Genomic DNA, 115,343 nt, shown 5'->3' with positions numbered 1-115,343 from the left:
TGAGCGAAGCCGATATTCTTGCGGTTATTGAAGGCTAATTATCGTTGCAGCTCCCTTTTTAATGGGCGCCTCGATTATTTATTTTCACGTTTTGCATTCAATTTAGGAAACAGCAGCTATGTCAGCTAAACAAGTTAAATTCTCAGATGATGCACGCAAACGCATGGCGCGTGGCGTTGACGTACTCGCTAACGCGGTAAAAGTTACACTGGGCCCGAAAGGCCGTAACGTTGTATTGGAAAAATCCTACGGCTCACCGACCGTTACTAAAGACGGCGTTTCCGTTGCCAAAGAAATCGAGCTTAAAGACAAGTTTGAGAACATGGGCGCGCAAATGGTGAAAGAAGTCGCTTCACAGACTTCTGACGCTGCGGGTGACGGTACTACCACGGCAACCGTTCTAGCCCAGGCGATTATCGCTGAAGGCTTGAAAGGCGTCACCGCGGGCATGAACCCGATGGATCTTAAGCGCGGTATCGACCAAGCCGTTGCTGCTGCTGTTAAAGAAATCAAAGCCATGTCTGTACCCTGCACCGACACCAAGTCGATTGCTCAGGTAGGCACGATTTCGGCTAACGGCGACAAGCGTATCGGCGAAATTATCGCTGAAGCGATGGAAAAAGTGGGCAAAGAAGGCGTCATCACCGTTGATGAAGGCCGCGGCTTTGAAGACGAGCTTGAAGTCGTTGAAGGTATGCAGTTTGACCGCGGTTACCTCTCGCCTTACTTCGTCACCAACCAGGACACCATGACGGTAGAATTGGAAGATCCTTACATCCTGTTAGTGGATAAAAAGATCTCCAACATCCGTGAACTGTTGCCGGTACTAGAAGCCGTTGCCAAACAGGGCAAACCGCTGGCGATCATCGCTGAAGACATCGAAGGCGAAGCGCTTGCCACGCTGGTTGTCAATAACATGCGCGGCATCGTGAAAGTAGCGGCAGCTAAAGCGCCTGGCTTCGGCGACCGTCGTAAGTCCATGCTGCAGGATATCGCTATCCTGACCAACGGTACGGTCATTTCTGAAGAAGTTGGCCTGACGCTTGAGCAAGCGAACCTGGATCACCTGGGTACCGCCAAGCGCATGACAATGTCTAAAGAAAACACCACCATCATCGATGGTGCTGGTGCAGAAGGCGACATCGAAGCACGCGTTAATCAAATCCGTGCGCAAATCGAAGATACCTCTTCTGACTACGACAAAGAGAAACTGCAAGAGCGCGTTGCCAAACTGGCAGGCGGTGTTGCCGTTATCCGCGTCGGTGCTGCTACCGAAGTGGAAATGAAGGAGAAGAAAGCTCGCGTTGAAGACGCCCTGCACTCTACTCGTGCGGCCGTTGAAGAAGGTGTTGTACCTGGTGGCGGTACCGCCCTGGTTCGTGTAATGGCGAAAGTACACGGCCTGACTGGCGACAACGAAGACCAGAACCACGGTATCAACATGGCGCTTCGCGCGATGCAATCACCGCTGCGCCAAATCGTTTCCAACGCTGGTGAAGAACCCGCTGTGGTCATTAACCGCGTAAAAGACGGTGAAGGTAACTTCGGCTACAACGCTCAAACCGGTGAGTATGGCGACCTGTTCGAAATGGGTGTTCTGGACCCGGCTAAAGTAACCCGTACTGCGCTGCAGTCTGCTGGTTCTGTCGCCGGCCTGATGATCACCACTGAGTGCATGATCGCAGAAGACCCGGAAGAGAAAGAAGCTGCCCCTGATATGGGTGGCATGGGCGGAATGGGTGGCATGGGCGGCATGATGTAATGCACCCCTGAGCCCTCTGCTCTTTTGATTGCTTAAAAGCAATTACCAACAACCCCGCTTCGTGCGGGGTTGTTGCGTTTTAGCAAGCCAGCTATTACAAGCCACTTATTAAGAGGCAACAGTCATCAAGCCTCTAACGTGCTACTATCAGCGCGATTTTTTTTGAGGCTATAAGGCGCATCAACGCATGTTGCAGCATATCCGTATCGTACTCGTTCAAACCTTTCACCCCGGTAATATCGGCGCAGCGGCAAGAGCGATGAAAACCATGGGCTTAACCGAGCTAGTGCTGGTTAACCCTCGCTCGTTTCCCGATGAAGAGGCTACGCGCCTTGCTGCTGGAGCCAGCGACGTGCTCGAAAACGCGCGCGTCGCGACATCGCTGGAAGAGGCGGTGAAGGACTGCGTTCAAGTCATCGGTGCCAGCGCGCGCTTGCGTAGCCTGCCGTTACCGCATTTTGACGAACCCGATGATATGGCGGCAAGCGTGATTGAGAACGCTCAGCAAGCACCGGTAGCACTAGTGTTTGGACGCGAACGGTCGGGGCTAACCAACGAGGAAATTCGCTGTTGCACGCATCAGGTTAGTATTCCTGCTAACCCTGATTATGGCATTTTAAACTTGTCGCAGGCCGTGCAAATTCTTGCTTATGAGGTTCATCGCGCCTGGCGCAAGCAGCCTGATAGCGGCTTTACCTATCAGCGCCCTCTCGATGCCACCCCACCCAGCCGAGAACAGTTTCAGCACTTCGAGGCGCACCTGGGACGATTAATGCAACAAAGCGGTTTCCTAACCCAGCCCCACGCCCGTACCGAAGAGCAGCTTCAAGCACTGTTCGCCCGCGCCCAACCAAGTCGTAAAGAGCTCTCGTTATTGCGCGGGCTACTCAGTGCGTTTGAACATCATCTGCCTGAATAGAGCAGGATGTCAGTCAAATAAAAAGGGACAACCGACGTTGTCCCTTTTTTAACTTTAACGTACTCAGTTTAAAGCATCATCGCTGCGAACCAACCGAATACCACTAGCGGAATATTGTAATGCAGGAACGTTGGGATGACGCTGTCGCGTATATGGTCATGCTGACCATCCACATTGAGGCCAGAGGTTGGCCCAAGCGTTGAGTCAGAGGCAGGTGAACCGGCGTCGCCCAGGGCAGCAGCCGTGCCTACCAGCACGACCGTCGCCATGGGAGAGAACCCGAACTGAACGGCCAGAGGTACAAAAATCGCGGCAATAATCGGGATTGTCGAGAAGGAAGAACCGATCCCCAGAGTAATAAATAAGCCCACCAGCAGCATGACCAGCGCCGCTACACCGCGGTTATCGCCAAAAATGTCAAACGCACCGGTTACCAGCGCATCAATATCCCCGGTTGCTTTCATTACTTCAGCAAAGCCCGCCGCCGAAATCATGATAAACCCGATCAGCGCCATCATTCGCATACCGCTGGTAAACAGATCATCGGCTTCACGCCATTTAAAGATCCCCCCCATGGACAGCAAACCAATCCCCACTAACCCCCCCAATATCATAGAGCCGCTATAAAGCTGCAGCCCCAACGCTGCAACGATCGCCACTGCTGACATGATTAGCCCCAGCTTATGGGGTTTAGCAGGAACGTTTATTTTTTCCATACTGGCATTTGCGATCACCGGGGCTTGGTAATGACGTGGTCGCCGATAGCTCCATAGCAGCGCTAACATCAGCCCTACCGCCATGCCGCCCACCGGTATCGCCATGGCCATCGGCACCATGGCACGAGTAATCTCCAACCCTAACGGTTCACCGGCGCTATTCAAATTTGCCAGCAAGATGTCATTTAGGAAGATCGCGCCAAAGCCCACGGGCAGCAGCATATAAGGCGCCGTTAACCCAAACGTCAACGCACAAGCCACTGCCCGGCGATCCAGCTGCAAACGGTTCATAACGTGCAACAGTGGCGGGATCAATACAGGGATAAACGCAATATGTACCGGAATAGCATTTTGTGAGGAGATCGCCACTAACAGTACCGCCGTTAGTAATAACATTTTGACCCGCGCTTGATGGGCAGCCGTGTTCTCTTTACCCAAAAGCGTTATCAAACGGTTAGCCAGCATATCGGGCAACCCGGAGCGTGAAATAGCCACGGCGAAAGCACCTAACGTGGCATAAGCCAATGCCACTTGTGCACCGCCGCCAACGCCGTCATTAAATGCATCCAGAGTTTGTTCGAGTGATAACCCACCTACTAAACCGCCGACTATAGCACCCACCACTAAAGCAAATACCACGGAGACACGCGCCAGCGATAGCGCCACCATTACCAGCACCGCAAGAATTACTGCATTCATGAAACGTCCTAGAGTTATTGAAGGTCATTAACGGCGAAGGTGGCGGATTTTAGCAGATTAATGATGTAAACCTAAGACTACGGTACGTATCTCATGGGTTGCTACTTTAGTCGCGACGCTATTGCTGCGCCGCATCATGCTGCCTACCATCCCCTCCTTTGCTTGATGTCTGCAATGACTACATTACAGTTTTCTTAGGAGCTCTCATGAGCATACTGGCGATTGTTATTTCCCTGCTTTTGTTAATGTTTCTTGCCTATCGCGGTATTTCAGTATTACTGCTTGCTCCACTCATGGCTGGGTTGGCGGTGCTGCTTTCTGGCGATGCAGCATTTTTACTACCGATTTACACCGATACGTTCATGAGTGCGCTAGGTAATTACGTTATCCAGTTCTTTCCTCTGTTTTTACTGGGTGCTCTTTTTGGTCAGCTAATGGCCGATTCAGGAGCGGCTCAATCCATTGCAAACGGTATCGTGAAAAAACTGGGGACGCATCATGTAGTACTGACGGTTGTCATGGTCTGTGCAGTGTTGACGTATGGCGGGGTGTCCTTATTTGTCGTCGCGTTTGCCATCTATCCGATCAGTCGCGAGTTATTCCGCAGTGCTGATGTACCCAAGCGACTCATTCCCGCCTCTATTGCACTGGGTTCCTTCACCTTCACAATGACCGCGCTACCCGGCACCCCGGCCATTCAAAACGCGATTCCTATTCCTTACTTTGCCACCAACAGTTTCGCCGCTCCTGGCTTGGGCATCATTGCCGGGATCATCATGCTCGGCTTAGGCACCTATTACTTACAATCGAGAGTTAAAAAAGCAGCCGCTAACGGTGAGGGTTACGGCCGGCATACCGAGCGTGAAGTGGATAGCAGCGACTCATCGTTGGGCGAAGCCCATATGCCTCTTGCGTTGGCGATCATCCCCTTGCTAATGGTGATTGGCCTGAATGCGCTGTTTACCTATGGCGTGTTTCCAGCCATGGATCTGAGTTTTATTAGCGCAGCGTTTGAAAACGTCTCACCGTCTGCGCAGAGCGGGCTGTGGGCTATATTGATTGCCTTGCTCAGCGCATCGGCGTGGCTAATCATTACGCGCTGGAAGCATTGGCAGAACTTGAAAGATAGCGTTAATAAAGGCTGTTTAGGATCACTCCTACCGATTTTCAATACCGCCTCTGAAGTAGGTTATGGGGCAGTTATCGCAAGCCTTGCGGGCTTTGCCATCATTCGTGATACGGTGCTGTCGGCCTCGCCGGGCAATCCATTAATCTCAGAAGCGATGGCCATGAGTGTGCTCGCGGGAATCACAGGCTCTTCGTCGGGAGGACTTTCGATCGCGCTGGGAACGTTGGGCAGTGAATACCTGGCCATGGCCGAACAAGCAGGCATCAATCCAGAATTGATGCACCGAGTAGCAACGCTGGCCGCAGGCGGTATGGATACACTCCCTCACTCCGGTGCTGTCATTACCCTATTGGCTATCTGTGGATTGACCCATCGTCAGTCTTACGCTCATGTCGCGATGGTGACTATTGCACTGCCGATTGTCGCCCTGATTAGTGTAATAACGTTAGGCACCGTGTTTGGTAGCTTCTAAAAGGACGCTGACTGCCGTGAGTAACATCATGGCGGCCGGCAAAACTGCCTTGCTAATCAGAGGGAGCCGTTTATGCTAATGACCAAAATCGAAAAAGGTTGCTAGCCGCATAGATGACGATTCCCTACCCCGAGCATATCGCCGTCGTCTCAACGACCTTTGTAACGGTGGTCATTGCGGTCATGCTTCACTATGAAGCGCTATGGCTGATATCGCGCCAAATAGATAAATCCCGCCGCCCGCACAGACAGCGTATTCTGGCAATGGTGTTTAGTGTCATCATGACCCATATAGCCGAAATCTGGCTGTTTGGAATTGCCGGATGGTGGTTAACGGCGACCCTCAAGATCGGCGCCTTACAAGGCTACGACAGCTTTAACCTATTAGATTATATCTTCTTCTCAGCGGCGACTTACACCACGGTGGGTTATGGTGACATATACGCCACAGGCCCGGTGCGCTTTTTGTATGGCACGCTAGCATTGACGGGCTTTGTGTTAATCACATGGTCAGCATCGTTTACGTTTATTGAGATGCAAAAACATTGGCGGGGTGACAGATAGTCGATGCCGTTAATCGTTCAAAGGACTCAGCATGTTTGAAGTGGTTATTTTATCGATTGCGTTTCTCTTCGGCATCGCGGCGCGACTGCTGAGCCTTCCGCCCCTGGTTGGTTTCTTAGCGGCTGGCTTTACGCTCAACGCGTTTGGTCCCAGTATTGGCCTGCCGAGTGACGCAGGCCCCCTGCTGGAGCACCTTGCTCATCTCGGGGTACTGTTACTCCTGTTTACGATTGGTTTAAAACTCAATATACGCAGCTTGGCAGAACCCGTGGTCCTGGGCAGTGCTGTTATCCACCTGCTCCTCACCAGCCTACTATTCACCGCAGGCTTGGTTATTTTCCTCTCGCTGGCGCTTGATACAGCAATATTACTGGCCATTGCGCTGTCTTTCTCGAGTACGGTACTCGCCGCAAAAGTACTTGAGAGCAAGAGGGAGCTACGCGCCCTGCATGGTCGCATAGCGATCGGTATTTTAATCATTCAGGATCTTGTGGCGTTAGCGGTGCTAAGCGTCTACGGCGGTCATTCACCCAGCCCTTGGGCGCTAGCGGTTTTCTTGCTGCCGCTAGCACGGCCATTGCTTTACTGGCTGATGAACGCCGCACAGCATGATGAATTGCTTGTTTTACTAGGTGCTGTCCTGGCCATTGCGGTAGGCGGCATGGGGTTCGAAGCGGTAGGTCTAAGCTCAGAGGTAGGTGCTTTGGTCATGGGGCTTTTACTTGCCAAGCACCCTCGCGCTCAAGAGCTTTCCAAGGCCTTATGGGGCCTTAAAGAAGTATTACTCATCAGCTTCTTTCTCCAGATTGGCATGGCCGGTTTACCCGACAAGCAAGCGCTCCTGTTTGCTGGCGTGATGGCGATTCTACTGCCGCTAAAAGGAGTACTTTTCTTTGCGCTGCTGATTGCCTTTCGCATAAGAGCGCGTAACGCCTTCCTGGGTGGCTTGAGCCTAACCGCTTATAGTGAGTTTGGCCTTATCGTTGCCGCGAGTATTCTTCAGGAGTGGGTGGTGCCACTTGCGATTACCGTGGCGCTCTCGTTTGTTATCGCCGCCCCGCTTAACCGGATTGCTCATCGGTTGTTTGATCGCTGGGAAAATACTCTGCTTCGTTGTGAGCGCCAGTCACGTCATCCAGACGAACAGCCGGTAGAACTGGGAAGCGCAACCATGTTGGTATTGGGTATGGGGCGAACCGGCTACGCCGCCTACGATTTTTTTAACAACAAGGGCTTGTCTACCGTGGGGATTGATTCAGATCCCAACAAAGTCGACGGACAACGCCATGTTTTTTATGGTGATATCGAAGATGTAGGGTTCTGGCATCAGCTCAATATTGCCAACATTAATGCGGTGACGCTTGCTACCCCGGAGCTTGAAAGCAAGCTCATTGCGACCCGAGAATTACGCAAAGCGGGCTTCAAGGGGCATATCATTGCAGGCATCCATTTTCAGGATGAAGCCGCGCCACTACAATCAGCCGGGGTAGACCAAACGTATCTATTAATGACCGGCGCGGGTATCGGTATTGCTGAGAAAACCTGGGAGAGCCTGCAAGGCTCCCCGCGCTAAGTACCCGAATAATGGTAGATAAAAGCTTTCTGAAAACAATTTAGCCTTGGCTAACAATGATGCTTAAAAATAGGCTACCATCTCATGGTTATTTCATTCTCTTCGATATAATTTACCTATGACTGACGCTAACTCAAATGCATCCCTGCCTCAGGCCAACATTCCTGGCGATGCTCTACCGCCTGTGAAGCAGCATGCTCAGCAGTACGCCACGGTGCGTAACGCCCATGAAACCGAGCTTATTGAAGATTACGTCGAACTCATTGGCGACTTGATAACGCATCGAGGCGAGGCACGAGCGGCCGATATCGCGAGTCGAATGGCGGTCAGCCAAGCGACCGTCTCTAAAATGATTCGCCGTTTAAATGAGCTTGAGTTAGTGACCAGTAAGCCATACCGCTCCCTGTTTTTAACGGAAGCGGGCCAAAAAATGGCCGAAACCTCTCGAGCACGCCATGATATCGTCCTGCATTTTTTACGCGCGCTCGGCGTGCAAGATGCCACTGCGCGAATCGATGCCGAAGGCATGGAGCACCACGTTAGCGATGAAACGCTCGCTATCATGCAGCGCTTTACAGAACAGCAGCAGTAACAGCGACTTAGTAATAGTCGAAAAAGCCTAATGAAAACGAGCAGTGACCACTCGGGCGTCACTCGAATCCTGAGCAAGTGTTGTTATTAATGTCCTGATACCCGAGCAGGCATCCCCACTCGACCAATGCCTGGTAGTTTCAAGGCGGGCCGCATAACGTCAACACCCATACTTAACCCCAGTAAATTAACCTCAATCCCCTCCTCCAGTGCCAGCATAATACCCACCACGCCCCCCAAAGAGAGCTGATAGCCGGTGCCACTGGGTGTAGGTGCCATTACGCCGTTAAAGAGATAATCTTTGCCGATCGCGGTTACCGGCAGCGCTACGTCCAAATCGGGCACGGCGCGAACGACCCAGGCAATAAAACTATTGCTATTAGGACCAGGCCATACTCGATAAAGGTCAGCGTGCGGATAATCAGCGACAGCCGACTCAATCTGCGGAATCAACGTTTCGGCAACATCACCGCGATAATCCGCCAGCAACGTAGGAGGATTACCAAACCAGGCTCGATCGGGAGTGTCGATGGACGATATCACCGTGGGACGACGCCAGCTTAACACCTGATGCAGTCGGTAACTGTTGGCGTTTTCCGCCTTTGTCGCGATCCATATATGTTCACCAAAGGCACCGCGCCAGCTGTAGGCTCTGGCGGAATAGACCTGGACAACAGCTTCTGAACTGTCGGTTGGATCGGGGGCGATACCCGCCGAGGATCGATCAAGCGACGACCAATGCCCATCAATGACGACCTGATTACTTGCCAATATCCATACCGGGCCTGCTAATAGCAATGCCAAAAGCGCCACACTGCCGAGCAACCATCGCAATAACATTTTCATTGTTTGATCCGAAGCTATGAGATAACAGTTAGTAACTCGATAGCTCGCTAGATGCAATCGCATATAGGGCTTTGGGGCTGCTCGTGACCGCCCCTCATGTCAACGCCACATACTCTTTTAAGGGATGGAAACAAGAGAAACACTTTCTATTCGGTTTCGCCCGTTACGATTGGCATTCAACAGTAAATGGTCGGCCCGGTTGATGACATCATCAATAGAATGATCATGTCGCTCACGCATAGTAATACCAACGCTGATAGACAAATTGGCGCTTTTAAGCGTGCTGCGTAGCCGCTCGGCAATCGAGCGAACGCCTTGAATATCTGTTTCGGGTGCTAGAATAATAAATTCGTCGCCACCATAGCGCCCGACCAGATCACACTCGCGAACCGCCGACCGTATGGCATGCGCAACTGTTTTCAACGCTTGGTCACCTGCCATATGGCCCTGCTCATCGTTGATTGACTTGAAATGGTCAATATCAAGCATTAGCAGACCGAGCGAAAGGCCGTAACGGCCGACCCGATTGAACTCAATAGTAGCCATTTCGAGGAGATGACGGCGATTATAGACGTCAGTCAGCCAATCATGCGTCGCTAGATAACTTAACCGATGATTAATGGCTACCAACTCATCAGTCCTCTCCTTCACTCGGCGCTCCACTTCTTGTTCAGAATAAAGAATTGGCTGCGTACCGCTATCAAAGCCAGAACTCGGCACAACACAGAGCAAATGCGTGGTGATTCCTTGATGCTTCGTAATGGGGATTAGAATAACCGGATAATTATTTAGCTGGCTAACCCCATTAATATAACTATCTGACAATTTAAACCGAACAGGAGCACCTTCGGCTACACAGCGTGCGCTATTTTTAATTACCTCTGCCTTTAACGAGGCTGGAAATATATCGACAAAGTCATCACCTAAGCCAATCGGCTTACGGTGCAAAGTAGTTTGCTGAGACGAATTGATTGCTTCAATAATAAAATTATTTGGCTCCTCAACATTAACGACTACCATTTGAGCAGGAAAGAAATCCCAAAGAGCGTGCAGTATTGAGTCGGTATCGTCATTAAAATAACGTCTGAACTCTGGGTTATGTTCTATTGGCATGACCATAGGCATGCTCTCCTCACTGATTGTCCTGAACATAAGGCATCACTATCTATTAAGATATAACGCATTGTTCAGAAAGACCGATACCCCACTGTTCAAGACACTCTTGTAGTACGCGTCGCTCACTATTTTTCTGAGCTACAAAGGAGGTCAAAGAGCGGTGTAAATCCGGTATCGCATTAGTATTCAACATCCTGTCAAAAACACCGCACGTTGCTTCAGCGGCTTCTTCAGCCCTGACCAGAATCTGTCTCCCCATGTGTTCATCCACCACAAAAAAATGCCGGCTGTTATTGTAGTAAGATGGCACTTCCTTTAGCGGGCTAACATTGATGGCTAAACTAATTCCCATACGCCCAGCTATTTCTTGTAAATGACAGAGCCTTTGCTCGCACTCCGTCGCCATCGTACTCATCAAACCACTAATAGAGGTATCAAACGTTAGAAAGCTAAGCGCCATGGCACGATACCGACTTAGCTCCAGCGATTCTTGCAAGTAGGCTACGTTTAGCTGATCTTCAGATAGCGTACTAAATGTGGTGACGTTAACCATGGGGAAATCCCTCTAGCAAACTAAAGCACCCTTCGAGCGCAGGTGGTTTTTAACGAGGTTATCCTAGAGCGATACCAAACTTATTTACTATGACCTATGTTAGCGTATCTGTGGGTAGTAAAAAATTAACTGACATTAAAACCGTAACATTCTGTTTTTTTAGTTATATTTTATCTTGACATAGCATTAACTAAAAAAACATACCTGCACTCAAAAATAAGTATTAAAAAGCAAATAAGTAGTTATTTTATAAAGAGCAAGCAACGTAAAAAACCGAAAATACCGAATAAGCCAAGCGTTTGAAATAAACATGACAGAAGCAGGCAAGGCATGACGATTGGAAGCAAGCCAAGGGGGCGGCACGGGCACATCATACTGCCATAGCCACCCCATTTGCTTAGTTAGGCGTCAAGGGCGTTGTAATAGATGCAAACATTAGATTTGAAACGGCATACGAAAATCGAGCGTAAAGTCTGGCGCATCATCGGTCATCCCAATACCGACACTCGTAACAATCGACGTGGTGTCTGACAGGCCATAGGTAGCACCAAAATTAACCGAGGCGGCGTTAGCGCTACTTCCGATTACCGATTGCTCAGCACCGCCATCAGCGGTGACCTTCGTTTCAAAGGCGTGCTGATGGGTAAACGACAGGGATAAGCTGAATCGTTCGTTCAAAGCAAAGGCCGTCCCAAACCCCAGCCGGATACTGTCGCCAAGATTCACGTTGCCTGGCACCACCTGATCATTGGAGCTGATATCATCAAAGCTCTGCTCAATATTATAGGTGTAGCCAATATTGGCGAAGATGATCGCCGGATCCACGGTCTTAAGCACAGAAAAGCCGGTACTGACGCCCCACACACCATTGCCCGTAGGAAGCGTGTTTGGCACCGATAAATTTTCGGTTTCTCCCTCCCCGGCATCGACAATTCTGGTGTTCGTTCTAATATCGTATGGATGTTTACCAGTGGGAGCCCGAACGGAAAAATTCCAGACCACATCGGGCCTCGCCTCAGTCTCGGGTAATAGGCGATAATAAAGCCCAGCGCTGACATCCCCAAGATCTCCCTGGCTAACCGTCTCTTCAACTAACCCGCCCGTTGATCCCCCGGCGCCTATCGTCTCGTAGTGGCTGCTACGGTAAACATAGGGAATCAGCAGTTCTACTTCCAAACGATCAGTGACTCCATAACGGGTACTCAGATTAAACGTAGTGGTGTGACTTTCTATAGTATCGACGTTTATATTACCCAAGAAGATCGCATCAAGAGCCAGAAAGCCACTCAGCGCCAGATCGCTTCGATCAGAGTAGGAGTAACTGATGCCTGGTTCGATGGTCAACCGGTCCGAGAACAAGGCATGCTCTTCACGCAAGACGTTTTGCACGCTCTGGCTAGGCTGTGCTTTTCGCACCACCTCTTCAGTCGCCTCTTGTGCGATTGCCGCTGGCGAAACACCCGCGGCGGCGAGAACGCATAGTGTGAGCAAAAATTGATAGCCGCCTGACTGCGTCAGGTTTATCGATTTATTATCCAGCATCGTTGACTCCCTTGAATATGAGCTCGGTAAGAGCATGTTACCTTCACTTTTCCACTCGCGAAGTAAGGCAGACTTCTTGATACCCTCCGAGGCACTGTCAAGCAATAGTATTGATAATATAAACGTGAGAAAGGCCGATAATGATCGACCCGTGATGGATTAAGCAGGCTTACATACTACGTCACTATCAGTACTCCAATGAGCGAACCGATTTAAGCAAGTGTTTAAACTCATTATTAACGACGTTACCCGCTCCATTTCCAAGCTGTATATTCAGACGTGTCAGGTTGCTGACTTGCTGATGGTCACTGATCAGCTGAATAGATTGATGCAGCCCCTGGTTAGCACGTACTTCTTGATTTACAACTCCCATACCGGGCACTGAGAGGGTCATCCCCACCCCACTGGCAGAGCTGATAATCTCTACCTGAGCACCGCCGAGGGTGTTTTCCGTCAGTTTGTTGTTAGCGGGCGGAATTGGGCTTTTGACGTTCTCAGCTCCTACATCAATCCAGAAAGCGTTATTGGCTCGGTTGAAGTCCCCCCCCGCTTGCACCAGTTGTACTACGCCGCCTGCATTAGCGCTGCCAGCATCCAGCACTGGGGAAACGTTACCCATCGCCTGCTGGTAAGCGGCATACTCAGCCGGTGTCGTCGCGGTAATATGAGTAGAAAACCGGGATGAGGGCTGCGCCCCACTCAGATCAATACCTAAATCGGCGCGCGCTAGAATGTCCTCACCTGCTGACGTTTGCCAACGCGTAGACATTTCAACGCCAAAAAACAGCACTTCTCGACTATTAACCGCTTTGCCACGCAGTTGAGAAAGTTCATGGTCCCCTAATTGCCGGCCATGCTGAAAAGTGGGATTGCTGAAATCGGTCGCCAAGGTTTCCGCCTGTGCCAGTGTCGTCATCAAGATCATGACGGAGAGGCTCATCAGCGATAGAGACGCAGGATTTAGCCGACGCTGCTTACTTTCATGCCCGCTCATGCGATTGACGACTCCTTATGGCGATAAACGGTCAGAACACCTCGGCGTGACGAAACCCGAAATCTAATAGTTGTTGCTTAGGCACTGGAGAGAAGACATCGGTCAGGCGACGTGCTGTTAACGGCTGCGTTGGATTAAGCAGTACTGTGTGCGTATCGAAATTTTCACCGATGACGGCAAAAATGATGTTGTTCCAGGCAGCCATAAAATCGGAACGCGGCATGATGGTGTTACCCAGTGATGGATCGCCGATATAGACCCGATCCCCCACGACCTTTTTCATCACGACGAAGTGCTGGTAGCCAGCCAGGTCGAGTAACACGATGACGGGAATCGATACGGCATCCAGGGCGTCTTCCTCAATTTCGTACCCCCTGGCCCGCATACCAATAGATTCCACATAGTTACGTAAATCGAGTAGCGAAAATCCCATCCGCTGCGCCACGTCAGCGTCACTAACCGCAAACATTCCTTCCAGAACTTCTACCTCGCTCAAGCTTGTCCAGCCATAGGCATAACGAAGAATAGTTGCCAGAGAGGCCGCGCCACAGGAAAAGTCTGTTTCCTGTGCAATAAGGTTCTCAAAGCGATGCTCACGGATAGACTGCACTTCTTTGGTTACCAACGTGCCTGGTACTGCATTACCCAGCCTGATCGGCGCGGCATCCACTCGATTGGCTGACAGCGTGATACCAGCTAGCAAAGCTATGCCAAGTAGCGATATCGCAAAACTTTTCATTCCTAGACACCTGCAAAGCATGCGGATTGGAAAACCCGGGCAGCAGGCCCGGGCTACCTTTACTACCCTATCGCTTACTGAGCGCGAGCGATGGACAGGGTATTGCTTTGCATATTGCCATTGCCAGAAGCAATGCTAACGCCGACGTTACCAGCAGCACCGGTCAACGCATTGTTTAGCTTGGCATCGTTGGTGTTGTTCTGAACATAGACCGACCAGCCAGCGTGAGTGACGCCTAAATCACCGTCAGACACATTGTTATACGACACCTGCACACCACCGGTAGTGGCCTCGGCAGAGCTATCCTGTCCTACCGCCAGCGTCATGGCATTGTTCTGAACATTACCTGCTCCAGAAGCCATGTTGACGCCGATATTACCGGACACATAGTTCAAGGAGTTGTCGATAACAGCGCTGTTCGTAGTGCCATCATTGTCGTAGCTATTGTTGGAAGTTGACTGAATCGAGAAGGTAGCCGCTTTGGCAAACACCATCGCCGCATCATCGTTGCTATTACCACCATTGCCACCACCGCCATGACCACCACCCCACATCATGCTGGTAAGCTGCTCACCGCCCTCACCCCCCTGATCACCACTAGCAATGGCGGTATCATTGGCCTGCTTGTTAAGGTCGCCTGAGGCAACGTTGATACCAATATTACCAGTCGCACCATTTCCAGAATTGATCATTTCGGAACTGTTATCGGTAAAATCTGTTTTGACGGCGTTATCGTCGGTAAATTGCTTCCGGTCAATGGTAGCCGCAGAAAAATGATCGGCGGGATCCGCTTCCATTTCGTAGGTGATCCCCACTTCGATTGAGTTCGCCACGTCATGCTCAAGCGATACCGAGATATCGTTTTCAACATCGACGTCCAGATAGGCGTCTGTGTCGAAGTTATTATTACCGTTAGACTGAGCCAGTGCATAAGGAGCCGCCAGAAGTGCGGCGATAGCTAATGCGAGAGGTGCTTTTGCAAACGTTTTCATGATGTTTCTCCTGAATGAAACTGCGATTTTTACGTTTGTTTTACAAAGGCGTCACTACCGATAAGCCTGAGGTGTCATGCGAATACCCACATGGTTCCCGGTAGCATTGCCCACTCCAGCCGACTGATTCACTTGGATAACGCCACGTGACCCAGCAAAGGCCGACTCCTCGATCTCGACCCGCCGCGACGATGTAGTGCCTTCCGACTCGATCATCGGCTCCTGCGTACGGACCAGTACCTGACCTAGTGATTCATTGGTCAGAGAACTGCCCCTGATGCCCAGAGCGACACTCAGCGTATTGCTCTGTACATTCGATTGCCCCGCCGCCTGGTTGACTGTTATCCAGCCGACCGCATGGCTAAGTGCCTGATCCTTGATCACGGCACTGGCCTGTTCAGGCGAGAGGCGGTTATTTAACGTGGCTATCTGCACCACGATGTTAGTGGCCAAGGCATCGTCGCCGATGGCAATAACGCCAGCATTGCTTTGTAGATTGCCGTGACCGGACGCCATATTGACGTTAATGGCGCCGTGAACATGGCTAAGAGAGTGCCCCTCGATAAGTGAGGCGGCATGGTAGGTAGTGGTAAAAAGTCGATGGACATCGTCACTTGGCAAACTTTCCTGCCCCCAGGCGCAGGCAATAGAAACGCTCAATATCAGAGCAGACACACAGTTGGCTAGCTTAGGCGCTGAGGGGCGTATTGCTTCGCGATGGAAAGACTTTTTAATAGCTGCTTTATTATTAGCATTATAACTATCGTTAATCACTTGAAGACGCCGTGGCTCAGTTATCTTTTGTTTTTTTATCATTATTGCATCCCTGAGATAGCGTCAACAAATTGCCAAATCAATACGGAAAAACACAAATAGAAAAGAGAATAAACTTTCTTTAACAATACTAAGAAAAGACCAAAAGAATAGACACCTTATATTCGCCAATACAGCAGGTGATTTTATTCATTCAGAAAAGATGGCAAAAAAAGCAGGGATGGCTAACTAAGCTGTATTATTCACTTAATTTAGAATCTACAAAATATTTAATTAAATTTAAACTAAAACTGTCAGACTCTCCTGTTTATAGTCGAGTTAAATGACTAACTCACTGAGTGGGATATTTTAATCATTGTTAACCCAAGATATTTACTTTCATACATTCATTGGGCCTAGCCAACACCTAGCATTTCTTACTAGAACGTAGTGTTTTGAATAAACCGGAACGAGCATCCTTGTAGCTGCATCATGTTAACAGGTTGTATTGAATGGAATATTTAGCCGCCTTAGGGGCAGCTGAGTCTGATTTTCTAATCGCTACTGCGCCTCAAATAAGTATCCCTGGCGCTCCAGAATGATGGTTTACTATCGCTAGCATACTAATTATTATCGGCTATAAAGAAAGGGAATAGAAACGGTATAGGAAGGAATCGAGAAGCGAATATTCGTACTCGCTTATAGTTTCAAGCTAACTTAAAAACGCATGACCGTAAACCTGATAACAGGCTAACGGTAGCCAGCATCAGATTAACCACACGGTCGTTAATTAATTTAAAAAAGCGGATCAAAAAACTCATCATTATTTCAAATCATCACACTAATAATAATTAAAACAATGCATTAAGCGCTCACCAAGAAAAATTGTCTTGAAGCACCAGAACGTAAAAGACAGTTAAAAGACGCTTAAAAGGCAGCTTGATGAATAAATAGTGGTAAAAACATGACCGTTACATGTATCGCATGGGGGGAACAACACAACTTACCTGATCTAATACTAGGCTCTGTCTGAAAACTGGCTGTGCTCGATCATACGGCGTTAAAAATCGGCTCAAAGTACTCATTTACAACCTGTAAACTCCGTCTTTTCGTCAATTTTTGCCTTGTCTGATCTTTGCTCTCCGACTTTTCAGACAAAACCTAATTTATATTAATAGCTATAAGCATCTACTAAGGTAAATTTCTTATCGAAAGAATATAGACAAAAGGCAGGTAACGCTAAGCAACCCTGACAAACAAAAATCACAGGGTGCTAAACGGACAAGTACTAGATAACGTTGAAAAATAGAACCGAATTGGAAAACTGCAAAGGTTTGAAGTTAATACAAGAGGACGTGAGGTAGGAAATTATGTAGAAGTGTATGTAACGCTGGCATACCGATGTCAGGCCAACCTACATTATGATTCGCTAGCCTAAAATGGAGGCGGCCCCAAAAGCCACATCCCGGCACACGCAGCCACCACTACCGTTGCTCCCTTCCGGGCCTGGCGGGGTTCGCAGTTTAGCGTTGCGGGAGGACCTAAGGGGCCACCATAACGGCACACTCTTTAATTCAAATGCGAGTGTGCTAGTGCTGATGTGGTGGCTACGCCCTGATTTGAACAGGGGACCCCATCATTATGAGTGATGTGCTCTAACCAGCTGAGCTACGTAGCCTTTCCCTCATCAACGGGTGCAGATTATGCCTATCTTGATAACGAAAGGCAAGCCGGAATCCGGCTTGCCTTTCTCGCGTAAACAGCCTTATTGAATAGCGGCACGTACAGCAGGCGCACCTGGCTCGCCATCGCGAGTGGTAACACCCTCTAGCCACTCGCCCAGCAGCTCGTCATTGGCTTTCAGGTATTCACGCGCTGCCTCACGTGGGTCTTCGCCCTCATCCATGATCGCACTCATCAGCTGGTTTTCCATTTCCAGGGTAAATGTCATGTTACGCAACAGCGCGCCTACATTCGGGCACTCTTCGACGAATCCAGCGCGCGTGTTGGTATGTACGGTCGCGCCTCCTAAATCCGGACCAAAATAGTCATCCGCATCGGATAAGTAGGCCATCTCAAAGTTGGAGTTCATCGGATGCGGTTCCCAGCCTAAAAATACCATCCATTGCTCATTAGGTACCCGTGCACTCAGCTCAGCCAACATGCCTGCTTCACTCGAGTCAATGACCTGCCAATCACCTAACCCATAGGCATCGTCATCAATCATCTGCTCTATCAGTTCGTTGCCATCGTTACCGGCTTCAATACCATGTACGCTGCGATCAAACTGGTCCGCATGGTCAGCCAAATCGTTAACCGATGTTACTCCCGCGTCGTAAACGTATTGCGGCACAGCCAGTGTGTATTTGGCGCCTTCCAGGTTAGCGACTAAACGCTCGACCTCACCGCGCTCGATATAGGGATCACTGATAGACGCCATGGACGGCATCCAGTTACCTAAAAAGACATCGAAATCATTATTACGCATACCCGCGTAGGCAATTGGCACGGAAACAGTGTCGACGCTCGGGGTATAGCCCAGTCCTTCAAGCACTTCACTAGCCAGTGCAGTGGTCGCGGTAATATCGGTCCAACCTACTTCGGCAAAACGGACAGTACTGCATTCATCGGCATAAACGGCGGTTGGTAAACCAACGGCCAGTAATAAAGCGCCTACGTAACGTGAAGAGTGGTTGCTCATGATTATTGTCCCCTTATCAATCAGCGGTGGCTGCTTCCCATACGGTGGTCACAGAAGAAGAAATAGCGGCGTCTTTTTATTGATTGAACGTTCAATAAAAAAATGCCATCATTATTAGGTAATCATGTCTACGCCTGGGTTTCAAGCAGCGGCCCAGCATGACATTCAACGAATTAGGAGAATCCCGGTGCCAAAGGTGGGAATGGAGCCTATACGTCGTCATCAATTAATCCATGCAACGATGACCGCGATTGATGAAGTTGGCCTGGCCGAAACGACGGTGATGCGTATCGCCCGTCACGCGGGCGTTTCAGCAGGCATTATCAGCCATTACTTTGGCGGTAAGGATGGCTTGCTGGAAGCCACCATGCGCCAGATTTTGACCGACCTAAGCGAGGCTGTGGCGGTTCGTCGGCATGGGCTGGAAGACGACTCTCCACGCGCCCATATCGGTGCCATTATTGAAGGTAACTTTGACCGCACGCAGGTTACCGGTCCTGCCGCCAAGACCTGGTTAGCTTTCTGGGCCAGCAGCATGCATAAACCCATGCTACAGCGGCTGCAAAACGTCAATGACCGCCGCCTTTACAGTAACTTGTGTCACCAGTTCCGTCGGGTAATGTCCAGCGCGGAGGCCCGCAATGCAGCTCGAGGCCTGGCCGCCATGATCGATGGGCTATGGCTGCGTGGCGCACTGACGCCTGAAGGCCTCAATGTCGATGAAGCGCGCTTTCTTGCCCTCACCTATCTCGACCAGCTTCTTGCTCATAATGGATGCCCACAGCCTACATCCAACACTGTCAGTTAATTTCACCTTATTGGAGGAGACTACATGGCCGCTCAAGACGTACAGCCACTCTATATTGATGGTCGCCAGGTAGACGCCACCTCAGGCGATACATTTACCGTTACCAACCCGTTTGATGGCAGCTTGCTTGCCACTATCGGCCAGGCTAGCCAAGCTGATGTCGACAAAGCCGTTAGTGCGGCTCAGCGTGGTCAGCGTGATTGGGCAGCCATGACGGGCATGGAGCGGTCTCGCATCCTGCTTCGCGCGGTGGCGCTATTACGCGAGCGTAACGACGAACTGGCCGAACTTGAAACCCGCAATACGGGTAAACCTATTAGCGAAACTGCCAGTGTCGACATCGTTACCGGGGCAGACGCACTTGAGTACTACGCCGGTTTAGCGCCAGCGATTGAAGGCAGCCAGATTCCCCTGCGCGACAGCTCGTTTGTTTATACTCGCCGCGAGCCGTTGGGTGTGATTGGCGCAATCGGTGCCTGGAACTACCCAATTCAGATTGCCTGCTGGAAAGCGGCACCGGCACTCGCCGCAGGCAACGCAGTGGTGTTTAAGCCCAGCGAAGTCACCCCACTGACCGTCATGAAACTGGCAGAAATCTTCACCGAAGCCGGCCTACCCAAAGGCGTGTTTAACGTGGTGCAGGGTGACGGCCGCGTAGGCGCCATGCTCACCGAACATCCTGGCATTGCCAAGGTGTCGTTTACTGGCGAAGCGGGCACCGGCAAGAAAGTCATGGCCGCCGCCGCTAGCTCGACACTTAAAGACGTCACTATGGAGTTGGGCGGTAAATCGCCACTGCTTGTATTCGCCGATGCCGACCTTGACCGCGCCGCCGATGCCGCCATGATGGCCAACTTCTACTCCAGCGGCCAAATCTGCACCAACGGCACACGGGTCTTCGTTGAGCGCAGCGTTAAAGACGCTTTTGAGGCCAAATTGGTAGAGCGCGTTAAGCGTATCAAAGCAGGCGACCCAATGGATCCCAGCGTCAATTTTGGCCCGCTGGTCAGCTTTGAACATCAGCAAAAAGTACTCACCTACATTGCGCTGGGTAAAGAACAGGGCGCTCGGTTGCTGGTGGGTGGCGACCTTTGGGACAGCGGCCACTGGTCAAAAGGCGCATGGGCGGCCCCCACAGTGTTCACCGACTGCACTGATGATATGCGCATTGTGCGAGAAGAAATTTTCGGCCCGATGATGTCATTACTCGCCTTTGATGATGAAGACGAGGTTATTCGCCGCGCCAATGATACCCATTATGGCTTGGCCGCCGGTGTCTTCAGTGAAAGCCTGAACCGCGCCCATCGGGTGATTCACCAGTTGGAAGCCGGTATTTGCTGGATCAACACCTGGGGTGAGTCACCTTCCGAGATGCCGGTAGGCGGCTACAAAGAGTCGGGCATTGGTCGTGAAAACGGTGTCGAGACACTTAATCACTATACCCAAACGAAGTCCGTACAGATTGAAATGGGACCCTTTGAGTCGGTGTTTTAAGGAGTTTTTATGTCTCAACTGTCTCAACCAGGTAAATTTGATTACATCATTATCGGCGCGGGCTCGGCGGGCAATGTGCTCGCCACCCGCCTCACCGAAGACAGCACTATCAGCGTACTGCTGTTAGAAGCGGGCGGGCCCGACTACCGGTTCGATTTTCGCACCCAAATGCCCGCTGCCCTGGCGTATCCGCTCCAGGGCAAGCGCTACAACTGGGCGTTCGAAACCGACCCTGAGCCGCATATGGATGGCCGGCGTATGGAGTGTGGTCGTGGCAAAGGGTTAGGCGGCTCCTCACTGATTAACGGCATGTGCTATATACGCGGAAATGCACTGGATTACGATAACTGGGCCAAGCAGCCCGGGCTTAAAGAGTGGGATTACCTTAGCTGCCTGCCCTACTTCAAAAAGTGTGAAGCCCGTGACATTGGTGCCAACAGCTACCACGGTGAAGATGGCCCGGTTAGCGTGGCAACACCAAAAGCGGACAACAATCCGCTTTACCGGACATTTATCGATGCCGGTAAACAGGCGGGGTATCCAGAAACCGACGATGTAAACGGCTACCAACAGGAAGGCTTTGGCCCCATGGACCGTTTTGTCACGCCCAAGGGGCGTCGCTCCTCTACGGCACGTGGCTATCTGGATACTGCCAAGCAGCGTGCCAACCTCACCATTGAAACTCATGCCATTACCGATATCATTGAATTTGAAGGTAAGCGTGCGGTGGGCGTTCGTTACGAGCAAAAGGGTGAAAAGCAGCACGCGTATGCGAACCGCGAAGTGCTACTGTGCGGCGGTGCTATCGCCTCCCCGCAGATTCTTCAGCGCTCGGGCATTGGCAACCCAGAGCTGCTGAACGAGCTAGGCATCAATCTGATTCATGCCCTACCCGGGGTGGGTGAAAACCTTCAGGATCATCTGGAGATGTACATTCAATATGAATGTAAAGAGCCCATCTCGCTCTATCCCGCGCTGAAATGGTACAACCAGCCGAAGATTGGCGCAGAATGGCTGTTTAATGGCACCGGCGTGGGGGCCAGCAACCAGTTTGAATCATGCGGTTTTATTCGCAGCAACGACGATGAGAAGTGGCCTAATCTTCAATACCATTTTCTGCCCATCGCGATTAGCTATAACGGTAAAAGCGCGGTGCAGGCCCACGGTTTTCAGGCCCACGTTGGCTCCATGCGTTCAGAAAGCCGTGGGCGGATTCGGCTAACCTCGAAAGACCCTCACGCACCACCGAGCATCTTGTTCAACTACATGTCCAAAGATAAAGACTGGCAAGAGTTCCGTGACGCTATTCGCCTCACTCGGGATATTATCGCCCAGCCAGCATTTGATCAGTATCGCGGACGTGAAGTAGCCCCAGGCCCAGCGGTGCAGTCTGATGCAGAGCTCGACGCCTTCGTCAAAGCCCACGCCGAAACCGCCTATCACCCCTGCGGAAGCTGTCGAATGGGGAGTGACGAGATGGCCGTTACGGATAGCGAGGGCCGCGTCCACGGTATTGAAGGGTTGCGAGTGGTTGACGCCTCTCTTTTCCCGGTCATACCGACCGGCAACCTAAACGCGCCTACGATAATGCTGGCAGAGAAGATTGCTGACCGCATCAAGGGCCATGAGCCGCTACCGCGCTCCAGCGTTGATTATTACGTTGCCAACGGAGCACCCGCCAAACGCGCCTGAACAAATAGCCGTTTTGTTGTCCAAAAGTCATGGTTCGTCACCATGGCTTTTTTATTGGCTATTTGAAAAGCTTTAACGGACTAAACATGCCTTAATACTTGCGTGGAGCGGCCCCCATCTGCCAATATTCAAACAAGTGTTCGATTAACGGACTTACAGCCGTTTTAGAAACATTTTTACTAACAACAGCAGGCTGAATCAAAAAGCCTGAAACAGAGAGAGAGTCTATGCTCACCCTACTCCTTATCGTGCTCGCCATTGCTGGCTTGCTCGTGGTAATGCGTCGCGAAGCAGGCGCCCCTGCTGCGCTGGCGGTGCTTGGCGTTCTGGGCCTGGTAGGCCTGCTGTTTGACGCTGAAGTCATCGGCGTACTACTACTGATTGCCGCCGCCGCGGTTGCCGTGGCTGGTTTGCCTGCGTTACGCCGCCAATGGTTAACGCCGCGTATCTTTGCCACCTTTAAAAAAGTGGCGCCTAAAGTATCTGCCACCGAACGCACCGCGCTGGAAGCAGGCAGCGTGGCGTGGGATGGCGAGCTATTTTCCGGCAAACCCCAGTGGGAAAAACTGCTCGCCTTTAAAGACGAAGGCCTGCGTGACGATGAAAAAGCCTTTTTGGCTAATCAATGCGCCAAAGCCGCAGGCATGTGTAACGCTTGGGATATCGCCCAGGAGCGAGCTGATTTACCGCAGCAGCTGTGGGACTATCTGAAAAAAGAAGGCTTCTTCGGCATGATTATTCCGAAGGAGTACGGCGGTTTGGGCTTCTCTGCCAAAGCCCAGTCGATGGCGCTACAAAAACTCTCAGCCAATGAAACCTTGATGGTGACCGTTGGCGTACCTAACTCACTCGGCCCTGGCGAACTACTGTTAAAATACGGTACTCAAGAGCAGAAAGATCATTACCTGCCCCGCTTGGCTGATGGACGTGAGATTCCTTGTTTCGGCTTGACCGGCCCCCGTGCTGGGTCGGACGCCACCTCACTGCCAGACACTGGCGTTGTGTGTAAACAGACCATTAACGGCGAAGAAGTATTGGGTTTACGCCTGAACTTTGAAAAACGCTGGATCACACTGGCGCCTATCGCCACCGTAGTCGGCTTGGCCTTCCGCCTATTCGACCCCGAAAAACTGCTAGGTGATGAAGAAGATCGCGGCATTACGCTCGCGCTTATTCCCCGTGACACCGCGGGTATGGACATTGGCCGTCGCCACCACCCTATTGGTAGTCCGTTCATGAACGGCCCGATTGTCGGTAAAGACGTCTTTATTCCGCTGGATACGATTATTGGCGGCCCCGACATGATTGGCCAAGGCTGGCGGATGCTGGTTGAGTGCCTATCCATTGGCCGGTGTATCACCCTGCCTTCAGGCGCGACAGGCACCTCGCGCTATGCGTTGGGATGGAGCGGTGGTTTCACTCGCGTTCGTCGTCAGTTCAACGTACCGGTTGCCGAAATGGAAGGGGTTCAAGAACCTCTCGCCCGCATGGCGGCGCTTTCGTATATTTCGCAGGCGACCGTGTATCAAACCGCCAACATGATCGATCATGGCGAAAAACCTGCCGTACCGTCGGCCATTCTGAAAAGCCAGTTGACCGAGTTCCAGCGCGTATTACTGAGCGATGCGATGGATGTTCATGGCGGTAAGGCGGTTACCCTCGGTCCGCGTAACTACCTGGGTATCGGCTATAGCGCCAACCCGGTAGCGATCACCGTGGAAGGCGCCAATATCATGACCCGCAACCTGATGATCTTTGGTCAGGGTGCTATACGCTGCCATCCCTACGTGCTTGACGAGCTAGCCGCTAAAGACGCCAACGATATGAAAGCGTTTGATAAAGCGTTCTTTGGTCACGCCGGCCTGATTTTCGGTAACGCCGCACGTGCCTTTACGCTTGGCTTCGGGCTCGGTAAAGCCAGCGTGCCTTTCGACGGCCCTGCTGCCGCCTACGCTCAAGACATCGCTCGTCTCTCGGCTGGCTTTGGGCTATGCGCTGACGCCGCGATGGCAAGCCTGGGCTCAGCACTCAAAAAGCGGGAAATGATTTCTGCACGGCTAGGCGATGTGCTGTCGAATCTTTACCTCACCTCCATGGTGCTTAAACAGTGGCAGGCAGGTGACAAAGTCGAAGGCGAAGAGGCACTACTGAACTACAGCTGCCGTTTCTTGCTCCAGCGCGCCGAGCAGGCGTTTGTAGAAATCTTCGACAATCTTCCTAACCGCGCGTTGGGTAAAACGCTTAATGCCATCGTGATGCCCACCGGCCGTCGTTGGAATAAACCCCACGATGACCTGGCACGCGACATCGCCAAGCGTGTTTCTACGCATAGCGCCCTGCGCACCAAACTGCTGGAAAACACCTGGGATCAGGATGACGGTGAACAGCGTAATCCGCTGGCTCGTTACAATGCGCTACTGGTCGATTATGATCGTGCCGAAGCCATCTATCGCACGCTCAATAAAGCCTATGCCAAAGGCGAGCTACCGCAAACGGCACTGCATCCGGAAGCACGCGTGGAAGTGGGCTTTGAAAAAGGCCTTATCAGTGAAGAAGATGCAGAATTCATGCGTGTCTTTGAAACCGACGTTCTTGAAATGCTCACCGTAGACGACTTTGCCTACGAGGACTTTGCCAAGAACAAATCAACACTGATCAATCACAACGGCAATCCAGCACCCAAGGCTGAGCAGGAAGAAACCAGTATCAAGTAACCACTTGCTGCTCTGCTAGCCTACCGTCGGCCCCTGTCATGCAGGGGCCGTTTTTTTTGTTGCTAGCTAACCTCTGACCTTCACTTTCTACGCCTAAAAGCGAATACCGTTACTCAGAAAACGCGTTGCAAGTTCGCAAGTGATCAACTAGCCTTTCGTAAACGAAAGCGATCGGTGCTATAAAGTCTCTTTCTACAGCAATCTCTAATAATATTTGCTCATAGCATTTTCAAAAACTATGTTTGCAAAAACAGTGTTTCTAAGAACAGTGCTTTTAAGAACAGTGCTTTTAAGAACAATGTTTCCAATAACAATGACGCTAGCGAGATTGGCATGTCCTTACATTTGCAAAATATCGATCACATCGTTAACGGTGTGCCTTACATCAGTGGGATAGACCTAGCCCTTGAGCCAGGTTCATTCAATGTATTGCTCGGTCGAACACTCGCCGGTAAAACAACCTTAATGAGGTTGATGGCGGGGCTTGAGCCCCCTACCCGCGGCAAGATCATCATGGATGGGAATGACGTTACTAACGTTTCGGTACGCAAACGTAACGTTTCGATGGTCTATCAGCAATTTATCAACTACCCCAGCCTCACTGTTTACGACAATATCGCCTCGCCGCTTAAACTAGCCAACCATGCCAAGCGCGACATTGATAAGCGCGTGGGTGAAATAGCGGAAATGCTGCATATTGAGCATTTATTAAACCGCTATCCACAGGAGCTGTCAGGCGGTCAGCAGCAACGCACCGCGATGGGACGAGCGCTGATTAAAGATGCCGACCTGATTCTCTTTGATGAGCCGCTGGTCAACCTTGATTACAAATTGCGCGAAGAGCTGCGTGACGAGCTTCGCGAACTCTTCAAAGCGCGCAACTGTATCGCAGTCTACGCCACTACTGAGCCTAACGAAGCGCTGGCGCTGGGCGGCAATACGGCAGTACTTCATGAAGGACAACTGCTTCAGTATGGCCCCACCGAGCAGGTGTATCGCGAACCTAACGGCCGGTTCAGTGCCGAGATGTTTTCCGAGCCGCCGATTAATATTGTTCCCGGTCAGTTGACCGAAAGTGACATCACCTTCGATCAAACACTGCACTTTCCCTGCGATGCTCAGCTTAAGCGTCTGCCGCCTGGCGATTACGACTTCGGCGTCCGCGCGTCGCACTTAACCTTACAGCCGCAAAAGGCTGATGATTTAGCGCTGGAAGTACATGTAGACGTAGCGGAAATTAGCGGTTCTGAAACCTTCCTGCATGTGCACCACGAACGCTTCCCCCTGGTCCTGCATTTATCAGGCATTCATCAGTTTAGTGTTAACCAGCCGCTCAAGGTTTACTTTCCCTCCGAGCAGCTTTACGCCTTCGACAAACAGGGCCACACGGTCCATATACCCGTGCGTCAGGGAGGCGCTGCCCATGGCTGAGATTACCTTGAAAGGCTTGGCGCACTCTTATGTGAAAACGCCAGCGGGCGCATCGGATTATGCCATCCGCCAAATGGATCACGTGTGGCACCAGGGCGGTGCCTATGCACTGCTGGGTCCATCGGGGTGTGGTAAATCCACCTTGTTGAATATCATTTCAGGCCTTCTTGAGCCCTCGGAAGGTGAGGTGCTTTTTGACGGCCACCGGGTTAATGAACTGGCACCCGAAGAGCGCAATATTGCCCAGGTGTTTCAGTTCCCGGTGATCTACGACACCATGACCGTGTTTGATAACCTCGCCTTTCCGCTGCGCAACATGAACACTCCTGAGTATCGGGTTAAACCCAAGGTGCTCGAAGTCGCCGATATTCTGGATCTCACCCCGCTATTGAAGCGCAAAGCCAAAAACCTCACGGCCGACGAGAAGCAAAAAGTCTCTATGGGGCGGGGGCTGGTTCGCGACGATGTCACCGCCATCCTGTTTGACGAACCGCTCACCGTGATCGACCCGCAGCTTAAGTGGAAACTGCGCCGCAAGCTCAAAGAGATTCACGAGCGCTTCAATATCACCATGATCTACGTAACTCACGACCAGCTGGAAGCCTCAACGTTTGCCGATAAGATTGCCGTCATGTATGACGGCCAGGTGGTTCAATTTGGCACCCCGCGCGAACTGTTTGAGCGTCCTGCGCATACCTTTGTGGGATATTTTATTGGCAGCCCCGGCATGAACTTCATGGCGGTCGAGTACCGGAATGATCAGGTCATGTTCGGCACGCAGCCACTGCCAGCCAGTGAGGCGTTGAAACAGGCGGTTGCCGCTGCCAACTCCGCCAATATCAAGCTGGGTATCCGCCCTGAATTCATTAGCATCAGCACCGCCGCCACCACCGATAGCGTGCCGGTCCAGGTGATTAGCGTGCAGGATCTGGGCACCTATTCCCTTCTGACCTTCAAGCTCAATGAACATGTCTTCAAAGCCCGTCTTCCTGAAGGCCATCCGCCGCTCAGTGAGGCGGCGTTTGCGAACTTCGACGACAGCAAGGTGGCGCTGTATATCGATGAATACCTAGTGGAGGCAGGCCATGAATAACAAGGTGCCCAACAATAAAGCCTGGTTACTGGTGCTACCCATGCTGGTGCTGGTGGCGTTCTCAGCCATCATTCCCTTGATGACGGTGGTCAATTACTCGGTTCAGGATGTGCTTGGCCCCAACGCGAGCTTTTTTACCGGTACCGAGTGGTTTAAGAGCACGCTGAACGATGAGGCCTTACAAGCAGCGTTTCTACGCCAAATTTCGTTCTCGCTGATCATTCTGGCTATTCAGATTCCGCTGGGCATTGGCATCGCACTGATCATGCCTAAACGCGGCTGGCAGGCGTCAGCCGTGCTGATCTTGATTACCCTGCCGCTACTGATCCCCTGGAACGTCGTTGGCAGTATCTGGCAAATCTTTACCCGTGGTGATATCGGTCTGATGGGCTGGGGGCTACGCGAGTTAGGCGTCAACTACAACATTACCGGCAACGCGACTGACGCTTGGGTCACCATTGTATTGATGGATGTGTGGCACTGGACGCCGTTGGTGGCCATGCTTTGCTACAGCGGCTTGCGCTCTATTCCCGAAGCCTATTACCAGGCGGCGCGTATCGACCGTGCCTCTAAATGGGCGGTGTTCCGCTACATACAACTGCCTAAGCTGACCAACGTCCTGGTTATCGCCGTACTGTTGCGCTTTATGCACTCGTTCATGATTTACGCCGAGCCTTTCGTACTCACCGGGGGCGGTCCTGGCAGCTCGACCACCTTCCTTAGCCAGTCGTTAGCCACCATGGCGATTGGTCAGCAGGACTTAGGACCTTCCGCGGCATTCTCGCTAATCTATTTTCTCGTCATTCTGCTGGTGAGCTGGATGTTCTATACCACCATCATGAACATGCAGAAAGACAAGCCCCCGCACGGAGGTGTCTAACATGAGCTATCAACTCGAAAATACCCAGCGCGGCGAGAAATACAACACCATCTTCAGCAAGGTGTCGCCCGCTCAACGGCGAATGCGCAATGCCCGCTCACATATGCGTTCGCGATTATTGTTAGGTCTATACCTGTTCCTGATGATTCTGCCGATTTACTGGCTCATCAATATGTCGCTACAAACCAATAGTGAAATTTTGGGGTCAATGACCCTGTGGCCCCAGAATCTCACCTTTGATAACTATATCGGTATCTTTACCAACTCAAGCTGGTACATGGGCTACGTCAATTCAATGCTTTATGTGGCAATGAATATGCTCATCACCATTTGCGTGGCGCTACCGGCCGCCTATGCCTTTAGCCGCTACACCTTTATTGGCGATAAGCATCTGTTCTTTTGGCTGCTGACCAATCTAATGGCACCACCGGCGGTGTTCTTGCTGCCCTACTTCCAGCTCTACTACTCGGTAGGTCTGTTCGATACTCACATTGCCGTGGCGCTGGCCCATTGCTTGTTCAACATCCCGCTGGCGATCTGGATCTTGGAAGGCTTTATGAGCAGCGTGCCCAAAGAGATCGATGAGACCGCGTACATCGACGGCTATAGCTTCCCACGCTTTTTCGTCAAGATTTTCATTCCGATGATTCGCTCGGGCATTGGCGTCACGCTGTTTTTCCTCTTCATGTTCTCGTGGGTGGAGCTGTTGCTGGCACGCACGCTGACAGCCACTGATGCCCAGCCTATCGGCATGATCATGACGCGTACCTCCACCGCTTCGGGTATTGACTGGGGGACGCTGGCCGCCGCGGGTGTTCTGACCATTATTCCTGGCATTCTAGTGGTCTACTTTGTTCGCAACCATATTGCCAAGGGCTTTGCCCTGGGCCGTACCTAAGAGGAGCACATTATGTCTTGGATGGTATGGACCCTGCCCACCGCCATATTCTTTTCCTCTATTGCCGCCATGCTGGCGGGGATGACGGTATGGGAGATTCTATCTCCCACGATTGAACGCAAAGGGTTTTTACCCATTGCCACGACTCGCGGAGACCGGCTGTTTATCGGCCTGCTCTCGGCGGCCTTTATCCACCTGGGAGTGATTGGTTTCACCTCATTATCCATATGGATTGCACTAGCGATATCAGCCGTATGGCTGTTGGTAGTAATGCGTTGGGGATAGCCGATCGAGACCCCCTTTTACTGTTTAGAAGGGATGAAGCAAGCATCACCAGCGATTAATCGGTATCAAGGATGGCCAAGCCATCAGGGAAGAACACAACAAAACGAGGTCAACATGCAAAAGCACTACAACAAATTCAAATTGACGACGCTCGCCGCTGGCTTATTGCTGGCTTCGGGAACGCTATCGGCTCAGGAGCAGGATGCCCGCGCCATTGCTGAACGCTTGGTCGATGAGCATTTTCAAAACTCGACACTGAGCCGTGAAGAACAGATCGAAGAGTTGATGTGGTTTGCCAAAGCCGCTGAGCCTTTTCAGGGCATGGATATTCAAACCGTGGCTGAAGGTCTTACCACCCACGTGTACGAAAGCGAAGTATTGGCTGAAGCCTTTAGTGAGCTGACCGGCATCAACCTGACCCATAACATCATTGGTGAAGGCGATGTGGTCGACACCATGCAAAACCAGATGCAGTCGGGTAACAGCATCTATGACGGCTTTGTGAACGATACCGACTCCATCGGCACGCATATCCGCTACGGCACCACCATCAACCTGTCTGAAGCGATGGAAAACGAGTGGGCTGACTACACACTGCCAACGCTCGATCTCGATGACTTCATTGGCCTGCAGTATGGCACCGGCCCTGATGGCAGCCTCTATCAACTGCCCACGCAGCAGTTTGCCAACCTCTACTGGTTTCGTCATGACTGGTTCCAACGCGAAGACTTACAGGAACAGTTCCGCGACATTTATGGCTATGATTTAGGGGTACCCACTAACTGGACCGCCTACGAAGATATTGCCGAGTTCTTTACTGAGCACGTCGGTGAAATTGACGGCACCAAGGTCTACGGCCATATGGATTACGGTCGCCGCGATCCCTCGTTGGGCTGGCGCTTCCACGACTCCTGGCTTTCCATGGCAGGCATGGGCAGTCCCGGCGTTCCTTCAGGTAACCCAGTGGATGATTGGGGTATCCGCGTCAATGAAGATAGCCAACCGGTTGGTGCAAGCGTAAGCCGCGGCGGCGCCACTAACTCGCCTGCCTCCGTATTCGCCATGCAAAAAGCGGTCGATTGGCTGCGCGATTACGCCCCCCAAGAAGCGCAAGGCATGACCTTTGGTGAAGCAGGCCCGGTGCCCGCGCAAGGTCATATTGCTCAGCAAATCTTCTGGTATACCGCCTTTACCGCCGACATGACTGATCCTGCGGTAGCGGTGACCGACGAGGAAGGTAATCCGTTGTGGCGCATGGCGCCGTCCCCGACCGGCCCGTACTGGCAAGAAGGTATGAAAGTGGGCTATCAAGACGTAGGCGCATGGACGTTCTTTGATTCAACCCCGGAAGATCGTCGTACTGCCGCCTGGCTGTTTGCCCAATTCACCGTCGCTAAGACAACGTCGCTGGAAAAACTCATGCACGGGTTAACGCCTATTCGTGAGTCCGACATCTTCTCTGAGCAGATGACCGAGATGGCACCTAAGCTTGGTGGCCTGGTCGAGTTTTACCGCAGCCCCAACGAGTCCAACTGGACCCCTACCGGCACCAACGTGCCTGACTACCCGCGCATGGCACCGCTGTGGTGGCAAAACCTAGCACCGGTCATGAGCGGAGAAGTATCACCCCAGGAAGGTCTCGATAAGCTCGCAGCGGATATGGATAACACCATGCACCGTCTGGCCCGTGCCAACGTCTTCGATAGCTACGCGCCGGTTCTTAATGAAGAGCGGGATCCGCAGTACTGGCTTGATCAGGAAGGCGCACCAAAAGCGAAACTGGATGATGAGATGCCGCAAGGCACCACCGTTCCTTACGAAGAGATGATGAAGGCCTGGATGGAAGCAGGCACCCGCCAACAGTAACCACGCAACAAACTTGCAGGGTGGGTTTAAGCCCACCCTGCAAGGGTTTCATTGGCGGTATGCCAGAGCAAAAGAGAACACTCCCACTGCAATGGGGCTATTTATTGGTCAATTGGATCCGCTATGAAACTGCGAAATCGAAACATTGAAAAACTACCCTCCGACACCTTTGATGCCCTTATTATCGGTGGCGGGATTAACGGTGCGGCCACCGCGGCAGCACTGGCAGGAAAAGGCGCTAAAGTCGCGCTAATTGATCGTGGCGACTTCGCTGGCAGTACAAGCATGCACTCCTCCAATTTGGTTTGGGGAGGAATTAAATACATGGAAAGCAAGGATTTTGCGCTAGTTCGAAAACTGTGCAAAAGCCGTAACCACTTAATTAAGAGTTACCCTTCTACGGTGCAGGAAATTCGCTTCCTGACCACGATTTCAAAAGGTTTCCGCCATTCACCACGCTACCTGTGGGCGGGCACCTGGCTTTATTGGTTAATGGGCAACGGGTTCACCAAGCTCCCACGCCTGCTCTCGCCAAAAAATATTAAGCAGGAAGAGCCCATTATCGATATCGAGGGCGCTGTCGGCGGCTTCGAGTATTCCGATGCTTACCTCCACGATAACGACGCACGTTTTGTGTTTAATTTTGTGCGTCATGCGCTTAACTACGGGGCGATTGCTGCCAACTATGTCGAATCCCTGGGTGCTGAGCGCGAGGGCGACGTGTGGGTCACCAAGGCTCGTAATGTGATGGATGGCAATACCTTTGATATCCGCGCGAAAGTACTCATCAATGCCGCGGGCCCCTGGGTGGACCAACACAATGAGCTGACCGGTCAAAAAACCACTCACCATCATCTCTACTCCAAAGGCATTCACCTCATCGTCCCGCAACTCACCGACTCTAAGCGGGTGCTGGCGTTTTTTGCCGATGATGGACGGCTATTTTTTGTTATTCCGATGGGTAATCGCACCTGTATCGGCACCACCGATACCCATATGGAGCACCCAGAGGTCGATGTGACCGCTGATGATATTACCTTTGTGTTGGAAAATATCAATAAACGCCTAACCTTAGCTAAACCGCTTACTCAGGATGACATCATATCGACGCGCTGTGGCGTGCGACCGCTAGCGATCAAAGCAGATCAAGGCAATGATCGAGACTTTCTTCAGCTGTCGCGCAAGCATGTGGTTGATACCAATACTGACAGCGCGCATATCAGCATTTTTGGCGGCAAGCTGACCGACTGCTTGAACGTAGGCGATGAAATTGCCGAAGAGGTTCGTCGCCTGGGTGTTAACCTTCCAGATCCTACTTTCCACTGGTACGGCGAGCCCCCTACGCCGGTGAAGCAGCAGTTTATGGATCAGGCCAAGCGCATGAATCTGGATGCCATGACGGCACCCACCTCCTCAGAGCCGCTCTCGATCCGCCTCTGGCGGCGCTACGCTGATCAGGCTATTCAAATGCTGGAAAAAATTCGCCAGGATCCAGCTCAAGGTGACATCTTAATCGAAGGCACCGAGTACATTCGCTGCGAGCTGGAACATGCGCGGGACCATGAAATGATCACTCAACTTGAAGACTTTCTTCGTCGTCGCGCCAAAGTCTCACTGGTAGTGCCGCATGAAAAGCTGCGTCAATCCAGCGGTCTAAAAGAGGCTTGCCGAGTATTATTTAAAGACGATGCTGAAGAACGTTTCAATATGTATTTTGAACAACACAGAGATACATCGCAGCCTATTAAAACGTCCGTTAATGCATAATCAGCGCGGCGACTATTATAAAGCCCCCTCATTTAAATGAGGGGGCTAACATAGCTTATTAGTTTAGGTGCTATGCATTAATAAGCGTTTTATTTACTTATTATCCTATTCTTCATCTTCGATACGCAGCTGAGAATCACCGGCAAGCACTTCATCCCACGCTTCTTCCACTGTGCAGCCTGAACGACTATCTACGGTATCAATAACTTCAACCGCGTGCTGCAGGGATTCACGGCTGCCCTTCAGTGCTACAACGAGTCTAGCTAGATCTTGCTTGCTGAAGGAGCTGGCGATACTGTCGGCTTGTTGGCTCAATTCGATGCAGTTCATTAGTAATACCTCATGGTATGGTCATCCGCTGCCGTCCGCTAAGCGGTTATAAAGCAGCCATCTGTTAATGACGAATGGTGACGTTGCTACTCATGCTGAGCCGGATAAGTGCTCAGTTCGGTAACTGCGAAACGGTCATAAGCGTTACAAGACCTTCGCCTTTAGCACTTGGGTAATACTGAAGCGCTATGGTTCTGTAGCAGGGAACAGTTGAAAGGTTCGGGATAACGTCCCCCTCTCCTGATCCATAACTTCACTATGGATCACCGCTTAAATACTCACAATCCATCATTGGCCGCAGAGCCGGTTGTAACTCGACTACATAAACGGTTAATAGGCGCACTTGGTGTTAAAGACTTTCATAAAGCTGGTAAAAGCATACAGGACGACCAAAGTAAGCATTGGTCGTCCTGATAAGGGGCGAGAAAGAGGTGAAATATGGGCTTAGCGTATCAGCGTAGTGTGGCAGTTAGGCTATTGCTGACACGTAGGCTCAAGGAGTGGAACGCACCCGTGAAACCGCATCCAGCCAGCCCTGGTAAAGCTGCTCGCGTGTGTCTTCCTTCATACTGGGCACAAAGCTTTTCTCACAGCGCCACAGCTGCTCGATCTCTTCCAGTGTGTTGTACCAGCCTAAACGCAAGCCCGCCAGGTAAGCAGCCCCCAGGGCAGTCGTTTCCAAAATGGTGGGACGATCCACCTGGACGCCCAACATATCGGCAAGGAACTGCATTAACCAGCTATTCTTCACCATGCCGCCGTCAACGCGTAAATTCCCCGGAGGCGCTTCCATATCATCGTTCATACAGTGCTGTAGATCGCGAGTTTGGTAGCACACTGCCTGCAATCCCGCGGCCACGATCTCAGCAATACCGGTATCGCGGGTTAAGCCTAAAATGGCACCACGCGCTTTAGGATCCCAGTGCGGTGCTCCTAAGCCGGTAAAGGCTGGTACCAGATAAACGCTATGCCCACTACGGGTTTCCTGCGCCAGCGCTTCTGTTTCCGAGGCATCCGCAAACAGGTTCAAGCCGTCACGTAACCATTGCACCGTCGCTCCCGCCACGAAAATACTGCCCTCCATCGCATACGTTGGCTTGCCGTTAAGCCGGTAGCCAACCGTCGTTAGCAGCCGGTTACGCGACAGTGAGGCCGTCTCTCCCGTGTTAACAATCATGAAACAGCCCGTGCCGTAAGTGCTCTTACCCATGCCCGGCTGGAAGCATGCCTGGCCCACCAGAGCGGCCTGCTGATCGCCAGCAACGCCAGCAATAGACAGCGGTGCTCCCAACCAGTGGGCCTCGGTCACGCCAAAATCATCGCTGGAGTCTTTGACGTCGGGAAGTAAATTGGCGGGTATATTGAACAGAGCTAGCAGCTCATCATCCCATTGTTGAGTATGAATATTGAACAGCGCCGTGCGTGAGGCGTTCGTTGCGTCGGTTACATGCTTCGCCCCACCGGTGAGTCGCCAGATTAAATAGCTGTCGACGGTGCCAAACGCTAGCTCTCCCCGCTCGGCGCGTTCGCGTGCACCCGCTACGTTATCCAACATCCAGGCAAGCTTAGTCGCAGAAAAATAGGGGTCGATTAACAAGCCGGTTTTCGCTTGAACGGTATCGGTATGGCCTTGATCACGCAACGACTGACATAGATCCGACGTCCGGCGATCTTGCCAAACAATCGCGTTGTAAAGGGGCTCGCCCGTTTTGCGGTCCCATAACAGCGTGGTTTCACGCTGATTGGTAATGCCGATGCCGGCGATTTGGTCAACGCTGACCGCTGCGTTGCGCATGACGTCCCGACAGGTGGTCACCACCGTTTCCCAAATATCATCAGGGACGTGCTCAATCCACCCATCATGGGGGAAGTGCTGGGTGAATTCCTGCTGGGCGACGGCCGCTACCTGACCCTGACGGTCGAAGAGAATAGCGCGGGAGCTGGTAGTGCCTTGATCAATGGCGAGTATAAAAGAGGACATAACACGTTCACTTTGTTGTAGGTGTTTTCGATTTTGTATACTTGCTTTCGGTTTATTATGATTCAAGGCTACTCTAGCCACCCGAAATGCTCAAGGATGAAACAGCTCCTTACCCACTCGACGATAATGGTCAGGCAATATAAAGCGCCACATTGTGGTGGTTAAGCAAACGCAATATGGCCTCTGGGGGGGTACGGTCGGTAAACAGCGCATCCAACTGTTCCAGATTGCCTTGCCGTACCACTGGGTTACGGTGGAATTTAGAGTAGTCGGCCGCTAGATATATACGTCGTGAATTGGCAATGATCGCCTGCGCTACGCGCACTTCCTGGTAGTCAAACTCCAGCAACGACCCATCTTCATCAATACCACTGATGCCGATAATGCCGTAATCCACTTTGAATTGATTGATGAAGTCGATAGTGGCCTCGCCGATAATACCGCCATCACGTGAGCGCACCTGTCCGCCAGCAATAATCACCGTAAAATCCTCTTTGTGCTGCAAGATAGCCGCAACATTAAGATTATTGGTAATGATCTCCAGACCTTGATGCTCTAGCAGCGCTTGGGCAATCACTTCATTACTGGTGCCGATATTGATAAATAGCGAGGAGTGATTAGGTATATGTTGGGCGAGGCAGCGGGCAATGCGCTCTTTCTCTTCCAGGTGCAGCGTTTTACGTGTGCTGTAAGCGGTATTGACGGTACTCGATTCGATCCCAACGCCGCCATGGACACGCCTTACCTGGCCTTCATCGGCCAGGGTATTCAAGTCACGGCGAATGGTCTGCGGGGTCACTGCAAAATGCTCAGTGAGCTGTTCGATACTCATATAGCCGTGCTGGCGAACTAGCTCGACAATGGCATCCTGACGTAATTGTTGATTCATAACCCCGGCCTGTTCAATTTTTTATAGATATCTCACCATAATCTAGCAAAATTTTCGGAATCTGATAGCTCTGTGTGATAAACCGACTGAGCTAACGGCCATAAAGGTAAAAGAATTACAGCGGCCACACCCACAGAATCATCGGAATGGAAACCGTCAAGACCACTAACGAAAGAGGCAAGCCCAGCTTCCAATAATCGCCAAATCGGTAGCCACCTGGGCCTAATACCAGGGTGTTCGACTGATGGCCGATGGGAGTTAAAAATGCACAAGAAGCGCTCACCGCCACCACCATCAGGAAAGGATCAAGAGAAACATCAAAGCCGTTGGCCAAACTCACCGCAATCGGCGCCATCAGCAGCGCAGCCGCGGCATTATTAACCACGTTGGAGAGCAACGTGGAGAGTAGAAATAGCCCAATCAGTGTGAGCACTACCGGCCAATCACTACCAAACCGCAGTAGGCCATTGGCAATCAGATCCGCACCACCACTGGTTTCCAGCGCCTCGCCGACGGGTATCATCGCCGCTAACAGTACGATCACTGGTCCATCAATGGCTTGATAACCTTCGCGTAATGGCAATACACCAATCAGTAGCGATATTAGCGCTGCGCTACTCATGGCCACCGCAGCGGGGAGTAGATCAAACAGCATGGCTATGATGGCCAAACCAAAAATGGCAATCGACATGGCCAGCTTACGCGGCTGGCCAAGATGCAATTCACGGCTAGCGAGCGGCAGGCAGCCCAATGAAGCCAGGCTATCGGAAATCTCTTTTTCGCCCCCCTGTAGCAAAAGTACATCACCGTTTTTGAAGCGTATATCGCGTAACCGTTGCTTTAAACGCCCGCCATCACGAGCAACGGCGACCAAATGCAGCCCAAACTGATGGTTCAAACGCAGTTGACGCACGCTGCGGTTGATCATCATGGAATCATTTCGAACTACCGCCTCTACCAGTTGAAGGCCTTCGGTATCTACCGGCTGGTGCCCCTGGGAAGGCTCTTTATCAGCATTACCATCAGCGTTCTCTTCATTGGCGAGTAGTTCAGCATCATCCGTCACTTCTTCCCGTTCAGCGATTGCACTGAGACCAAGCTTATCTTCCAGCGTTTGTAGCTCATCAGGGCCAGCCTCTAACAGTAGAATATCGCCCTCTTCTAATGCGCCGTGAAAGTTATACCCTGCGCGCCGATTATCATCGCGCACCACCGCCAATACGGGCACCGTTTCATCCAACTCATCGCGCACCTGCTGCAGTGTTAACCCCTTGGCTTTTGACTCTTCACCCACTTTTAATTCGATTAAATAGTTGGCGGTATCGAACATATCGCTGGTCGAGACTTGGCTGTTGCGTCTTGGTGTCAAACGCCATCCCACTAACACAATAAATGCTAACCCGGCCAACGCGACCACAATACCGACCGGAGAAAAACTGAACATGCTGAATGCCTCACCGGTCACATCCCGACGATAGCTGGAAATAATGATATTGGGAGGCGTGCCGATTAACGTCGTCAACCCACCAAGCAAAGAGCCAAACGCTAGAGGCATAAATAATATAGAGGGTGACGTGTCATGTTCGCGGGCCATCCGCATCGCTACTGGCAACAATAGCGCTAACGCGCCGACATTATTCATAATGCCCGAAAGCAGTACAACCGTGCCTACCAGTACGAGAAGCTGGAGCAACAGGTTTTCACCGACTTTCAGCGCTTGATGGGCAATAATATCGACGACGCCAGAGCGCTCAAAACCACGACTAAGAATCAACACCGCCGCAACAGTAATGACCGCCGGATGACCAAAACCTGCAAAAGCGCCTTCGGCGGGCACGAGCCCAAGCATTACCGACCCTAGCAGTGCCGCCATGGCTACCAAGTCATAGCGAAAGCGACCCCAGATAAATCCAGCAAGCGTAAGTCCCAGCACAATAAAAACTAATGTACTAGGGGCAAGCGATAACCATCCCAGGTCTAGCGTTTCTATCGGCAGGGTTTCAACCCCTGAGCCTTGCGCACTTGAGCTTTCAACACTTATCTCCTCAGCCGACATCCTTTTCCTACTCCCTTAGCACCGTTTGAAGGTCAGCATGTGTTGATACACGCCACACCAGAGGCATTGCTTTTAGCTCAAGCACATTAGACGATTACTATACAGCCGTATAGCCCCTGCAAATATATTGCATTTACCGTCTTGTGGCATCAGTGAGTTAGTAAGCCCCGAACCGCCCAGCGGTTAATCGAGCTAAAATGACATGACCTGATTGAAGGAATGCGCTGGCGGGTGCAATGAAGCGCCAGCAGAGAGAAAAGGGGAATTGCCAACAGCATCGACAATGGCATACCGAGCGTGGTCAATATCCCCTAGCTACACCAACACTTATACTGCTGTAGAACACTATAACTATATAAAAAACGCCAACTTACGATGGCAACAGGATAGTGGAGCCGGTGGTTTTACGGCCTTGGAGTGCATCCTGGGCTTTACCCACCTCTGCCAACGGATAGCGGTTAGCAACGTCGACGTTGATTTTGCCGCTTTCAATCATGGCGAAAAAATCCTCACACATCATTTCCAACCGTTCGCGGGTATCGGCATAGCCATTAAGGCTTGGGCGGGTAACAAACAGCGACCCTTTTTGATTGAGAATACCAATATTGACACCCTCCACCGGGCCGGAGGCATTGCCAAAACTGACCATCAACGCGCGAGGCTTAAGGCAATTCAACGATACCTCCCAGGTATCTTTGCCCACTGAGTCATAAACCACATCACACATATTGCCATCGGTCAGTTCGCGCACACGCTCGACCACGTCCTCTTCGCTGTAGTTGATCGTCGCCCAGGCGCCGTTAGCCATCGCAAGATCCGCTTTCTCCTGTGAACTCACGGTACCAATCAACTTCACGCCCAACGACTTCGCCCACTGGCAGGCAATTGACCCCACTCCACCGGCCGCCGCGTGGAATAGTATGGTTTCTCCCCCTTTCAGCTCATAGGTTTGACGCAGCAGATACTGCACGGTCAACCCTTTCAGCATACTCGCCGCCGCTGTTTCGAAATCGACAGCATCGGGGAGCTTGACTACTTTCGCCGCTGGCAACGTATGCATGTCGGCATAAGCACCCAGTGGGCCTTGGGCGTACGCAACACGGTCACCGACACTAAGATGGGTGACGCCTTCGCCTACTGCATCAACGACGCCTGCACCTTCAGTACCCAGTCCCGAAGGCATTGTGGGGGCGGGGTACAGTCCGGTACGCACATAGATATCGATAAAATTAAGGCCAATGGCTTTATTGGCAATACGTACCTCACCCGAGCCAGGAGCCGTTGGCGTCACGTCGACCAGTTCCAGCACTTCGGCACCGCCGGTTTGAGCAAATTGGATACGCTGAGACATACGTATTCCTCCTTCGTTATTGGATGGGTTAACGATTGGCAGTCCACAGTGGCTTTTATGCAATCGTGTCCGGAGATGTAAATAAGGCTAGCACGCTAGCATGTTTTTACCTATGTACTCCCTGGATGAATGACACCATGCTGTCATTCACCCATGCTAAGATCGATCAATAGTGATCGATTAATGCCTAGAGAGTTTGTCATGCCACATCCTGCTATTCATGTTCCTAAACTCATTGCCCATCGCGGTTATTCCGCCGCTGCTCCTGAAAACACCCTAGCCGCAGTTCGCGCAGCCCATCAGGCGGGAGCCACCTGGGTAGAGTTGGATGTACAGCTACTGGGAGATGGTACTCCAGTGATTTGGCATGACGGAGATGTAGCTCGGTGCTCAAACGGACGGGGCAATTTAGCCTCTATGAGCTGGGAAAAAGCCCAAACGCTGGATGTAGGAAGTTGGTTTGGTGACCACTTTACGGGTGAAAAAATGCCCCGTTTAGAGGAGATGTTAGCGCTACTTAATGAGCTGAAAATGGGCGTCAACATGGAAATTAAGGTCAATAAAAGCCGCGACCCCATCGCCCTGGTCGATCGCGCTTTGCCAATAATGCTGGATATCCTGCCGGCCGAACGGTTGATTATTTCTTCATTTAATACCGACGCGCTGAGTCAATGTCGCCAGTATGCGGGGCCCGAGCAATTAGCCTTGGGTCTGCTGTTTGGAAGAGTACCCAAACAGTGGCAAGCACAGTGCGAGGCTATTGAGGCCTTTAGCGTGCACCCTGACTGGACACGCTTAAAGCGCATCCAAGCCGATGCCATGCAGCGCGCGGGGTACCAGCTACTGTGCTATACCGCCAATGATCCCAGTGCCTTCCATCATCGTTGGGATTGGGGTATCGCCAGCGTCATTACCGATGAACCCGCCGCCTTTCAGCGCTTCTTAGCGAGTCATAGTCATTAATTCGATAATACGATAATTCGTCAAAACAATGTCAATCGAAACAATGTCATTTAAAACAATGTTAATCAAAACAATGCCAAGGAGGTGAGCGTGAAATACCTAGGAGCTCATGTCAGTGCCGCCGGTGGTGCCGACCAAGCGGTGCATAGAGCCGTCGACATCGGCGCTGATGCGTTTGCACTATTCACCAAGAATCAGCGCCAATGGCAGGGTAAACCACTCACCGATGAAGCGATCCAGGCATTTGGCGATGCCTGCGCAAAACATGCGTTCTCGCCTGAGCAGATTTTACCTCACGACAGCTACCTGATTAATCTTGGTCATCCTGAGCAAGAAGGCCTACGTAAATCACGAGCTGCGTTTTTAGATGAGATGCAGCGTTGCGAGCAGCTTGGGCTGACGCTGCTCAACTTTCACCCCGGCAGCCACTTAAACAAGATCAGCGAAAGTGACTGCCTCAAACGTATTGCCGACTCTATTAATGAAGCGCTACTGAAAACCAAGAATGTCACCGCCGTGATTGAGAACACGGCCGGGCAAGGCACCAACCTGGGCTGGCGCTTCGAGCATTTGGCGGAAATCATAGCGCATGTCGACGACAAGAAACGCGTCGGTGTATGCATTGATACTTGTCATGCCTTTGCGGCGGGGTACGATTTACGCAGTGCTGAAGCGACGCAAGCCACGCTTGATGAACTGGGCAGCGTGGTTGGCTTTGAATATTTGCGTGGGATGCACTTGAACGACGCCAAAAGCGACTTTGCCAGTAGAGTGGACCGTCACCATAGCCTGGGCAAAGGCACCATCGGCCTGCCCGCCTTTACTACTATCATGCAAGACACGCGTATTGACGGCATTCCGATGATTTTGGAGACCGTCGAACCCGACTTATGGCGTGAAGAAATAAGCTGGTTGCGCAGCCAAGCGCCACAAGCAACCTCAGATCTCTAACCTGATCTCGCTAACCTCAGGTCTCTAACCTCAGGTCTCTAACCTCAGGTCTCTAGCTTGAGATCAGGAATGTCCTCCAATGGCACTTTTTTGCACCCAAAGCGATTTTTGCTACTCTTGACTTCTTTCACCCCCTCCCCCGCTGACGTAAGGAGCGTTCAATGAGCGATACCGATCTTGGCAGCTTGAATGCCCAGACCTTAGCTCGCTTGTTTGAGAATGGCGAAGCCTCTCCGTTAGAAGCGACACGCGCCGCACTTGAACGGATCGACCGCTTCAACCCCGCTGTTAACGCTTACGTTTATGTGGACGCCGAAGGTGCAGAAGCGGCAGCGAAGGCTTCAGCCCGCCGTTGGGGGCAAGGTCAGCCACTTAGCCCCATTGATGGAGTGCCTATATCATTAAAAGATTTAACCCAGGTGGCCGGTATGCCGTGTCGAGCCGGGTCGCTTACCTCTTCTGAGGCGTTATGCGACACCGACGCGCCTCCGGCACGCATGCTGCGCGAAGCGGGAGCGGTGATACTAGGTAAAACCAACACGCCTGAATTTGGCTGGAAAGCCGTCACTGATAACCGTGTTTTTGGCGCGACCACCAACCCATGGGATACCCGTTTAACACCTGGCGGTTCCTCTGGCGGGGCCGCGGTAGCCGCCGCCCTGAACATGGGCGTTCTGCATCAGGGCGGTGATTCAGGCGGCTCGATTCGTATCCCCGCCGCGTTCACCGGCGTGTTTGGTTTTAAGCCGACTTACGGCTGGACCCCACAATGGCCGCCCGCCAAAGAGCCAAGCCTTTCACACTTGGGGCCAATCACGCGTACTGTGCGCGATGCGGTAAGCATGCTGAATGTAATGGGACGTTATGATTACCGTGACCCTTATGCCACACGCGGCCAGCCAGAGTGTTGGGGGGTCGACCTGGACAAAGGACTCGCCGGGTTGCGAATCGGTTACTCGCCTGATCTTGGCTATGCCAATGTCGACCCACAAATTGCCCAGCGTGTAAGGGAAGCAGCGGACAGGCTGGAAGCGTTAGGGGCGGAAATAGTCGAAGTGAATCCTGACTTTTGTTCGCCAATCGACACCTTTCGCAAGCTGTGGTTTACCGCTTCTTTAGAACAGTGGTCACAAATGGATCAACATCAGCGTACGCTTTTAGACCCTGGCATGGTGGCAAATGCACGTGTAGCGGAGCCTTGGAAAGCAGTGGAATTATTTCGGGCGTTAGCCGATCGAGCAGCATTAACCCAACGTTTGGAGCAATTTAATCAAGAGTACCATTTGCTGATGACGCCCTCGGTTCCTATTGCGCCGTTTGAAATCAATCAGGAAGTGCCCCCAGGCAGCGATATGCAGGACTGGGAAGAGTGGGCGCCCTTCAGCTATCCCTTTAATCTTAGCCAGCAGCCCGCTGCGTCAGTACCCTGCGGGTTTACCGATAAAGGTTTACCGGTCGGCTTTCAACTGGCCGGCGGCAAGTATGATGATGTCCGTGTGTTACGGGCCTGCCATGCCTACATGGAAGCCCATCCGCCGCGCTTTCCCAGCGTGCCTGATCCGGCCCAGTACGCGTAGCGCATTAGCTTTAACAAGGCAGCAATAGCGCCGCATAACCCCGGCCCGGTATGGCACCTGGCGGGGGTTAGCAGTTGAATGATGAAAGGAGTCTGATTACAGGATAGACAGTGCTTCTTCATCCATGACGCCCGACATGCGCACCATAGCAAGCGCTTCATCCAGGCTATCCATCTCTTCAATCATAACAAGTTCATTTTCAAGGCTCACCGGCTGACCCGCCTTGTCAGACAGCAGTTTTTCCAGCGCGGCCACATCCATAGCGTCGTCTAAGTGGTGCACATCTACTGAGGCGCTGTTGCGACCCGGCAAATAAATCGTGCCATTAGAGAAATCCACGGCGTAAGCAATCACCCCAGGAACGATAAAAAACAGTAGCCCAACCCCATTGGCGATAGCGATAGCCGGATCTATATCACCACTCATCTGGCCTTTGCGCTCAGGATGAAACAGCGTACCGCAACCGCTTAAAGACACGATGGATACGCCGATCACGGCGCCTGTTAACCAACGACGAATTGCTAGGTGCATGAAGGTTTCCTCAATCTAAATAATAACGTCAGTCGGGATGATGGGTCGTGACCAAGGGGTTTGCGACCGACTAACACACCATGAAACATCAACAGTTTAACACAGCCCTACCAACACGCAGGGCTTACTGGTACGTCTAATTTTGCCGCATTCCCCTGGAAGCCGTACAATGCCCGCATTCAACGCTAACGGGGCCACTGCCCTGATGTTAAGCACCCGTTCTTAAGCTTTCGTTCTTAAGCACTAGTCTTAAACACTCGTTTCAAGCACTAAGGAGTGCTCACGCTCATGCGCGCCAGCCAATTACTGATCGCCACTTTAAAAGAAACCCCGGCCGACGCCGAAGTCATTAGTCACCAGTTGATGCTACGTGCGGGGATGATTCGTCGCTTAACATCAGGTCTTTATACCTGGTTACCGCTTGGCCTGCGGACACTGCGTAAAGTAGAAGCGATCGTGCGCGAAGAAATGAATCGCGCGGGCGCCCAAGAGGTGCTGATGCCCGCCGTACAGCCGGCGGAACTTTGGCAGGAGTCCGGCCGTTGGGAACAGTACGGACCTGAACTGTTACGCGTTAAAGACCGTCACGATCGCGATTACTGCGTTGGCCCCACCCATGAAGAAGTGATCACCGACCTGGTGCGTAAAGAGATCGCCAGTTACAAGCAGTTGCCGGTTAACTTCTACCAGATCCAGACCAAATTCCGCGATGAGATTCGCCCGCGCTTCGGGGTGATGCGTTCGCGCGAGTTCATTATGAAAGACGCGTACTCTTTCCACCTGGACGAAGCCTCGCTGAAGCAGACCTATCAGGATATGTATGATGCTTATACGCGCATATTTACCCGTTTAGGACTCAATTTCCGCCCAGTTATTGCCGATAACGGCTCCATCGGCGGCACTGGCTCGCATGAGTTCCACGTGCTGGCGGAGTCTGGCGAAGACGATATCGTCTTTTCCACGTCATCTGATTATGCCGCTAACATGGAAAAAGCCGAGGCGCTCGCCGCACCACTTGGCAGCCAGGCTACCCGTGCCGAACCTAGCGAAGAACTGCGTCTGGTCGATACCCCTAATACCAAAACCATTGCCAGTTTGATCGAACAGTTCAAACTGCCGATTGAGAAAACCGTTAAAACGCTCATGGTTCATGCCGCCGAAGGTGGCTTGATCGCCCTGCTGGTGCGTGGCGATCATGAACTGAATGAAGTGAAAGCCGAAAACCTACCCGAGGTGGCGACCCCGCTCACCATGGGCAGTGAAGAAGAAATTCGCGCAAGTGTTGGGGCAGGCCCCGGCTCGCTAGGCCCCATTGGGCTTACCATACCGCTGATTATTGACCGTAGCGTCGCCTTAATGAGTGACTTTGGCGCCGGCGCTAATGTCGATGACAAACACTACTTTGGCATCAATTGGGAGCGCGATGTTGCTCTGCCCAAAATCGTCGACCTGCGTAAAGTGAAAGAAGGCGATCCTTCTCCCGATGGTCAAGGTACGCTCTCTATCAAGCGTGGCATCGAGGTGGGCCATGTATTCCAACTGGGTCAGAAGTATTCTCAGGCCATGAACGCCAATGTACTCGGCGATAACGGTAAAACCAGCCATCCCTGGATGGGCTGCTACGGCATCGGCATTACCCGTGTCGTTGCCGCGGCCATTGAGCAAAACCACGACGACTCCGGCATTATTTGGCCAAACGCCATTGCCCCTTTCCAGGTAGCGCTGGTGCCGATGAATGCGCATAAATCACAGCGTGTACGCGAAGAGTCGGAGCGCCTCTACCAGGCCCTAAGCGCTGCTGGCTTGGATGTATTGCTGGATGACCGTGATACGCGCCCGGGCGTTAAGTTTGCGGACCTGGAACTGATGGGCGTTCCCCATCGCTTGGTGATTGGCGACCGTGGCCTGGATAATGGCGAACTGGAGTACAAGGGACGTCGCGACAGTGACGCCACTATGGTACCGGCTGAGCAAATCATTGATTTCCTGCGTGAGAAAACCAGCTAATCGTATGACGCGAACCACCGCCATTGCGTTTCGGCGGTGGCGAGTGACTAGTGTCGTGTTAGCCATCATGCTGAATAGCAACGTGGGGCCACTGGAGGCGCAGCCATTACCTTCTGGTCTGCGCCCCACTCTCGAGGCTGCCAACCAGTATCAGCAAACCCCTCGCCAGCAGGCGTTAGCAAGGCAGTGGCGTATTCGCATGGACGCGCCACTGTCACGATTTATTGGCGATCCTATCGCACGCCAAACGCTGCTTACGCGGGTTTACCAAGAGGCCAGGTTAGCCAACCTGCCGCCGGAGTTGGTACTCGCGTTGATTCAGGTAGAGAGCGCTTTTAAACCAGATGCCATCTCCTCGGCGGGCGCGATCGGGCTGATGCAAATCATGCCTTTTTGGGTAAGCGAGCTAGGGCTACCCATTGACGATCTTACCCACCCTCCGCGCAATCTACGTTATGGCTGTACGATACTGGCGCACTATCTCGCTATCGAACAGGGTGATTTTAGCCGCGCACTAGCACGCTATAACGGCAGCTTGGGTGAAACCTGGTACCCCGAAAGGGTCCTGCATGCATGGCGAGATACCTGGCGCCAGCCACCGCTCTTATAACTCCCCTTCTCTCGTCACAACCGGCTCATCTCCTATAGGGATGACGCCTATCCTCTCTGATGATTATTTTTTTAACTATAGTTGGCGTACCGTTAAGCCAAAAGAATGACTTTCTTTCGCAATCCATACATTATTCATTGCATCACTCTGTCAGCAATTTGTGAGATGCCCATGCGAATACAACCACGAGTCTCTTTTCTTGGCCTACTCAACGCCAATAGAGGCCATCTATTGTGGTCGGCGATGCTACTGGCGACGTCGGTCGAGGCTGCACAAATAACGCTAAGCAATGCTGACGGGCAGCCTCTTGAAGATGCAGTTGTAGAGGTTTATTACGATGCCACGTCCGTAGAGACCGGGGCGCCCTCACAAGAGCAAAATATTTATCAACGCGATGCTGCCTTTGTCCCTCATGTTCTGACAGTGCCTACTGGCAGCTATGTGGCCTTTCCCAATCAGGACACGACACGCCATCACGTCTATTCCTTTTCGCCGGCCAACACCTTTGACTTAAACCTTTACCTGCAGGAAACGCCGCCGCCGGTGCTCTTCGACCAGGCGGGCGTCGTGGTGTTGGGCTGCAATATCCACGATCAGATGCAAGCCTTTATCGTGGTCAGTGATGCTCCCTTCGTGGCTAAAACCGGCAATGACGGCACACTCACTCTGCCAACGCTGCCCCCGGGTGACCATCGCCTACGGGTATGGCATCCCTTGCTTGATGACAATCAGCAAAACTGGTGGACAGGGACGATCACCGACAGTGACCAACTAACGATAAATCTAGAGCTCAATGCGTTACCGCCCCCTTCACCCCCTCTATCCCCCCTACAGCAACGTTTTAAAGATGCCGGTTAGGTGCGCATGGGGCTTGAAGTTACAACCGTATAAAACGGCTATAGTGAGGTTGCCATGCGTTTTAGAACGCGCCTGATGCTCGTCATGCTCACGGTGGTGATGGTCTCGCAAATCGCCACCGGAGTGGCGTTTCTACGGGCAACTCAAAACGACGTGATCACCAAAGGCTCGCAGCGTTTAGAAGTGGGCGCCAACGTCTTCAACCAGCTGCTGGAAGCCCGCGGTGACCAGCTAACCAACAATGTCGCCATTTTGGCTGGGGATTTCGGTTTTAAAAGCGCGGTTTCCTCTCAGGATACCGATACACTCTACTCTGTACTGGCCAACCATGGTGACCGAGCCAAGGCCGATATCGTGTTACTTAGCGATATTAACGGCGCTATTTTAGCCAGCAGTCACCACGCGAAACATAGCTCGATGCCTTTTCCCCAACTGTTCGAGCGCGCCCGCCAGGAAGGCTCCGCAGTCAGCGTGGTGATCGCCGAGGGCCAACCTTATGAGATTGCCATGCTGCCCGTTCGTGCTCCCCATCTGATTGGGTGGGTCGGCATGGGATTTTTAATCAATGAGAGTTTCACCGAGGAGATCAACGCTCTCACCGGCCTGGACATTAGCGTGGTCAACTACCGTAATAGCGGTGATATTAGCTATCTCGCCAGTACCCATGATGAGTCGTTAGCCGAGCAGTTAATGAACGAGGGCGGCGACGAGTTAAGAGAGGGTGAATACAGCTTACACAGTGAAATGTCACCCGACGCCGAGTACCTTTCTTATGCAAGCCAGCTCTACTCGGATGCCGACAATCAGGCGTATGTGCTACTGCAACTTTCCCGCAACGAGCTGCTCGGCGCATATCGTTCATTACAGTGGCAGCTACTTGGCATTATCGCGTTTATCCTGCTATTTACGGTATTACTTGCTACGTGGAGTGCGCGCAGCATGAGTAAACCTTTGATGGTACTGGCCAAAGCGGCACAGCGGATTGGCCGGGGGGAACGCTTTACCGAGTTACCGATGGGTAGCGAGCGGAGCGAAACGGGTCTGTTGGCCACCACCCTGTTGGCCATGCAGGAAGGCATTGCCGAACGTGAGGCCACTCTTCATCACCAGTCCCGTCATGACCTACTGACCGACCTGCCCAACCGCGTTAGTGCTCAAGAGGATATTGATCTTTATATTCGACGTGGAGAGCCGTTTACCCTGCTGCGCCTTGCTATTAATAACTTTCGCGATATTAACGACACCTTTGGCTATACGCTTGGGGACCACGTGCTAGTGACGCTCGCCAAGCGTTTACAGCAGGTAGATGACTGCGAAAGCCATGCCTATCGCCTGGATGGGGACGAGTTACTGCTTCTCATCAGTCAGTCAAGAAGCGACTTTGCTTGGCGGACGCGTCTTTTCACAACGCTCCACCAGCCCATTGATTTGGATCAATCACCTGTCACGCCATCACTGTCTGCTGGGGAAACCAACTACCCCGATCATGGAGACAGCCCCCAACTACTGCTGCGCCGTGCCGATATAGCGCTCGATATGGCGCGTCGACACCGCCACTCACACCAACGTTATATGGAAGGCCAGGACGAACAGCACTTGCGGCAGCTGACCTTGATTCGTGACCTACAGAATGCCGTCAGTAATGGCGAGCTATGGATGGCGTATCAACCTAAAATCGATTCCCGCACAGGTGTCGTAACCCAATGCGAAGCTTTGATGCGTTGGAGTCATCCCTCACTCGGCTTTGTACCGCCAGATGAGTTTATCGTGTTAGCTGAACGTTCGGGCAACATGCGCATGCTGAGCCAATGGATGCTGACTCATGTTTGTGCTCAGATTCAGGCTTGGCAGCAGCAAGGTTACGCTTTATCGGTGGCGGTTAATCTGTCGGCCAGTGATGTCATGGACTCTCAATTAGGGGGGCACCTGGCAAGTTTGTTTGAACGCTATCAACTCTCCCCAGAGCACCTGAGCATCGAAGTTACCGAAAGTGCCGTCATGCAGGATATAGACGCTGCCATGACCACGTTAATGGAAATCAATCGTCTGGGGCTAAGCATTGCCATCGATGATTACGGCACTGGCTACTCGTCGTTGGCGCAAATTAAACGCCTGCCTGTCGATGAACTCAAGATTGATAAATCCTTTGTGCTGGCCATCGATTCTGAAAAAGACGACTTAACCATTGTCCGCTCAACTATCGAGATGGGGCATAGTTTAGGCCTGCGTCTAGTTGCTGAGGGCGTCGAAAATCGCGCCAGTGCTGAGCTTCTGAGCAAGCTCGGCTGCGACTATTTACAGGGCTACTGGCTAGCCAAGCCGATGCAGAACGACCAACTCATCGAATGGCTGAACAACTTTACGCCGATTTCGCTTCCTCATCCCGAGTCATCTTCCTTAGAGACCCTGTAGAGATTGCTATGACGTTCCACTCGTATTCGCTATCCCGATCATTTTCCAGCTGCCTCGTGGCCTCTTTGCTTGCTCTTGGTTTAGCGCTTGTTGCCAGTCCCTCCTTTGCCGGTAGCCGTATTTTAGCGACGGGAGCAGTGAGCGCAATTGAAGGCGCCGCCGGAGGAGGACTCTCGCCGTGGGCGGTGCTTTCAAGCACCGCCAGCGAGCAGGAAGTAGGCATAACCGCCGCCACAACGCGCGCCTGGGTTGACGACTACAGGTTAACGGTGACAGGCGCCAGTCTTAACTTATATGACCGCCTTGAAGTCTCGGTGGCCCGCCAAACACTTGACCTGTTAACCCTGGGTGGCGAATTGGGCCAGGATATTTACGCCGCTAAAGTACGTCTATTCGGTGATGTGCTCTATCACCCGTTGGGCATTTGGAGTGTAGGGGCGCAACATAAGCAACTGGTTGACGGCAGTATTCCAACCGCCCTGGGTGCCCACGACACCCAAAGCACCGATGTTTATCTCAGTGCCAGCAAGCTGTTATTCAGTGCGATCGCCGGACGTAATGTGCTGCTCAACGCCACGCTTCGCAATACTGCCGCCAACCAAGGGGGGTTACTCGGTTTTGGCGGCGATCAAGGTGGTCGCTCGTGGGTCGCTGAGGGAAGTGTGGGTGTGTTTATTACCCCGCAATGGATCATTGGGGCGGAGTATCGTCAAAAACCCGATAACTTAAGCGTCGCCAAAGAAGATGACTGGCAAAGCCTTTACTCAGCCTATTTTTTTAATAAGCACCTATCACTAACCGGCGCATGGCTAGATTTAGGCGATATTGCTGGTTTGCCGTCCCAACGTGGCGGGTATTTGTCCCTTCAGGCGGCTTTTTAAACAGCCACTTGTGATGTCCCATGATCCACTCATAAGGAACACCCCATGCGCCGCTTTTTTATGGCTTTGCTGCTGGTTAGCGCAGCTCTTGTGTTGACCGCGTGTGCCCATCATCAAACGACTTTATATGATCGGCTTGGTGGGTTAACGACGATTGATGCGGTGGTCGAAAATTTACTGTACCGCATTGCCGATGATGAAGACATGGTAGGTTTTTTTGCCAATACTAATATCGATTTCTTTGCCGAATCGCTTGCCAGCAAGTTGTGTGAGGTCAGCGACGGCCCCTGCCAATACGAAGGCCCGTCAATGGAGCGTGCCCACCAGCACATGGGGCTAACAGACGTTCATTTTAATCGTTTGGTGGAGCACCTCGACGCCGCGATGCAGGCTGAAGATATATCGCTAGGCGTGCGCAATGAGCTTTTAGGCAGGCTCGCCCCGATGTATGCCGATGTGATGCGTCTCCAATAATCCTTGATTCAGTATCAACAACAAAAAAAGCCAGCCCAAAGTGGGCTGGCAACAGAAGGCTTACTGATGGGCAAGCCTTCTCCCCTGACAAGGTACTGGAGGGCGACTAGGCTACTTTTTGCGCGTCTCTTTTCGCATGTAACCGCGAACCACAAAGCCTATCCACCCCACCATGAAAGCGATCATTAACGCGACGGTAACCAACCCAAATATGACTGTTTTGTCCCAATACATAGCGACCCCTCCCGTCGTGTTGTATGCATTCATACTAGCTACACAACGACGGGGGAATGCTGATATAGATCAAGTTAACTGAGGCAGGAGAAGGCAGTTAAAGCGGAAATTGATACTGATCAGTTTTTTTAGCAGCTAAAGCACCTTGCGATCTTCTACCTTGCTGTGCTCGGTACCGGGCGGCAGTGGATGGCCTTTGGCAAGCTCGGCACGAGTAGCGTCGCGCACGTCCAGAATAGTTACCTGATAGTTAAGCGTGCGCCCGGCCAGAGGGTGGTTGGTATCGACGGTGACGCGGTCGCCATTGACGTCAAGCACCGTGACAATCTGCGGTCCGGCTTCGCCCTCGGTTTGAAAACGGCTGCCGGGTTCCAAATCAGCGTTTCCAAAAGAGCCACGGCTAACTTCCTGCACCAGAGCTTCATTGCGTACACCGTAGGCATCGGCGGGCATTAGCTGAACGCTCAGCACGGCGCCCACTGTTTGTCCTGCTAACGCACTCTCCAGCCCTGACACGATATTGTCGTGGCCATGTAAGTACTCTAGCGGCTTGTTACGCGCCTGGGAGTCGTCCAATACCTGCTTGCTGCCATCATTGAGCACGTCGCTAAGAATATAGTGCAAGGTCACTACCTGATGCGCCGTAATCGACATGAAAAACTCCTCTTCGGTAAGCTGTCGGCTTTATCGTAAACTATTGATGCAGTTTACCACTTGGCTAAAGCCAACGTCTTTCCAGGAGTAGCGCTTAATGCAGAGCCCCACCCCCCAACGCAGTTGGTTTGCTGCGCTGGCGATTTATGGTCGTGCCCCCGTTATTACCATGTTGTTTCTAGGGTTTTCCGCCGGCCTCCCGTTTCTGCTGGTGTTCTCAACACTATCAGCCTGGTTACGCAGCGACGGTGTCGAAGTCGCAGCGATCGGCTTTTTTGCCTGGATCGGCATGCTCTACTCAATCAAGTTTTTCTGGGCGCCGGTGGTAGATCGATTGGCGCTGCCTGTCATTACCCGCGCGTTTGGCCAACGCCGCGGCTGGATGCTGTTAGCCCAGGCCACGATTGCTGCTGGCCTGGTGGGGCTTGCCAGTGTAAGCCCAGTGGGCAATCTTGGCTGGGTGGCGCTATGTGCGCTGCTGGTCGCGTTTGGCTCGGCGACGCAGGATATTGCGATAGACGCTTACCGAATTGAGTCCGCAGACGACGACGTACAAGCCGCTATGTCCTCAACCTATATCATTGGTTACCGCGGTGGCCTGCTCGCCGCCGGTGCCGGAGCGCTTTATATTGCCGCCTCCTCGTCCTGGCATGCGGCCTATCTCAGCATGGCGGCGCTAATGAGCATTGGTGTGATTACCGTGCTTCTGCGCCCGGAGCCACAGCGAGCCTCATTATCTATTCAACTGATCCATGAGCCCAAAGTAAGCGCGTTTATTCGCGCTAGCCGAGGCAAACCCAAGATAGTTCGACGCATAGGTGCTTGGAGTATTGGCGCGCTTGTCTGCCCGTTTACCGATTTCTTCCACCGCTTTGGAGTGAAAGCGCTGTGGATCCTGGTCTTCATTGCGGTGTTTAGAATTAGCGATCTGGCGATGGCCTCCATGGCCAATCCACTCTATATCGACGTGGGCTTTTCATTGGCAACGATTGCTAACGTGACCAATATTTTTGGCATCGCGATGAGCATTGCCGGAGGCTTATTAGGCGGGCTGTTAGTGGCACGCTACGGTATCGGCCCGTTGCTGATCTTTGGCGCGGGGCTGGTCATGGTCACCAATCTATTGTTTGCGGCATTAGCGGTGGTGGGTAACGTCCTACCTATGCTGGTAATTACCATCATCGGCGATAACCTTGCGAATGGCTTGGCCAGTGCAGTATTTATCGCGTTTCTATCAAGCCTTACCTCACGCGCCTACACCGCAACACAATACGCGCTGTTCTCGTCGCTTATGACGCTGCCGGGGAAATTCTTAAGCGGCTTTGGCGGGCTGGTGGTCACCTCTCAGGGCTACCCGAGCTTTTTTGTTATCGCCACCCTGCTAGGACTACCCGCCATTGTGTTAGCGATTTGGATAAGCCGAGACAAACAGCTAGTGCCGACGCCAAATTATAATAATAATTAAACTAGAGAACGCTATCCATAAGACGTTGATTAACGTAATGAGCGCAGGCCAGACAAGGCGAAATTAACCGAAAAAGCGCAGTTTACATGTAGTAAATGAGCATTTTGAGGTTAATTTCAACGCAGTATGGGCAAGCGCAATAGTTAATCAAGGCTTAATGGCGGTGTGTTTCGAGCCAATCCAAAGCTCCTGGCGTGGTCCGCCACTGATCACGCATCAAGGTGCGGTACTGCCAGGCTTCCGCCCTGGAGCCTGGGTCAACCTGCCCATCAGGATGGGGCATCGAAGGCCGTGGATTCTCGGCACAAATCAACTCCAACGCATAGCGGTTATGCCCAAGCACTTCGCCAAGTGCTGACTCGGCAGCGTCTTGTTGCTCTAAACGGTAAAGCGCCAATGTTTTGCCCATCAGCAATCCAAGCACTAATGAGCCATCATCGTCATCGTTATCTTCCGCCAGCGCGAGCGCTTCTTCGTTGCGATCGTCGCGCAGCAGTTGATCTAGCACCAACTCGCGAAGCCCCAAACTATCTTCCTGGTCGATAAGCAGCAGCTCCTCGGCCAGTTCACGCGAGTGCTGGCGTGCGCCGCGCTCCATGCCAACCACTAGCGCCAACCCGGTACGCAGCAGAATGGCATTATCGGCATCATCCCAGCACAGGCTGCCCTCTCCTTCTGCCCGGGCTTGCGCCAGCCAACGCGACAGGCGCAGCGCCAGCGGCTCTAGTAAGCTCGGCGCCATCCAGGGCAGGCTACCAAAGCGGCTGGTCAATGCCAGCGTTAAATCTTGCACGACTTGGGGAGCATCAAGCCACTCAGGGTGGGCACAAAGCGCAGACATCCACTCAATGGCGTTTTCCCATGGATCATCACGAAAACCCAACGCGACGTCTTCATCGACCAGCACCTGGAATTGCTCATGCCAGGCGGCAAACAGCGTCGCTTCACGCGCGCTTGAGTGATAAAGCAGCCGCTCACTACTTGCGTCTGCCTGAATATCAATTTTTGGTGCAATCGGCAACGCCGCCAGCAGCGCTTGCAGGCCGACCAGAGGCGTCGCCAAGTCCTCTTCTGCACTGAGCAACTGATCGGCAAGCGTGGCGCCCGGGTTCTCCGCCAACGCCGCCAGAAACTCCAGTTGATCTTCCTCAAGCTCGCCCTGGCGAACCAGGCGGCGATACCAGAAGTTAGCTCGCTCTTTCGCTTCCTGCTCGTGACCTTCATGCAGCAGGAGCATCGCTTCAATGTAAGCAAGCGTGGGCGAATCAGGCAGCGCCTGCTGGGCCTTCACAAAGGCTCCACGAGCGCTGTCCAAGTCATCATTGTCCAGGTGCATCAAGCACAAGCGCTCAAGCGCCACGCCACGTAAAAACAGCGGCCCACGCTCCATGACATCGTCAAGCAGGTCGGCACGCTTGCGGTTAAAGCCACGCTCTTGGTAAATATCCAGCAGGATTTCAAAGGCCGGCTCAGCCTGGTCGGGCAGACGCGACCAGTCACTGCCATCAAAGAGGGACTCCAGAATCTGCATGGCACGCCCTGTCTGGCCGCCTTCAGCCGCGATCAAACCAGCCTCGAGTAGTGCTTGTGGCGGGGCCTGCTGGCTATCCAGCGCCGCTTTCAGGGTGGCCCCTTTCCATTCACGCAGCGACAACATCCACATCATCTGATCGGGAATATCAGTAGGAAATTCAACCTTATAGCAGCACTGTTTGAATTTGCGTCCGGAGTCACACCAGCACGGCTCGTTACGCCCCGGCGTGGCGAGAGGCTCACAGGCAAACTCAAGCCGCTCCAGCGGGGTTTGCGACCATAGTACTGGCGCTAACGCCTGCGCCATTACGACATCACCCTGAAAGGCGTCCGCGCCTTTAGCGCGCACCCAGGTCATGAAATCCGGATAGTGTTCTTGTTGCCTGATTGCCGAGAGTGCCCCGGAGGCAAATCCCAGCAGCTGATCGACCCATACCGCCAGCATTGCCGTCTCCACTGTCTTTGAAAAGCGTGTTTAAAAAGCGCCATAGTTTAGCATGCCCCCGACGGTTCACGCAGAGACGATTGGCGACAACCATACAGGCTGCTAGAGTTCGGTGACGTGAGCAAAACATGCAGTGTTTGAATCGTCTGGAGTAATGCAATGAGCCAACTGACCGTTATCCTCTGCCAAGGCCAGGCGATAACGCCCTATTTATCAGCCCTTGCCCGTCTGCGCATTCGGGTATTTCGTGATTTTCCCTACCTCTACGATGGCGAACTAAATTACGAAGCAGAATATTTAAGTCGCTACGCAGACAATCCAGATAGTTTATTCGTCCTGGCCTTCGACGCAGAAAATCTGGTGGGGGCAGCCACCGGTCAGCCATTGAAAGACGAAGTAGATGAGTTTCGCCACCCATTTGAGGTTCATGGCATTCCGCCCGAGGGTGTTTTCTACTATGGCGAATCCGTGCTGCTTCACGCGTATCGCGGAAGCGGCGTTGGCAAGCGCTTTCTAGCCGAGCGTGAAGCCCACGCTCGGCGGCAAGGGTTTGATTTGGCGGCCTTCTGTGCGGTAGAGCGCCCAACAGATCATCCTGACAAACCTGCTGGCTACCGCCCGCTTCATGCTTTCTGGAACGCCCAAGGCTACCAACGCCACGGCGAGCTCACCACAACGTTCGCCTGGCGAGACATTGGCGAAACGGATGAACGCGATAAGCCAATGGTATTTTGGCTGAAAACCCTCACCGATTAACTCACTCGTCCCGCTTGATTAAGCCCACTCAAGTAAAGGACGGGTGCGCTCATGCATATCCAAACGGGCACCCAACCGGACCAGATTCCAGTAGTGGCCGTTCAATGCCCGGGAGAGCAACAGCGTGTCGGCAGGTGGCTGAAGCCGGTCCATGGCGGCCCATACTTTCGGGGTCAGCTCGCGCAATCGGCGATGTACGCGCACGTCACTGAAATCCTGTTCACCGGGTTCAAACAGCGGCGCAATACACTCCGCCGACTCACGATAAAGCGCTAGCGGCGCCCCCTGCCCCTGGCGACCGCCCATTTGCATTAGGGCTTCATCCATCCCCATGGCATCGTGTTTCAAGGTCGCATCAAGCAGTTGCATCATGGCTTTTAATCGGGCATCGGGCACCGCAATTACCGCGCCCAGATCGTAGATCACCAAGCGACCGTCTGCATCAGCGGCAAAATTGCCAGCGTGAGGGTCGGCATGCAGCTCGCCGTAGGTAAATAGCTCTTCTGTAATCCAATCCGCCAATGCCTGCGCGATGCTCTGCCGGGTTGCATCATCGGCATCCGCCAAATCGCGCATTGGGGTGCCTGCCACGTAGCGCATCGCCAGCACATGTTGGCCGGAAAGTTTAGGCAGGGGCTCTGGGATCACTAAACGTGGGTTGTCGTGATAGCGCTCACGGTAGCGGGCGAGCGCCTGCGCTTCTGCATGATAGTCCAACTCCCCTCTAAGGCTTTCGGCAAGCTCCTCAAAGAGTGCATCTAGCCGTGCTTGAGGCACCTTGAACCAGCGGCCTAAGCGCATAATCCGCCGTACCTGCACCAAATCGCTCTCAAGCACGTCGGCCAAGCCTGGGTACTGCACCTTGAGTACAATCACTTCGCCTTCATGAGTGGTCGCACGGTGCACTTGCCCCATGGAGGCGCTGGCAAACGGGCGTTCCTCAATATGACTGAAATAGTGGTCGATATCGCCATACTGCAAAATCAGCGCTTCACGGATGCGTGGCCAAGGCATCGGCTCCGCCTGGCGCTGCAAACGAGCAAGTTCCTCAGCAAGGTCAGGGGGCAGTAAGTCATCCCACTGGGACATCACTTGCGCAAGCTTCATGGCCGGCCCTTTCAGCTCAGAAAGCCCTTCAAACAGCGCTTCGCCAAGCGCCCGCCAATCCGCCTGACCACCCAGGCGTGTTTTCAACATTGCCCCACCGGTACGCGCGCCCAACCCCATCAAACGCCGTGTTCTGCCTCGTTCACGCATTGGTTATGCCCCTTAAGATGCTGCTCATACAAACTATTTGTACATAATTTATACAACTTAGCAGTATTAGCTATTTATCGCATCACTCTACCTAGCACGCTTCAAGTAAACCAGAGCTAGTTAGGGTCTGCTACCATAGACGTCATCAACGGATTCGATGAAGGCTTCACCGCTATGCGCCTGATAATTGCCGAAAAACCCAGCCTTGCTCAAGCCATCGCAGAAGCACTTCCTGGCACAAGCAAGCGCCAAGAAGGTGCCGTCGTGTGCGGTGATACAACGGTCACCTGGTGTCTGGGGCATTTATTGGAGCAGGCACCGCCAGAAACCTATGATCCCGCCGACAAACAGTGGCGGCTCGACCGGCTACCCATTGTGCCGCAGCAGTGGAAACTGCTGCCCCGCCCAAAAGCGCGCGGCCAACTGGCGGTGATTCGCAAGTTGATCAAGCAAGCCACGGATGTAGTGCACGCTGGTGACCCGGACCGCGAAGGTCAGTTGCTGGTGCAGGAAGTGATTGAGCACATGAAGTACCGCGGCCCGGTGCAGCGGTTGCTGATCAGTGACCTTAATAAACCTGCCGTGAGTCGAGCACTCGCCAAGCTGCAATCCAATGCCGAGTTCCAGCCGCTTTTTCAGGCAGCTCAGGCCCGCTCCCGCGCTGACTGGCTGTATGGCATTAACTTGACCCGTGCCTGGACGCTGACCGGCCGCCAGGCAGGCCACGACGGCGTGCTTTCCGTTGGCCGCGTGCAAACGCCGGTATTAGGCCTGATCGTGCGCCGCGACAACGCCATCCGTGATTTCAAGCCGCACCCGTTTTACCCGCTTTGGGTGGATCTGAAGGTCACTCAGGGTCAACTGCGTGCCTGGTGGGCACCCAAAGAGCATGAACCGCTGGATGAACAAGGCCGCTTGATTGACCGCAGTCCCGCCGATGCGCTGGCGGCCCAACTGCCTGGAGCGACAGGGCAACTGAGCAAGCTTGATCAACAGGAAAAACGTCAGGCGCCGCCGCTCCCCTATTCGCTTTCTGCGCTTCAGGTAGATGCTGCGCGCCGTCATGGTCTCTCTGCACAAATGGTACTGGATATTTGCCAGCGACTTTATGAGCGCCACAAACTGATTACCTACCCGCGTTCGGACTGCCGCTACCTGCCCGAGGAGCATCTTCAGTTAGCCCAGCGCAGCCTGGCTAGCGCCTGCCAAAACGATTCAGCGCTACAGCAGTGGCTGAAGGGGGCGGATTTCACCCTGCGCTCCAAAGCCTGGAACGATAAACAGGTGGGCGCCCACCACGCTATTGCGCCCACCGGCAAGCCTGCCGATTTCAGCCAGCTTTCCGACACCGAAGGTCACGTATTTCGGCTGGTGGTGCGCAACGTGATGGCGCAGTTCTACCGGCCACTGCGCACCTTTGAAGTCAAAGCCGAGTTTATCCTGCTTAACGAGGCCTTCCGCGCCCGTGGCCAAAGCATTCTCGACCCCGGTTGGAAACCGCTGTTTACCACCAAGGAAGAGGCCCCGCCGCTGCCATCGCTTACCGAAGGTGAAACCTGTCAGGCACTTGGCGCCGGTGTTGAGGAGAAAGAGACCCGACCACCGGAGCCGTTTACGGACGCTAGCCTCATCAAGGCGATGATGAACATTGGCCGCTACGTGGACGACCCCGCCGTACGCCGTACATTGCGCGACACCGATGGACTAGGCACCGAGGCTACCCGGGCCGGCATTATTGAAACGCTGGTGCAGCGCGGTTATCTGGTGCGCCAGCAAAAAGCGCTGCGCGCCACCAAGCTTGGCACCGCCCTGATCGCTGCCCTGCCCAGCGCCGTGAGTACACCCGAGCGCACCGCGTTATGGGAGCAGCGCTTGCGCGCCATTTCCGAACGCCACGATGACCCCGGCGCTTTCCAGCAGGCACTGCTTGAAGACCTGCGTGCCCTGCTTGGCCAAAGCGATGCGGGAAAGCTGCGGCAAAGTCTGCAAAGTGCCCAAGGCGAGGCTGGCGGCCCGGCGAAGCGCGCTGGCAAGCCAAGAAAGCGCTATACAAAACGTAAAAGTACCGGCGCGAGAAAAAAGACGAGTTGAAAACTGCTCGTTGATTACGCTTTTTATCCAAATGATCAGGAATAAACGGATTGCTGGTAATTTAGCTAAAGCAAGATAACGGTATAAACATTATAGTGATTCATCATTATGAGAGCGTGCATAAGCCTCCCGGAATCGACCGAACCCAATCGCGAATAGCCAGAATCGTCGGGTCCTGTTGTCGACTTTCCGGATAGACCAAAAAGAATGGCTTGCCATCAAATTCAGGGCCAAAAGGTTGTACCAGGCGCCCATCTTCCAGCTCATCCCTAATCAATTGGCGGCTCATCAGCGCAACGCCCTGCTCACCAATGGCAGCAGAAATGGCATGTGTTTCGTCCGAAAATACCAAACCAGCCGTGACGTCGAGCCCAGGGACCTTTGCCCGTTTCTGCCAAACATCCCAATCGAGTGGTGCCGATACAGCCCCTTGATTACGGAAATGGATCAGCGGATGCAAAGGCAACTGCGTTACCTCATGCAATCCAAGATTAGGGCTACAGGTCGGGATAAAAGTGTTATCAAACAGTTTCTCTGCTGCCAACCCAGGCCAGCGGCCATCGCCATATCGAATGGCCACATCGGCTGTTAACCCATCCAACACTACCGGCTCATGAGAGGCATGAACGCGCAGATCGATATCAGGATGGGAGTCACGCAACAGGCATACCCATGGCAGCAACCATCGCATCGCCACTGCTGGCGTTGTGGAAAGCGTGACAGTCTGTCGAACAGGTACAGCACTCAGTTGATCGACTACATGGCTGATGCTATCAAACGCCGTTTTCAAGGTCTGAAACAGTTCACGCCCCTGAGAAGTCAGCGTTAATTGGCGAGGTTTACGTATAAACAGGGAAACACCCAGCGACGCTTCAAGCCCCCTGATCTGATGACTGATGGCGGTGGCAGTAACGGATAACTCCTGCGCCGCTTGTTTGGCGCTTTCATGGCGGGCAGCCGCTTCAAAAGCGCGAAGTGACGATAGAGAGGGTAAACGGCGCTGGCTCATGAATGAATTATGCTCATCTATAACGGCAAGAAAAGATCGCTTGTTGCGGCTTATAGGCTCAGCCTAAGCTAATCCTGTTGTTAATCATAGATGAATTCAGCTCAGAACAGGAGACTACCATGCCACATATCCTACATATCGATGCCAGCGCCCGTCCTGGCCTTGCGGGCAAAGACCTACACGGTTCGCATAGCCGCCACTTGACCCACCAATTTGTCAGCCAATGGCAAGCACGCCGTCCGCAAGACGAGGTCACCTATCGAGACATAGGCCAACAGCCGCCCACTATTATTAGCCACGACTGGATTGCTTCTGCTTTTAAGCCTGAAGCGCAACGAGAAGCCTGGATGAAGGATGCCCTGTTGGAAAGCGACCAATTGGTGGATGAGTTAGTAGCCGCCGATGTCGTCGTCATTGGAACGCCGCTATATAACTTTGGGATGCCAGCCTCGCTGAAGGCCTGGGTCGACCAAGTGGTGCGGCTAGGCCGAACAGTCGATATCGATGCGGGCAACCCGACCGACCCTTACGCGCCACTACTTACTGATCGGCCAAGACATGCGGTTTTCCTCACGGCTAGAGGTGGTGTCAATATGGCCCCAGATGAAGCAATGGCGCATATGAATCACCTAGAGCCAAACCTAGCCACTGCACTAGCGTTTATTGGGATTAACCGCATTCACACCATTGCCATCGAAGGTCAGGAAGTGGGCGGAGAGGTGCTGGCGAAGTCGATTACTGAGGCAACGCGAAAAGTCGAGCAGCTTGTAGACGACCTGCAGAGGGTGCTGACTGCCACGCCAAGCCTTGAACCAGCGTAGCTGACAATGAGCTTTCTAACGTAAACGACGGTATGGTCAGGTGCGGACGCCCCTTAAATTTGAACAACCGCACCTGACCTCATAGAGATTTTAATCGGCAGTCGAAAGCGCCAGATAGTATGTATGACTAAATCAGCATATTACCTACCAAACCGAGCAGAAAGCCTACCACTGCCCCCAGCGCCGGCATGCCCTGGTTGCTGATCTTTGCGCTTGGCGCAATGTCCTGGAAAACCAGATAAAGAATACCGGCGCTCGCGAAAAGCATTAATGCACCCAACAACTGTTCATACTGGGATAAAAAGTAAAAGCCTATTGCCGCTGACAAAGGCCCAATCAACGCAAGCCCGCTGAAGGCTAAAATGATGTGATTAGGCCGCATCTTGGCGCTATTGCTTAGCTCTTCGTAAGCATTGAATCCTTCGGGCAAATTTTGCAGCACCATCAAAAGCGCCAGCAATAAGCCCGCCCCGCCCCCAACGGCAAAGGCAGCCCCCAGAGCAATCGCCTCAGGGATAAAGTCCGAGAGCATGGCGACCAGCTGCCCCATGGAGCTATCAAGCTTATTTAAATAGCGATCCAGCCAATAAAAGAACGCCCCGCCAGCAGCAAAACAGAGCGCGGCCGGTAGTGTAGGTAGCACATTGCTACCTTCCGGCACCAGTACCAAGGCAACCGCCGATATAAGCGCACCGCCACCAAAAGCAACTATAAAATGGCGCCAAGCAGGGCCTAACAACGTGGGATGAACAAGGTCAAATCTTGCCAGTAATGCACCCACCGGCATGGCGGCACCGGCAAGCAGTGAAAGAAACAAGATATAAGTAATATTCGCCATAGAATGTTGAGACTACCCTCTCACTCACTGGTTGGTTCAATCACGCTGTATGTCGATATTCGAACGAGTCGCTCATAATGAGCAATAGCATGCTCAATGCCATCGTGTCAGTGATGGTCGATGCACCAATCGGCAACAACGCTTTTATTACCTCACAGGCTAATACGTCAACATGAAAGGCGACACGATAAACACCGAAAAACAAACACGGATCAGCGCTTGGCATTGGTCATAATGCCAAGCGCTTCTGCGCGTGCTTACATTACTTGCTCACCGTTGATGGTTAAGCGCCCCTCTTGCCAGCTTACCTGTTGCTCCTTTTGCTCAGGATCGATCAGCAGGGAAAACGGCATGGGAATAAGCGACAGGATTAACGGCGGCGGTGTCGTTACGCTGGCATCAACGCTCAAGCGATTTGCAAGGTAGGTCTGCGCCTCCTCCTGGCTCATGGCGTTCGGCCTGTCTAGCTGCTCAGGCAGGGCTAGGCGGTTGTCCCACCACGCGCTATATAGCGCCTCTTTTGAAAGATCTTCACCGTCAAAGCGGATATCGGCCGTTAACCGTGGCTTGAAGTCCACATCAAGCATTGGCAGCACCACATGGGCTTTTAGAGGTTGGAACGCAATGGTGGGGCTGGCGATCAGAAAATCATAGCCACTCTCAATCGCCTGGGTAAGCAAGAGACGCTCTTGTTGCTCATCGCCTTGCACGCCCCCCTCTTCCTGGGCTAGACGCATCTCTGTTAAAGGCGCATAGGCTTCCTGAAAGGCTTGAAACGCCGGCATATCCCAGTTGTTGGCACTCATATCAAAGGAGAGACTGCCTATCGAGGTGCCATCAGCACCGATATCCGCAATACTGAAATGTCCGCCTGAATTCAACACCTGACTATCGCCCACGGCTTCAGACTCGGCTTCGAGCTCAACACTTTTCAAATAAACGCTGACACCCTGGGCCAAAATCTCGACGCTGGGTATTTCCAGGTGCTGCTGAATCAAGCGGGATTCTTGTAGTGACTGGTTTTCAAAGCGTGGCGATACAATTCGAACCGAATCACCTTCGTTATTGAAGACGATTTCGCGAGCCTGACCATCAACTCGCCAAATGTCCTGATTTTCAAGATCAAGGTCTAGCACCAGATCATGCAGCGTACCATCCAGCTCAGCACCACTTAACGAACTGGCCGTTAGCTGCCCCGTCACGTCGCTGCGAGTGGCCACCAGATCAACATCGATCTCGCCGCGTAGAAACTGCTCATTGGGATGAATGGTGCCGGTAATGGGGCTTTTAAGGATGCCATGATCCACCAGCAGGTTTACCTGGGCATTGGCATTATCCACCCCTTCCATGCCGACGGTGGCTGTCACCGTTGTGGTAAACAACGACTTATCAATGTTGATATCCGACACATACCAGGAAAGCGAGTTATCCAACTGCGCAAAATGTTGGTTAAGCGATTTTTCTACCTCATTACCCACCATCGCCTGAGCACCTACATACCCGCCCGCGCCCAGAATAATCACGCCTGCAGCGGTAATAACCAATGTTTTAGCTTTGGCAGCCATATCGTTTCTCTTGAACTGAATGATTCTTAATTATCTTTTGTTTGGTCGGTATAACGCAACTAAAACCACTATAAGGAGCTTCTAATCTTCAAATGTATCGTTGAGAGCGCAGTATAAAAGCGGCTTTATGCTTGCTAAAAATAGAAAGCAGGTTTGATTTATTTACAATTGTCCGTATAAGGCTTACTTGATAGCTTGATTTTCAAACAACGATACAGTGATAAAGACACCGGCAAATACAATGGCAACACTCGCTAATTACCCATTTAGCTGGTCATATTGCCGCTCACGCTTTGCCCTGAGTACGCCTCTCTACACAAGCGTTAACCATTAAAACGACAATCCTCTTAAAGTGGAGGCTCCTATGCCCCTCAAGACCACCCCAGGCGAGGCAAGCGCTGCGCGGCCAAAGAAAAAAATGCCGATGCCCGATGTGTTTATCATCCTGTTCGGCTTCATGATTCTGGTGTTGCTGGCCTCCTATTTCATTCCTGCCGGCACCTATGACCGAAGTACCTCCAACGGCCTGACCCAAGTCGCCACCGACAGCTTTCGCTATATCGAAGCTGACCCACTTAACGCCATGGACCTGTTCACCGCCATTCATAACGGGCTGGTGGCGGCGTCCACGCTGATCTTTCTTATCATGATCGTTGGCGGCGTATTGAAGGTCATTGAGTCTACCGGTGCGATCAGTGCAGGCATTTACCGCCTGCTCAATCTGGCGAAAGGTCGCCAGAGCGTGCTTATCTTTATCTTCTGCGCCACCTTTGCAACGCTTGCCTCTGTTGGTGTCGGCGCCAACCTGGCGATTGCCTTTATTCCTATCGGGTTGTTTCTGGCCCGCTCCATGAAGCTTGACCCCATTGTGGGGGTCGCCATTATCTTTCTAGGCTCTTATGCAGGCTTTGGCGCTGGAGTGTTTGACCCTACCGTGACGGTCACCGGGCAGACCATTGCCGAGCTTCCGCTGTTTTCAGGCTTTATGTTTCGCGGGGTGATTTTTGTGGTCTTCTTGGCGATTACCGCCGCCTATATATGTCGCTACGCCAGGCGTATCAAGCAAGACCCTACGTTGAGCGTCATGGGGGCCGAGGCATTTGACAGTGCCATCAACGGCGATCAGCCAGATACCCAGGCGCCCTTCATCCTCACCCATAAGCTCGTTTTGGCGCTGTTTGCGCTGTCGATTGGCTTTTTCCTGTATGGCGCCTTCAACCGGGATTGGGGCATTCCTCAGCTTTCCGCCACGTTTATCATGATGGGGGTGGCGACGGCGATCATCGGTCGCATTTCGCCCAATGCCTTTATCAAACGCTTGATGAACGGCGCGGGCGAAGTCATGTACGGCGCCCTGGTGATAGGCGTGGCGGCAGCGGTTATCGTGCTGTTGAAACAGGCCCAGCTCATCGACACCTTGGTGCACAGCGTGGCCAGCTCACTCGATGGGCACGGCAAGATTGTCGCCATGGAGCTTCTGTATCTGTTCAACCTGGTCTTTAACGGCCTGATTACCTCCGGCACCGGCCAGGCGGCGATCGTCATGCCGATCATGGTGCCCATTGGCGATATGCTTGAAGTCACCCGCCAGTCGACGTTTATCACCTTCAAGCTGGGTGATGCAGTCACCAATATCATTACACCGCTTTCCGGCACGCTGATGGCCTGCCTGGCTATCGCGCGTATCTCTTACGTGGAGTGGTTCAAGTTTGCCCTACCGCTGGTAGCGATGTGGATAGTGACCGGCGGCGTGTTCGTAGCGGTGGCCGTGGGCATCAACTACGGCCCCTTCTAGCGTTCATCACTGACAAAGCTGCATGTACTAATGCATGGCACTAATGCCTAGTACTAACGCACAGTACTAATGCCGAGTACTATCGACAGGCCGACTCAAGCCTCTGTTCAAGGAAATTCAGAAAAGCGTCGATATGCGTCGGCATATAGCGCTCTGCCATGACCTGCACCTGAAGGCTGCGTAGCGCTAGCTGCGGCTCCTGCAGCGGCTTCAACACCAAGCCTTCGCGGTGCGTCTTGCCGCTGACCGCCACCGCGCTGCAAAGGCCAATCATGTTCGGGTGCTCACATACCATGGTGTAAGTGGCGCCCAATGAGTCGCAGGAAAAAAGGGGATGCACCTTGATGCCTGAAAGGCTGCACGCCACATCAAATAAATAGCGCATGGTCGAGCCGTTTAACGACATGGAAAGTGGATAAGGGCTTAAATCCGTTACATGAAGATCTGCCTTACCTGCCAGTGGATGGTGCTGGGACATCAGTGCGCTAATGGCCGCGCTATGGCTTGACACCACCTTGACGCCGATATCCGGCGAAAGGCTAAAGGTCAGGGCAATGTCAACACTCCCCTCTTTGACCAGTGCCGAGGCGCGCGCTGAATCCACCACCTGTAGATCAAAACGGGTATCCGGGTATTGGCTGACAAAGCCCGAGATCACACTGGGGAGAAAGTACCAGGCCATACCATCTGGACAGGCCACGGTAATTTTGCGTTGTTGGCGGGCTGTGACCTCCTGCATCTGAGTGATGACACTTTCGACCTCCAGCTGGTTACGCAGTGCATAGGCCTGCAGCAGTCTGCCCGCCTCGGTTAGCTGCATACCGCGAGGTTGCCGTTCGAATAGCGTCATGCCCAAACGCTGTTCCAAATTGGCAATCTGGCGACTTACCGCCGAGACGGCAACGTGCAGTTCCTCTGCAGCGGCGGAAAGTGAGCCGGTTTTTGCCACACTGTGAAAATAGCGCAAGTTAAGTTCCTGCATCTGGCCTCCCGGTGCATCCGCAACCAGCAGGCGTTACCGCAGGTTGAGTCGCTAAACATGGCTTCCAATAATTAGAAAGAATAGTTGAGATATTAATGATGGTTGCAAAGCTCGGCAAGCTTTACGCTATTGAGATGACATTTACTTAGTTACTTTTTTTATTGGTACACCTTTTCCTGCGATGACAACGATAAGGGCAGTTTCATGAACTCATCACTTTCAGGGCGCGAACTTGCCCTTCAGCTGGCCGTTGACACACTTGCCGACGGCAGCTTTTACGACACACTCGCGCACCGGGTGGCGATGAAAACAGTGAGCCAGGACCCAGCCCGCAGCAGCCTTCTGCACGACTACCTGACCCAGGAAATCTCGCCGTTACTGAATAAGCTAGGGTTTAGCTGCCAGATAATCGACAACCCACAGCCCGGGCGGCCGCCGCTATTGATTGGCCAGCGCGTCGAAGACCCGACCTATTTAACACTGTTGCTGTATGGCCATGGTGACGTGACTGATGGACAGGAAGAGACCTGGGCCGATGGCATTGACCCGTGGGCGCTGACGTTTATCGACGGCCATGTTTACGGGCGCGGCACGGCGGATAACAAGGGTCAGCACAGCGTGAATCTCGCAGCGCTTGAAGCCGTGATAAAGGCGCGCGAAGGCAAGCTTGGTTACAACATCAAGATGCTGTTCGAGATGGGCGAGGAAATTGGCTCGCCGGGGCTGGAAGACACCTGCCTGGCCTATCAGGAAGCGCTTGAAGCCGACCTGTTTCTCGCCTCAGACGGCCCGCGCATTCGCCACGACATGCCCACGCTGTTTCTTGGCTCGCGCGGGGTGGTCCAGCTTAAACTTTCCCTTAATACCGGCAACGGCGGTCGTCACTCCGGCAACTGGGGCGGCGTCATCACCAATCCCGCTGTGGTGCTGAGTAACGCGATCGCCACGCTACTGTCGGCCGAGGGTAAAATCATGGTCGATTTTCTCAAGGCTCCGGCCATTACCGAAGCGGTCTCGCAGTTGATTCGCGACCTGCCGGTGGGCGGTGGAAGTTCTGACCCGGCGATCAATAAAGAGTGGGGCGAAAAGACGCTGTCCAACGGCGAGCGCCTTTATGGCTCAAACACACTCGAAATTCTGGGCATGAGCGCGGGCAGCACAGACAAACCGGTTGCTGCGATTCCTGAAAGCGCTGAGGCGGTTCTACAGCTACGATTTGTCAAAGGTACCGATTGGCAGACGGTGGAAGCGAACCTGCGAGCGCACCTTGATGCCCATGGCTTTGAAGATATCGAGCTTGAAATGCTGGGTGGCTACGCCGCCACAAGGCTGGATCCCAGCCACCCCTGGGTTGGTTTTGTCACGGCTTCAGCGCAGAAAAGCCTGGGAGAACCCGCGTATATCCTGCCCAACCTGGGCGGCACTATTCCCAACCACTGCTTTTCTGACGCGCTTGGCCTGCCCACGGTCTGGCTGCCCCACTCCTACCCTTCCTGCAATCAGCACGCTCCCAACGAACACCTGCTTGAAAGCATTGCGGCGCAGGGATTAAAAATGGCCGCTGGGGTATTTTGGGATTTAGGCGAACCTGACGCGCGCGCACTTATAAACAAGCACTCAACAACAAGGCAGGTGAGCCATGCAGACGCCCAACAATAGCACTGACAACGAAGCCATCCACTGGGACCAGGACATCAGCTACGGTCAGTATCTGGATCTTGAGCCTTTGCTGGCCTGCCAGAATCCGGCATCAGACGAACACGACGAACTGCTGTTTATCGTGATTCATCAGGTATCCGAGCTATGGATCAAGCTCTGTCTGCATGAGGCACACGGGGCAGCAGCGCATATCAATGAAGACAACCTGTCACCGGCGTTCAAGATGCTCAGCCGGGTTTCGCGTATTCAAGAGCAGTTGATCAAGGCCTGGGAAGTGCTGGTCACCATGACCCCGGCGGATTACGCCAGTTTTCGCGACAGCCTGGGCCAAAGCTCCGGGTTTCAGTCTTATCAGTATCGTGAAATCGAGTTTCTGCTGGGCAACAAGAACGCCAAACTGATCGAGGCGCACCGCTCCAAGCCCAAGCACTACCAAAAACTCCAGGAAGCTCTCAACGCGCCGAGCCTTTACGATATTGTGCTCAAGCTGCTGGCTCGCCGCGGGTTTGCCATCCCGCACGATAAAATCGAACGCGACTGGAGTATTCCCTATGCCGCAAGCCCTGAAGTGGAAGCTGTCTGGACCGAGATTTATCGCAACAGCGAGAAATACTGGGACCTTTACGAGCTTGCCGAGAAGCTGGTCGATGTGGAGTTCAACTTCCAGCGCTGGCGGTTTAACCATATGAAAACAGTGGAGCGTATTATCGGCTACCGGCGCGGCACCGGGGGCACGGCGGGCGTCAACTATCTGGTCAAGGCGCTTGATCTGCAGTTCTTCCCGGAACTGTGGAGCGTGAGAACCACCATTTAACGCCTGTGGGCATTCAAAGTGATGGCATACGATTTTATGGAGAATGATATGAGCCAACGCCTGAACGGTGTCACCCTTCAAAGCGTTAAAGAGCGCGACCAGCAAGACCCCCTGGCCCGCTTCAAAGCGCATTTCACACTGCCAGAAGGCGTGCTTTACCTGGATGGCAACTCCCTGGGTGCACAGCCGGTAGCAGCCAAAAAGGCCGTGGATGACACGCTGGATCAGTGGCGCGACGAGCTGATCAAGGGTTGGAACCAGGGCTGGTTCGACTCCCCCGAGCGCCTGGGCAACCTGCTGGCCCCGGTCATTGGCGCCAGCCACACTGAAGTCAGCGTGACCGACAATATCACGCTCAATATCTTCAAGCTGTTGGGGTATATCGTTCAACAGTGCCCAGCTGGCCGCAAGGCGGTGCTTTCAGAGGGCGGCAACTTTCCAACCGACGGCTACATCGCCCAGGGGTTTTGCCAGGTAAGCGGTTCTGATCACCGTTTCCTGCCGGAAGGCGCAAGCCTTGCCGACTATCTCGACGGGGTGGCAGTCGTGGTACTTAGCCAGGTGAACTACCGCACCGGCAAACTTCGCGACATGGCCGCCACCACGCAGCTTGTTCACGAGCATGGTGCGGAGGTCATCTGGGATCTCGCTCACTCGGCAGGCGCACTGCCTATCGACCTTAACGGCACCGGGGCACGCTTCGCGGTTGGCTGCACCTACAAGTACCTGAACGGCGGCCCCGGCGCGCCAGCATTTTTATATGTTCATGAAAGCGTTCAGAACGGTGGCTGGCAGCCGCTTTCGGGCTGGCACGGCCATCGCTCACCCTTTGCATTTGATGCTGACTACGCCCCCGCCGACGATATTTCCCGCTTTCGTACCGGCACTCACTCAGCGCTTGCCTACGCGGCCCTTGAAGCTTCGCTTACCCTGTGGGCCGAGGTGGATATGCAGGCACTGCGTGATAAGAGCCTGGCCTTGAGCAACCTGTTTCGAGAGTGTCTCGGCGATCTGTTTCAAACGCACGGCATTGAAGACATCACGCCCGAGGACGACGAGCGCGGAAGCCAGGTATCGCTGATTGATAGTGAGCACGGCTACGCCATTGTTCAGGCACTGATTGCCCGTGGCGTGATTGGCGATTACCGCGAACCGGGCCTGATGCGCTTTGGCTTTACCCCGCTCTACCTGAGTTACGAGGACGTTTGGCAGGCTGCCAGGCATTTTCGCGAGGTGGTGGAAAGCGTCGAGTATCAGAACCCCCAGTTTCATGTACGTGGCGCCGTTACCTAAGGAGTTGTCATGAGCAAAACAAGCCAGGATATCGCTTACTCCCCGAGCCAATTTGCTCGGGATTTTGAAGCCACCCTCACCCGCCAGGCCATCGCTGGGCGCGAACAGGTGGCACACCATCGGCCGATCACGGTGAACGTCAGCGATGACCCCCTGGCTTGTTTCAACCTGTTTATTCCCAAAGGTAGCGGCCCATTTCCACTGATGGCGTTTATCCACGGTGGCTATTGGCAGGAGCTGGATAACACGGCCACCGACTTTATGGCCGAGCACTACCTATCGCGCGGCATGGCCTTTGCTTCCCTAGGCTACGGTTTGGCGCCGCATACGTCCATCGAGACGATGGTGGATCAGTGCATTCAGGGACTTGAGGCTGCTTACCACGCGCTTACCGATAGCGGCGGCGTATGGTCAATACAGCTAGGCGGCCATAGCGCGGGCGCCCAACTGGCTTACTGGGTAGCCGTTAACGGTAAAGTACCGATTGATAAAATGGTGTTGGTCAGCGGCGTTTATGACCTGACGCCACTGGTGGATACCTACGTTAATGAGCCATTAGGCCTCAGCCACGCCCAGGCGCACGCCCTGAGCCCCCAATTTGCGACCCTTGACCAACTGCCGCCCTGCCAGGTAGTGATTGCCGAAAACGACCCAGCAGCCTTTCGACAGCAGGGGCATGAATTTGTGAAGGCGCTGCTTGCGGCCGATGTACCCGCCGAGCTGAGGGATATACCGGCCTGCGATCATTTTGACGTACTGGAACAGATTTAAGGCGCATCAATCGCTGTAGATGCTTTCCGCACCGGACTCAACGAACGCCCAGCACTGGTGAATATCGACAGGCAGCGTTCGTCCCTCGGATAAGGGCGGCAGGTCATCCAGCGCGAAGAAATCGGCGGCATCGGTTTCATTATTGGCAACGAATGAACCGCCTTCATGGGTGCAAACGTAGAAGAGTTTGTAGATATGATCCGGCGAGTAGTAGGCGTAGGGATGCAGGCTGCGATCCTTCAGCATGGCCAGGCGTGGATGGCTGGCACGGTGGCCGGACTCCTCGAAAATCTCCTTCAGCACGCCCTCGCTCGGGCCTTCGTTGACATCCGCCCAGCCGCCGGGCAGCGTCCACAGGCCATCCTTGATCTCGTGCACCAGCAGTACGCGGCCCTGCTCGTCGAACACTGCCCCACGCACGTCCACCTTGGGCGTGGCGTAGCCTTTGTCGGGAATGATCAGGTTCTCGATCTTCTCGATGGGAACATCTCCCAACACCGCAAACATCTGGTTGGTCAGCACCTCAAGCTGGCGATAGCGCTCCATCTCGTACTTGTTGGTGGTGTAGGTCTGCCCCGTTTGAGCAATGGAGCGAAGCGATTTGGCAAAGGTAAGCCAATCGTGGGTCATAGCCTTCATCCTTGTGTGCCGCTAGGTAAACAGGTCAAAAAGTGTATTCTTGGCCGAGAGCGTTACCAGGTTTCATTCGCACCTGGCGGGCCAATTCCCATGGGCGTATCAGGTGCGATATCAATGACGCCCTCAAGGCAACGAATCCGCTCCACTGCGTCGTTATCAGCCTCGCCGGTAATGCAGCCAATCTCCTCCATCAAATCGCGAATCGTCAGGCCCTCATCACGCAGACGCGGGGCAATCTCGTTGATAGAATGCTCGCTCGAGATGGTGACAATCCAAAGTTCAACCTTGGGCATGGTGCTCTCCACACGCTTTTCGGCGGGGCGACCTGGGACGCCCCGCACTGTTTGAAAATATTACTTGTTAGGGCGCATGTCTCGTTAGGGCGCCTGTACCAGCCCCGCACCTACACGGGCTTCAGGCAGAGGCAGCCCCTGCGCGGATTCCAACAGACGCCGCCAAAGGTTCATGCCTCTGAGCGATGCATCTGACTGCGCCCAAAGCGCAGCACAGCCCGCCACGTGCGGCGCTGCCATGCTGGTTCCGCTAATCGCTCTATAATTAATCGGCCTCGGCCAGGACGAAAAGACATCGCGCCCAGGCGCCGCAATTTCAACCTTGCCATAATTGGAGAAGCTCGAAGGCCTCAAGGTAGGGTCAAGCGAGGCAACCGACATGATAGTGGGTGAATTGGCAGGTGCCCCGGTGCTCAACGCTTCATTACCCGCGGCAGCAATGACCAAACACCCATTGCGGAGCGCGGCGGCGCCGGCGTTGGTATAAGCTGCCTGCATGGGACTCTGACTACCCAGCGACATGGATATCACTTCGCAGCGATTGGCTATCGCCCAGTTCAAGCCCGCCAACACGCTCGCTCCGGTACTGCTTCCGGAGTTGGTAAGCACCTTACCGACGAACACCTGGGCCTCATACGCCACCCCATAACCCGGTATGCTGCTGGACGCCGCTCTGGGACCACAGGCCGTGCCGATACAATGGGTGCCATGACCGTTGAGATCCTGAACCGGTTGGCCCACAAACGAGCGGCTTTCAAACGCTCTACCAGCAAAATCCGGATGCCCAAGGTCCATCCCCGAATCCAGCACGGCCACCTTGATACCGGCTCCACTCCAGCGGCTTTGCGGCACCCTGCAACGCGCCAGCCCCCAGGTGACACCGCGTACAATCGCCTCGTTTTCCTCTTCGGTTTCATCGATCCCGCGGTGCGCGCCAAGATCCTCCGCGATAGTGCTCGCGGCGCGCAAAAACCCGCGTAGATACTCGGAGTTCCCCGCAAAGGCAAAATATTCGGGTTCGATGATCTCTATCGGGCTTTGTTTAAAGATATCATCGGCAATACTCATGCCATGCTGTTCTAGCGCGTCGCCCCCTACAAGCGCAACCCCCAGCTCTGGAAACACCATCGCTTCAGCATCCCCGGCATCTTCCAGATTAACCGCTTGGCCCGCGAAGTCGCGCGCATCCGCCACCCGGAATTGGCAATCTTTCAAGGTCTTGATCCCTTCCTCTACCATGCCTTGCCGGTAGCTGATCAGAAAGCGCCCTGTTTCCAGACACTGGCTACCTCGCTCCAACGCCGCCATTAAGAGCTGTTCAGCCCCGCACGATACCGAGTTGCGTGACCCGCCTTGACCAGAAGAATTACCGCCGCCGCTACCGTTAGATGTTGTTGCCATTGAAGATCCCTCTTATTAGGCTCACTAAAGTTGGCGTCATGCGCTAAAGATGGCGTTACACCTCAGTGGTCAAATGTCGTTGCCAATAGCCAACATCATGCCACTGCTGAAACTTGAACCCCACCTTTTCAAAATGGGCGACTTTTGTCATGCCCATTTTCTCATGCAACGCCACGCTGGCAGGGTTGGGAAGCGCTATACCCCCAATGACGGTATGCACCCCGGCTGCCTGAAGGCTGGTAAAGATCGTCTCGTACAAACGTACCCCAAGGCCCCTGCCCAGCTTTTGGTAGGAAAGATAAACGCTGGCTTCGACTGAAAATCGATACGCGCTGCGCTCTTTCCATTTAGTAGCGTAGGCGTAACCCACCACCACGTCATCTTCCACCGCCACGACCCACGGTAGGCCTGACTCTTGAACAGACTCGATTCGACGCCGCATGTCGGCACCCGACACAGTCTTTTCTTCAAATGAAATAACGCTATTTTCGATGTAATAGTTATAAATATCGGCAATGTTATCGGCATCACTCTTGTCGGCGGTTCTAATCATCGATTAATCCTTAAAGGCATCCATTTAATTCGCATCAAGAGCGAGCGGAAGTTGCTCTTCATCGCGGAGCGTTAGTACCTCAACACCGTTAGCGGTAACCGCCACCGTATGCTCCCACTGTGCCGACAATTTCTTGTCACTCGTTACCACCGTCCAACCATCTCGCTTGGTTTTGATTTTGGCCTTGCCCTGATTAATCATGGGCTCGATGGTGAATACCATGCCTTCTTTTAACCTCAGGCCACTGCCCTTCTTACCATAATGCAGCACCTGGGGCTCTTCATGCATTTCCCGACCAATACCGTGGCCACAATATTCACGCACCACAGAATAGCCGTTCGACTCAGCATGATGCTGAATGGCATTACCTACATCGCCGAGCGTTGCGCCAGGCTTGACCGCCTGTATGCCTTGCCACAGTGCCTCATAGGTTTTATCGACCAGCCGTTTGGCAAAGGGGTTAACCTCGCCTATCAGGTACATCTTGCTGGAATCAGCAATAAAGCCATCTTTCTCCAGCGTAATGTCGACATTGACGATATCGCCTGACTTTAGCGTTTGCTTGTCCGAGGGAACGCCATGGCACACCACATGATTAACGGAGGCGTTCAGCACATACTGATAATCGTATTGGCCTTTACTGGCCGGACGAGCCTTTAACTCATCCACGATATAGCGCTCGGTCCAATCGTTGATCTGCATGGTGGTAGTACCCGGCCCAATCAGCGTATCAAGATAGCTAAACACTGATGCGAGTAGCCGCCCCGCTTCGCGCATTACGCTTACTTCCTCGGCACTTTTTAGCGTTACCTTAGCCACCGATCACCTTCCTGACGTCAACGTCGGCTTGCTTCATTTGCTCGCTCATAATCTCAGAAAAGGTCATGATCGGATTTGCCTCCGCCAACATGCCTACCTTGATCCAATACTCCGCCTGCGCATTGATAGATCGCACCATCACAGAGCTTGCCTTGCGAATATCTTCGTGCAGTTGATCACCGATTTTCACGATACCCATCACACCACCTAATATATAAAATGAATACATAGCGTATACGATATATATATTAGGGTATGTTAAGCAACACGTTAATTTGTATTGGCAGAGAAAATAAGCAAGTCACCGCTAGCCACTCTCGGCAACTTAAATCATGGGAAATGCATCGTGATTAGCCTACCCCGCACACGTTCGTACGGTGTTGTGGTACTGGCTTTTGGGTTAGTTTAGGGAAGGACGTTAACCTCTATGACTACTCTTCTGCCTCCACTTGACTCATCACTACCTGGTTTCTGCCATCGCGCTTGCCTTCGTACAGCGCCTGGTCTGCTTGGGTGAGCAAGGATTCAAGCTCGGTTTCTTCGGTATGCGCTACGGCAATACCAATCGTGACGCTCAGGCATAGCTGGCTCATATCATCGGATAACGGCAGTTCGGCGACTCGCTTCTTTAAGCGCTCTGCCACCACATAAGCGTCGTCTGCGGTGGTGTCTGGTAAAGCGACCATGAACTCTTCACCACCGAAACGCCCAATAACATCAGTGGGACGCAGAGAGTGCGCGCATACCTGCGCAATCCTGGTCAGTACCTCATCTCCGCGGCTATGCCCCCATGTATCGTTGATACTCTTAAAATGGTCTACATCGACCATAAAAACGCTGAAAGGCGTCTTGTTAACAATCGACTGCTGTAAGAGTTCTTGGGCTCGCGTCATAAAGTGTCCGCGCGTGTTGAGCCCTGTCAGCGCATCTCGCTCAGCGATCATGCGCAACTTTAATTCCAGTGATTTACGATGGGCTATTTCAGCTACAAGCTGTTGATTATGAACACGCTCTTCGTGAAGCAACATAAACTGATGTCGCTGTAGGCTCTCTAACCTTAATAACGCAAAAAAGCCAACGGCATTGGTCATAATCAACAATAGCGCGATACGCAGCATGACCATTGGCTCTACCTCAGCAAACGCTATCGCTGAGCCCACAAAGCCAATACTCAGATAGAGGCTGGCAACCGTTACCACCGTCAGTAAATTAGGGATCAGGAGATAAAACGCCATGGTCGCCACTGCCACCGCGGTGACCTGGGTAGAGAGGCTCTCGGGGCGCAAAGGAACAATCAGGATTATGCCTGTGGCCAATATCCAAAGGGGTAACGCGTGTAGCCAAACTCGTCGCGAATAGCTGCCCCACCGCCAGATAATGACAGCTAGCAAAAGGCATAGACTCACCACGACAATACGCATGGTCAGCAGTAGATAGTACTCGCGGCTCAAGCCAAGAAGGTAATAATCCGCGATAGCAAACATGCCGAAGATTAAGGACGAGACAATCAAAGAAACGCAGGTTTCTAACCGTATCCTCGTCTTGATGGACTGGCGATACATGGTTTCTCTACTATCTTCACAAAGCTGTCCGGTCAGCCAATGCACTGGGTATTGCGTTTTTAGCGATGACAAAGTCCCGCACTCCCTTTAAAACGGCGACTCTTGTGAAGTCTCTCAGCCAGCAACGCACCCTTGCGGCACATTGGCTGTCGATAGTCCTATTGAAAAAATCGCCACATTTTTTATCGTTTATTATTCAGGCATTACCCTGTATGCAAAGCAGAACCTATTATCATTATCACTTACTGTTTTAGGATAAGCGCTTAATCTACGTCTCTTTTTTTACAGTCGATTTGCAGCAATACGATATCCGAGTTCTTTTATGTTCTCATGTCTTTTCATTTAAGGAGAAGAACGACTATTGGTAAACGCGCTTATTAGGTCGCACTAGCCACCAACTGGCTAACACCAAGCCACCGAATAGCGTATACACCACCATGAATACCCACGCTGGGAACGTGAAATACAGCGCCCGATGCAGCCAGTGCTGAATAAACGAACCAGCATAGGTGGCAGTGCCTGCCTCAGCCCGCAGCGCCATTTCCCAGGTGGTCAGCGGGCAGACCACCCCCAGCCACGCCTGCACCACCACATAGCCAATGGCACATAAGTGAATAATGCGAAACGTTCGGTTATACACCCATCGCCAGTTGAGCCAATAACCCAGGTAGATGGCAAACAGGCCGATGACCACAAAGGCCACAAACAACACGTGAATGACCAAAATAGTATCGGCGAGCAAGAGTAGAATGACGTCACTCATGGTATGTCGCATTCATGTTAAAGCATGTTCTTACGGTTCCGGTGGTAGATGAGGCACCCAGTCCACCATGCCGAACGACTCCGCCCCAATCCAGACAATAAACGAGGCGTAAATTAGCAGCAGCGCGACGCTCTCCCGCCGAGACAAGATCATATGTGTGCGCATCATCAAAAAAAGCACTACTGTCGCTGCCGTGAGCACCGCCATCATGGGGGCCGTGATAGAGTAATTAATAACGGCAGTACCGGCTATCAGTACGCCAGCGGGAATGCACACTAAAAGATCGAAGGTATTGCTGCCCAGCACATTCGCGATACTGACGATACCGCGGCCATTGCGAGCGGCACGGATAGATACAAAAGCATCAGGAATCGAGGTGCCTGCGGCGACCACGGTAATGCCCCACAGAAAGCTCGGCGTGCCGAAAATGGTGCCGAAGTTGATAGCAGCCCGCACCAGTCCTTCCACACCAATCACAATCACTACCAGCGAGATCGCCAGAAGCCCCCACTCGCGGCCTGGGCGGATATCGCGAACGTCTTTGTCTGTTTTATGATCAAGGCTGTCCTGATACTGGACGAACAGATAAAGCCCATAAAGCGCCACTGGCAGTAAGGCCAACGAGCGCGTCATCTCGCCACGAATAACACCCTCGGTGCTGCTGGGCAGGGGCTGATATATAACCGCAAAGGAAAAGGTAAGCGTCAGCACCGCCACCGCTATCATATAAAACTGCGCTTCTTTATAGACCAGGTCTCGGTTGGCTTGAAGCGGCTCGCGACTTACCAACCCCGCCAATGCCGGAATCACCAATATATTGAATAGCGCAGAACCCACAATAGCGGCCACCCCAAGCTCGAACTCGCCGTGTACCAGAGTCGATATCACCGTGGTGGAAAGCTCGGGAAAGCTTGACCCCACCGCGGCCACAATCGCCCCCTGAACAATATCCGGCAGCCGATAATAAGCCGCCAGCCGCTCGCTGGAACTCTCCAGTAGGCCACTACCACGCCACACAACCCCCGTTGCCCCCACTGCTACCAGCGCCCAGAACAGAACCTCAGGCATAAACATCCACCGTAAGCATAGAATCGAATGCTACAGTGTAGTGCCCTTAAAGCAGAGAGAAAGAGTGTTAGGCTCTTTCTGAAAACTGGCTGTGCTCGATCATACGGCGTTAAAAATCGGCTCAAAGTACTCATTTACAACCTGTAAACTCCGTCTTTTCGCCAATTTTTGCCTTGTCTGATCTTCGCTCGCCGACTTTTCAGACAAAACCTAGCGCAAAGCGTTACGGCTTGGTTTGTTTATGCCCTTCATTTACGCTGCGCTTAATGCTTGAATCCATGAATAACCACACGTCAAGGAATACCCCATGAAAGTTAGTGCACGCACTGTTTTGAAAGGCACAGTACTCGCCGTGAATGAAGGAGCGGTCAATTCTGAAGTCACCATGGAGCTACCGGGTGGCGAACAATTGGTGGCGGTAGTGACCTGCGAAAGTGTTCAAAACCTGAACTTGGCTGCAGGAAAAGAAGCCATTGCGTTAATCAAGGCGCCATGGGTAATGTTAATGACCGAAGCGGAAGATGTACGGCTCTCGGCGCGTAACTGCTTAAAGGGTAACGTCATTAGCGTTAGCGATGGCGCAGTCAATGCCGAGGTAGTGCTCGAACTCGAAGGCGGTAGCCGCGTTTGCTCTATCGTTACCCGCGACGCCGTTGAAGAACTAGGTTTAAAACCTGGCGTTAAAGCTTCAGCCGTTATCAAGGCATCACATATCATTTTGGCTGTGCCTGCCTAACCCCTTTTGAATGACTCGTATGCCTGCCGCCACTTAGCTAAGCTTATGGCGGCAGTATCTTCAGGTAATGCTTTTTCGCGCTAGGCCATTCGCTGCCGACGCACCCACGCTGCTCGCACCGCTTCGGCAATCATGCCAGCGAGCAAGCCCACAAAGGCATCTATCCAGAAAGTGACTAACGCCGTGACGCCGATAACGGGCCAACAAGATGGTTTGGCCGTTCGCAGGCGCTTGGTAAAGGCCAGCTCAGCGGCGGCCACGAGCAGCAACGCGCCAAGGCCAGCTGCTGGAATGGCGGCTATCAACGACACCCCACCCGGCAATACCGCTATCAGCACCAACCCAGTCCCCAGTAAAATGGGAGCCAGACCCGTACGTGCCCCAAAACGGTAATGAGCCGCTAAACCACCTGCGCCATGGCACATCGGCAAGGCGCCCAACGGCACCATTATCAGGTTAGCAAGACCGGAGCTCAGAGAAAGCCGAGCGGGCGTAACACGGCGAGATTGCTCACCAAAATAATCGCCTGCCATTAACGCGGTGAGCAATATGGCATTGGTCAATGTTAGGGCTAATTGAGGCAATACCAACATTGAAAACCCCTGCTGCCAAGCGCTCATAGCGGGCAGTTCAGGCCACGAAAAGGTAAACGCACGCTCACTATTTAACGCCAGATCGGGCGCCCCAACCATGGCCCCAATGACGACTGATGCACCAAGCCCTATTAACGCGGCCGGTAAGTGCGGTAGTGATCGCAGGATGATGACCAGTATCGCCAATGTAACGAGCCCCACCGACAAGGAAGTGGCGATCAACTCAAGACTCATACTGGCAAGCAGCAACCCCAACCCCAATTGAAGCCCGCTTAATACCGATCTCGGCACCAGACGAGACAGCCAATTAACCCACCCTGTTAAGCCCAGTAGCAACAATATAGCGCCGATCATCACGCCACTCGCCACAAGGCTGTCGGCGCTCACCTGAGTCGTCAACAAAACAGCGGTCACCGCTTTCATTGGCTGTACTGGTATCGGAAGTCGGTAATAAAAGCCGGTGGCGAGATAGAATGCGGCAAACCCAAGCAGTACCGGCACAGGGGCTAAACCGGCTACCCCAATCGCTCCTAAGCTAAGGGGTAATAGCGTCCCTAAATCGCCTAGCGCTCCGCTGGCATCCTTCAATAGTCGATGTAAAGAGGAAGGCATGAGGACCCCGCCGGTAATTCGCGAACGTTTAGCTAGGCTACAAAACAGAAAAACTGAATTTTTTAAGGGTAAGTACAGTGATTGGGTAGCATCGTTAAATTCGTTTTCTCTAACCTTGGCACTAGCATTGTTTTATTATGCATAAAGATGCATAAATTACGCACTCTGCATACATTCATGCTTAGACCCACATAATGCTAACTAACAACGAATAAATACAGGGTTTAGTAAAGAAAGAAGTGCTCAATGACTTTTAGAGAATATTGAACGGTATTGCGCTGGAAGTTTGCAGAATGCCTGCCTGCTTATATTATATCGGCTTATAGTCCAGCCTTAAGCTGTCAACAGACGTCCATCGGGCATTGGCAACCAGGCGGGTAATATCAGTACCGCATTAAAGCGTAAAAAAAATGGCTGCAGCGATGTGGGTGACAGCAATTGATGCGTAGACGACCTCCCCGTTTAATAGCGGGAGGTCGTCTAGCTCACTGGGCTGAGAAATTAGCGGTATTGAGTACTACGTTAAGGCTTATAAATCATCAAGGCGTTTGTGCTTCGTTGCGCATCACGCTAAGCGCGGTGATTTCAATAGTGAGCGCTTCGCGCGTTTGTTCTAACGCCCTGACCTCTTCAACGACCGCTTCAATTTGGCTATTGACTTCATCAAGCTGATTATTGGCTTCCTCAAGCTGGCTATTGACCTCAGCAAGCTGATTATTGACCTGATCAAGTTGGTTATTGGCCTCATCAAGCTGGTTATTGGCTTGATCAAGTTGATTATTGGCCTGGGTAAGTTGGCTATTGACCTCTTCCAGCTGGTTATTGGCCTCTTCGATATCAGCATTTATTGCTTCAAGCTCTGATTCAGCCTGGTTGCGGGCCTCTTCAGCGTCTTGTTGAGCCTGTTGGGCAGCATCGCGGGCGGCTTCTGCCTCTTCTTTCTCTTTTTCTAACTCGGCGTATGTCTCATTGAGCTCCTCAAGGCGGCTCTGCCTTTCGTCTATCTGCTCGTTGAGGGTTTCCATCTCTTCTTCGCGGGTTTCACGCTCGCCCCGTAAAGCGGTCAAATCTTCTTTAGCCTTGGCAATCTCTGCTCGTGTTGAGGCAAGCTCCGCCTCAGCTTCGCTGTGCTCAACCTCCAGGGCACTCATCCGTTGCTGCAATGTTGCCAAGTCCAGCTCCGCGGCTTCAACGTCAGACATCTGCGCCTGGATCTGTTGATGCTCGCGTTCCATTTCAGCCAATCTCGCTTCAAGTGCTTCCACGCTATCTTCACGCGAGTTTGCAATGGTCTGCGCCACCACGGCCCAGACCACGGCAATAATCGCTACAACCAACAGCACCTTTACCCGGTTATCGCCTAAAAATGATGTCTTATTAGTCCCTGTCATTAGTGCAATCCTCTCGCTTGAACGCTGTCGCTACTATAGTCGCTGATAAATGGTCATCAGCGTTTCGTCATTTGACCCGTTAATAATATGGAGGAAAGTGACTGATTCGGCTAGAAACGATCATTCAACACCTGCCGATCTAAACTGCCCATCCAACATAACGATTTACCGTAACAAGCTACCGTCACCTTATCACGGCTGAATTAGCCACCTCTCTGGTGGGGCACAATAAGAAACAGGTTGTCATTTATTGATATGTCTATAATACTGGACATATGGAAATCAAAGATATCACGGCCAGTTTTAGCGCGCTTGCTCAAGAGACTCGTCTCGACGCATTTCGGCTGCTTGTACGCCATGAACCCGAAGGCCTTGCAGCGGGGGAAATTGCACAGCAGTTAGGCGTACCGCATAACACCCTATCGGCGCACCTGTCGGTGCTTTCCCGGGCAGGATGGGTTACCTCGCGTCGGCAGAGCCGCTCAATTATCTATCGTGCCAATCTCGATCATATGCAACAAACCCTGCGTTTTTTGATTAGCGATTGCTGTGCAGGTCATCCAGAGGTTTGCGAGCCGTTCATGACAGCCTTCAATGGCTGCGCCCTCACTGACGATAAGGAGTGAAAACGCGTGAAAACGACCATTTACCACAATCCTGAATGTGGCACCTCCCGTAATACGCTGGCAATGATCGAAGCATCGGGCGAGACCCCGCACGTTATCGAGTATCTTAAAACCCCTCCTGGTCGTGAGCGGCTGGTTGAACTGATCGCGTTAATGGCGATTACGCCACGAGACCTACTGCGCCGCAAGGGCACTCCTTTTGATGAACTCAACCTTGATGATCCGGCGCTGAGTGATGATCAACTGATTGATGCCATGATGGCGCACCCGATCCTGATCAATCGCCCGATAGTAGTGACCGAAAAAGGCGCACGGCTATGCCGGCCTTCAGAACGCGTACTTGAGCTACTGGACAACCCGGCAACCACGTTTACCAAAGAAGATGGTGACGTAGTGCACCTCAATGGGGGCACCAATGAGCAGACCTGATAGCGTTGAGGAAAGTGTTGAGGAACTTTTCGAAGAGCTACCCAATATTGACCCACGAAAGCTGCACGCGATTGATGTAGATACACTGGCAGGCCCCGATGCACCACGCCATCCACCTAAAATCCTGGTGCTTTATGGCTCCCTGCGCGAGCGCTCTTTTTCGCGCCTGGCGAGTGAAGAAGCCGCCAGGTTACTGCGCTGGTACGGCTGTGAAGTGCGTACCTTTAATCCGTCGGGTTTACCGCTACCTGACGACGCAGAAGCCGAGCACCCCAAAGTGCAGGAACTGCGCGAACTGGCCCAATGGTCCGAGGGGATGCTGTGGGTCAGCCCCGAACGACATGGCGCGATGACGGGCGTAATGAAAGCGCAGATCGACTGGATTCCCCTATCGCTGGGCGGTGTGCGGCCGACTCAGGGTAAGACCCTGGCGGTGATGGAAGTGTCTGGCGGCAGCCAGAGCTTTAATGCCGTTAATCAGATGCGAATCCTCGGGCGTTGGATGCGCATGATCACCATCCCTAACCAATCGTCTGTGCCCAAGGCCTTCACCGAATTTGACGATGCTGGACGCATGAAGCCATCACCACTCTATATGCGTATTGTCGATGTGTGCGAAGAGCTTGTGAAGTTCACCTGGCTGACGCGGGACAGATCCGCCTACCTTACCGACCGCTATTCAGAGCGTGTCGAAAGCGCTGAAGAACTCTCTCGCCGCGTTAACCAAAGTACTCACTAAGCACTAACCACGTAATCACTAAGCACTCACTGAGGCTACGTCATATCATGTTGGCACTGGCTATTTTCGTCGTCACTCTGGTTCTGGTGATCTGGCAACCCAAGGGGTTGGGAATCGGTTGGAGCGCCCTGGGTGGCGCGGTAGTGGCACTGCTTATGGGCGTTGTGCATTTAGCCGATATTGCCGTGGTGTGGGATATTGTCTGGGACGCCACTTTTACGTTTGTCGCACTGATCATTATTTCGCTGATTTTAGACGAGGCTGGTTTTTTCGCCTGGGCAGCACTTCATGTGGCGCGCTGGGGCAATGGACGCGGCCATTTACTGTTCCCGCTGGTCGTCTTACTGGGCGCGGTCATTGCCGCCTTCTTCGCCAATGACGGTGCGGCCCTACTGCTCACGCCCATTGTTATCGCGATTCTCCTGCGTCTTAATTTCGAGCCGCCTGCGGCGTTGGCGTTCATCATCGCGACCGGCTTCATTGCCGACACCGCCAGTCTGCCGCTGGTTATTTCTAACCTCGTCAATATCGTCAGCGCCAACTACTTCGATATTGGCTTTGACCGTTATGCGGCGGTCATGGTCCCGGTGAATTTTGTCTCCATCGCCGCCACCCTGTGTGTGCTTTGGATTGCGTTTGGTCGTCGGATACCCAAGCGCTATAGCGTCGACACTCTCGACCTACCCCGCTCAGCCGTTAAAGATCCGCTGGTATTCAGGGTAGCTTTCCCGCTACTGGCGACACTGCTTATCGCCTACTTTGTGACCGCACCGCTCGGCATACCCATCGCCTTTGTCACGGGAACAGCCGCCATTCTGCTAATGGCCATTGCCGGACGCTGGTGGCAGGCAGGACGTGGCGCCATCGTTTCTGTGCCGGACGCGCTGCGCGGTGCCCCCTGGCAAATCGTGCTGTTCTCGATCGGTATGTACCTAGTAGTTTATGGGTTAGGTAATGCGGGCTTGACCCATTACGGCGCTCTGGTGCTTGAGTGGCTGGCACTGCAGGGTGACTTCATAGCAACCATTGGCACCGGCTTTGTTTCGGCCATCGTGGCTTCCATCATGAACAATATGCCCTCGACGCTGGTCGGCGCGCTGGCGATTGATCAGGCGAACGTGCCTGCGGTAACCCAGGAATTGATGATCTACGCTAACGTCATTGGCAATGACCTGGGACCCAAGTTCACCCCGATTGGCAGTCTCGCCACCCTGCTCTGGCTACACGTGCTGGCGAATAAGGGATACAAGATCGGCTGGGGTCAGTACATGAAAGTCGGCCTGCTGATCACCCCGCCGGTACTACTGGCAACGCTGGTCGCCTTGGCATTCTGGCTTCCTTTATTGTCAGCGGGATGAACGAAAGAGGTTGAAGGCGGTTGGACGCTGTGGCAAAAACGCACCAGCATCTCAAAATCGATGGGCCTTTTGCCCAACCTGTGGCTACCGTGTTTCGTCTCGATTTTCGCTTTCGCCGCAATCGAAGGTAGTCAGGGCAATCTGGCGCTGGTTCCCACTGCGGGCTTCGCTTTGAGCGTGGTATGGACAGGCCTGCCGACCTTGCTCGGGTATGGGCTTGGACAAACGAACGCCGATGTCGAGTCGTCGCTATCGGCAGTTCTCCTTGAAGATCATCCAGGCGGTTGGGCGTTGTCCTCAAGCTCTGGAGATGTATCCATCAGTCGCGCACGAAGGCGAGGCAGTTGCGCTGGATAATAATGCTGTATAAACGTCACTAGCCCCTCACGGATCGCGCATCGCAGATCCCAGTTCTGGCTAGAATTACGTGCACTCATAAGGAAGCGGACCTGTAGTGCCTGATCATTGGTATCGGTAACCTGAACAGTTGCCACCTTGCCATCCCACTGCTTCATCGTATCCAGCAAGCGCAAAAACTCCTGGCGTAGTGGCTCGATGGGCATGGTGTAGTCAACCCAGATGAAGACCGTGCCCTGCAAATCCGTCGTATTCCGCGACCAGTTCTGGAAAGGATTTTCGATAAACCACTGCAACGGTACTATAAGCCGACGCTGATCCCACACTCGCAAGACTACATAGGTTGCAGTTACTTCCTCGACCCAGCACCACTCACCCTGCACGTACAGAACGTCATCAATGCGAAACGGCTGGGCGAGCGCAATTTGCATGCCCGCCAACAGGTTACTGAATACCGGCCGTGCCGCAAAACCCAGGATAATGCCGCCAATACCTGCGGAGGCCAGCAGACTGGCGCCCACTTTCTGCACCGGCTCGAAGGTCATCAGCGCGGCACCAATACCCACGATGAGAATGAGAACATTCAGACAACGAACCAAGAAGCGCGTCTGCGTCTCTACTCTGCGGGCCCGTTTCCACTGCCCTTCCAATACCGGATTCAGCAACACGATAACGTCGCCAATGACTGACGTCAGGCGAACCGCTGCCCACGTCAAGGACAGAATCAGTAGCAGTGTGACCACCTGTTTCAACGGCGCCAAGAGCAGCAGATCATCCGGAGCGTCATTGAGCGTTGCTCTGAGTACCAGCAGACTGGTGACCAAGCCCAGCGCCTTGGCAGCCGCGTCCAGAAACAGCCGGGGAACGGTTCGCCTTTTCGAAAAATGCCGGATCACCGCTAGCGTCAGCCTATAGAGGGTGTAACTGGCTATCACGGCAAGCAATGCCGAAATGCCCGGCAGCATCCAGGCCTGTAAAGCCGCTTCCAACGTTTTCAGCATTGCACTTTCCTTCTTGATAGTGGCTCCACCCTAAACAAACTAGTGTATGCGACTTGGAAAGGCTAGAAAGTCACCCAACGCTTTGATAAATCTCTATAACTCTCCACGCTTCTGAAATTGGCATTCCCCAAAGAACCTCAACTGATAGTGCTTTAGCTCTTCTTCCAGCTCGTTTACTCACTTCAACAAAACAAGGTTTTGGATCACATCCTCGAAGCGCTGACAGAGTGGTGCCGAAGCGCAGGCGAGTGTCTTGTGCGCGCAACGCACATCATCATTTTGGAGCTGCATGCCGTTGGGTAGCAGTCAACGATGCTCTTGAGATAGCCGTACAGACCGAGGTATGACCGGCAATAAAGTGGTCGGGAGCGGACCGCCAATATCGGCTATAGAGCGGTCTTTAAAATCTCTGAAAATGAGGGAGGTAGGAATTCATCGATATAGCTGTCATTGAAATCCACTAACTGCGCTAACGCTTCAGGGTCGGGCAGCTTCACATGTTGGCGTTTTCGGATCACCAGTCCCTCCTCACGCAGCATCGAAAAAGTTCGGCTCACATGTACCGGGCTCATCCCCAATGCGTCGCTAATCAGCTCCTGAGTGAGCGGCATGAAGAAGCTATTGTCCTCAACGGCATTGATACGCTTGAGTCGCAGATAGATTTCATAGAGAAAGTGCGCCAACTGCTCATAGGCTGAATATTTGCCCAGGTAGATAAGCCGTTCGGAGAGTTGCGCCTGTTGACGTGTAGCGGTGGCCACGATGCCAACGGCTAGGCTCGAACGCCCAAAGAGCTCAAAAAGCTGCTGATATGAGAATGGGCAAACCACCCCTTTATTAATCATTGCCGCACTTGCCAGACGACGGGTGAAACCAAAATCGCGAATGCCAATGATATCGCCAGGCAGGTAGAATTGGAGAACCTGTTTTGAACCATTTTTCAAGTTACGACAAGAGTATGCCCAGCCCTCCTTGACCACGCAGAACAGGTCAGCATCCTCGTTCTCCTGCCATAACACTTCGCCAGCTGACATGTACCTGGGGGTAAGCTCCAGGCCCAGCAATAGCGCTTTGTCTTCAGGAGACAGCGCGCCTTGGGTATTAAGGCCCCGCATCACTTCTGTATCGATGAGAGACAATCCGATACCTCTTAGGCGAATGGTTAGTTAGCGCTATTCTAAAACATTTGCTTACTTTAATAATCTAACGTAAGTTATGAATTACACGCATTATCAATCGGTTGCATGAACCCTAAGGGTGATCCGACGCCAGGATCACCCTTTCACCCGTGGTATTTTTTAAGGCAGCAATGAGGTAGCCACGTCACGCAGGGCTGAGCTGTTAGCCGATATAGTGTTCCGTTGTCGTTACAGTGCCGTAAGCAAATGCCAGGGCCGCTATGAGCCGGCGAACCTTGAGGCTAAATGCCCAAAAAGCCTGGGCAACCATCTTACGCCCCTTTTTTTAAATGCCCACTTACTTTAGAGGTAAGCGGCTTTTGGCGATGATTGATAACATAGGCACAATTAAAGTCGTTTAAAACGATGTGACGTGTGGCTTACCAACGCAAAGGAGTTGCAAGTGAAGAACCATGGAAAAATTAGACACGCTGGGCGCCAAAGCCTTTACCTGCTGACTCGACTCGGCCGCTATGAACTAACGATTCTGCTATGCATCGCGGTACTTTCCGGCGGAATTTGGGGGTTCGTCGCGCTGGCCGACGAAGTCATCGAAGGGAACACCCAAAGCATCGACGAGAGCCTGCTGCTCGCCCTTCGCAACCCCGCAGACCTTAGCGACCCGATCGGGCCGGGTTGGGTCGAGGAAATGGGCCGAGACTTTACCGCGCTTGGCGGCGTCGGCGTGCTGGTACTCATCACGTTGGGCGCCTTGGGCTACCTTTTACTCGCTGGACGCTATCGCGCGGCACTCTTTACCTCGATCGCAGTACCCGGGGGCATATTGCTCAGCACCGTGATGAAGATGGGCTTTGATCGCCCTCGCCCGGACCTCGTGCCTCATGAAGCCATGGTCTACACCGCGAGCTTTCCCAGTGGGCACTCCATGATGTCTGCTGTTACCTATCTTACCCTGGCCGCACTACTCACCCGCGTACAGCCCTCGTTAAGGCTGAAGGCTTACTTTCTGATACTGGCGATATTGCTGACTCTGCTGGTCGGCATGAGCCGCGTCTACCTAGGCGTTCACTGGCCGACCGATGTGCTTGCCGGCTGGACAGCGGGAGCAAGTTGGGCAGCGCTGTGCTGGATTGTGATGCGCTGGATGCAGCAGCGCGGGCAGGTAGAGACAGAAGAGAAGAGCGTAGCGGATGTCGAATGACCGCGCTTAAGCTGAGGCTGGGCAACCCCAAAGAGTGTTGCCCTTCTTCCCCAACATTCGGCTGACTTCCCTCACAGGCTTACCGCTGGAATCGAAGCAATAACGGCAACAACAACACCAGTAGCGTAATGCGTAGTAAGTGGTGAGTAGTAACGAAGGCGGGATCGATACCTAAGCTCAGGGCGACCAGGCTTAGCTCTGGGGCGCCGCCTGGCATATAGGCGAGCAGCGCCGACGCGGCAGAGTAACCGGTGAGCAAATGCCCTATCCAGGCGGCAAAAATCGCTAGCAGCAACAGAGCCAGAGCCTGAATGACCGCCATCAGCATTGCCATCCCCACCTCCGCCATCGGAGCACCCGCAAAGCGCACACCAACGGAAATGCCGATGATGACCTGTGCAAGCGCAATGATCACAGCTGGCACGGCAGCATGCGTGAGGCCAGAGAAGTGCAGCATCGCTGAGACAAGGGCCGGGCCAAACAGCAACGGGCTAGGTAAGCGAAGGAACTTGCCCAGCCATATGCCGGCAATGCCAGCTGCCAACAGCCAGGCAACATCCATGGCATCGGGCATCCATAACCACTGCGATAAGCCTGGCGCAGTGCCGCTAATGTCGACATGGCCGATAAACTGCAAAACAGGCGGGATAGCCAACAGCAGAACCAAGATGCGTACCGCATGGGTAATGCCGATAATGCGCAAATCGGCTCCCGAGGAGAGCGCCATCACCGTTACCGTGGACACCCCGCCCGGCACGCCGGAGTAGAGCGACGTTTCCCAGGAGTGACCCGCCACGCGGTGGGAAAACCACACCGAGAAAGCCATCATGACTGCTGTGGCGATGAGCATAATCGCCAAACTGCCTCCCCATCGCATTGCTTCCCCGGTCATGTCGGCGGTGAACGCTGAGCCGAGCATGACCCCAATGACGACCAGCACGCCTTGGCGACCCTTGCCCGGCGATCTCAACGGTATGCCCGTCAGAGAAGCCACCGTGGTCGCAATCATTGCCCCTAATAACCAGGGAAGCGGCAAATGCAGCCAATAAGCCAACCCGCCCCCGATAAGCCCGAGTGCCAAGGTGGGAAAGAAACGGCCTAAGGAGGCCAAGTGTATTACTCGCATCGTTTTCAACATTACCTTTTGCAAATAAAAGCCCTGGCGATCGTGATCACGGCCAGGGCTAGCGATCTACTCATTGTCAAACAAGAAGCGCCGTTAACCAGCATTGGAATTGATGACCCAAGCAAAGCCAGATGAAGAACAAAACCTAGGTAGCAACGTTAGCCAACTTAATTATTAATAAACAACTTCGCCCCTAAAATCATTTAAACAGTCACTTTGCGCTCAAGCCTTTCTGCTTTAATTGACCACCAAACAAACCAAGCCATTAAAAACTGCAACGGTAAGCGGGCATATAATAATAACCTGGGAATCTCTGGATATTGCTCAGGATGTAACGCCATATTGATATTGGCAGGATAGACAGCAGCAATCAGAACGATCAAACCGCACCCTGCCCAGAACCGAGTTTTTGGAACCAAAATACCCATGGCGCCAGCCAGTTCAAAAATACCGCTAATCAGCACCAACTCTTGGTGATAGCCCAGATAATCCGGCATTGCCATCACAAAAAAATCAGTAAAAACAAAATGAGCAAGCCCACCAGCAAAGAAAAACAAGGAAATGACGAGTAACGGTATTCTTGGCATATCATATCCACAATGGCGGGTACACGTGAGGCAAAGAAGTCATCACAGCCAGCCGTTTAGGAAACTGACACCGACTTAAATGTTTAAAATCAGCTAGCCGTCTGACATTGCAAAAGCGCCCTAATTTTTTCCCCGCTTACTGGAGTGCTCAACAAATATCCCTGAACAAAAGGGCACTCCATTTCACTTAAGCGCTGTAATTGAGGCTGAGTCTCGACGCCCTCTGCCGTAATATCGATATTCAAAGCCCGCCCCAACGACAAGATACTTTTAACGATTGCCTCGCTACGATGGAACGTCATCATTCTGGATACAAATGACTGATCGATTTTGATGACGTCAATGGGGTAACGATCAATGTAGCCGAGGGCGCTGTACCCGGTCCCAAAATCATCCAATGCTATACGGGCACCAAGCGCTTGAAGGCTTTCCAGCACTTGCGCAATAGTATCCGGCTGATGAAGGAAAACAGACTCAGTGATTTCGACCTGAAGGTCATGGGCGTCGGTACCCGTCTGAGCAAGGATCGCGTTTACCTGGTTCGCGTAGCCTGGGTGATTAAGTTCTACCCCCGACACATTCACGTTCAGATGCAATGTCTGCTCGGGAAACTCAGCCTTCCAGCGTTGCAGTTCAGTACACCCCTCCTGCATGACCCAGCGGCCTAGTTCGTGTATCACCCCAATATCTTCAGCCACAGAGATGAAGCGATCAGGCGATACTTGACCGAGCACTGGATGACGCCATCTCACTAATGCCTCTGCACCGGCTATATCACCAGTGAGGGTATTGTAAATGGGCTGATAGACGACAGAAAATTCATTATTCGCCAAGGCCTGCTTTAGCGCATTCTGCATCACCAGTGCGTCGATAGCCGCTTTGCGCATGGATATATCAAATAAAGCCCATCGCCCTCGGCCCTGTTTCTTGGCTGCATACATGGCAATGTCGGCATCTCGAAGCAGATCTTCTGGCGAGGTATGCGTCACATCAGCGGTCACGATGCCTATGCTGCAAGAGGTAAAAATATCATGTCCATCAATGGCAATCGGCAAACTCAATTGATCAACAATGCACTGAGCAAGCTCGACTGCCAAGGATGATTGATTCTCACCCACCAGCAGAATAGCGAACTCATCCCCGCCGACCCTGGCCAATACATATTCTTCTTCAATACAGTTTTCGAGTCGGCGTGCGACCACATCGAGAAGAATGTCCCCTGCTTGATGGCCGAGGCTGTCATTTACAAATTTAAAACGATCAAGATCCAGAAAAAGTACAGTGGCATCAGGTATCTTTACATGACCGTTATTATTAAAGAGATCCCACAAGAGCGCCATCAGGTAGGCCCGATTGCGCAGTGCAGTCAAGTCATCATGATAGGCGGCATAGGACAACTCTTCTTCAATGCGCTCCCGCTCCTTTAAACGACTTTCCAGTGCGACCTTTTCTTCTCGATCCGCAAGCGCCTGTAACGCTAAATGTTCAGACTTCTTACGCTCACTAATATCCCGCTGCACGGATACCCAATGAGTGAACCAACCTTTCTCGTTAGCAACGGGGACAATGCTTAGCTCGACCCAAAATTGGCTGCCGTCGCGGCGGGTATTGAGGATCTCGACTTCGACGGGTTGCCAGCTTGAAAGCGCATTTCGGATCAGATCCAGCGTTGCACGGCTGGTATCGTCGCATTGAAGTATCCGCGGCGTCCGTCCAATGACCTCAGATAGCGAGAATCCCGTCGTGGTTAAAAAAGCCGGATTACAATAAACGATCCTGGGTCCAGGCTCGTCGATAGGCTCTGCCTCTGTAATCAGGATCGCATCCTTCGCATTTACCACCACCGATTCCAGCAAGCGAAGGCGTTCCATGAATGGCTTTTGTTGCGGGAGCAATAACCCAGCTTGCAATTGGAGAATCTGACCAATAAGCGCAGCATGAGTTTGCAAAGCATACATTTGTGCCGTGCTTAATCGTTGCTGTGGTAAAGGACTGCTTACAAACAAGGCCCCTATTATTTTTTCTTCTTCATTCCATATAGCCACGCCAACGACAAATTCATGCCCTAGGCTACGTAACTGGTGAAAATAATCGGGGATAACTTGTCCTAAAGCGTTATTGATGATGATCGGTTGATTGCTAATCAGGCTGGATTTCAGCCAGCTTTCGATTGAGGTGTCAAACAGCAGTGGAGGCTCACCGCCGTAGCTGGTTAAAAGGTCCCAACTAGCCTCTGCACCGCCTACCAGAAACCCATTTGGGCAACCTGCCGAGTAAGCAGCAGCCTTGACTAGCAAATTCAACGCATTTTGACGAGATTCGTTGGGAACAGAAGCCATTTTGGTTGCCTGCAAAGCGCACGTTTAACAAACATTAAGAAGCAATCAACAAAAGCTCATGATCCTAATGCTCAACGTGCATAAATAGTATTAGTTGGCAAGTACACCATAAAAAGCCGGTAACATCAGTATCATAGGTTTAATTAAAGCTGATTTTTTTTCATCAGCCTGTATTGAACCATTCAAACCATTGCAGAGAATGACAGAGTAGGAATTTATACCAGTTGAATTGAGCCCAAAATTTGGACAGCAAAAAATAAACGACCAAGACCAGATGGCAGTACCAAGCCGGACTCATGCGTTTTGCCTGGGCTTTTTGAAATAAAGGCAAGGAGGTTGGTAAAAGGTCAGCAACACAGTGATTGTTTTCAAACTAAACGGCTCAAGAGCCGATTCGGTCGGCCGATAACTAAGACTTATCGTTGATTGGAATTTCCTGATGTTTAATCTCCGCCTCAAAAAAGAACATAAAGAACAACGTAGGGGATTAGCGACGCTCCGCCAGCTGACTGAACAGATGGATCGGGGCATGCTGTCCATCACGCTAAATGCAGATTTCTGTATCTCTGCCGTCAACCAAGGCTTTGTCGATGCTCTCGGTTACCAGCGAGAGCAGCTGTTGGGACGGCCAATGTCGGAAATTGTGCCGACCTACGTCACTAAACTGGCCTGTTTTCGAAACTTTAATCAAGCTGTCGCGGCGCTCGAACCCGTCAACGACAACTACCGATACCTGCGTTCGGATGGCTCCCTGATCTGGCTGAATGTCGATTGGTTCCCGATACGAGGAGTGAGCGGCAAGCTCTCTTGCGTGCAGGGGTATGGCCGAGACGTTACCCAAAAAGTGGAGGGAGCAAAAGAGAGCGAGGCGTTCATAGATGCGCTGATCCGTTCCACTGCCGTTATCCAGTTTGACCTTGATGGCAACGTCATCACCGCAAACGAGCAGTTTCAGCAGGCCATGGGGTACCGGCTTGACCAAATAACCGGTCAGCACCACCGCATATTCTGCACACCAGAGGAAGTCAACTCACCCGCATATACTGCGTTCTGGGAAAAGCTAAACAACGGTGAGTATGTGGCGAACCGCTTCAAGCGGCTTGACAGTCGGGGCGCAGACGTATGGCTTGAGGCCACCTATAACCCGGTCTACAACGCCGATGGCAACCTATTCAAGGTCGTGAAGTTTGCCAGCGTTGTCACTGACCAAGTGGCACGGGAAGCCCAGGTACGCGAGGGCGCAAACGTGGCCTACGATGTCTCCCAGCAAACGGACGTAAGCGCCACAAAGGGCACTGCGGTGGTTCAGCAGACGGTCAAAACAATGCAGCAGATAGCCGCGGAAATGCAGGCAGCTACCGAAAGCATTGAAGCGCTGAGCAAACAGTCCCTGCAGATTAATGCCATCGTACAAACGATCAGTGGCATCGCGGTGCAGACCAACCTGCTAGCGATAAACGCTGCCATTGAGGCCGCAAGGGCCGGTGAGCAAGGGCGCGGGTTCGCTGTGGTTGCCGAAGCGGTGCGAAAATTGGCAGCCAGTACCAGTGCCGCCACCGTCGAAATTGTAAGCGTCGTCGAGAAAAACCAGGCGCTTTCGGAAGACGTCATGCGCCAAATGTTCAGCACCCGCGAAGAAGCCGAGCAAGGCCTGGAACTGGCAAACCAGGCAGGCAGCGTGATTGTAGAGATTCAAGAAGGGGCCAAACAGGTGGTTGACGCGGTAAGGCGCTTTTCCAACGAATTGAAGTAGCGAAAGAGACAAGCTCGAATAATTGCTACTGGCATACCGCCAGTAGCAAGGCGGTGGCAGTTGGCTTCTCACTTTCGCCTACAACAGTAACGAACGCCCCTCCTCCCCCACACATCAAAGCTCTACTTTCACACTCCCCCCCCTTCGCCTATGGGCAAAACGTTCTCCAGCGCGCCGCAGCGCAGATTGCTCCTCGATTTCTGCTATTCCGGACGATCGGCAGTCACACCCGGACGCACGGCCATTCCAGGTAATGCGACCGGCTCGTATGCTTGTGGTGTGCCCTCCGATGGCTCGCCGCAATGACAGCTCATCGCATAAAAGAGCAACGGGTGCTTCCCAGCACGTTACCGAAACAAGAGAACATCAATGCAACGCTACACGAGCACTCTTCTTGCTGTCGCGGCAGTATCCTCGACCTTACGGCGGGCAGCGCGGCGGCCGGGACAGCCCCTCCAAAAGGATCAACGACATGACCGACTTTATTCTCAAGACGCTCGACGGCGGGACGCGAAGCCTCCCTGCCAAGATGATTTCGGCGCTACGTGCCGACATGACCGGCCCGCTGCTGCTGCCTGGCGATGAGGGCTACGACACGGCCCGCAGCGTCTGGAATGCGATGATCGACAAGCGGCCCGCTCTGATCGCGTGTTGCGCCGACGCCAATGATGTCGCCGTGGTAGTGAACTTCGCCCGCCAGACCGATGCGCTCATTTCCATCAAAGGCGGCGGGCACAATATTGCGGGGAATGCGGTTACGGAGGGAGGCCTGATGATTGACCTCTCTGCGATGAACAACGTCGACGTTAATCCTGCGACACACCGCGTCCAGGTGGGGCCCGGCGCCACGCTGGCTGATCTTGATGCGGCAACCACGCCCTACGGACTTGCGGTACCCGTTGGAATCAACTCGACGACCGGCATTGCAGGCCTCACCCTCGGCGGCGGCTTTGGTTGGCTGACGCGTGCGCACGGCCTCACGATCGATTGCCTGGTGGCGGCCGATGTCGTCACTGCTGATGGCGCGCGGCTGTGCGCTACAGCAGACGAGAACCCCGATCTCTTCTGGGCGCTCCGCGGTGGAGGTGGCAACTTCGGCGTCATCACCCGTTTCGAATTCCAGGCAAGGGTTGTCCGACCCAACCTGCTGTGTGGTCTACTCTTCCTGCCGCTCGAACGGGCACGGGAGCTCTTCGCGCTTCAGCGGGAACTGATGGAGGGAGGTTCGGAGGAGTTGACCACGTGGATGGTGGTGCGCAATGCGCCACCAATGCCTTTCCTGCCTGAGGAATCGCACGGCACTGGTATCGCGTTGATGGCGTTTTGCTGCGCCGGAGATCCCGAAGAAGGCGAAGCCTTAATCGCCCCGCTCCGAGCGATCAAAGACCCGCTTGCGCTTCTGGCGGGCATTCAGCCGTTTGCCGAATTCCAGCAGATCTTCGACCCGCTTCTGATCCCCGGTGCGCGAAACTATTGGAAGTCCCATGACTTGCTCGAGCTGCCCGACACCGCTGTCGAAGCGCTTATCAAGGCCGTCGATCGCCTGCCCGACGCGGAAACGGAGATTTTTGTCGCTCACATTGGTGGTGCAATGTCTCGCGTCGCCCCGCATGAGACCGCCTTCATTCAGCGCCGCCCCCATTACGTGGTCAACATCCACACGCGCTGGCAGGACCCAGCAAAGGACGATGCAGCTCGGGACTGGGCGCGAGGGCTTTTCGAGGCACTTTCTCCTTACTCAGCAGGCGTCTACGTCAACTTCATGCCGGCCGAAGAAAGCGCACGAGTGGCTGAAGCCTACGGCGCAAACTATGCCCGGCTCACAACAGTCAAAGCCTGCTATGACCCCGAGAATCGGTTCCGTCTCAACCAGAACATCATACCCGACGCTGCGGTAAAGCTGGCCGGGTAATGGTCATGAGGTGCCGCTGGGAATAATCTCGGCGACGCGAACTTTCAGGACAGTCAGCGAAGCCGCGCTTTTTGCCGCCAGTGCATCGGCGACAGGCCGGTCATCCGCTTGAAGGCACGGCTGAACGAGGCCTCGGATTCATAGCCGATCGCGTCCGTAATTTGGGCGAGCGTGGCCGTACCTGCACTAAGCAGACTTGCCGCTCGCTGCATCCGCCAACTCGTTAGATAGGTCATGGGGGGCATGCCCAGTAGCGTGGTGAATCGCTCAGAAAGAATAGTGCGCGACATTCCCGCCTCACGTGCTAGTTCTGCAACCGTCCAGTCGTGGGCGCAATCGCGGTGCAACAGGCGCAACGCTCGACCTACCGCTGGATCGCGCAGACCGGCGAGCCAGCCATCCGCATCTAAAGGCATGGAAGCCGCGTGCCTCCGGATTACCTCTATGAAGATGAGTTCGCTCAGCTTCACCAGAACCCCACCGCTGCCAGCGTCAGTCGCTTGCGTCTCGCGCGCAGCGGCGCCGATCATATGCCCAAGAAATCCATCGCCACTGTCGTAGCCATTAGGTACATGGATGACCCGAGGGAGCGCCGAGATCAGCGGATTGAAAGGTGCCACATCACAGCCGAGGAAGCCACAAAGGAGCCGAGTGGTTCCAACTTCACCGTCCCGAAAGTCAATGTGGAACGGCAGCGAGCGCCCACGCGCGACCTCATCGAACGCAGCGAGGTTCGGCTCCGCATCAAGGTCTGGATCGCTGGCCAGGACGTGCGTATCGCCGTGCGGAAATACCACCACGCTTCCTGGCCCCAGCTTGATCGGTTGGCTGTCGGGATTGGTAAGCCTAGTCCAGCAGTTGCCTTCGACAATGACGTGGTATTCGATCACGTGCTGCGCGCCAGATACCACTGTCTGCGCAATTTTTTCTTTGGGCGGCGCTGCCGCCACCCACGGCGCTGCTGCGTCTACCTCAAAGAACACCGCGCCGGACAAACGAACGCTGCGCAGCATTTCGGAAAGAAAATCGTGGTCGATCACATCCTTACCTCACTCGCTCCGCAGGCTTAAGGGCAGACAAACAGACGTTTCATTACACCAGAAGCTTACGAAGTTTTTTTGCAGCTTCTTGGGCAATTTCTTCATGGCAAGGCAGTAGCAACGGGAAAGCCGACAACCTCAGCGGCTAATGAGCGCATTTTCTCCAACGTGTCATCCTTGGAGTCACTGGCCTCTAGGTCATCTTTTCTTTTATCCAGTAAAATAGTAGTGAATTCATAAGCATAGAGATAACTGCAGATTTTGATATCTGGCCATAGTAGTCCACCGACATCCCACGCATCCTCTTTCAACTCATTTATCAGGTCCGATGAGGGCTGTGATTCTGCTTCTGTTAAGATTTGATCAAGCACTGAGCAGAATTGAGATATCTCCACATCGGAAAATCCATTGACGGTTTGCAGCGCATCTCCAAGCCCCTCGCACCCGTACTCAGGGTCCGAAAAGAGCTTGATCGTTTCCTCAACAGGTACTTGTCGCGCATCTGCAAGCGCTCCCAATCTCTCAGCATTAGCTTCGAAACGCATTTTTTTCTGGCGTCGCTCCTCTTCTCTCGCCAGTGATGCTGCTCGTTCTGCCTGCTCCCGTTGCTCTTCTGCCAGTTTGCGGCGCTCTTCTTCCTGTTTCTCTATCAGTGCTTGCCCGAAGGTTTCATCCCAAACGCGAGCATACCCCTGATCGGGCGGAGGAAGATGCACCACACCGGGCACATTCATCCGCATCGTTGATTCATCCGTGCCACCACGAATACTGAATGAAGTGGTGAGCGGTATATGGCCATCGCGGCATGGCGGGGTCACGTCAGATTTTCGTGATGAGCTTTCCTCGAAGGCCGAAAAATTTGCAGTTACCGGAATGCAGATAGCATTCACGCTACCCGGGAAGCTTGATCTGGCTAAATTGAAATCGAATGGGAGATGGACGAGCTGATCGTTGTCGTTAATGGCGGCAAAGGCAAAAGAGCGTATGTCTCGCCCCATAAGCCATTCTCGATAACAGCCTCGATCCTCCAATATGTGCCACCCACTTACCCTGTAATTCTGAAGTAGGCCGTTGTACGTCTCGTAAACCACGGCCAACACCCTGGGTCCACCGCTATGACACACGTGGAGCGTCGATTGAGCAGCAACCGGTGATGACATGCATAGGTAAATGAATGCGGATACAAAGACAGTAATGGAAAGCTGAGATTTCATGTCAAAACCTCGCATTATGCAGTTTCTGAACCGAGATATTGGAGGGTGATCATTGCAGTATAGGTAGGTAGTGACCTTTCCCCCAGGTTAGTACCATCGGCTCAATGAAATTCTCCTCATTATGCCGCCTTTTGAGTGTATTCAGCGGGCGGCAGTTAATTAAGCGAGCTGTTCAGAGACGAAGTCCATTGTCCACGCTCGTTGACCTTGGTTGGCACGTTCAGGCCCGTGTACTTACTGCGCCAGTGAGAGAAGGTGCCGCTGGAAATCTCATCAAATTCATGCTGTTAGTTTGGGGGCAACGGTCACTGGCACCTCGTTAATCACTTTGTTAGCACTGAGCGCTGATGGTACGAGAAAGATGCCGTGACTTAATCGGCTTTGCGTCTTTTTAAATCACTTATTTTAATTACTTTTTTAATCACTTTGTTTAATTACCTTTTTTTTATTAAACGCCCTTTTTTGCTACATTAAATTTATAACAAAAAACAAAACCCGATTTATAACTTAAAAACAAAGGTGAGATAAATGATACAGCGATCATTCAAGACCGTCGGCTTTGCCATGGGCGTTAGCGGCACAATGGCATTTGCTGGCCCGGCATTAGCGCAGCAAGACACAGCGGCCATGCAGCGCCAGTTAGACGCTCTGCGAGCTCAAGTCGAGCGCATGGAACAGCAGCTCGAAGCGCAATCGTCTGAAGCGGCAGAAAGCCAGGAGGTCGCGCAAACGCGTGAGCTCGCCGAAGAAAACCGCTCGTTGCTGGAGTCGGTCCAGAACTCCCAATTCAGCGGCACTCTACAGTTGAAAGGGGTTTATAACGATTGGGATGACGTCGACAAGGACACCGGCGGCGACATGAACTTCGGCAAGTTCGTACTGGGCGTTGACGGACAACACGACGACTTCTTGTACTCGTTAGAATATCGCTTCTACGATGGCTACCAGTTCCTCAAAAAGGGATGGATGGGCTATCAAGCCAGCGATAACGACACTGTCAAAGTGGGCCTGATTCAGACACCGTTCGGCAACATGGATTACGGTTACCTGGGCTGGTACGGCAGCCTGCCTTACCTTGCCGGTTTCAACGACAACCAGAACGCGGGTATCACCTGGGATCATACCCAAGGCGCCTGGGACACCTCATTGGCCTTCTTCAAGAGCGACCAATTGGGTGATGGCAACGAGCATTACGGTGCCAACCCGGTGGGAAGCAGCGCTCAAGGCAACTCAGAAGAAAACCAGGTTGCCAGCCGTGTCGCCTATACCTTCGGCCATGGCACCGACTACACAACCGAAGTCAACGTTTCGGCCAAGGGCGGTCAGCTCTACAATCAGCAGACCAACGATAGCGGTAGCAGCTGGCAAGCCGCCGTGGGCCTGAACGGTAGCTATGGATCCTGGTATACGCAGTTTCAAGTTACTGCCTACGAGTACGACGCCGAAAATCCGGATGAATCAGTCAGCGGCATTTCCGACGATGTCATTCAAATCGGCGCCTTCAACTTTAACTACCTGATCCCCGCCGAAGGTCAAATGTATTCAGCCAATCTGGGCTACAGCATGGATGTCGACTGGGGTGCTATCGACAATCTCTACTTCTACAACGATTTCAGCTATATCAGCCCGAACGGCGATTACTCCCCGCTCAATGGTGGTTTCGGTGATGTCGACGACCCGATGCTCAACGACCTCGGCATGAAGGTGACGGCTGGCCCGTATTACGCCTGGTTCAGCATTGTCTCTAACAAGAATGCGCTCGGTTACTTCGGTTCACCGACCGATAATGATTGGCACACCAGCGTGCAAACCAATTTCGGCTTCAATTTCTAAACCATTTTTTCAACCGCTTTGCATGCTATGCCCCGTTTCTGCCGGAGTGGGGCTTTTTACGGGTGTCGCGTTTCAAGTGTGCGAGCAATCTCAGAAACATGACTGTATTTGGCGGCCAGATACATGGGTGAGGTAATCTGTAGTGCGACACCTACCCCAAATAGCTCGACCTCTAGCGAACAAGCAGGCATGGTAGCTATTATGCACCATCATTGAACCAACAAGAGGTTACATCAATGCCACGCACTCTTACTCAACACCTATGCAAGATGGGGCTATTATCGCTCTTGGTTTTTTCACCCACCGCCTTCAGCCAACAACAACCGGGCGCGGCTTCCGGTAGTAATGTCACTACCGAGTCTTTTCAGGATTGGGAAGTCCGTTGCGAGCGTAATACACAGGGCCCGACGCCGTGTGCGATGTCGCAATTGATCACTCAACCTGACAGCAACCAGCCCTTGATGCAGGTAATTCTCGACTACCCGCCCCAGATCGATGATCCCGTGATGAGTTTCTTCGTGCCGCTGGGGGTACGTCTGGCTCCGGGCTTGCAATTGAGTGTCGATAACGGGGAGCCTATCCAGTTCCCTTATCAGATCTGCTTTGAGGAAGGCTGCCGTGCTGACGCCCCCATTGAGGCGTCGATGTTGCAGCAGCTCCGCAGTGGCACTTCGGCAACCCTCAGCATGATTGGCCCACGCGGTGACCGCATGGACCTGGACATTTCACTGATCGGCTTTACCGACGCCAGTACCCGCATCGCTCCCTAGCCTTAGCAACATTCCCCGACAAAGCCGGCCCACAAGGGCCGGCACGCCTACCCAACCCTGTCAGCAGGCTTTCATTTGCGCCTGCTGCAGTGGCTTCAATGCAAAACTGCGCCCTACCACGTAGCATTTCGTCACGTTTGTCTGAGCCACAGACGACACGTTAGCTAGAAAGCATTTTTATTCAGACGCCTTCGGTCAAAGAGAATGCTTCGCTGGCACTGAGTAGAGCGTATTATTGAGCGGAGCGGTCTAATGGTTAGATACGACAGCTAACGGCCATGAGCGGTCTTTTAGGTAGGGTTGATATAACGCCTTGCTCACCGGAAAATTGGGAGCGCAGCGAGTAATTTTTCCGCGTGGAGCACCTTGTTATACGGCACGTGAACCTGTCGCCATTTATCAGCATATTGATAGGAGCGACACAAACTACAAATAATATATTCTTCGTATTTGATTTTGGCCTTTGGTTTTTCGGTAAACATCGGCCACAATATTTTTAGCTAAGCTACATCTTCTCTTAGGAGATAACCAGTAATTGAATATTGCTCAACCAGGAAATCCAGAACCACCATTGACTGAGCCCGCAAACTTGGTGTTCGTTTAACTTTGTCATGATTTTTGAATAGGTATCTTCTCATATATCTTTCCAAGAAAAATAGCGTGTTTCCTGATTTATCTTTTGATAAGTCGATATCAAAGGTCTTTATTGCATGACTGATCCAATAAATACCATCATCTAAAAACTCACTTCCTATGCCACATAGGAGTTTACAGATGCTATATATAAAAGATGATTCCCCACCTATCTTACAGCTTAAATCACTAAAAAAAGCTCTATTCTCCGGTGAAAATGTATGCCATGTCACTGCTTCATCATTCCAAGGCACTCTTCCAAATAAAAAGGTTTCGATTATACGCTCTTTATCATGTCGCCAACCTTGGCTATTTATTGAATCAACGATATGGCCTTTAAATTGGTTCCAAACATACCAAAAAGAATCCGGCATATTCAATGAGTCTTCAGCGCTAACAAATTCATTTAACAAATCTGCCACACCTTCACTCAAGGTGAAATTATCTGTAAAATTTTTAAGATATTTATCTTTCTCGCCATTGCTTAGATGAAGGATAAAGCGGGCATAGTGCTTTGAAAATTCATGTCTGAAAGCATAGTCAAGACGTTCTTCTCTATCACATGAAAGCAATTGCTGTGAAATTATATTAATAATCTCCTCAACAAAGGGCGCTGGTTTCATGTGTTCGCCATCTAATGGCGCCAACTGAAAAGTAGTTATCAATATGTCGTTATCTATGCTTTCAATATTGTCTACTGCGGATTCCGTTATGGTTTCATCTTCGACACTCTTTACTACACTCTCTAATTCTTTCAATAACTCCCGTTCAAAGTCATTGTTATCAATTTCATATTTGTGCTGCTTATATGCCTCTTTTCTTAAACGATCCTGAACGTCTCTATGTTTTTGAGCGATTACCACATACCCAATGTACAGCGAATTCATGAACTCTGGCTCATTCTTCCATAAGTACTGAACAGCTTGAATGGCTACTGAATTTATCCTGTCCACTCCCATCATCGTTATTGGATCATGCCTCATTAGTGCTTTGATTAATAGCAACTTGATAGTTAGTCTTTCTTCCGGAAAATCTTCTATCAATCTTGGGAGTACAAATAACGCAGGAACAAGACCATCTCCGATCTGGTGCATGTAATCATCATTGTTAACAATATTTGCGTATCCAAATATGACTTCCTTGCAAAATTCAAGCTCTGTTCTATCTAACTTTCCTTTAAAGTCCCGCAATAGCACGGCGCATACATACGATGGCGTAGCTCGATCAAACTGTAATTCCTCCGTCACGTTGCCTTCTGAAAGTTGATTCCATATTTCTTTTGCCTCACTCAAAGCAGTCAATGGATCATTTTCATAAGACTCATATTTTTTGTAGTCATCTCTATTATAGAGCCTACTATCGGCCCAAATCTTTAAACCGGAATGAGTAAAAAGCTTGCTCGCTTCTCGCTGAGATCTTTCACTATATTCTCTAAGCTCTGGATCAATTTCCGGATTGAAATCAATTGTTATGCCATTTTCAACTTCTTTGGTTTTAGGCGACATTTTCCTTTTGTCCATACGGGCTAAGTATAGACGCCAAGTTTTATCGCGATGATTTTCTAGTTCTTTCTCCGGTAAGTTTTTGTAGTGAATATCCCAAATATCCCAAATCTCTCGAAGCCTTTTCTCAGATTCATCTTCGCTCACTTCTTCTGTCCTAAAAAACTGATACTGAAGCGCTATATTTTCTAGTGAATTTTTTCGATGTTTTTGATCGCAGGCACTTATCCTTTCATTCTCATGAAGCTCATTCATCCGGTTGATGCTAAAATTTTTGAGCGAAGCAAGTTGAGTTTTATGTGTTTGATCCAACATCATTCTAGATGTGTCATAGAAGAAAAATTCTTTTGTCCTGAATAGAGTTTTTGCCACATTAAATGTTTTCTCGTGAAAAGCACATACTATACTTGCAACAACAGCCACGAGCGCAGAAGATTCAGATCTTGTCAGGATATAATTTAGATAAAATTCCAGTGTTTCAGATTTGGTATTTTTTCCTCTATCAAGAAAGAAGCGTTCTAAAGACATTAACATTGATTCAAGTAAATCAGGGTTTACCTGTGTTCCTCGGTACATGCACCAAAGACGATTTGAAATAGGTAGATCAATTTTCTTCCCATCATCTAGTAATAATGTTGCTGTTTCAACCTGGCCCTTATCAAGTCTGGATTCTGCATATTTTTTTGAAGCAAAACTTATTAGGTCGGTAATGAAGTTTAATGTTAATTCTAAATTGGTTTGCAGCAGGGCGTATATGGGCGTTTGATAAGCACTGGCGGGATAGTAGTCTTGATGTCCATTCTCAACACCAAATTCATGATCTATCTCTAGCCTTGAACCATAAAAATAATCGTCGTCTTCTGGTGGTTCATACACCCAAAGGCATTTGGCTAGAGCGATCACTTTTTCCGGAATTTCCATAGCAACATTAAAGCATTCCATTTTTGTTAAAATGAATTCACTCATTAGATGATATGGATCGTTATGTCGCTTCCAATTTTTTAGAATAATTTCATCGATGATAGTTTCAAGTTCACTTTTAATTTCACCTACCCCATACAAAATGGTGAAGATTAACTCCCTGGAAAAACCATCATCCCTAATATAGACGTTGTCTTCGATTACCGATTTGTAAAATGATAATGCAATTAGGCTGGAATATTTAGTTGCGTCACCAGACTTGTTGTGGCTGTTCCAGTCGTAGAGGGTGGGCAATACAAAATTGAGATTATTAACACCTATCTTTTCAAGATTTTCATTGATGAACTTGATAAGCGATTTCCACCCGTTTCCTTTCGGCTTGGTTATTACATATTCCATTGATAAAATATCTGGAGCTCTCACTCCAAGTCTATCAAAAAAGCCATTATCTATCTCTTTGCATCCTATTCGTATCAACAAGCATATCCGTTTAAGAAGCCTAAATTCGTCTTCTAACAGCAAATCTTTGTTGATCTTAAAAAAGTAATCGGAATAGTCGGATAGAAGCATAGAAACTAACACCTCATCCTTCCACAAATTAGATATATTGCGAGACGATAAGGTTTCTACGATAAGATGACTAACGTCTTCATGGGTCGAGCTAAGTTTCTCTGATAACCACCGTCTGAAGATGCGTCTTATGGGCAAAGACTGTTGTATTCTGTTAAAAAATATTTCGGCATTTTCTGAGGATAAAAAATTACTCTCAACGAATTTATCGAGCGCCCATTCTTCATATATATCATGAGTAATAAAATATCCGCGAGTAGACTCATAACTAATTATTCCATCGGAAACTAATGCCTTTTCTGCCGTTTCATTTGAGTAGCTAGCATCTGGAATAACGAAAAATTTTCCTGAATTAGCTCTTTCTTCAGCAAGATGTATAAAAAAACGTTCTCGTTGAGGTGATCTTTTCGCAATGACTCTTGGCCATAACGACTCTTTGAACTCAAAGTAGCTTGCACCCTTGTTATCCTGATATCGCCTTAAATACTCCCTGAGATAAAATGGAGTCAATATGAGCGCTTTGAGCTTTTTATCATCAGGAATGACAAAATCATGCTTTTTAGCAAGTTCAAATAATATATCTTCATTTAGATTCTCAAGATGCACCTGCTTAAAGCTAATTTTGTACACTTCATATAGCTGAAAAATCAAATCATCTAGGTAGGTATTTCTCGTGGTAAACCAAACGCTCCATCCGGCTTTGGTTAAGCTGGCTAGGTACTCTTTAATAGGATCAGTATTTTCTAGTGCAATTAAGTGTTCCGCAGAATCAATGACAACTGTTTTATTGTTAACTCCTTCATGCGCTTCAATAAAATCCTTTAAAAAAACACCCGACAAGAACTCATTCAAGTTGCTAACAGAAAACTCCGTCGCCTTATGGACATAAAAGGCATCATTCCCCCCTTTATTGCTATAAAGCTCTTTTATTAGAGCTGTCTTTCCTGTGCCGCCTTCGCCACTTATAATTAAAGCGCTATTATCTGACTTTTCAATTTCAGATATAATATTAGAGCGATTGATTGAAACATATTCGTCGCCAAAGGTTATAGCAGTTTCAATATCATCCAGAATTGCACCTGTATGAGACTCAAACGACTCCAAAAGCCCAAATAAATTATCAGATTGAGTGAAGAAGTACGAAGTGATCCGGCTACAATCATCGACAACAAACGGCGATTCGAAAAAGCTACAGCATCTCCATTCAATTTCTAAGTTGTTTGCCTTTGCTTTTTGTTCTGCTTCTATTTTTCCTTGTGGTTCTTTTCCTTGGTTTTGCCCCCACTCTGAATTTGTGTAAAAAATTATTTTATTTAAATCGGGGTAGTCACGTTTCGCTTTTGTAATCGTATCTAGTATGTCATTTTTGTGGCTAGATAATGCGGCGTCATAAAATTTAGCTTGCCAACCAACATTAACTCCATTTGAGGAAATCGGATTGGTTTCTATTGCCGATTGGTTTTTATAGCGAAAAATGCCAGTTTTCACGCTAAATTCATTGCAAAAAAGGAGATAACACATCCACTCAAATGCATTTTGTGGATTTGCTGAAAACTTTGCTTTAAATATATTCCAATCAGTTTTAATCAATTTCATTTTCTCTTTTATTGAGTTTTACTGGTATTAAATCGATATCATCTGCAAGATTATTAGGGGCTTTCGGGAGGCAATATAATCTCGCTTTGGTTCAAAATCAGATGCTCGTGCGTTGCCGTATAACGCCTCAAGAAGAGGCGCGTGTTTTTTGCGCACCCTTCTTGCTTGATTTGTTAGGCTTTGCTTTTCGATATAGTAGCAATATTGACAGCCTCTTTATATCTGATTCTATGCCAGACCAGCCAAGATAATAGCTGCCGCCATTAGAGTAAGATTTATATGCTAATAAGCTATCGCTGGAAACTTTTTCTACCGACAGCGCCGGGTTCTTGGACGATAGAATAATTACTGAATCTCTTGGGCCTGGCCTCACATTCCAAAACCGACTAATTGGAAGAAACGACATTGCTACACCATTGATTGGGGCGCCAATCTTCAAATAGTTATTAAGCGCTCCTTCTATCTTATTTAGCCCATAAGCTGCGTCATCGGTTGTTGCATCCGGAGAGTAGCCGGATAGAGGGTTTCTGTTGTTGATTTCAGTTACCAATATACAGGTGTTTTGACTACGAAATATTAAGCAGGGTAATTGCTTGATATAAAATACAGTTCCTCTAGTTCTTCTCTTCTCAGCGTATTCTTTAGCAGATTGGAAAGTAGTGTGCATACAGCCGTTTGTATACTGAGTTACCCATGTACTATGCCAAGCATTCCTTCCTGTATGAACGTAATAAATAAGCCCCCTAGAAATTCCTTTTAGGGGACTACTATTAAGTAGATGTGTAGATGCTTGTACGAGTTCCATGATAGAGCCTAACAGTTTTATTCATGCGCATGCGCGTTTTTCTGGGAAGCCCCACCTTGCCAAAATGCATCTAATCTACTGATAGAAAAGGGGTAAATAATATTTTTTCCTCGTAAGGCTCGTTAGAAAAATACGCATGCGCGTTAACATTATCACCAGTCTCTGAAAATTGCGCATAAGCATAAAAGTTCTGGTCATAAGCAATTGTTTTATATGCATTTGCAAGATTAACCTCCGACAATACAAGCCTTCACGTTACAGAACTGACCAGAAAAAAACGCATTGTGAGCCAGGGGCTCCTATTCTGCGGATGGCCGCTTTGGGTCGAAAGCGGCCTCAAGCACCCTTCCTTACCCCAACAACCCATTATGCTTTTCTTACCCATCACTCTAATTTTTCAAACTTCCCTTAATCATCAAGCTAGCAGACTATGGTGATTACGGTCATTAGACCTTAGCCACTTTTCTCATGCTTCCCCCCCCCACCGTCATTGTCTAGCAATGGGCACGGTAAGCAGGATGATTACATCACTGCTGCTGAGTAATGTACTTTATGGCGTCTAAACTCTGGACCCTTGGGGCTGGGGCCATTGGCCGCCTGTTGGCGCATTCGCTTTTGTGGTCAGCTAGAGTGACTTTTTAACTAAGCCAAGCTGCGATAGAGGCTGTCCTTTAACTACTGCACCGTATTGCCAGTAACTCGCCTTTACCAATAGGTACAGTACACGTGTTGAAACTGGGGTCTGCCGATACCTGCGCCATAAATGCAGCCATTTTATTAGCGTGGGAAGCGGCGTTAACTACTACAAGTAGCCCGCCCTTTGCTCACGCAGGCCGCTTGGCAAGCAACGCCCACATACCCGCCGAAGAAAGTAACGTTCCACCAACAAAGTTAAACCGTCGCTGCGCGCGGCGTGATGCAAGTACCTTACGCACCGACGAAGCGAACACGGCGTAGAGGGTGGCACTAAGCGTTGCCAACGCGACGAACGTAATGGCAAGAATCCAGAGCTGCTTCCCTGCATCAGCACTTGGGTTAACGAATTGCGGTAAGAAGGCGACAAAGAAGATGATGCCCTTCGGGTTGAGAGCAGCAACGAGATAGGTATTGGTGAAGAGCTTCCAGCGCGAACCTGAGACGGCCGGAGTTACTGGCTGCAACGATGATAGACCGGCACGTAACAGCTTTATGCCCATATAGAGCAGATATAAACCGCCAATCCATTTGATAACGGTGAACCAGAATGCGGAGGTGGCTAGCACCGCTCCCAGGCCCAGTAGTGAAAAGAGTAGCGCTGTTGAATCACCCAATGCCACAGCAGCGACAAGTGGAATATTCGCGCGCCTACCTTGGGCGATAGAGTAACTGACCACGGTTAATATCGTCGGCCCAGGGATCGCGAGCAAAGCGACGGATGCGAGGGCAAAGGCAAACCAGGTATTAATAGACATGGGCGCTACCTACCAAGTGGTTAAGGCTAAGTTAGCATAAGCTTTACAGGTGGTGGCGTATTCCGCTAGTGGTTTATTAACGTTTTCTGTCATCCTGACTATCCACCATCACCACAATTAACGTAGTTGCTATGTCTTCACACTGGATACTCGGCCCTGGGGCCATTGGCCGCTTGTTGGCCCATTCGCTATCGCCGGTAGCTGCTGTCTCGTTAATTGGCCGCCGGGCCTTGCCTGCACAGCAAACAATCACCACACCCGAAGGTGAACAGCGGATACAGGATCTTTCTATATTTACCCCGGATCAGTTGGCCGCTGACACCAGCGCTTCGCCTGCCTTTGTCCATATCACCACCAAAGCGATGGCGGCGGAGGCGGCGCTTGGAAGCATTGCCGATGTCATCCCCCCCACTACCCCGCTGGTGCTGTGGCAAAACGGTTTTTTGGCTCAGCCACGGTTGGCGGAAACATGGCCGGGGCCGGTGTTGTGCGCCAGCACTACTGAAGGCGCTTACCTAACGAGTGATGATGAAGTGGTGCATGCGGGGCGTGGGCAAACATTAGTGGGCGATTTGCATAACCGGCATGAAACGTTGGCAGAAGCACTAGCGGCTACGTTAACTCAGTCGGGGCTTGCCACTTTGGCGGTAAGCGATATTCGCAGCCGCCTATGGCAGAAGCTCGCGGTGAACGCGGCGATTAATCCGCTGGTGGCGTTGCTTGGGGTGCGTAACGGTGAACTGCGTAATGAGGCATACGCCCACCGCGTTGAAAGCGCAGTGAGGGAAATCGCGGCGATTATGCAGGCTGAAGGCATTGCCCCACCAGAGGGGCAGCAAGGCGAAAAAGCGTGGTTGTCGTTAGTGTGGAAAGTGGTGGAGAACACCGCGAACAACAAGGCGTCGATGTTGCAGGATGTCGAGGCAAAACGCCCCACCGAGCGTGGGGCGATTTTGGGGCCGATGATAGCAAGCGCCCAGCGCAACGGTGTGCCAAGCGAGGTCTTACAGTCACTTGATGACGACATTGCGGCGCTGGAAATACGCTATAGGTGTTAAGTTGCTACTGCTAAGCCCTCATTGCTAAGTCATAACCGCTAGGCCCTCACTGCTAGGTCACCGGAATCATCACCACTTTCGGATAACTGGGGCGTTCTGCGATCTGCTGGTACCAGCGCTCCAGGTGGGGGCGCGGCTGCCAGGTCAACCCTACGTTCCACAGGTTGTAGATGAAGGGGGCAACGGCAATATCGCCCAGTCCAAATGTGTCGCCAGAAAAATAGGCCTGCTCGACAAGGGCGTTGTCCATTAGCTCAAAGAGCTTTTCACACGCCTGCATGCCCGCTTCAATAGCGGCGCTGTCGCGCTCGGCTTCGGGGGTTCTTATGTAGCCCATTAAAATGACCCGGTGCGCCGGTGAAAGCGTACTGTTCGACCAGTCCATCCATTTTTCCGCCTGGGCGCGTGCCACGGGATCAGCAATCCATAATTTGCCCTGGCCGTACTGCGCGGCTAAGTAGCGAATAATGGTATTGGATTCCCACAGTACGCTGTTGGTCGCGTCGTCTTTTAGCAGCGGCACCAGCCCGTTGGGGTTCATCGTCAGATACTCCGGCGTATCGTTGACCCCGTGCTCCCGCCCGGCCTGAACCTGCTCAAAAGGCAGTTCCAGTTCACTCAGTACCCACAGCACTTTCTTGACGTTGGTTGAGTTGTTGCGACCCCACAGCGTAATCATGGCAATCCTTGTTGGTGGCTAGCGTGAAGAACCCGAGTTTGCCTCTCGCGGAGTTGGCTGGCAAGCCAGCCAACTCCGCCAACTCTGCTCTCTACTGCCCTTCTTTATCCTGATAAAACTGCATCAAACTCGAGAAATCCCGTTTGCCGTTACCATTGGCTTTATGCAGGGTGAACAGGGCGCGGGCGGCTGAGCCCATGGGCACGGCCGAAGCGCTTTGCTGGCTGACATCCATGGCGAGCCCCAGGTCCTTGATCATCAGGTTCACCTGGAAGCCTCCCTGGTAGTCGTTGGAAGCCGGTGCATTTTCCATCACGCCTGGGTAAGGGTTATACACATTCAGCGCCCAGTTGCCGCCCGAGCTCTGTTTCATAATGTCTGACAGCACCGCAGGGTCAAGGCCGTTTTTAACCCCCATGTTGATCGCCTCGCAGGTGCCCGCCATCAAGATCGAGAGCAGCATGTTGTTGCATACCTTGGCTACTTGCCCCGCGCCATGGTCACCGGCGTGGAAGATGTTTTTGCCCATTGCTTCCAGTACCGGCCTGGCCTGCTCGAACTGCGCTTCAGAGCCGCCCACAATAAACGTCAGCGTGCCCGCCTTGGCACCACCCACGCCGCCGGATACCGGCGCATCGACAAAGCCGATGCCCTTTTGCTCGCCAGCCTCGGCCACACTCCTGGCGGTGTCAGCGTCAATGGTCGAGCAATCGATCGCCAGCGCCCCTTGCTTGATCACCTCAAACAGCGGCGTTTCGCCCTCTACATAAAGCCCACGCACGTGCTTGCCCGCAGGCAGCATGGAGATGACAACATCCGCATCGGTAGCCGCTTCACGGGCGGAGCCGGCTACTTCGCAGCCGTTGGCTTTTGCGGTTTCAAGCACCTCTTGAGAAAGGTCAAACGCGCGGACGTTAAAGCCTGCCTTGGCCAGGTTGGCAGCCATCGGGCCGCCCATGTTGCCCAATCCGATAAACGCGACGGTAGTCATAGTTTTTGTCCTTATTATAGGTTTGTTAAGAGTGAAACTGTTTCGCTGTTAATGGAGGTCCGCCAGCGGGTTCTTATCCCAGGGGGCTGCTAATAGCTCATCGATAAAGTGCTGCTCGACCGAGGCAACATCCGGGTAGGTCCACGCTGGTTGGCTGTCTTTATCCACCAGCAGTGCGCGCACGCCTTCGGGAAATTCGCGGTGGCGGCAGCACTGCACCGACAGCGCCAGTTCAAACTGGAACACCTCCGCCAACGACATGTGCCTGGCGCGGGTTAACTGCTCATCGATCAATTTGATGGAAACGGGGCTACCATGGGCCAGCGTGGTCTGGGCTTTGTTAAACCACTTGTTGTCACTTTTCACATTGGCGATGGCTTCCACGATCTGCTCGACGCTATCGTGGTCAGTCAGCTCGCGGATAAGGCTGGTATGTTGGTAAACCGGCGCGTCCAGCTCGGCAAACGCAGGCTGCGAGGTTTGCTCAAGCTCACGCATCAGGCGGTTGACCACCCCATTGGCATCGGTGTCCTGCCCTTTTCCCCAACTGGCGTCGGTCAACTGCTGAAGCAAGGCATCACGGTGGTGGCTGGCAATGCAGCGGTCGGCCAGGCCAAGGTGCACGGCATCCGGCGCATTGATCTGGCTGCCGGTCATCGCCAAGAACCGCCCTGTTCCGTTGGGTAGGCGGTTCAAGAACCAGCTGGCTCCCACATCAGGGTAAAGGCCGATGGTGACTTCGGGCATTGCCAGTCGCGAGGTTTCCGTGACAACGCGATGGCTGCTGGCACTGAGTAGCCCCATGCCGCCGCCCATGACGATGCCGCTGCCCCAGCAGATCACCGGTTTGGAATAGGTGTGTAAAAGGTAATCGAGCCGATACTCGGTTTCAAAAAAGCGCTCGGGGAAACTCGGGTCGCCTTCGCCGGTAATCGCTTTATACAGGTTCACGACATCACCGCCGGCACAAAAGGCTTTATCGCCTGCGCTGTCGAGCAGAATGGCGACTACCCGCTGGTCTGTTTCCCAGGCGTCAAGGCGCGGCAGGATCTCTTCACACATTTCAAGCGTTAACGCATTGAGCGAACGCTCGGCATCGAGTTTGATCTCGGCAATGACATGGCCATCGCTCGTTGGGTGTTCGGTAAACACTACACTGCTCATGGGCAATCCTTATCCATCGATTTATCGACCCGGTTTATCAACCCGGCTGACGCCTTTTATCTAAAGCTCGGTGGCGCCGTCTGCCAGCACCCGGCGGGAGATAATCAGGCGCATGATCTCGTTAGTACCTTCCAAAATCCGGTGTACCCGGGTATCACGCACGTAGCGCTCCATGGGGTACTCCTTGATATAGCCGTTACCGCCATAAAGTTGAAGCGCTTCGTCGCACACCTTAAAGCCTACATCGGTGGCGAACCGCTTGGCCATGGCGCAATAGGTGGGGGCGTCGGCGTGGCCAGCATCCAGCTTAGTGGCCGCCATGCGCACCAGTTGCCGTGCGGCAACCAGTTCCGTCACCATATCGGCCAGGCGGAACTGGAGCGCCTGGAACTCGGCCAGGTGTTTACCAAACTGTTTGCGCTCACGCATATACTCACGGGCTTTATTGATTGCCTGCTGAGCGGTTCCGATCGAGCAAGTGGCAATATTGATCCGTCCACCATCCAGGCCTTTCATGGCGATCTTGAAGCCGTCGCCTTCATTACCTAATAAATGGCTAGCGGGCACCCGCAAGTCTTCAAAAGTGACCATCCGGGTGGGCTGGCTATTCCAGCCCATCTTTTCCTCTTTGCGTCCGTAGCTGATGCCCTCACTTTTGGCATCCACGGCAAACGCCGACACACCACCTGCGCCCTCACCTCCCGTGCGCGCCATTACCACCAGAAAATCAGTGCTGCCAGCGCCGGAAATGAACATCTTGCTGCCGGTCAGCAGGTAATCATCACCCTCGCGCTTGGCGGTGGTTTTCAGCGAGGCCGCATCTGAACCCGCATTGGGCTCGGTCAAGCAGTACGAACCAAGCAGCTCGCCCGTCGCCAGCTTTTCGCCCCACTGCGCGACCGCCTCCGGCGTTCCGAAGTCCGCCAGCATCCAGGTCACCATGTTGTGAATGGTCAGGTACGCCGTGGTAGAGGTGCAGCCCATGGAGAGCTGCTCAAAAATGATGCTGGCATCCAACCGCGAAAGCCCCAGGCCACCGACGCTTTCCGGGGCATACAGTGAGCAAAACCCCAGCTCGCCCGCTTTTCGAATAACATCGACAGGAAAAAATGCCGTTTGGTCCCATTCGGCGGCGTGGGGCTCTAATTCGTTTTCGGCAAACGCCCGCGCCATATCGGCAAAGGCGACCTGGTCTTCATTGAGTTCAAAATTCATGGCGGCTCTCCGCTGATGCACGTATGCACCGGCTGCTATTCGTTATAATTGACGTTTACGTTAACTTAACGACTTACTCATTCATAATCAACAACCGAGCGGCTGCGACCTTAGGTGTAGATACCGTGTAAGCACCATTCACCCACGGACGTTAGCGACCAACAATCCAACCACTATAAAAAAGGGCGCCTAGCGGCGCCCAACATCGGAAAGAAAGGGAGGTAAAAACAGCGACGAAATTACTTGAAGTTCTTGCGATACATCTTGTCCAGCTCGCCAATAATCCCGCTGCGAAAGCTGAGCACACAGAGTACAAAAATGATGCCCAGAATGACGCTAACCCAGTTACCCAACGGCGACTGCGCCAGCAAGTGCTGCAGGCTAACCACGATGCCAGCGCCCATTAACGGGCCAAGCAAGGTGCCCACGCCGCCCAGTAGTGTCATCAAGATCACTTCGCCCGACATATGCCAGTGGGCATCAGTCAGAGAGGCCAATTGAAAGACCACGGTTTTAGTGGAGCCAGCCAGGCCCGCCAAGCCCGCCGAAATAACAAACGCCACCAGCTTGTAGGCATCGGTGTTATAGCCGAGCGATACCGCACGCGGCTCGTTTTCACGAATCGCTTTAAGCACCTGCCCAAATGGTGAATGCACGGTGCGCTGAATGAGGGCAAAGCCGGCGATGAATATCGCGAACACAAAATAGTACATCGCTAGATTGCTACTCAGGTCGATCATCCCAAACAGCTCACCACGCGGCACACCATGCAGGCCATCCTCCCCGCCGGTAAACGGTGACTGCACAAACATGAAGTACACCAGTTGGGCGATCGCCAGCGTCACCATGGCAAAGTAGATACCCTGGCGGCGAATGGAGAGCACTCCAAACAGCACTCCTAACAACGTGGCCAACAAGGTACCGGCAATAATACCCAGCTCCGGCGTTAGCCCAGGGTAGCTCGCCAACAGGTAGCCGGTCACATAGCCACCAGTGGCCAGAAATGCCGCATGCCCGAACGACAACAGCCCCGCATAGCCAAGCAACAGGTTGAATGCACAGGCAAACAAAGCAAAACAGAGCACTTTCATCAAGAACACAGGGTAGGCCAGAAATGGCGCCACCAGCCCCACCACGATCAGCGCCAGATAAAACATATTGCGGCGAAACGCAGCGCGTTTTTGACGCTCACGAACCGCTGATGGCATTGCCATAGATTGAGATTCCGCCATGCTTATGCCTCCTTTCCAAATAGCCCAGCAGGGCGCAACATGAGCACAAGGATCATGACCAGAAAGATCACCGTATTAGAGGCTTCGGGGTAATACACCTTGGTCAGCCCTTCGATGATACCCATTGCCAGGCCGGTGATAATGGCGCCTAAAATGGAGCCCATGCCCCCGATGACCACCACCGCAAACACCACGATCAACAGGCTTGAGCCCATGGTGGGTGACACCGGA

General features: G+C 52.3%; 98 protein-coding genes, 1 tRNA gene and 1 other RNA gene (2 of these 100 cut by a window edge). 47 read left to right on the top strand and 53 right to left on the bottom strand.

Features of this window, described 5'->3' with window-relative positions:
* From ACFFLD_RS11445 to ACFFLD_RS11435, 3 genes are all read left to right on the top strand, one after another.
* On the top strand, nucleotides 1–38 hold the 3' portion of the coding sequence (locus tag ACFFLD_RS11445) for a co-chaperone GroES (protein WP_386040248.1). 256 nt of this gene lie to the left of the window's left edge; only the last 38 of its 294 coding nucleotides appear in the window; the start codon falls outside the window, past its left edge; its stop codon occupies nucleotides 36–38.
* Between the two features lie 80 nt (nucleotides 39–118).
* Nucleotides 119–1,762 carry a chaperonin GroEL gene (gene groL, locus ACFFLD_RS11440; RefSeq protein WP_386040246.1) on the top strand — a complete coding sequence of 548 codons (1,644 nt, stop codon included), beginning with the start codon at nucleotides 119–121 and terminating at the stop codon, nucleotides 1,760–1,762.
* A gap of 187 nt (nucleotides 1,763–1,949) precedes the next feature.
* Entirely contained in the window at nucleotides 1,950–2,681 is a 732-nt protein-coding gene (locus tag ACFFLD_RS11435; protein ID WP_386040244.1) for an RNA methyltransferase, read from the top strand.
* Between the two features lie 68 nt (nucleotides 2,682–2,749).
* Here ACFFLD_RS11435 and ACFFLD_RS11430 read toward each other — a convergent pair whose 3' ends face one another.
* Entirely contained in the window at nucleotides 2,750–4,096 is a 1,347-nt protein-coding gene (locus ACFFLD_RS11430; RefSeq protein ID WP_386040242.1) for a Na+/H+ antiporter family protein, read from the bottom strand.
* A gap of 206 nt (nucleotides 4,097–4,302) precedes the next feature.
* Between ACFFLD_RS11430 and ACFFLD_RS11425 the strand changes: the two genes are divergently transcribed.
* From ACFFLD_RS11425 to mntR, 4 genes are all read left to right on the top strand, one after another.
* Nucleotides 4,303–5,697, top strand: a complete 1,395-nt coding sequence (locus ACFFLD_RS11425) for a GntP family permease (RefSeq protein ID WP_386040240.1) — start codon at nucleotides 4,303–4,305, stop codon at nucleotides 5,695–5,697.
* A 113-nt stretch (nucleotides 5,698–5,810) separates the two neighbouring features.
* Nucleotides 5,811–6,260: an ion channel gene (locus tag ACFFLD_RS11420; protein WP_386040238.1), complete on the top strand. Its 450-nt coding sequence runs from the start codon at nucleotides 5,811–5,813 to the stop codon at nucleotides 6,258–6,260.
* A gap of 31 nt (nucleotides 6,261–6,291) precedes the next feature.
* Nucleotides 6,292–7,833: a cation:proton antiporter domain-containing protein gene (locus tag ACFFLD_RS11415; protein ID WP_386040236.1), complete on the top strand. Its 1,542-nt coding sequence runs from the start codon at nucleotides 6,292–6,294 to the stop codon at nucleotides 7,831–7,833.
* A gap of 118 nt (nucleotides 7,834–7,951) precedes the next feature.
* Nucleotides 7,952–8,425: a manganese-binding transcriptional regulator MntR gene (gene mntR, locus ACFFLD_RS11410; protein WP_386040234.1), complete on the top strand. Its 474-nt coding sequence runs from the start codon at nucleotides 7,952–7,954 to the stop codon at nucleotides 8,423–8,425.
* An 86-nt stretch (nucleotides 8,426–8,511) separates the two neighbouring features.
* On the opposite strand, the gene ACFFLD_RS11405 is transcribed toward mntR, so the two are convergent.
* From ACFFLD_RS11405 to ACFFLD_RS11355, 11 genes are all read right to left on the bottom strand, one after another.
* Nucleotides 8,512–9,270, bottom strand: a complete 759-nt coding sequence (locus ACFFLD_RS11405; protein ID WP_386040232.1) for a DUF3750 domain-containing protein — start codon at nucleotides 9,268–9,270, stop codon at nucleotides 8,512–8,514.
* Nucleotides 9,271–9,387: 117 nt separating this feature from the next.
* Complete coding sequence (locus tag ACFFLD_RS11400; protein ID WP_386040230.1) at nucleotides 9,388–10,395, bottom strand: GGDEF domain-containing protein; 1,008 nt, start codon at nucleotides 10,393–10,395, stop codon at nucleotides 9,388–9,390.
* Between the two features lie 43 nt (nucleotides 10,396–10,438).
* Nucleotides 10,439–10,939, bottom strand: a complete 501-nt coding sequence (locus ACFFLD_RS11395; protein ID WP_386040228.1) for a hypothetical protein — start codon at nucleotides 10,937–10,939, stop codon at nucleotides 10,439–10,441.
* 435 nt (nucleotides 10,940–11,374) lie between these two features.
* Nucleotides 11,375–12,481, bottom strand: a complete 1,107-nt coding sequence (locus ACFFLD_RS11390; protein WP_386040226.1) for a hypothetical protein — start codon at nucleotides 12,479–12,481, stop codon at nucleotides 11,375–11,377.
* 187 nt (nucleotides 12,482–12,668) lie between these two features.
* On the bottom strand, nucleotides 12,669–13,475 hold the full coding sequence (locus ACFFLD_RS11385; protein ID WP_386040224.1) for a hypothetical protein: 807 nt from the start codon (nucleotides 13,473–13,475) through the stop codon (nucleotides 12,669–12,671).
* Nucleotides 13,476–13,506: 31 nt separating this feature from the next.
* On the bottom strand, nucleotides 13,507–14,214 hold the full coding sequence (locus tag ACFFLD_RS11380; RefSeq protein ID WP_386040222.1) for a C39 family peptidase: 708 nt from the start codon (nucleotides 14,212–14,214) through the stop codon (nucleotides 13,507–13,509).
* Nucleotides 14,215–14,288: 74 nt separating this feature from the next.
* Complete coding sequence (locus tag ACFFLD_RS11375) at nucleotides 14,289–15,206, bottom strand: hypothetical protein (RefSeq protein WP_386040220.1); 918 nt, start codon at nucleotides 15,204–15,206, stop codon at nucleotides 14,289–14,291.
* 54 nt (nucleotides 15,207–15,260) lie between these two features.
* Nucleotides 15,261–16,022, bottom strand: a complete 762-nt coding sequence (locus ACFFLD_RS11370; protein WP_386040218.1) for a hypothetical protein — start codon at nucleotides 16,020–16,022, stop codon at nucleotides 15,261–15,263.
* A gap of 1,386 nt (nucleotides 16,023–17,408) precedes the next feature.
* Nucleotides 17,409–17,505, bottom strand: an RNA gene (ffs, locus tag ACFFLD_RS11365) — signal recognition particle sRNA small type.
* A gap of 55 nt (nucleotides 17,506–17,560) precedes the next feature.
* A tRNA-Met gene (locus ACFFLD_RS11360) sits at nucleotides 17,561–17,637 on the bottom strand.
* Between the two features lie 87 nt (nucleotides 17,638–17,724).
* Nucleotides 17,725–18,660, bottom strand: a complete 936-nt coding sequence (locus tag ACFFLD_RS11355; RefSeq protein WP_386040216.1) for a choline ABC transporter substrate-binding protein — start codon at nucleotides 18,658–18,660, stop codon at nucleotides 17,725–17,727.
* 187 nt (nucleotides 18,661–18,847) lie between these two features.
* Between ACFFLD_RS11355 and betI the strand changes: the two genes are divergently transcribed.
* The 11 genes from betI to ACFFLD_RS11300 all read left to right on the top strand — a co-directional run bounded on the left by betI (nucleotide 18,848) and on the right by ACFFLD_RS11300 (nucleotide 33,588).
* Nucleotides 18,848–19,468, top strand: a complete 621-nt coding sequence (betI, locus tag ACFFLD_RS11350) for a transcriptional regulator BetI (protein ID WP_386040214.1) — start codon at nucleotides 18,848–18,850, stop codon at nucleotides 19,466–19,468.
* Between the two features lie 24 nt (nucleotides 19,469–19,492).
* Complete coding sequence (gene betB, locus ACFFLD_RS11345; protein ID WP_386040212.1) at nucleotides 19,493–20,962, top strand: betaine-aldehyde dehydrogenase; 1,470 nt, start codon at nucleotides 19,493–19,495, stop codon at nucleotides 20,960–20,962.
* Between the two features lie 18 nt (nucleotides 20,963–20,980).
* A complete protein-coding gene (betA, locus tag ACFFLD_RS11340; protein ID WP_386040451.1) occupies nucleotides 20,981–22,654 on the top strand; it encodes a choline dehydrogenase in 1,674 nt (557 codons plus the stop codon).
* 227 nt (nucleotides 22,655–22,881) lie between these two features.
* A complete protein-coding gene (locus tag ACFFLD_RS11335; RefSeq protein ID WP_386040210.1) occupies nucleotides 22,882–25,368 on the top strand; it encodes an acyl-CoA dehydrogenase in 2,487 nt (828 codons plus the stop codon).
* 333 nt (nucleotides 25,369–25,701) lie between these two features.
* Entirely contained in the window at nucleotides 25,702–26,799 is a 1,098-nt protein-coding gene (locus ACFFLD_RS11330) for an ABC transporter ATP-binding protein (protein ID WP_386040208.1), read from the top strand.
* Nucleotides 26,792–27,892, top strand: coding sequence for an ABC transporter ATP-binding protein (locus ACFFLD_RS11325; RefSeq protein ID WP_386040206.1), 1,101 nt, complete (start codon nucleotides 26,792–26,794; stop codon nucleotides 27,890–27,892). The genes ACFFLD_RS11330 and ACFFLD_RS11325 overlap by 8 nt, the downstream gene beginning before the upstream one ends.
* Nucleotides 27,885–28,772, top strand: coding sequence for a carbohydrate ABC transporter permease (locus ACFFLD_RS11320; RefSeq protein ID WP_386040204.1), 888 nt, complete (start codon nucleotides 27,885–27,887; stop codon nucleotides 28,770–28,772). The genes ACFFLD_RS11325 and ACFFLD_RS11320 overlap by 8 nt, the downstream gene beginning before the upstream one ends.
* A 1-nt stretch (nucleotide 28,773) precedes the next feature.
* Entirely contained in the window at nucleotides 28,774–29,670 is an 897-nt protein-coding gene (locus tag ACFFLD_RS11315) for a carbohydrate ABC transporter permease (RefSeq protein ID WP_386040202.1), read from the top strand.
* Between the two features lie 12 nt (nucleotides 29,671–29,682).
* The gene (locus tag ACFFLD_RS11310; protein ID WP_386040200.1) at nucleotides 29,683–29,955 is read left to right on the top strand and encodes a DUF2160 domain-containing protein; all 273 of its coding nucleotides are present in this window, start codon (nucleotides 29,683–29,685) and stop codon (nucleotides 29,953–29,955) included.
* A 114-nt stretch (nucleotides 29,956–30,069) separates the two neighbouring features.
* Complete coding sequence (locus tag ACFFLD_RS11305; RefSeq protein WP_386040198.1) at nucleotides 30,070–31,821, top strand: ABC transporter substrate-binding protein; 1,752 nt, start codon at nucleotides 30,070–30,072, stop codon at nucleotides 31,819–31,821.
* Nucleotides 31,822–31,944: 123 nt separating this feature from the next.
* Nucleotides 31,945–33,588, top strand: a complete 1,644-nt coding sequence (locus ACFFLD_RS11300; RefSeq protein WP_386040195.1) for a glycerol-3-phosphate dehydrogenase/oxidase — start codon at nucleotides 31,945–31,947, stop codon at nucleotides 33,586–33,588.
* 105 nt (nucleotides 33,589–33,693) lie between these two features.
* On the opposite strand, the gene ACFFLD_RS11295 is transcribed toward ACFFLD_RS11300, so the two are convergent.
* The 5 genes from ACFFLD_RS11295 to ACFFLD_RS11275 form a co-directional block, all read right to left on the bottom strand.
* Nucleotides 33,694–33,918, bottom strand: a complete 225-nt coding sequence (locus tag ACFFLD_RS11295; protein WP_386040193.1) for a hypothetical protein — start codon at nucleotides 33,916–33,918, stop codon at nucleotides 33,694–33,696.
* Between the two features lie 493 nt (nucleotides 33,919–34,411).
* Nucleotides 34,412–35,899, bottom strand: a complete 1,488-nt coding sequence (gene glpK, locus ACFFLD_RS11290) for a glycerol kinase GlpK (protein ID WP_386040191.1) — start codon at nucleotides 35,897–35,899, stop codon at nucleotides 34,412–34,414.
* Between the two features lie 130 nt (nucleotides 35,900–36,029).
* A complete protein-coding gene (locus ACFFLD_RS11285; RefSeq protein WP_386040189.1) occupies nucleotides 36,030–36,788 on the bottom strand; it encodes a DeoR/GlpR family transcriptional regulator in 759 nt (252 codons plus the stop codon).
* A gap of 115 nt (nucleotides 36,789–36,903) precedes the next feature.
* On the bottom strand, nucleotides 36,904–38,844 hold the full coding sequence (locus ACFFLD_RS11280) for an SLC13 family permease (protein ID WP_386040187.1): 1,941 nt from the start codon (nucleotides 38,842–38,844) through the stop codon (nucleotides 36,904–36,906).
* Nucleotides 38,845–39,214: 370 nt separating this feature from the next.
* Entirely contained in the window at nucleotides 39,215–40,195 is a 981-nt protein-coding gene (locus ACFFLD_RS11275) for an NADPH:quinone reductase (RefSeq protein ID WP_386040185.1), read from the bottom strand.
* A gap of 201 nt (nucleotides 40,196–40,396) precedes the next feature.
* On the opposite strand from ACFFLD_RS11275, the gene ACFFLD_RS11270 reads away from it, so the two are divergent.
* The 3 genes from ACFFLD_RS11270 (at nucleotide 40,397) to ACFFLD_RS11260 (ending at nucleotide 43,686) form a co-directional block, all read left to right on the top strand.
* Nucleotides 40,397–41,158, top strand: coding sequence for a glycerophosphodiester phosphodiesterase family protein (locus tag ACFFLD_RS11270; protein ID WP_386040183.1), 762 nt, complete (start codon nucleotides 40,397–40,399; stop codon nucleotides 41,156–41,158).
* A gap of 90 nt (nucleotides 41,159–41,248) precedes the next feature.
* A complete protein-coding gene (gene nfo, locus ACFFLD_RS11265) occupies nucleotides 41,249–42,109 on the top strand; it encodes a deoxyribonuclease IV (protein WP_386040181.1) in 861 nt (286 codons plus the stop codon).
* Nucleotides 42,110–42,270: 161 nt separating this feature from the next.
* A complete protein-coding gene (locus ACFFLD_RS11260) occupies nucleotides 42,271–43,686 on the top strand; it encodes an amidase (protein ID WP_386040179.1) in 1,416 nt (471 codons plus the stop codon).
* 96 nt (nucleotides 43,687–43,782) lie between these two features.
* Here ACFFLD_RS11260 and ACFFLD_RS11255 read toward each other — a convergent pair whose 3' ends face one another.
* The gene (locus ACFFLD_RS11255) at nucleotides 43,783–44,217 is read right to left on the bottom strand and encodes a hypothetical protein (protein ID WP_386040176.1); all 435 of its coding nucleotides are present in this window, start codon (nucleotides 44,215–44,217) and stop codon (nucleotides 43,783–43,785) included.
* A gap of 288 nt (nucleotides 44,218–44,505) precedes the next feature.
* On the opposite strand from ACFFLD_RS11255, the gene ACFFLD_RS11250 reads away from it, so the two are divergent.
* From ACFFLD_RS11250 to ACFFLD_RS11225, 6 genes are all read left to right on the top strand, one after another.
* Nucleotides 44,506–46,224 carry a proline--tRNA ligase gene (locus tag ACFFLD_RS11250; protein WP_386040174.1) on the top strand — a complete coding sequence of 573 codons (1,719 nt, stop codon included), beginning with the start codon at nucleotides 44,506–44,508 and terminating at the stop codon, nucleotides 46,222–46,224.
* A gap of 67 nt (nucleotides 46,225–46,291) precedes the next feature.
* Nucleotides 46,292–46,834 carry a transglycosylase SLT domain-containing protein gene (locus ACFFLD_RS11245; protein WP_386040449.1) on the top strand — a complete coding sequence of 181 codons (543 nt, stop codon included), beginning with the start codon at nucleotides 46,292–46,294 and terminating at the stop codon, nucleotides 46,832–46,834.
* A 171-nt stretch (nucleotides 46,835–47,005) separates the two neighbouring features.
* Complete coding sequence (locus ACFFLD_RS11240) at nucleotides 47,006–47,692, top strand: methylamine utilization protein (protein ID WP_386040171.1); 687 nt, start codon at nucleotides 47,006–47,008, stop codon at nucleotides 47,690–47,692.
* Nucleotides 47,693–47,746: 54 nt separating this feature from the next.
* A complete protein-coding gene (locus tag ACFFLD_RS11235) occupies nucleotides 47,747–50,104 on the top strand; it encodes a putative bifunctional diguanylate cyclase/phosphodiesterase (RefSeq protein WP_386040169.1) in 2,358 nt (785 codons plus the stop codon).
* 8 nt (nucleotides 50,105–50,112) lie between these two features.
* The gene (locus ACFFLD_RS11230; RefSeq protein WP_386040167.1) at nucleotides 50,113–50,985 is read left to right on the top strand and encodes a DUF3034 family protein; all 873 of its coding nucleotides are present in this window, start codon (nucleotides 50,113–50,115) and stop codon (nucleotides 50,983–50,985) included.
* Between the two features lie 45 nt (nucleotides 50,986–51,030).
* Nucleotides 51,031–51,459 (top strand): group I truncated hemoglobin, encoded by a 429-nt coding sequence (locus ACFFLD_RS11225; RefSeq protein ID WP_386040165.1) that lies wholly within the window; start codon nucleotides 51,031–51,033, stop codon nucleotides 51,457–51,459.
* Between the two features lie 111 nt (nucleotides 51,460–51,570).
* Here ACFFLD_RS11225 and ccoM read toward each other — a convergent pair whose 3' ends face one another.
* Both ccoM and ACFFLD_RS11215 read right to left on the bottom strand, forming a co-directional pair.
* Nucleotides 51,571–51,693: a cytochrome c oxidase subunit CcoM gene (gene ccoM, locus ACFFLD_RS11220; RefSeq protein WP_386040163.1), complete on the bottom strand. Its 123-nt coding sequence runs from the start codon at nucleotides 51,691–51,693 to the stop codon at nucleotides 51,571–51,573.
* Nucleotides 51,694–51,828: 135 nt separating this feature from the next.
* Nucleotides 51,829–52,347: an FKBP-type peptidyl-prolyl cis-trans isomerase gene (locus ACFFLD_RS11215; RefSeq protein ID WP_386040161.1), complete on the bottom strand. Its 519-nt coding sequence runs from the start codon at nucleotides 52,345–52,347 to the stop codon at nucleotides 51,829–51,831.
* 97 nt (nucleotides 52,348–52,444) lie between these two features.
* Between ACFFLD_RS11215 and ACFFLD_RS11210 the strand changes: the two genes are divergently transcribed.
* The gene (locus ACFFLD_RS11210) at nucleotides 52,445–53,812 is read left to right on the top strand and encodes an AmpG family muropeptide MFS transporter (protein ID WP_386040159.1); all 1,368 of its coding nucleotides are present in this window, start codon (nucleotides 52,445–52,447) and stop codon (nucleotides 53,810–53,812) included.
* Between the two features lie 154 nt (nucleotides 53,813–53,966).
* Here the strand turns inward: ACFFLD_RS11210 and ACFFLD_RS11205 are convergent, their stop codons facing one another.
* A complete protein-coding gene (locus ACFFLD_RS11205) occupies nucleotides 53,967–55,790 on the bottom strand; it encodes an SEC-C metal-binding domain-containing protein (RefSeq protein ID WP_386040157.1) in 1,824 nt (607 codons plus the stop codon).
* 159 nt (nucleotides 55,791–55,949) lie between these two features.
* On the opposite strand from ACFFLD_RS11205, the gene ACFFLD_RS11200 reads away from it, so the two are divergent.
* Nucleotides 55,950–56,546: a GNAT family N-acetyltransferase gene (locus tag ACFFLD_RS11200; protein ID WP_386040155.1), complete on the top strand. Its 597-nt coding sequence runs from the start codon at nucleotides 55,950–55,952 to the stop codon at nucleotides 56,544–56,546.
* 18 nt (nucleotides 56,547–56,564) lie between these two features.
* Here ACFFLD_RS11200 and ACFFLD_RS11195 read toward each other — a convergent pair whose 3' ends face one another.
* Nucleotides 56,565–57,803, bottom strand: a complete 1,239-nt coding sequence (locus ACFFLD_RS11195; protein WP_386040153.1) for an ABC1 kinase family protein — start codon at nucleotides 57,801–57,803, stop codon at nucleotides 56,565–56,567.
* Between the two features lie 174 nt (nucleotides 57,804–57,977).
* On the opposite strand from ACFFLD_RS11195, the gene ACFFLD_RS11190 reads away from it, so the two are divergent.
* Entirely contained in the window at nucleotides 57,978–59,894 is a 1,917-nt protein-coding gene (locus ACFFLD_RS11190; protein ID WP_386040151.1) for a DNA topoisomerase III, read from the top strand.
* 106 nt (nucleotides 59,895–60,000) lie between these two features.
* Here the strand turns inward: ACFFLD_RS11190 and ACFFLD_RS11185 are convergent, their stop codons facing one another.
* Complete coding sequence (locus tag ACFFLD_RS11185) at nucleotides 60,001–60,903, bottom strand: LysR substrate-binding domain-containing protein (protein WP_386040149.1); 903 nt, start codon at nucleotides 60,901–60,903, stop codon at nucleotides 60,001–60,003.
* A gap of 119 nt (nucleotides 60,904–61,022) precedes the next feature.
* Here ACFFLD_RS11185 and ACFFLD_RS11180 point away from each other — a divergent pair, with 119 nt between their 5' ends.
* The gene (locus ACFFLD_RS11180) at nucleotides 61,023–61,724 is read left to right on the top strand and encodes an FMN-dependent NADH-azoreductase (protein WP_386040147.1); all 702 of its coding nucleotides are present in this window, start codon (nucleotides 61,023–61,025) and stop codon (nucleotides 61,722–61,724) included.
* A gap of 127 nt (nucleotides 61,725–61,851) precedes the next feature.
* On the opposite strand, the gene ACFFLD_RS11175 is transcribed toward ACFFLD_RS11180, so the two are convergent.
* Together ACFFLD_RS11175 and ACFFLD_RS11170 are read right to left on the bottom strand one after the other, a co-directional pair.
* Entirely contained in the window at nucleotides 61,852–62,562 is a 711-nt protein-coding gene (locus tag ACFFLD_RS11175) for a ZIP family metal transporter (RefSeq protein ID WP_386040145.1), read from the bottom strand.
* A gap of 257 nt (nucleotides 62,563–62,819) precedes the next feature.
* Nucleotides 62,820–64,127, bottom strand: coding sequence for a DUF945 family protein (locus ACFFLD_RS11170; protein WP_386040143.1), 1,308 nt, complete (start codon nucleotides 64,125–64,127; stop codon nucleotides 62,820–62,822).
* Nucleotides 64,128–64,491: 364 nt separating this feature from the next.
* Here ACFFLD_RS11170 and ACFFLD_RS11165 point away from each other — a divergent pair, with 364 nt between their 5' ends.
* Entirely contained in the window at nucleotides 64,492–65,922 is a 1,431-nt protein-coding gene (locus ACFFLD_RS11165) for a YfcC family protein (protein WP_386040141.1), read from the top strand.
* Nucleotides 65,923–66,001: 79 nt separating this feature from the next.
* On the opposite strand, the gene ACFFLD_RS11160 is transcribed toward ACFFLD_RS11165, so the two are convergent.
* Nucleotides 66,002–66,904: a LysR family transcriptional regulator gene (locus ACFFLD_RS11160; RefSeq protein ID WP_386040139.1), complete on the bottom strand. Its 903-nt coding sequence runs from the start codon at nucleotides 66,902–66,904 to the stop codon at nucleotides 66,002–66,004.
* Nucleotides 66,905–67,108: 204 nt separating this feature from the next.
* Between ACFFLD_RS11160 and ACFFLD_RS11155 the strand changes: the two genes are divergently transcribed.
* Genes ACFFLD_RS11155 through ACFFLD_RS11140 form a run of 4 tightly spaced genes read left to right on the top strand, consistent with a single transcriptional unit; the run spans nucleotide 67,109 to nucleotide 71,441 of the window.
* Nucleotides 67,109–68,563 carry a M20 family metallopeptidase gene (locus ACFFLD_RS11155; protein ID WP_386040137.1) on the top strand — a complete coding sequence of 485 codons (1,455 nt, stop codon included), beginning with the start codon at nucleotides 67,109–67,111 and terminating at the stop codon, nucleotides 68,561–68,563.
* Entirely contained in the window at nucleotides 68,544–69,377 is an 834-nt protein-coding gene (kynA, locus tag ACFFLD_RS11150; protein ID WP_386040135.1) for a tryptophan 2,3-dioxygenase, read from the top strand. Before ACFFLD_RS11155 ends, kynA begins: the two co-directional genes overlap by 20 nt.
* 48 nt (nucleotides 69,378–69,425) lie before the next feature.
* A complete protein-coding gene (gene kynU, locus ACFFLD_RS11145) occupies nucleotides 69,426–70,670 on the top strand; it encodes a kynureninase (RefSeq protein ID WP_386040133.1) in 1,245 nt (414 codons plus the stop codon).
* Between the two features lie 9 nt (nucleotides 70,671–70,679).
* Entirely contained in the window at nucleotides 70,680–71,441 is a 762-nt protein-coding gene (locus ACFFLD_RS11140; protein ID WP_386040131.1) for an alpha/beta hydrolase, read from the top strand.
* 6 nt (nucleotides 71,442–71,447) lie between these two features.
* On the opposite strand, the gene ACFFLD_RS11135 is transcribed toward ACFFLD_RS11140, so the two are convergent.
* The 9 genes from ACFFLD_RS11135 to ACFFLD_RS11095 all read right to left on the bottom strand — a co-directional run bounded on the left by ACFFLD_RS11135 (nucleotide 71,448) and on the right by ACFFLD_RS11095 (nucleotide 78,539).
* The gene (locus tag ACFFLD_RS11135; protein WP_386040129.1) at nucleotides 71,448–72,071 is read right to left on the bottom strand and encodes an NUDIX hydrolase; all 624 of its coding nucleotides are present in this window, start codon (nucleotides 72,069–72,071) and stop codon (nucleotides 71,448–71,450) included.
* Nucleotides 72,072–72,133: 62 nt separating this feature from the next.
* The gene (locus ACFFLD_RS11130) at nucleotides 72,134–72,373 is read right to left on the bottom strand and encodes a hypothetical protein (protein WP_386040127.1); all 240 of its coding nucleotides are present in this window, start codon (nucleotides 72,371–72,373) and stop codon (nucleotides 72,134–72,136) included.
* Nucleotides 72,374–72,457: 84 nt separating this feature from the next.
* Entirely contained in the window at nucleotides 72,458–73,774 is a 1,317-nt protein-coding gene (locus ACFFLD_RS11125) for a S8 family serine peptidase (protein ID WP_386040125.1), read from the bottom strand.
* Nucleotides 73,775–73,829: 55 nt separating this feature from the next.
* On the bottom strand, nucleotides 73,830–74,327 hold the full coding sequence (locus ACFFLD_RS11120) for an arsinothricin resistance N-acetyltransferase ArsN1 family B (protein ID WP_386040123.1): 498 nt from the start codon (nucleotides 74,325–74,327) through the stop codon (nucleotides 73,830–73,832).
* Between the two features lie 24 nt (nucleotides 74,328–74,351).
* Nucleotides 74,352–75,146, bottom strand: coding sequence for a type I methionyl aminopeptidase (gene map / locus ACFFLD_RS11115; RefSeq protein WP_386040121.1), 795 nt, complete (start codon nucleotides 75,144–75,146; stop codon nucleotides 74,352–74,354).
* Nucleotides 75,139–75,345: a ParD-like family protein gene (locus tag ACFFLD_RS11110; RefSeq protein ID WP_386040119.1), complete on the bottom strand. Its 207-nt coding sequence runs from the start codon at nucleotides 75,343–75,345 to the stop codon at nucleotides 75,139–75,141. The genes map and ACFFLD_RS11110 overlap by 8 nt, the downstream gene beginning before the upstream one ends.
* Before the next feature lie 232 nt (nucleotides 75,346–75,577).
* Nucleotides 75,578–76,780 (bottom strand): GGDEF domain-containing protein, encoded by a 1,203-nt coding sequence (locus ACFFLD_RS11105; RefSeq protein WP_386040117.1) that lies wholly within the window; start codon nucleotides 76,778–76,780, stop codon nucleotides 75,578–75,580.
* Between the two features lie 286 nt (nucleotides 76,781–77,066).
* Entirely contained in the window at nucleotides 77,067–77,471 is a 405-nt protein-coding gene (locus ACFFLD_RS11100) for a DUF2784 domain-containing protein (RefSeq protein ID WP_386040115.1), read from the bottom strand.
* A gap of 30 nt (nucleotides 77,472–77,501) precedes the next feature.
* Complete coding sequence (locus ACFFLD_RS11095) at nucleotides 77,502–78,539, bottom strand: sodium:calcium antiporter (RefSeq protein WP_386040113.1); 1,038 nt, start codon at nucleotides 78,537–78,539, stop codon at nucleotides 77,502–77,504.
* Nucleotides 78,540–78,846: 307 nt separating this feature from the next.
* Between ACFFLD_RS11095 and ACFFLD_RS11090 the strand changes: the two genes are divergently transcribed.
* On the top strand, nucleotides 78,847–79,275 hold the full coding sequence (locus ACFFLD_RS11090; protein WP_386040111.1) for a TOBE domain-containing protein: 429 nt from the start codon (nucleotides 78,847–78,849) through the stop codon (nucleotides 79,273–79,275).
* Between the two features lie 80 nt (nucleotides 79,276–79,355).
* Here ACFFLD_RS11090 and ACFFLD_RS11085 read toward each other — a convergent pair whose 3' ends face one another.
* On the bottom strand, nucleotides 79,356–80,480 hold the full coding sequence (locus tag ACFFLD_RS11085; protein WP_386040109.1) for a putative sulfate/molybdate transporter: 1,125 nt from the start codon (nucleotides 80,478–80,480) through the stop codon (nucleotides 79,356–79,358).
* A 539-nt stretch (nucleotides 80,481–81,019) separates the two neighbouring features.
* Entirely contained in the window at nucleotides 81,020–81,871 is an 852-nt protein-coding gene (locus ACFFLD_RS11080) for a hypothetical protein (RefSeq protein ID WP_386040107.1), read from the bottom strand.
* Nucleotides 81,872–82,146: 275 nt separating this feature from the next.
* Between ACFFLD_RS11080 and ACFFLD_RS11075 the strand changes: the two genes are divergently transcribed.
* Genes ACFFLD_RS11075 through ACFFLD_RS11060 form a run of 4 tightly spaced genes read left to right on the top strand, consistent with a single transcriptional unit; the run spans nucleotide 82,147 to nucleotide 85,023 of the window.
* The gene (locus ACFFLD_RS11075; RefSeq protein ID WP_386040104.1) at nucleotides 82,147–82,497 is read left to right on the top strand and encodes an ArsR/SmtB family transcription factor; all 351 of its coding nucleotides are present in this window, start codon (nucleotides 82,147–82,149) and stop codon (nucleotides 82,495–82,497) included.
* Nucleotides 82,498–82,503: 6 nt separating this feature from the next.
* Nucleotides 82,504–82,926 (top strand): arsenate reductase (glutaredoxin), encoded by a 423-nt coding sequence (gene arsC / locus ACFFLD_RS11070; RefSeq protein ID WP_386040102.1) that lies wholly within the window; start codon nucleotides 82,504–82,506, stop codon nucleotides 82,924–82,926.
* Nucleotides 82,913–83,665 (top strand): arsenical resistance protein ArsH, encoded by a 753-nt coding sequence (gene arsH, locus ACFFLD_RS11065; protein ID WP_386040100.1) that lies wholly within the window; start codon nucleotides 82,913–82,915, stop codon nucleotides 83,663–83,665. The genes arsC and arsH overlap by 14 nt, the downstream gene beginning before the upstream one ends.
* Nucleotides 83,666–83,712: 47 nt before the next feature.
* Nucleotides 83,713–85,023, top strand: coding sequence for an arsenic transporter (locus ACFFLD_RS11060; protein ID WP_446753357.1), 1,311 nt, complete (start codon nucleotides 83,713–83,715; stop codon nucleotides 85,021–85,023).
* A gap of 272 nt (nucleotides 85,024–85,295) precedes the next feature.
* On the opposite strand, the gene ACFFLD_RS11055 is transcribed toward ACFFLD_RS11060, so the two are convergent.
* Both ACFFLD_RS11055 and ACFFLD_RS11050 read right to left on the bottom strand, forming a co-directional pair.
* Nucleotides 85,296–86,381 carry a mechanosensitive ion channel family protein gene (locus ACFFLD_RS11055; RefSeq protein WP_386040098.1) on the bottom strand — a complete coding sequence of 362 codons (1,086 nt, stop codon included), beginning with the start codon at nucleotides 86,379–86,381 and terminating at the stop codon, nucleotides 85,296–85,298.
* A 386-nt stretch (nucleotides 86,382–86,767) separates the two neighbouring features.
* Complete coding sequence (locus ACFFLD_RS11050; protein ID WP_386040096.1) at nucleotides 86,768–87,520, bottom strand: Crp/Fnr family transcriptional regulator; 753 nt, start codon at nucleotides 87,518–87,520, stop codon at nucleotides 86,768–86,770.
* Nucleotides 87,521–87,962: 442 nt separating this feature from the next.
* On the opposite strand from ACFFLD_RS11050, the gene ACFFLD_RS11045 reads away from it, so the two are divergent.
* Complete coding sequence (locus ACFFLD_RS11045; protein ID WP_386040094.1) at nucleotides 87,963–88,721, top strand: phosphatase PAP2 family protein; 759 nt, start codon at nucleotides 87,963–87,965, stop codon at nucleotides 88,719–88,721.
* 79 nt (nucleotides 88,722–88,800) lie between these two features.
* Here ACFFLD_RS11045 and ACFFLD_RS11040 read toward each other — a convergent pair whose 3' ends face one another.
* The 3 genes from ACFFLD_RS11040 to ACFFLD_RS11030 form a co-directional block, all read right to left on the bottom strand.
* A complete protein-coding gene (locus ACFFLD_RS11040; RefSeq protein ID WP_386040091.1) occupies nucleotides 88,801–89,847 on the bottom strand; it encodes an AbrB family transcriptional regulator in 1,047 nt (348 codons plus the stop codon).
* A 203-nt stretch (nucleotides 89,848–90,050) separates the two neighbouring features.
* Nucleotides 90,051–90,434, bottom strand: a complete 384-nt coding sequence (locus ACFFLD_RS11035) for a DoxX family protein (protein ID WP_386040090.1) — start codon at nucleotides 90,432–90,434, stop codon at nucleotides 90,051–90,053.
* Nucleotides 90,435–90,523: 89 nt separating this feature from the next.
* Entirely contained in the window at nucleotides 90,524–92,773 is a 2,250-nt protein-coding gene (locus tag ACFFLD_RS11030; RefSeq protein WP_386040088.1) for a putative bifunctional diguanylate cyclase/phosphodiesterase, read from the bottom strand.
* Nucleotides 92,774–93,212: 439 nt separating this feature from the next.
* On the opposite strand from ACFFLD_RS11030, the gene ACFFLD_RS11025 reads away from it, so the two are divergent.
* Together ACFFLD_RS11025 and ACFFLD_RS11020 are read left to right on the top strand one after the other, a co-directional pair.
* Entirely contained in the window at nucleotides 93,213–94,526 is a 1,314-nt protein-coding gene (locus ACFFLD_RS11025) for a methyl-accepting chemotaxis protein (protein ID WP_386040086.1), read from the top strand.
* Between the two features lie 472 nt (nucleotides 94,527–94,998).
* Complete coding sequence (locus ACFFLD_RS11020) at nucleotides 94,999–96,438, top strand: FAD-binding oxidoreductase (RefSeq protein WP_386040084.1); 1,440 nt, start codon at nucleotides 94,999–95,001, stop codon at nucleotides 96,436–96,438.
* Nucleotides 96,439–96,491: 53 nt separating this feature from the next.
* On the opposite strand, the gene ACFFLD_RS11015 is transcribed toward ACFFLD_RS11020, so the two are convergent.
* Together ACFFLD_RS11015 and ACFFLD_RS11010 are read right to left on the bottom strand one after the other, a co-directional pair.
* On the bottom strand, nucleotides 96,492–97,478 hold the full coding sequence (locus tag ACFFLD_RS11015; protein ID WP_386040082.1) for an AraC family transcriptional regulator: 987 nt from the start codon (nucleotides 97,476–97,478) through the stop codon (nucleotides 96,492–96,494).
* A 101-nt stretch (nucleotides 97,479–97,579) separates the two neighbouring features.
* Nucleotides 97,580–98,476 (bottom strand): hypothetical protein, encoded by an 897-nt coding sequence (locus ACFFLD_RS11010; protein WP_386040079.1) that lies wholly within the window; start codon nucleotides 98,474–98,476, stop codon nucleotides 97,580–97,582.
* A 744-nt stretch (nucleotides 98,477–99,220) separates the two neighbouring features.
* Here ACFFLD_RS11010 and ACFFLD_RS11005 point away from each other — a divergent pair.
* Nucleotides 99,221–100,525 (top strand): hypothetical protein, encoded by a 1,305-nt coding sequence (locus ACFFLD_RS11005; RefSeq protein WP_386040077.1) that lies wholly within the window; start codon nucleotides 99,221–99,223, stop codon nucleotides 100,523–100,525.
* 236 nt (nucleotides 100,526–100,761) lie between these two features.
* Nucleotides 100,762–101,295 carry an invasion associated locus B family protein gene (locus ACFFLD_RS11000; protein ID WP_386040075.1) on the top strand — a complete coding sequence of 178 codons (534 nt, stop codon included), beginning with the start codon at nucleotides 100,762–100,764 and terminating at the stop codon, nucleotides 101,293–101,295.
* 500 nt (nucleotides 101,296–101,795) lie between these two features.
* Here ACFFLD_RS11000 and avs4 read toward each other — a convergent pair whose 3' ends face one another.
* The 3 genes from avs4 to ACFFLD_RS10985 form a co-directional block, all read right to left on the bottom strand.
* On the bottom strand, nucleotides 101,796–106,517 hold the full coding sequence (gene avs4 / locus ACFFLD_RS10995) for an AVAST type 4 anti-phage nuclease Avs4 (protein WP_386040073.1): 4,722 nt from the start codon (nucleotides 106,515–106,517) through the stop codon (nucleotides 101,796–101,798).
* A gap of 127 nt (nucleotides 106,518–106,644) precedes the next feature.
* Nucleotides 106,645–107,322, bottom strand: coding sequence for a hypothetical protein (locus ACFFLD_RS10990; protein ID WP_386040071.1), 678 nt, complete (start codon nucleotides 107,320–107,322; stop codon nucleotides 106,645–106,647).
* A gap of 824 nt (nucleotides 107,323–108,146) precedes the next feature.
* Nucleotides 108,147–108,773 (bottom strand): LysE family translocator, encoded by a 627-nt coding sequence (locus ACFFLD_RS10985; RefSeq protein ID WP_386040069.1) that lies wholly within the window; start codon nucleotides 108,771–108,773, stop codon nucleotides 108,147–108,149.
* A gap of 131 nt (nucleotides 108,774–108,904) precedes the next feature.
* Here ACFFLD_RS10985 and ACFFLD_RS10980 point away from each other — a divergent pair, with 131 nt between their 5' ends.
* Nucleotides 108,905–109,831, top strand: a complete 927-nt coding sequence (locus ACFFLD_RS10980; RefSeq protein ID WP_386040067.1) for a ketopantoate reductase family protein — start codon at nucleotides 108,905–108,907, stop codon at nucleotides 109,829–109,831.
* A gap of 52 nt (nucleotides 109,832–109,883) precedes the next feature.
* Here the strand turns inward: ACFFLD_RS10980 and ACFFLD_RS10975 are convergent, their stop codons facing one another.
* The 6 genes from ACFFLD_RS10975 to ACFFLD_RS10950 form a co-directional block, all read right to left on the bottom strand.
* Nucleotides 109,884–110,510 carry a glutathione S-transferase family protein gene (locus tag ACFFLD_RS10975; RefSeq protein ID WP_386040065.1) on the bottom strand — a complete coding sequence of 209 codons (627 nt, stop codon included), beginning with the start codon at nucleotides 110,508–110,510 and terminating at the stop codon, nucleotides 109,884–109,886.
* Nucleotides 110,511–110,601: 91 nt separating this feature from the next.
* The gene (gene mmsB / locus ACFFLD_RS10970; RefSeq protein ID WP_386040063.1) at nucleotides 110,602–111,501 is read right to left on the bottom strand and encodes a 3-hydroxyisobutyrate dehydrogenase; all 900 of its coding nucleotides are present in this window, start codon (nucleotides 111,499–111,501) and stop codon (nucleotides 110,602–110,604) included.
* Nucleotides 111,502–111,549: 48 nt separating this feature from the next.
* Entirely contained in the window at nucleotides 111,550–112,665 is a 1,116-nt protein-coding gene (locus ACFFLD_RS10965) for an enoyl-CoA hydratase/isomerase family protein (RefSeq protein WP_386040061.1), read from the bottom strand.
* A 60-nt stretch (nucleotides 112,666–112,725) separates the two neighbouring features.
* The gene (locus ACFFLD_RS10960; protein WP_386040059.1) at nucleotides 112,726–113,880 is read right to left on the bottom strand and encodes an acyl-CoA dehydrogenase family protein; all 1,155 of its coding nucleotides are present in this window, start codon (nucleotides 113,878–113,880) and stop codon (nucleotides 112,726–112,728) included.
* A 239-nt stretch (nucleotides 113,881–114,119) separates the two neighbouring features.
* On the bottom strand, nucleotides 114,120–115,112 hold the full coding sequence (locus tag ACFFLD_RS10955) for a branched-chain amino acid ABC transporter permease (protein WP_386040057.1): 993 nt from the start codon (nucleotides 115,110–115,112) through the stop codon (nucleotides 114,120–114,122).
* Between the two features lie 2 nt (nucleotides 115,113–115,114).
* On the bottom strand, nucleotides 115,115–115,343 hold the final stretch of the coding sequence (locus tag ACFFLD_RS10950) for a branched-chain amino acid ABC transporter permease (protein ID WP_386040055.1). 659 nt of this gene lie beyond the right edge of the window; the window shows 229 of its 888 coding nt (coding positions 660–888); its start codon lies off the right edge, out of view; the stop codon is at nucleotides 115,115–115,117.

The sequence above is a fragment of the Vreelandella sulfidaeris genome, from assembly GCF_042429665.1.
Classification (GTDB): Bacteria; Pseudomonadota; Gammaproteobacteria; order Pseudomonadales; family Halomonadaceae; genus Vreelandella.
Note: the sequence above shows the minus strand (reverse complement) of the source record. Positions and strands in the feature narration are given on the sequence as shown.

Excerpts from the sequence above, each read along its gene's own strand:
- ACFFLD_RS11170 (WP_386040143.1), bottom strand. The coding sequence starts at position 64,127 with ATGGCTGCCAAAGCTAAAACATTGGTTATTACCGCTGCAGGCGTGATT.
- arsH (WP_386040100.1), top strand. The coding sequence starts at position 82,913 with ATGAGCAGACCTGATAGCGTTGAGGAAAGTGTTGAGGAACTTTTCGAA.
- ACFFLD_RS11025 (WP_386040086.1), top strand. The coding sequence starts at position 93,213 with ATGTTTAATCTCCGCCTCAAAAAAGAACATAAAGAACAACGTAGGGGA.
- ACFFLD_RS11030 (WP_386040088.1), bottom strand. The coding sequence starts at position 92,773 with ATGGCTTCTGTTCCCAACGAATCTCGTCAAAATGCGTTGAATTTGCTA.
- ACFFLD_RS11120 (WP_386040123.1), bottom strand. The coding sequence starts at position 74,327 with ATGATTAGAACCGCCGACAAGAGTGATGCCGATAACATTGCCGATATT.
- ACFFLD_RS11090 (WP_386040111.1), top strand. The coding sequence starts at position 78,847 with ATGAAAGTTAGTGCACGCACTGTTTTGAAAGGCACAGTACTCGCCGTG.
- kynA (WP_386040135.1), top strand. The coding sequence starts at position 68,544 with ATGCAGACGCCCAACAATAGCACTGACAACGAAGCCATCCACTGGGAC.
- ACFFLD_RS11000 (WP_386040075.1), top strand. The coding sequence starts at position 100,762 with ATGCCACGCACTCTTACTCAACACCTATGCAAGATGGGGCTATTATCG.
- ACFFLD_RS11095 (WP_386040113.1), bottom strand. The coding sequence starts at position 78,539 with ATGCCTGAGGTTCTGTTCTGGGCGCTGGTAGCAGTGGGGGCAACGGGG.
- ACFFLD_RS11370 (WP_386040218.1), bottom strand. The coding sequence starts at position 16,022 with ATGATAAAAAAACAAAAGATAACTGAGCCACGGCGTCTTCAAGTGATT.
- ACFFLD_RS11335 (WP_386040210.1), top strand. The coding sequence starts at position 22,882 with ATGCTCACCCTACTCCTTATCGTGCTCGCCATTGCTGGCTTGCTCGTG.
- ACFFLD_RS10975 (WP_386040065.1), bottom strand. The coding sequence starts at position 110,510 with ATGATTACGCTGTGGGGTCGCAACAACTCAACCAACGTCAAGAAAGTG.
- ACFFLD_RS11180 (WP_386040147.1), top strand. The coding sequence starts at position 61,023 with ATGCCACATATCCTACATATCGATGCCAGCGCCCGTCCTGGCCTTGCG.
- ACFFLD_RS11200 (WP_386040155.1), top strand. The coding sequence starts at position 55,950 with ATGAGCCAACTGACCGTTATCCTCTGCCAAGGCCAGGCGATAACGCCC.
- ACFFLD_RS11055 (WP_386040098.1), bottom strand. The coding sequence starts at position 86,381 with ATGCTGAAAACGTTGGAAGCGGCTTTACAGGCCTGGATGCTGCCGGGC.
- ACFFLD_RS11380 (WP_386040222.1), bottom strand. The coding sequence starts at position 14,214 with ATGAAAAGTTTTGCGATATCGCTACTTGGCATAGCTTTGCTAGCTGGT.
- ACFFLD_RS10955 (WP_386040057.1), bottom strand. The coding sequence starts at position 115,112 with ATGGCGGAATCTCAATCTATGGCAATGCCATCAGCGGTTCGTGAGCGT.
- ACFFLD_RS11210 (WP_386040159.1), top strand. The coding sequence starts at position 52,445 with ATGCAGAGCCCCACCCCCCAACGCAGTTGGTTTGCTGCGCTGGCGATT.
- ACFFLD_RS11160 (WP_386040139.1), bottom strand. The coding sequence starts at position 66,904 with ATGCAGGAACTTAACTTGCGCTATTTTCACAGTGTGGCAAAAACCGGC.
- ACFFLD_RS11325 (WP_386040206.1), top strand. The coding sequence starts at position 26,792 with ATGGCTGAGATTACCTTGAAAGGCTTGGCGCACTCTTATGTGAAAACG.
- ACFFLD_RS11195 (WP_386040153.1), bottom strand. The coding sequence starts at position 57,803 with ATGCGTGAACGAGGCAGAACACGGCGTTTGATGGGGTTGGGCGCGCGT.
- glpK (WP_386040191.1), bottom strand. The coding sequence starts at position 35,899 with ATGTCCTCTTTTATACTCGCCATTGATCAAGGCACTACCAGCTCCCGC.
- ACFFLD_RS10980 (WP_386040067.1), top strand. The coding sequence starts at position 108,905 with ATGTCTTCACACTGGATACTCGGCCCTGGGGCCATTGGCCGCTTGTTG.
- ACFFLD_RS11295 (WP_386040193.1), bottom strand. The coding sequence starts at position 33,918 with ATGAACTGCATCGAATTGAGCCAACAAGCCGACAGTATCGCCAGCTCC.
- ACFFLD_RS11130 (WP_386040127.1), bottom strand. The coding sequence starts at position 72,373 with ATGCCCAAGGTTGAACTTTGGATTGTCACCATCTCGAGCGAGCATTCT.
- ACFFLD_RS10965 (WP_386040061.1), bottom strand. The coding sequence starts at position 112,665 with ATGAGCAGTGTAGTGTTTACCGAACACCCAACGAGCGATGGCCATGTC.
- ACFFLD_RS11275 (WP_386040185.1), bottom strand. The coding sequence starts at position 40,195 with ATGTCTCAGCGTATCCAATTTGCTCAAACCGGCGGTGCCGAAGTGCTG.
- ACFFLD_RS11140 (WP_386040131.1), top strand. The coding sequence starts at position 70,680 with ATGAGCAAAACAAGCCAGGATATCGCTTACTCCCCGAGCCAATTTGCT.
- ACFFLD_RS11375 (WP_386040220.1), bottom strand. The coding sequence starts at position 15,206 with ATGAAAACGTTTGCAAAAGCACCTCTCGCATTAGCTATCGCCGCACTT.
- ACFFLD_RS11430 (WP_386040242.1), bottom strand. The coding sequence starts at position 4,096 with ATGAATGCAGTAATTCTTGCGGTGCTGGTAATGGTGGCGCTATCGCTG.
- ACFFLD_RS11235 (WP_386040169.1), top strand. The coding sequence starts at position 47,747 with ATGCGTTTTAGAACGCGCCTGATGCTCGTCATGCTCACGGTGGTGATG.
- ACFFLD_RS11075 (WP_386040104.1), top strand. The coding sequence starts at position 82,147 with ATGGAAATCAAAGATATCACGGCCAGTTTTAGCGCGCTTGCTCAAGAG.
- ACFFLD_RS11330 (WP_386040208.1), top strand. The coding sequence starts at position 25,702 with ATGTCCTTACATTTGCAAAATATCGATCACATCGTTAACGGTGTGCCT.
- ACFFLD_RS11300 (WP_386040195.1), top strand. The coding sequence starts at position 31,945 with ATGAAACTGCGAAATCGAAACATTGAAAAACTACCCTCCGACACCTTT.
- ACFFLD_RS11390 (WP_386040226.1), bottom strand. The coding sequence starts at position 12,481 with ATGCTGGATAATAAATCGATAAACCTGACGCAGTCAGGCGGCTATCAA.
- ACFFLD_RS11100 (WP_386040115.1), bottom strand. The coding sequence starts at position 77,471 with ATGAGTGACGTCATTCTACTCTTGCTCGCCGATACTATTTTGGTCATT.
- ACFFLD_RS11040 (WP_386040091.1), bottom strand. The coding sequence starts at position 89,847 with ATGCGAGTAATACACTTGGCCTCCTTAGGCCGTTTCTTTCCCACCTTG.
- ACFFLD_RS11060 (WP_446753357.1), top strand. The coding sequence starts at position 83,713 with ATGTTGGCACTGGCTATTTTCGTCGTCACTCTGGTTCTGGTGATCTGG.
- ACFFLD_RS11260 (WP_386040179.1), top strand. The coding sequence starts at position 42,271 with ATGAGCGATACCGATCTTGGCAGCTTGAATGCCCAGACCTTAGCTCGC.
- ACFFLD_RS11005 (WP_386040077.1), top strand. The coding sequence starts at position 99,221 with ATGATACAGCGATCATTCAAGACCGTCGGCTTTGCCATGGGCGTTAGC.
- ACFFLD_RS11385 (WP_386040224.1), bottom strand. The coding sequence starts at position 13,475 with ATGAGCGGGCATGAAAGTAAGCAGCGTCGGCTAAATCCTGCGTCTCTA.
- ACFFLD_RS11280 (WP_386040187.1), bottom strand. The coding sequence starts at position 38,844 with ATGTCGGCTGAGGAGATAAGTGTTGAAAGCTCAAGTGCGCAAGGCTCA.
- avs4 (WP_386040073.1), bottom strand. The coding sequence starts at position 106,517 with ATGAAATTGATTAAAACTGATTGGAATATATTTAAAGCAAAGTTTTCA.
- ACFFLD_RS11085 (WP_386040109.1), bottom strand. The coding sequence starts at position 80,480 with ATGCCTTCCTCTTTACATCGACTATTGAAGGATGCCAGCGGAGCGCTA.
- ACFFLD_RS11415 (WP_386040236.1), top strand. The coding sequence starts at position 6,292 with ATGTTTGAAGTGGTTATTTTATCGATTGCGTTTCTCTTCGGCATCGCG.
- ACFFLD_RS11230 (WP_386040167.1), top strand. The coding sequence starts at position 50,113 with ATGACGTTCCACTCGTATTCGCTATCCCGATCATTTTCCAGCTGCCTC.
- ACFFLD_RS11175 (WP_386040145.1), bottom strand. The coding sequence starts at position 62,562 with ATGGCGAATATTACTTATATCTTGTTTCTTTCACTGCTTGCCGGTGCC.
- ACFFLD_RS11185 (WP_386040149.1), bottom strand. The coding sequence starts at position 60,903 with ATGAGCCAGCGCCGTTTACCCTCTCTATCGTCACTTCGCGCTTTTGAA.
- ACFFLD_RS11155 (WP_386040137.1), top strand. The coding sequence starts at position 67,109 with ATGAACTCATCACTTTCAGGGCGCGAACTTGCCCTTCAGCTGGCCGTT.
- groL (WP_386040246.1), top strand. The coding sequence starts at position 119 with ATGTCAGCTAAACAAGTTAAATTCTCAGATGATGCACGCAAACGCATG.
- ACFFLD_RS11225 (WP_386040165.1), top strand. The coding sequence starts at position 51,031 with ATGCGCCGCTTTTTTATGGCTTTGCTGCTGGTTAGCGCAGCTCTTGTG.
- ACFFLD_RS11320 (WP_386040204.1), top strand. The coding sequence starts at position 27,885 with ATGAATAACAAGGTGCCCAACAATAAAGCCTGGTTACTGGTGCTACCC.
- ACFFLD_RS11420 (WP_386040238.1), top strand. The coding sequence starts at position 5,811 with ATGACGATTCCCTACCCCGAGCATATCGCCGTCGTCTCAACGACCTTT.
- ACFFLD_RS11010 (WP_386040079.1), bottom strand. The coding sequence starts at position 98,476 with ATGGGGCGAGACATACGCTCTTTTGCCTTTGCCGCCATTAACGACAAC.
- ACFFLD_RS10990 (WP_386040071.1), bottom strand. The coding sequence starts at position 107,322 with ATGGAACTCGTACAAGCATCTACACATCTACTTAATAGTAGTCCCCTA.
- kynU (WP_386040133.1), top strand. The coding sequence starts at position 69,426 with ATGAGCCAACGCCTGAACGGTGTCACCCTTCAAAGCGTTAAAGAGCGC.
- ACFFLD_RS11035 (WP_386040090.1), bottom strand. The coding sequence starts at position 90,434 with ATGCCAAGAATACCGTTACTCGTCATTTCCTTGTTTTTCTTTGCTGGT.
- ACFFLD_RS11285 (WP_386040189.1), bottom strand. The coding sequence starts at position 36,788 with ATGAATCAACAATTACGTCAGGATGCCATTGTCGAGCTAGTTCGCCAG.
- ACFFLD_RS11255 (WP_386040176.1), bottom strand. The coding sequence starts at position 44,217 with ATGCACCTAGCAATTCGTCGTTGGTTAACAGGCGCCGTGATCGGCGTA.
- ACFFLD_RS11135 (WP_386040129.1), bottom strand. The coding sequence starts at position 72,071 with ATGACCCACGATTGGCTTACCTTTGCCAAATCGCTTCGCTCCATTGCT.
- ACFFLD_RS11125 (WP_386040125.1), bottom strand. The coding sequence starts at position 73,774 with ATGGCAACAACATCTAACGGTAGCGGCGGCGGTAATTCTTCTGGTCAA.
- ACFFLD_RS11215 (WP_386040161.1), bottom strand. The coding sequence starts at position 52,347 with ATGTCGATTACGGCGCATCAGGTAGTGACCTTGCACTATATTCTTAGC.
- ACFFLD_RS11250 (WP_386040174.1), top strand. The coding sequence starts at position 44,506 with ATGCGCGCCAGCCAATTACTGATCGCCACTTTAAAAGAAACCCCGGCC.
- ACFFLD_RS11305 (WP_386040198.1), top strand. The coding sequence starts at position 30,070 with ATGCAAAAGCACTACAACAAATTCAAATTGACGACGCTCGCCGCTGGC.
- ACFFLD_RS11190 (WP_386040151.1), top strand. The coding sequence starts at position 57,978 with ATGCGCCTGATAATTGCCGAAAAACCCAGCCTTGCTCAAGCCATCGCA.
- ACFFLD_RS11355 (WP_386040216.1), bottom strand. The coding sequence starts at position 18,660 with ATGAGCAACCACTCTTCACGTTACGTAGGCGCTTTATTACTGGCCGTT.
- ACFFLD_RS11240 (WP_386040171.1), top strand. The coding sequence starts at position 47,006 with ATGCGAATACAACCACGAGTCTCTTTTCTTGGCCTACTCAACGCCAAT.
- ACFFLD_RS11165 (WP_386040141.1), top strand. The coding sequence starts at position 64,492 with ATGCCCCTCAAGACCACCCCAGGCGAGGCAAGCGCTGCGCGGCCAAAG.
- betB (WP_386040212.1), top strand. The coding sequence starts at position 19,493 with ATGGCCGCTCAAGACGTACAGCCACTCTATATTGATGGTCGCCAGGTA.
- ACFFLD_RS11400 (WP_386040230.1), bottom strand. The coding sequence starts at position 10,395 with ATGCCTATGGTCATGCCAATAGAACATAACCCAGAGTTCAGACGTTAT.
- ACFFLD_RS11020 (WP_386040084.1), top strand. The coding sequence starts at position 94,999 with ATGACCGACTTTATTCTCAAGACGCTCGACGGCGGGACGCGAAGCCTC.
- ACFFLD_RS11205 (WP_386040157.1), bottom strand. The coding sequence starts at position 55,790 with ATGCTGGCGGTATGGGTCGATCAGCTGCTGGGATTTGCCTCCGGGGCA.
- ccoM (WP_386040163.1), bottom strand. The coding sequence starts at position 51,693 with ATGTATTGGGACAAAACAGTCATATTTGGGTTGGTTACCGTCGCGTTA.
- ACFFLD_RS11245 (WP_386040449.1), top strand. The coding sequence starts at position 46,292 with ATGCTGAATAGCAACGTGGGGCCACTGGAGGCGCAGCCATTACCTTCT.
- mmsB (WP_386040063.1), bottom strand. The coding sequence starts at position 111,501 with ATGACTACCGTCGCGTTTATCGGATTGGGCAACATGGGCGGCCCGATG.
- ACFFLD_RS10985 (WP_386040069.1), bottom strand. The coding sequence starts at position 108,773 with ATGTCTATTAATACCTGGTTTGCCTTTGCCCTCGCATCCGTCGCTTTG.
- ACFFLD_RS11395 (WP_386040228.1), bottom strand. The coding sequence starts at position 10,939 with ATGGTTAACGTCACCACATTTAGTACGCTATCTGAAGATCAGCTAAAC.
- ACFFLD_RS11310 (WP_386040200.1), top strand. The coding sequence starts at position 29,683 with ATGTCTTGGATGGTATGGACCCTGCCCACCGCCATATTCTTTTCCTCT.
- ACFFLD_RS11435 (WP_386040244.1), top strand. The coding sequence starts at position 1,950 with ATGTTGCAGCATATCCGTATCGTACTCGTTCAAACCTTTCACCCCGGT.
- ACFFLD_RS11270 (WP_386040183.1), top strand. The coding sequence starts at position 40,397 with ATGCCACATCCTGCTATTCATGTTCCTAAACTCATTGCCCATCGCGGT.
- ACFFLD_RS11080 (WP_386040107.1), bottom strand. The coding sequence starts at position 81,871 with ATGACAGGGACTAATAAGACATCATTTTTAGGCGATAACCGGGTAAAG.
- ACFFLD_RS11315 (WP_386040202.1), top strand. The coding sequence starts at position 28,774 with ATGAGCTATCAACTCGAAAATACCCAGCGCGGCGAGAAATACAACACC.
- mntR (WP_386040234.1), top strand. The coding sequence starts at position 7,952 with ATGACTGACGCTAACTCAAATGCATCCCTGCCTCAGGCCAACATTCCT.
- ACFFLD_RS11405 (WP_386040232.1), bottom strand. The coding sequence starts at position 9,270 with ATGAAAATGTTATTGCGATGGTTGCTCGGCAGTGTGGCGCTTTTGGCA.
- ACFFLD_RS10960 (WP_386040059.1), bottom strand. The coding sequence starts at position 113,880 with ATGAATTTTGAACTCAATGAAGACCAGGTCGCCTTTGCCGATATGGCG.
- ACFFLD_RS11425 (WP_386040240.1), top strand. The coding sequence starts at position 4,303 with ATGAGCATACTGGCGATTGTTATTTCCCTGCTTTTGTTAATGTTTCTT.
- ACFFLD_RS11110 (WP_386040119.1), bottom strand. The coding sequence starts at position 75,345 with ATGGGTATCGTGAAAATCGGTGATCAACTGCACGAAGATATTCGCAAG.